This is a genomic window from Kluyvera sichuanensis (genome assembly GCF_014218705.1).
Taxonomy (GTDB): domain Bacteria; phylum Pseudomonadota; class Gammaproteobacteria; order Enterobacterales; family Enterobacteriaceae; genus Kluyvera; species Kluyvera sichuanensis.
Genome location: NZ_JABBJF010000001.1, coordinates 1 through 113,877 on the forward strand (window position 1 = coordinate 1; position 113,877 = coordinate 113,877).

Genomic DNA, 113,877 nt, shown 5'->3' on the forward strand with positions numbered 1-113,877 from the left:
ATTAAGGACGGGGCGACGGTGACGGCCTCGGTTGAAGTGTCAGATAAGTACGGTAACGAGGTGCCGGAGAGTGCCAGTACGGACGTGGCTCCGGCGCCGCTGTCAGTGGAGATCACCATCGATCCTATCACCAATGACGATGTGCTGAATTTCTCTGATATCGATGAGCCCACCACCTCCATCACCGGTAAGGTAACCGGAGGGGCGAGCGAGGGCGATGAAGTTACGTTGTCTATCGGGGGAGAGAAATATTTCGGCACGGTCGTTGAGGTCGATGGGGCGTTGGTCTACAAGATTGATGTGCCAACTTCTTCACTGCTAAACGATAGCGATCTGAAAATTGAAGCGTCCGTGGCTTCTTCTGATAAGTATGGCAACGAGGTGACCGCCTCAAAAGAGCGCGGATATGACATCGAGAAAGGTAACGTTGTCGAAGGCACCGCGAAAAGCGATTCCCCGGTCAGCGGAACCACCGGCGATAGCGATATTGTGCTGGCTGACGTGAAAGGAAACATTATCCTACAGGGGCAGGATTACAATATCTGTTTTGTGCTGGACACATCGGGCAGTATGGTCAAGAAAGATGGAAGGGTTACTATCGATCGTCTCACGCCGGCTAAAAATGCCATCCTGGAGGTCGTTAAGTCGCTAATTCAGTCTGCGGGGCAGGGAGCGGGTACCGTAACCATTGGTCTGATTACCTTTGCGGCCGATGCGTCATTAAAGTTGACGATCGATCTCAGTGACCCTAATGCTCTCAGCAGACTTGAAACGGTGCTCAAGGGCATTACAGCCAATGGCAACACGGATTACTACGATGCCTTTAATGCGGCGACCGACTGGTTCAAAAACCATAATACGGGCGCTGAAAATATAACTTACTTTATCACCGATGGAGAACCGAACCTTTCAGGGAGTAATAAGACGAGTGATTATAGCGAAAGAACCACCATTGACGCATTTGACAAACTTAACGCGATATCTGACGTTGAAGCGATTGGTCTTGGCGCTGGGGTCAATAAAACGACTCTGGATAAATTTGATTCAGATAAGAGTAGCCTGACGGGCATCGACCCTAGCGATCTTGCCGCCGCTATTCAGGGGAAAGAGGGTGTGATGGCTCCGGGCGATGATATCGTCAACGCTGGGGCCGGGAACGATATCATTTTCGGGGATATCGCCTCGTTTGCCGGAGATGATGGGACAGCGGCCGATCTACGCAGTTACATCACGGCTGAAATGAAGCTGGATCAGCCTGCGACGGATGCTCAAATGCATGTCTGGATCACCGAAAATCAGGAGCGACTCGATGGCCTGCTGCCGGAAGCGGGCGGTAAGGATGCTCTGTTTGGGGGAACAGGAAACGACCTTATCTTTGGCGGCGGTGGTAATGATTTGCTTGTCGGCGGCGAAGGTAACGATACGCTTTATGGTGGACATGGCGACGACATTCTGATTGGTGACGGCCCTAATTCGTTCAGCGAGCTTGCAAACCTGCTTGGTAATAGTGCCATGACGGTTGACGAGATGATGAATGCGCTTCGCAACGATGTCAGTAAATTAGGGACGCTGGGCGGCGGAAGTTCTGATGACGTGCTACATGGTGGCGACGGAAACGACCTGCTGTACGGCGGTGAGGGCAATGACACTCTCTACGGCGGAACAGGCAACGATATTCTGATTGGCGGCAAAGGCAATGACACGCTGTACGGCGGAAGTGGCAGCGATACGTTCACCTGGCTTAAAGGCGATGACGGGCACGATGTCATTAAAGACTTCAGAGTCGACGAAGGCGATCGCATTGATTTAAGCGATCTGCTGGGGGATGTTGCCGAGACCGATCTCGCTTCTTATATCAGAATCACGGATGACAGTAACGGTAATGCGGTTATCGAAATTAATACCAACGGAGAGCTAAGTTCTGGTGCCACAATGAGCATCACGGTTGAGCACTGTTCTGCCGGGGATTTTAATATTAATGACCTGATAGCAAAACCGGACACGCCAGTCATTTAATGGTTTACGACGTATCGCTATCTGTATTCAGATGACCGCTTCGGCGGTCATCTTATTGCGATAATAAAACGTTTTGTCGCGGGGCTAACGCAGTACTTAACGGTCTTTTATTATGTCTAAAAATAATTACGTAGGATTAATGATATTTTCCGTGTGCAAAAGCTGATTGTCTTTTGACCAGTAATAGCGATTCACCTCATTGACATCCACCACCCATTTAAACACACCGGCTCTGGCAAGCTCCCGACAATACTGATCAAAGGCGGTAACGTGAGTGAAATGGCGCTTGGCGGCAATTCGCGTCAGGCAACCGCTGGCCTCTGAGTTAATTTTAATGAGCCCACGGTCACTTTTCATCGAAACGTAAGAATCAGAAGAGGTCACAACCTTTACGTTCCCCGTCGCAACGAAGTAAATGTAATACGATATATTATTTTGTTTTAATTCTGTTAAGAATTGCAGGAAGTCTGATTCATTTCGGACCTGCTCAAAAAAACCTCTGAGCATTTCATTAAATTCCATTTACGCTCCTGATGTATGCCATATGTTGTATTGATGTTTATTATTATTTGATTGAATTGTGGTGATGAATAGTTAACTTGTAAATAAATTAAAATTCTAATAGTTTACGGCTGACATTTTAAGGTCTGCAAGAGAATGGTAATAGTATTCTAATTGTTACTAAGTATTGCTATTGCCGATAGCGAATTTGATAGCGCGATCGCACATATCACCCTACACTGGGCAAGAAATCATAAGGAGAGAACAATGTTAGAAGGGTACTTCGATCTTGACGGCGCCACCGGCGTTGATGCCGCTGAAAACCACAAGCGCTTACTGGCCGTTCAGGCTGCTCTGGAGATCTCCAAAGCCTCCGTTTCTGCATCCACCGCAAATTCGGGGATCCGCTCCCAGATGGACCTGCGCAACGTTTCTCAGGAAGTTGCCGCGCTCGCCGATGCTATCCAGGATGCGCTGGAAATCACAGAGTAACGTCCCGATACCGCCTTCGGGCGGTTTAGGACTCCCCCCTGACAGCAAATATGCTATTACTGGATAAAAAATATCCTGGCTTTTTTTTTTATTTTTGTTGGCGAAAGGTCAACCTTATTCAATTAATATTGTGTTCGATAAAGGTTTATAAAAATAAATATTGATTAAACGCAATATGCTCATACATGGCGGAGGATTATAACAGTTGAAGTAGTCATGGAGGACTCTATATGGGCCAGCGCTGTCATCGAATACCCCCTCGGGTTAGTTTTTTCTTAATCATCGCATGCCTGATACTTGTTGGCATGTTTGTGCTGGCTAACCATCTGGCAACCTATCGGATTGTGATCCCTGATATTTACTATCTGGTATTTACTGGACTGCTTTTACTGCTGGATGCGATTATCTTTTTCTTTATGTTTTTCCAGTTTATCTGTAATAGGAAACTACTATACGTAGCTATTCTTGGATTAGGTTTTTTAGGCTCTGATATTTATTGCGTAGAGGCCGTAACGCTAATCCAAAAACTTATCTCTGTGTGTATTCCACTTAATGCGATTACCAATGACCTGGCTATATTTTATCTTTTTCGCCAGGTCACGTTTATCGTCGCCATCCTTTTTGCACTTTACTACGCCTATTTGCTGAAGAAGAACATTAGCCCGAATGGTAAAGATGAAGCACTGGTCATCCTACTGGCATTCGCGGTTTTCTTTCTGGCGATATTTGCCCACAACCTGTCCAGCTACAATCCGCAGATCTCGCTGAATCTGATTAATAAAGCGAACGGTCACGACCGTAACGCCTGGAGCAGTTACTACAGCGCGTTGATTGTGGCAGGCTGGTTTATGACGCTGCTGTTGGCAATTGTCATCACTCAACTCAGGAACCTGCTGTGGGTGAGCATTGCGGCATTCTGCATCTCGAGCCTCTTCAGCAATCTGATTTTGCTGAACCTGAATGAGTACAATTTCTCCGTCTGGTATCTGAGTCGCGGCATTGAGGTGGTCTGCACCTTCTTTGTGATCATCGTGCTGCTCTATGACATCTTCCTGATGCACAAAAATTCCACCATGCTCTCGATACACGATCCTCTGACCGGTATCTACAACCGTGCCTATTTCTACAAAGAGCTGCAGCAACTGATCGCAGCTGGTGAGAGCATCAGTCTGATGATTCTGGATATCGATCACTTTAAACGTATAAATGACCGTTATGGACATCCGACAGGGGATGCGGTGATACGTAGCGTCGTTGAGTTAGCAAAAAACGCCACCCGTGAATGCGATATTCTGGCGCGCATCGGTGGCGAAGAATTTGCCGTGTTGATGCATAACGCCTCTGCGCAGGTGGCGCTGACGGTAGCAGAGCGCATTCGTGGGCGCATTGAATCGGAGACGGCAAAAGCGGGAGCGAATCTGACCCCGGAGCCAATGACGGTGAGCATCGGCGTCTTTACCTCATTAGAAAAGCGTTTCACCGCCGATGAGTGCATTTCGTTTGCTGACAAGGCGTTATACGTCGCGAAGGAGAGCGGGCGAAACAAAGTTGTTGTCAGCAGGTAACGTCAGGTTACACGATTGAGTACTTTCCCTTCTGCGCGCAGGTGGTACACTGAAAATGTGATTTTCATCATGACCTGCGTAAAAACGAAAAAGAGATACTGCTATGCAACATATCATTGAAGGGTTCCTCAACTTTCAGAAAGAAGTTTTTCCTCAACGTAAGGAACTCTTCCGTAGCCTGGCTTCCAGCCAGAATCCTAAAGCGCTGTTCATCTCCTGTTCCGACAGCCGTCTGGTGCCAGAGTTAGTCACCCAGCAGGAGCCGGGGCAGCTGTTCGTCATCCGTAACGCCGGTAATATCGTACCGTCCTTCGGCCCGGAGCCGGGCGGGGTGTCGGCGACGATTGAGTATGCGGTTGTCGCGCTGGGCGTGACCGATATTGTTATCTGTGGCCACTCTAACTGCGGCGCAATGAAAGCCATTGCTACCTGTCAGTGTCTGGAACCGATGCCTGCGGTTTCCCATTGGCTGCGCTATTCCGACGCGGCGAAAGCGGTTGTCGAGAAGAAAACCTACGCGACTGAAACCGATAAGGTGAACGCGATGGTGGAAGAGAACGTGATTGCGCAGTTGAATAACATCAAGACGCACCCGTCGGTGGCCGTGGGCCTGCGCGACAACGCGATTCGCCTGCACGGCTGGGTATATGACATCGAAAGCGGTGCCATTCGTGCACTGGATAAAAACAGCAAAACGTTCGTCTCCCTGGCCGATAACCCGGAAGTCTTCTTCGAGTAATCGCCACCGTACGCTGCCTGCGGGCAGCGTTAACGGTTTTTCACCAGTCTCAGTTTGCCGCGTTTTGCGGAGCGCCGGGGCGACGCATTCGTAATCACATAAAGAAAAGGTTGCCAGGCCATGGCCTTGTCCTCCGCTGCCGTTGTGTTAAACCTGGCAAACTGGAGAAGAAAGGCGCTCCGGCGAAAGACTGAATCTGGCCGTCTGCGCTCATGCTTTAGCATGATGACAGTAATTAAAACGGGAGCCGCGCGCGCCCGTTTTTTATTGCCAGTCCTTTACTCATCGCAAACAAAAACATTCAACTTATGCTTCATTAATGTTACAAATACAGCGAAATATCATGCGATCGGCGTCGGGAGGATGCGATGATTCTGGAAAAACTGCGGACACCAAACGGCAAGAAATTCCTGCTGTGTGCGGTAGTAGTATTTGCCATTGCTTTAGTGGTGGTAGGGCGAGCAACCTTTGGTGGTGTGGTCAGAGAATATAATCTGCCATACGCTGAGTGGACAACCGGCATGTTTGTCCTGCAAGGGGCGATGGTGATGGTTTACAGCTCAATATTTACCGTCCTGTGCTCTATCCCACTGGGATTTTACTTCTTAGGTTCCGAAGAGCAGCAGTAATCACCTCGGGTGAGCCCCTGCGCTCACCCGCCTGAATGGGTATTGCCATTCCGCTTAACTCCTGACAGGATCAAATTCTCGCTTGCGAAAGTTCTCAGCCATAATGATCTGATACGTATTGAAGACGTACCGGACGCAGCGGCTGACTGCGCGGGTGGCGTTTCAGGGAATTAACCCATCCGTACGGGGTGTCAGTGAGAATTATTCAGGATAGTTTGCGTAAAAAGCAGTCTCTGCTTGCCTCGGTAGCGGTCACTTTTCTGCTCATCTGCCTTGCCGTTTTCTTCTTGTACCAGCGTACGCTGTCGCAGGTGAGCGAAGGGGTTAACGCGATGCAAAGCCAGATGGTGACGATGTTTAACGATAACGAACTGATGGCGGAAGCCGCGGGCGTACGTTACCAGCAGATAAGCCGCCACTATCTGTGCGGCGATGCCGATGTTTTCGAGCCCCGTGGTGGCGCCTGGGGAATTAACGCCGATCCCAAAAATATCGATAAGCAGCATGGCGCGTTGATTACCCGTAGCCCCGAGCGCAGCGCCCGCTGTATCTATGTGGCTGCCGAATATATCCGGGATAAAATCCGGGCGCTCAACCCTGAGCAGCACGATATCCATCGCTATATTATTGCCAGCGACGGCCGCTGGTTTTACTGGTTTACGCCCGCTGATTCCGTGCCGTTTAGCTTTGAAACCTCGCAGATGGCTAATGACCCGCGCCAGTTCTTCCATGAACCGGAAATGTTCTATGACCGCGTGCTGCAAAAAAGCATGCGTAAAAAATCCCTTAGCTCAACCACCTTTTACGCCGACAAAATTACCGGCGATAAGGCCTACAGCGTGGTGAGCTATATCTACGATCTCTCTGAAGGTGAACCAAGTAACCATATCATCGGCTATCTGGCCTATGACCTTTCACGGGTCGAGCTGCAGCGGATACTGAACCAGGCATTCAATCAACAGGTACCATCGGGATTAATTCTGGGCTATCAAAGTCGAGAAACGGGCGAAGTGCTGTGTATTGTCGGCAACTGCCGCTGGCTGGATAGCTACCGTATTCATACGGTCTCATCGCGCTATGAAATTAAATATGCGCTCCCGGTGTGGCTATTTATCGCGCACAACCCCTATGCGTTGACGATTCTGGCGATGGCGCCGGTGCTGCTGCTTTTACTGTTCCTGTTGATCCGCTATCACCTTAACCACGCTGACCTGCGCTTTTACCGTGACCCGCTAACCGGCTGCTTTACGCGCAATATTTTTGCCCTTATTCAGGAGCGCGGGCTGCCTTTTATGACGGTTATTCTTTTTGACTGTAACAAGTTTAAGGCGATCAACGATAACTATGGCCACCAGGCCGGAGACCGGGCGCTGCAGGCCATCTCGCAGTGTATGTTGAACGATGTTCGAGCGAACGGGGATTGGGTCATTCGCAGCGGCGGCGATGAGTTCGTGGTATTGCTGAGCCGGACGGATATCGCCCATGCGCATATGGTTGCTGAGCGGATTGCGGCAAAGATTGCGGTGTTCCCGTTCAGCCCACAGGGGCAACAGGTGCCGCTATCGGTATCCTGGGGGGTAGCGCCGTGCGTCACGACGCTGGATGCGGCCATTCAGCAAGCTGACGAAGAGATGTATCAGATGAAAAATCGCCGTGGCGAAAGACGATAAGCCGGGCAGAAGCGCGGCTTATCTCCGGTTTACCACCAGCCGAGTTGAACGCCTACGACGGTAATGACGGCGACGATCAGCATAATAATCGTGGTCTTTCTCATTGTGCTCCTCCCGGCAGTGCGTAACCGCCTATAAAAAACCAGGCCAGAAAGATCACGGCGATAATAAAGATAACGATGGGAAAGGCGATACCCAATCTCATTGTGACATCCTGAATGTTTTCCAAAACAGCGCGTATGATACTGTAATTATTCGACCCGTTGGGCGCTAATTTCCGGGCGATGACGGAATTTTTTATCCTGATACATTTCGCTGTCGGCGGCGCGAAGCGCGCTGTCAGGGTCCATCAGGTGTGGATCGACCACAACGGCACCAATGCTAGCACCGGGATAGTGAATCAACGTGTCGCCGAGCAGGTAATCGCCAACCAGGAGTTGACGCAGCGTTTCGGCAAACTGCTCAAGCTGCACCGTCGCGCGGGCAAGGGTAGCGACCATAAACTCATCGCCACCCAGTCTGCCAAGCTGGTCATCAGGCGAGATGCCGAGCTTTAGCCGCTGGCCCACCTGCTGTAAAAACGCATCGCCAGCCTGATGGCCGTAGCAGTCGTTGATCATCTTAAATTTATCGAGGTCGATAAACGCCAGCAGCACCGAATGGTTCAGATGCCGGGCGAGGGAGAACAAGGTCTCCAGATTTTCAAACACCGCACGGCGGTTCGGTAGGCCGGTCAGCGCGTCGGTGTAGGAGTGATAAATCAGCGCGGCGTTAGCTTCCTGAAGCTGCGAAACCAGCGACTCTTTTTCGATATAGCGGGCAATGATACTGGCAAACAACTGCAACACATGCTCGCTGTTAAAGCTGAGCGGCTTTTGTTGGGTGCTGGTGGCGCACAGGGTGCCGTACAGGGAGCCGTCGGTCAGATGGATAGGCGTGCTGAGGAAGGTGGTGATCCCCAGCGCTTTTGCCGCATCGCAGTCGGCCCACTGCTCAGGTACGTGGTCGCTGTAAAAACAGCCGTCGGCCATGGCGCGCTTGCACAGAGTGTCGCCCCAGGGGACGGAGAAGTTTTCCGGGATGTTCATCTCGCCGCTGTTGCGCGAGTATACGATGTGCTGCAGGTCGGCCTGAGTATCAATTTTCGTCAGATAGGTGGATTCCATATTGGTCACCAGTTCAAGCATCTCAAGCAGTTGGCGAACAAGACTCTCAAGCGATTGTTCAGAGGCAAGCGTTTGTGATACCCGGGCAAGAATAATATCTGACATGAAAACAAGGGTCCCTACGATAGCGTGAGTGGTGGTTTTTCGCCCTAAATGAAATCCGGACTCACTAAATTTTATACATTATGTATCCAGAACGTAAGCACTGTGTGGCTAAAAGGTGTGTAACGGAAGGTTATCTGTTTCTTATTACAGATAAAAAAAGCCCCATCGGGGGAGATGGGGCAAAAATAACTCATTGATTATGGAATGTTCTGTTCTCTGGTCAGTTGAGAACGAGACGTACTTTACGTCGCAAAAGTGTAGCTAATTTGAAGAAATTATGGAGTTTAAAGCTAAATTCCAGCGTGAAACCAAGGAGAAATGATGTCTAGTCGCTACGTTTTACTACTGCCTCTACTGCTTGCTGGGTGTGCAAAATCGGCCGAGCCGGATGCACCACCACCGCCGCAAATCGGTATGGCTAATCCTGCTGCGGTGTACTGTCAGCAGAAGGGAGGTGAAAGCATTCGTCAGGTCAATGCTAAGGGTGAGTTCAGTCTCTGTAAGCTGCCGAGTGGCGAAACGATTGAGGAGTGGGCGCTGTGGCGGCGCGATCATCCGCAGAAAAAATGACAGTACATTCCTTATCCAGTACACTGCGCCTCCAGGATAATTCTGATTAACGAGAGACGTATGTTTTCGCTGAAGCCGGGCACCATCGCCATTATTATCGGTGCCCGTACCGCCGCTGGCCGAGCCAATATCGGCAAGAGTGTTGAACTGTTTGCGCTGATTAAGCCAGGAGAACGCTGTCTGAACCCGGTTAACGGGCTGATGACAGAACTGGCCGCCGATTCGCCGCGTGCGCTATGGCTGGTGACCGGTGAAGTGAGCGCGGGTGAAGGGCAGCAGGGCTTCGCTTTTGTGCGTTCAGAATATTTGCTGCCGTTAACGCCGGATGCGCTGATGGCGCAGGAGCAGGCTGCTCTAGTGGGGTAACGCGATGCCCGTAGACATCGCGTTCAGGCGCTAGCGATTTTTCAGCCAGTCGGCCAGCACGCGCGCGTGGTTTTGCGCGGTGTTCGCGGCGGCATAAATCAGCGTTAGTCCCTGCTTTTGCGCGATGTCGGCCAGGCGCTGGCCTACATCCTGATGGTGCGAAAGCTCTTCGCGGTAGTGCTGGCAGAAGGTGGCAAAGTCGATAACCTCGCCGTGATAAGCCTTACGCAGCTCGGCTGAAGGGGCAAGGTCTTTGCACCATTCATCGTAGATAAGGTTTTCCTTTTTGATACCACGTGGCCACAACCGGTCCACCAGAACACGGTAACCATCGTCAGGTGCTGCGTCGTCATATACGCGTTTACACTGGATCATATCCTTCCTCCCTTGTTCCATTCGACCATACCACAAAGATTGGTTGTGTTCGCCCTCTGGGTATTGCTAAAGCGTGACGACATCGCTAGTCTGAGGCTCCTTATGCCGTTCGAAACGTCTGCACATAAGGACCTCTCATGGAAAACTCTGCACTGACCCCCGTTCTTCGCATTGCCCTCGTGGGCGACTATAACGCTGATGTGATTGCTCATCAGGCGATCCCGCTGGCGCTTGACGATGCCGCCGCGGTGCTGGAAGTGCCCGTTGAATATCGCTGGGTTGCCACGCGTGATGTGCACAGCGCCGATAGCCTCGCTGACTTTGATGGTATCTGGCTGGTGCCTGCCAGCCCGTACCAGAATACCGAAGGGGCATTAATCGCCGTACGCTACGCCCGCGAAAACAGCCTGCCGTTTCTCGGCACCTGCGGTGGGTTCCAGCACGCTATTCTGGAGTACGCGCGCAACGTGATGGGTTGGGAAGATGCGGCTCATGCGGAAACGGATACCGAAGGCCGGATGGTGATTGCGCCGCTGACCTGCTCACTGGTGGAAAAGAGCGACACCATTGAACTGCGTGCCAATACGCTGATTGCGCGCGCTTATGGCCGCGACAGCATCGAAGAGGGCTATCACTGCAACTACGGTATCTCCGCCGACTTCGCCGAGGCGCTGAAATCGCTGCCGCTGCGGGTAACCGGCTGGGACGATAATGGGGATATTCGCGCGGTGGAACTGGTGACGCATCCGTTCTTCGTGGCGACGCTGTTCCAGCACGAGCGTAACGCTCTGGCAGGACGTCCGGCGCCGCTGGTGCAGGCATTCCTGCACGCCGCCGCCCAGTAAAAAAAGTAGCCCGGACGAGGCGGTACGCCGACTCCGGGATTTCCCCGGCGTCGCTTCGCTCGGCCGGGCTACGTGTTATTCGACGTTAATCTCTCTGTCTCGTCCGGCAAGCCCGCCGAACACCGCCATCACCAGCGCAATGATCGCCACTGCCATCAACGAAAGATGCCATGCGCCGGTTGCATCGTGAATTTTCCCCATCAGCGGAGGCCCACAGGCGGCCAGCAGATACCCCACCGCCTGCGCCATCCCCGAAAGTGCCGCGGCCTGGTGCGCCGAGCTGGCGCGCAACCCGATAAAAGTCAGGCCCAGAATCATTGTGGCACCAGAGCCAAAGCCAAAGATAACCGTCCAGAGCACCGCCTGTGAGGGAAAGAGCCAGTAGCCCAGCGCGCTGACGGCGCACATCAACGCTACGGTAATGGCGATCCCTCGTTGATCCTTCATCCGATGCAGGATCAGCGGCACCACAAAACCGGGGGCGGCGGTGGCGAGTTGCAGGAGGCCGTGCAGAGAACCGGCATGCGCTTCGCTGTAGCCCTGGCTAATCAGAATCGCCGGCAGCCAGCCAATAATCACGTAGTAGACCAGCGAGTTCAGACCCAGGAACAGCGTCACCTGCCAGGCCAGCGCCGAGCGCCAGATGCCGCGGTTATGCATGGCTCCGCTGCCGGAGATGGCCGTAGTTTTTGCAGCTCTCCACTGCGGCAGCCAGAACAGCAGCGCCAGTACCGGGAAGACCATCAGCATCAGCAGCGCGCCGCGCCAGCCAAAGCCGCTAAGCGCAATCGGCACCACCAGTGCAGAACCGAGTGCCGCCGCCGCGCCCATCGTCACCGAATACGCGCCGGTAAACTTCGCCACCTGCGAAGCAAAATCACGTTTGATTAACCCAGGCAGCAGCACGTTGCCCAGCGCAATTCCGCAGCCAATGATGGCGGTGCCAGTAAACATCAGCGTCACCGACGGCAGGGAGCGCACGGCAATTCCGGCGCAAATCAGCAGCATGGCGATAAACAGGCTGCGTTCCATACCGATGCGACGGGCAACCCCGGCGGCCAGCGGAGAGACGAGACCAAACGCCAGCAGCGGCAGGGTGGTTAACAGCCCGGTTTGTGCGGTGGTCAGGCCATATTCATCGCGAATGGCGTCGAGCAAAGGTGCGGCGCCGGTAAAGGTGACGCGCAGCGTCGAGGCAATCAATAAAATACCAATAATCAGCAGCCAGCGGCGGCTGGCAGACGTCGTAACTTCAGACATAGTCATCTCGACAAAAGAGTGGGAGCACTACAATACCCGCTTTAGCGGTTGTTGAAATCAAGCTAAAATGACATATTATCGCTAAAATCGGACAAAATGATGCTGGGACTCGGATTAGGCGGCTATCACCCGGATAGCCATCAGGATGCCGCCGTGGCGTTTGGGATTCAAGTGGCACAAGGGGAGCAGTACATCCCCCTGCATCAGCACCGTAAAGGTCAGCTGATCCTCGCGCTACACGGCGCCATTACCTGCGAAGTGGAGAACGCTTTATGGATGGTGCCGCCGCAGTTTGCGGTGTGGGTTCCCGGCGAAGTGCCGCACAGCAACCGCGCCACGCCGCAGGCTGAACTGTGCTTTTTGTTTATTGAACCTGGCGCAGCGCAGATGCCGGCGCACTGCTGCACGCTGAAAATATCGCCGTTGGTGCGCGAGCTGATTCTGTCGCTGGCGCAACGGGATGAAGCGCAACGCCAGCAGCCGGAGACGCAGCGGTTGATTCAGGTGCTGTTCGATGAACTTCCGCAGCAGCCGGAGCAGCAACTACAGCTACCGGTGTCTGCACACCCTAAAATTCGCCTGATGGTTGAGACCATGGAAGCCGAGCCTGCCCAGTGGCAGACGCTGGCACAATGGGCCCAGCACTTTGCCATGAGCGAGCGTAACCTCGCCCGACTGGTGGTGAAAGAGACCGGGTTGAATTTCCGTCGCTGGCGTCATCAGCTGCAGCTGATCCTTGCGCTGCAAATGCTGGTGCGCGGCCTGAATGTCCAGCAGGTGGCGTTATCGCTGGGCTATGACTCCACCACGGCGTTTATCACCATGTTCCGTAAAGGGCTTGGGCAGACGCCGGGGCGCTATCTGGCGGCGCTGACTACGACTTCCCAATAAGCAGCGACACCAGGCCCGCCGCAATCAGCGGCCCCACCGGCACGCCGCGAAACAGCGCCACGCCCAGCACGGTGCCAATCAATAGCCCGGCCACCAGATGCGGCTGAGTGCCCATCAGCGTCACGCCGCGCCCACCGAGCCACGAGACAAATACGCCGACGCCGATAGCGACCAGCGATTTCCAGTTGGCGAAAGAGTGGATCAGCGTCGAGGCTGGCAGCGTGCCGCTGGCGATAGGGGCCATTACGCTGATGGTCAGAATGATAATCCCGATGCTGAGCCCCTGCTTCTCGACCCACGGGAAAAAGGTGCTGAGCGGGGTGACGCGAAGAATAATCAGAACCAGAATGGAGACGGCGACGGTGGTGTTGTGACTAATAAAGCCCAGCGCCGCCAGACCCAGAAGGATCAGTAGGGTGGTATCGATCATAAAACGGTAATCCTTGCCAGAAAGCGAAAAAGAGCGTGCATTATCGTCTCCCGGCGTCGCGGCGCTCGGCCGGGCTACTTGTAAGTCACTCTACTGTACGCAAGAAGCGGGGCGTAGACAGGTCTTTTTCAATCTTTGGCGAGGATTTCAGGCATTTGCCTGATTATTTAACCAATACCGTTATTAATGGGCTGCCTTTACGAATAAACAGCGGAATCGTCTCCGGTACTGAATCGAAACGATAGCGGTAAGCCGGATAAGGCGGTTACGCCGCTATCCGGCAATGGCTTGCTGTCAGGAGTGACGGCGGAAGGCAACCAGTTCCGGCTGGGCAATGCGCAGGTAATCTTCGGTATTGAGGATCACCGATTTTTCGAGGCTACCGGCGTTAAAGGCGATCTCTTCAAAGCGGTCAAACAGCAGCGGGTCGGCGATGAGACGCAAAGATGGATGGAAGCTGAACGGCGGGATGGCGCCAAACACGCAGGCGGTGAGGGCATCCACTTCTGCCGGGCTTGCCAGCGACGCTTTCAGGCCACCGATATGCTGCGCCAACTGCGCGAGGTCGGCCTGCTGGTCAGCAGCGAGGATCGCCAGCACGTGCTGGCTCACGCCGTTGCCTTTCACTTTGCACACCAGCGCTTTTGCTCCCTGGCCTAATGCGGTGCCGCGAATTTCAGAAACCGCTTCGCATTTACCGACCGCCTCGTGTGCCATCACGCGATAGCGGGCCTGATGGTGGTCGAGCAGGTTCAGCAGTTGTTGGTGAATATTGGCCGCGACGGGCTCAATCATGGTGTTCTCTCCTGTGTTCCGCCGAAAGCGTGCGGCTACGCTGTTTTTTATGCTGATAGAGGCGCTGGTCGGCGATTTTCATCGCCTCCTCAAGATTATCCCCCAGACGCATTTTATAGGCGCCCCAGGAGAAGCTGACGCGGTTTTCGGTATCGATAATCGCCAGCTGCTCCAGAATTCTGTCGGTAATCACCTTCGCTTCGGCCTCTTCGTAGTCGATGAGGATAATACAAAATTCATCGCCGCCCAGCCGAACGCCATAGTCGCTTTTACGGATGGTGGCGGAGATAGCCTGGGCCAGCATGATGATCGCTCGGTCGCCTTCATCGTGGCCCCAGGTATCGTTAATTTGCTTCAGCTTGTCGCAATCGAGGGCGATGACCACAATCCCTACGCCCTGTTCTGTCAGGCGCTGCAGTCGCATGCTCTGCACCGATGAAAGAATTTTACGGTTGTATAGCCCGGTGAGGGAATCGCTGATGTTCTCTTTGCTGACCGTCCGGTAGAGACGGAAATGGGTGCGGACCAGCTGCAATAATGCGGCGGTAGAGGCCAGATAAAACAGGAACAGCTTCCACGAGCTTAACAGGAAGTACATCACGTCCAGCGACAGCTCTACGCGCATGTTCTCCGCCAGCGGCCGGGTGTAGTTCACGTAGCTCAGCAGGTGAGAGGCGCTGCGATGGATAACAATATGGGCGTCGTTGTCGGAATCAATAATTGAGATATCCAGATAGCGCCAGAAATGAGGACGGTCGCGGGTATAGAGAATATCGTGCAGATCCTGATGCGACAGATCGACCATCACGATCCCCTGCAGGTTTTCATGATGATAAAGTGGTGTTAAAAACGTTAAAATATTCTTATGAGTAAAGGTATCAATATAGATACTCGACACCACCGTACGCCCAAGGAATAAGTTTTCGAGGCTCGCTGGCGATATTCCTAGCCGGTCGCCGTAGAGAAAATTCCAGCTGGTTAACGTTGGGTCGTTAATAGTGACTTGTGAATTGAAATAGATATATTGATTCACGATATCAATATAATAGCGAAAACGTTTTTGCTGTCCTTCTTCATCGGGCAGCATCGGTTTCCAGACTTCATTATTCTCAATAGCGGAGTCAAACGCCTCTAAGGCTGGCAGACTCTTTACCCATGTTTCACAGGGTGTTCTTCCGGCGGTGAGCGACCCTTCCAGCAGCGAGTAGCTCTCGCCGTCAATGTTCAGACCGTTCACTTCACCACGATGCTGCACGCTGGCGCAGGCCCGCAAGGCGGCCTCTGGGGTAGGCCATTCATCCAGTTTCTGTGCAAACTGAGATATGATCAGCTGGTTTTGATACTTCTCATAGAGAAAGGCCGACTCCCCTTTATCGACGATATATCGCATATATTCGGACATATCCCGATGACTGGCGATTAATTCATAAATCAGGAAGGAGGAGGTCAAAATGACAACGCCTGATGAAATGACAAATCGCAGTATTTTATTCTGCAGTTTCATGGTGAAATTAAATGTTCTTCCGTGTCAGCCGGAATTTTAACATGGGAGGCTCGCTATCTCTAGCGATGCATTAGCGATAGAAATGTTTTGCAAACATCAAGAAGGGGCTGTCTCCGAAGAGACAGCCGAATAACGTTATTTTTCACTGCCTTGTTTGTGGAACAGTTCGCGGAATACCGGGTAGATATCCTCCTGATCGCGAATATGCTGGATGGCAAAGTTATCAAACGTCTGCTGCAGATGCTCATATTCGCGCCACAGTGTCTGATGCGCCCGTCGGGTGATTTCGATATAGCTGTAGTAACGCACCACCGGCAGAATTTTCTTCGCCAGAATTTCATGACACAGCGGGGAGTCGTCCGCCCAGTTATCGCCGTCCGACGCCTGCGCGGCGTAAATGTTCCACTGCGCCGGGTCGTAGCGGGCTTTCACCACTTCATCCATCAGCTTCAGCGCGCTCGAGACGATAGTGCCGCCGGTCTCCTGCGAATAGAAGAACTCGTGCTCGTCCACCTCTTTGGCCTGGGTATGGTGGCGGATATAGACCACTTCGACGTTTTTATAGGTCCGGCTCAGGAACAGATAGAGCAGGATGTAAAAGCGTTTGGCCATATCTTTGGTGGATTGGTCCATCGAGCCGGAGACATCCATCAGGCAGAACATCACCGCCTGGCTGGAAGGCTCAGGGCGTTTTTCGTAGTTTTTGTAGCGCAGGTCGAAGGTGTCGATAAACGGCACACGGTCGATTTTAGCCCGCAGCTCGGCAATCTCTTTACGTAAACGCTCTTCCTCCAGCAACTGCACCGGTTCGCTTTTGGCGACCTCATCCAGCGTGGCTTCCAGTGCGTGTAGCTCGCGACGTTTACCTGCCGTCATCGCCGTGCGGCGGGCGAGGGAGTTTTGCAGCGAACGAACAACGCTGATATTGGCAGGCACACCGTTGGCGGTGAAGCCCGCGCGGTGCGTTTTAAACTCGGTTAACTGACGCTGCTGGTTGCGTTTGAGATTCGGGAGCGCCAGATCTTCAAACAGCAGATCCAGATACTCATCTTTGGAGATCTGGAATACGAACTCATCCTGACCCTCGCCATCGGCGCTGGCCTGGCCCTGACCGCTACCGCCACCACCACCGCCGCCCTGTGGTCGTTCGATACGATCGTTTTGTACGAAGTGATCGTTACCGGGATGCACCCGATGCCGCAACCCGCCGCGCCCCTGATGGAACATCGGCTCGCTAATATCATCCGTCGGAATGGAGACAGATTCACCGCTGTCGATGTCGGTCACCGAACGTTTGTTGATGGCCTCGGAGATCGACTGTTTAATTTGCGCTTTATAACGGCGCAAGAAGCGCTGGCGGTTAACCGCACTCTTGTTTTTGCCGTTCAGACGCCGGTCAATGAACCAGGTCATAGCCCCTCCTGAACTGCTTTTTGCCAACTTACTGCGCCTGTAAGTGCCGGGTGACCCGGCCTACGGGACATTGTTGTAGACCCGGTAGCGCGAACGCTACCGGGTACCGTGTGGTTATGACGATTTACGCACGCGCAGATACCATTCACATAACAGGCGAACCTGCTTACGCGTATAGCCTTTCTCCATCATCCGATCGACAAAATCGTCGTGCTTTTTCTGCTCATCGGTGGAGGTCTTCGCGTTAAACGAAATCACCGGCAGAAGCTCTTCGGTATTGGAGAACATTTTCTTCTCAATAACCGTGCGCAGCTTCTCGTAGCTCGTCCAGTTCGGGTTGCGGCCGTTGTTGTTGGCGCGGGCGCGCAGCACAAAGTTGACTATCTCGTTACGGAAGTCTTTCGGGTTGCTGATCCCCGCTGGTTTCTCAATTTTCTCCAGCTCAGCGTTCAGCGATTCACGGTCGAACAACTGTCCGGTATCCGGGTCGCGGTACTCCTGATCCTGAATCCAGAAGTCGGCGTAGGTGACATAACGGTCGAAAATGTTCTGCCCGTATTCCGAGTAGGATTCGAGGTACGCGGTCTGGATCTCTTTACCGATAAACTCGGCGTATTTCGGGATCAGATAGCCTTTGAGGAACTCCAGGTAGCGCTCTGACTGCTCCTGTGGGAACTGCTCGCGTTCGATCTGCTGCTCCAGTACGTAGAACAGATGTACCGGGTTCGCCGCCACTTCGGCGTGGTCGAAGTTGAACACGCGAGACAGGATCTTAAAGGCGAAACGGGTTGAGAGACCGTTCATCCCTTCGTCCACGCCCGCGTAGTCGCGATACTCCTGGTAGGATTTCGCTTTCGGGTCGGTATCTTTCAGGCTCTCCCCGTCGTACACGCGCATTTTCGAGTAAATGCTGGAGTTTTCCGGTTCTTTCAGACGCGAAAGAATCGAGAAGCGTGACAGGGTTTCCAGCGTGCCCGGTGCACAAGGCGCATGGGTCAGTTCACTGTTGTTAAGCAGTTTTTCGTAAATCTTGATCTCTTCGGAGATGCGTAAGCAGTAAGGCACCTTGACGATGTACACACGGTCGAGAAACGCCTCGTTGTTTTTGTTATTACGGAAGGTAACCCACTCGGATTCGTTCGAGTGCGCCAGAATAATGCCGTTAAAGGGCAGGGCAGAGATCCCTTCGGTCCCGTTGTAGTTACCTTCCTGGGTAGCCGTCAGCAATGGATGCAGCACCTTGATAGGCGCTTTAAACATCTCGACGAACTCCATAATCCCCTGGTTGGCGCGGCACAGCGCACCGGAGTAGCCGTAGGCATCCGGGTCGTTCTGCGCGTAGTGTTCCAGTTTACGGATATCAACTTTACCGACCAGCGCGGAGATATCCTGGTTGTTTTCATCGCCAGGTTCAGTTTTGGCAATGGCAATCTGTTCAAGGATGGATGGCCAGACTTTTACCACGCGGAACTTGGTGATATCGCCGCCGAATTCGTGCAGGCGCTTCGCCGCCCACGGCGACATAATGGTGCCCAAATAGCGGGTTGGCACGCCGTACTCTTTTTCCAGAATCTGCGCGTCTTCCTGCGGGTTAAACAGGCACAGAGGGTGATCGTTAACCGGGCTGCGCTCGCCGTTGGCGCTCAGCACGTAAATAGGTACGCGCTGCATCAGCGCTTTAAGACGCTCTGCCAGCGAGGATTTACCACCGCCGACCGGGCCCAATAAGTAGAGGATTTGTTTCTTTTCTTCCAGTCCCTGGGCGGCATGTTTCAAATAGGAGACGATCTGTTCAATCGCTTCTTCCATGCCGTAGAATTCTTCGAACGCCGGATAGCGCCCGATGACTCGGTTCGAAAAGAGACGGGAAAGCCGCGGTTCCTGGGCAGTATCAACCATTACAGGCTCGCCGATAGCGGTTAATAGCCGTTCTGCTGCGTTAGCATAGGCACTGCGATCTTGCCGACAAATGGTAAGAAACTCCTGCAGTGTGAACTCTTCGTCCTTGGCAGCTTCATAGCGCTGGCGATAGTGATCGAATATATTCATGGCATGCCGTCCTTTCGTTTTTTAGCACAGGTTAAGAGCCGTTGGTATGAATAATGGGGGCTCCCGGAAGAGGTAAGCCGAACGACGCTCACTCCTTATCCAGCAACCCGTATGTCAGGTTGTCGGACGATTAACGGTAACGTGCGCTGCGATTACACCTTCTAAAATTAAGCGTAGATGGCATTTGCAAAACTTGCATGGCGAGAAAAACGATTTTCAATGACATATCAATAACTCATCAAAAAATACGGGCATTAATTCTTTTACTATTTTTTACGCTTTCATAGTGCTGTCACGTATTTGCAAGCGTGCTGCCATCTTTACGCGAGATAATGACCAGTCATATTCTGATATTACAGGTAAAAAATTTGTCGTCAGACGGTGTGAAAGGTAAACTTCAGCCCGCTGAAATGTTGAAAAAAGGAATGACAGATTGTGAATCGAATCAAACTTCTAGCTTTAGGGGTCCTGATTGCCACTTCTGCTACCGCAGTACAGGCGGAAAGTAAGCTGACTCTGGGTGCGGGTGTCGGGATTGTTGAGCATCCATATAAGCAGTACGACCATGATGTGTACCCTGTACCGGTTATCAACTATGAAGGGGATAACTTCTGGTTCCGTGGTCTGGGCGGCGGCTACTATCTTTGGAACGATGGCACCGATCAGCTCTCGCTCACGGCGTACTGGTCTCCGCTGTACTTCAAGCCGGGCGACAGCGACAACAGCCAGCTGCGTAAACTTGATAAGCGTAAATCTACCGTGATGGCGGGTGTTTCCTGGATGCACCACACGCAGTACGGCTCTCTGCGTACCATGCTGTCTGGCGATACGCTGGATAACAGCAACGGGATTGTGTGGGATACCGCATGGGTCTATCGCTACACCAATGGCGGCCTGACGTTAACCCCAGGTATCGGCGTGCAGTGGAACAGCGAAAATCAGAACCAGTACTACTACGGCGTTTCGCACCACGAATCGGCGAAGAGCGGCCTGAGAAGCTACGATCCGAACAGCAGCTGGAACCCGTATCTGGAGCTGAGCGCTAATTATCGCTTTGCCGGCAGCTGGAGCGTCTACGGTACCGCGCGTTATACCCGTCTGTCCGATGAGATTACCGACAGTCCGATGATCGACAAGAGCTGGACCGGGTTACTCTCTACGGGTGTCACCTACACCTTCTAAATTATCCAAAATTTCAGGGTGATGAACCCCAACGCATGGCGCGTCGGGGTCGCACTACTTAAGGGCCTCATCGTGGTGCATCGCACCGTGGTGGGGCTTTTTTATTTAAAGGCGTATTTCACCCCCATCATAATCGACGCATCGCTATAGCTGTGGTCACCCACCTGAACGGCGGTTCCGCCCCATAGATTCAGCGACGGGGAGATTTGCCCCTGCACGCCGAGTTTCAGCTGCGCAATGTTGGTTGCGCCTTCCTGACGAATCGACGTATTGCCCATGCGGATTTCAGCAAAATGGGTGTTGTGCAGCCAGTCGGCTTCAACGTACGGCTTGAACTCACGTCCCTTGCCATCGTCCTCGGTACGATGACCGCGTAAATAGAGGCGCATCCCCAGACGAGACTGCAGATTGCCTTTGCTAGTGTCTTTCACCTGCGTACCGTTTGCTTCGGTATGGTCGGGACTTTTTACCCCCATCCACGTGAGCTGAGCCTGCGGTTCAAGATAGATTGCCTGGCGTGGCTGCTCCCGCAGCAGCATGTTATAGCCCGTTTCCACCGAGGCGGTGAAGCCGCGGCTGTTATAGGTTTCACGCTGCAACTCGTCGCCGTTGACCCGGTTAGTAAACCAGTTGTAATTCACCCAGCTATCGAGATACAGACCCTGTCGGCTAACCGCGTTCTGATACCAGGTGCTGTACGCACCCATGCTATAGCCTGCCATATGGCTGCGAGAACGGTAGCCGGTCAGCGATGATGACGATAACCCGGAGACGTTGCCGTAACCAGCCATCAGCCCCGCGCCCCAGCGATCGTCGCCGTTGTGGCTGCCGTGCCAGAATTCGTTACCCATCTGGGCCACATAGCGGTTGGCGCGAGAGCGAATCTGCCCGTCTGCCGCGCGTGAACGGTTTTGTCCGCCTTCCTGGCGCAGCCAGAAGGTGCTTGCCAGGGCAGAGCGCTGCGCGTCCTGTGGCGTGTACTCCGTGGCCCCTTCACGATCGTCCAGCGCCAGGCTGAAGAGGGTATTGGCGGCGGCCAGGTTGACCAGATAACTCCCGGCCTCCGGGCGATACTGCGGCGTTACCGGACTGGTGTTGATTGAGGTCAGATACCAGTTCTGCCCTTTTTGCACCAGGCTGTAATCCCAGGGGCCTGCCACCACACGGTTCGCCTGGACGAAAGCGCCGGCAGCGGATTGTCCGCCAACGCTAATCACCTCAATCCCCTGATTGGTCTGAGCGCCGAGGCCGCCCACGTTATTGACCGTGACGCGCGTGGTACCGGAGGTATCGCCTGCGATGCTCAGATGATCGGTTTGCGAAGCATCATCGCCTAGCACGGTATTGAGATTCAGCGTGCTATCGCTGCCGCCGCGGTAGTTACCGCTGACATCCAGCTTATTGCCCGCATGCAGCAGGCTGCGTGATAGCGTGGCGCTGCCGCTGTTGCTGAGATCACCGTTAACCGTAAAGGTTGCGTCGGCTTCATCGCTCTCGGTGGGTGAACCCACGGTCAGTGAACTGCCATCCTCAAGGGTTGTGCTGCCGACGCTGCCGGTACCGGAGAGGGCGGTGGCGCTTTGCGCCGTTACCGTACTTTGGAGCGAACCAGTCACATCCATACTGCCTTCGGCAAGCGTGGTTTCACCGTCAAAGGTGCTGTCGCCGGTAAGCGTCAGCGCCCCAGAACCTTGTTTGGTGAAGTTCCCGCTGCCGGTGATGCCCTGATCTATGGTGGAGTGGTAACCCTGGGTATCCAGCGTACCGCCAGCGCTGCCGATAGCAACCGGGCGTGAGGCGTCCAGTGAGACGTTGTCGAGCAACTGAAGCGTACCGCCGTCGAAGGTCAGCGCGCTTCCGGCCTGGCCGAGGCTATCGGCTTTGGCAACCTGTAATACGCCGCCTTTCAGCGTCCAGGGCGTAACTGAATCGGTGCTGTTTTTCAATAGCCAGGTGCTGCCGTCCTCTTTGCTGAAATGGTCGAAGCCCTGATACTGGGCGCTGTCGCCAATACTCGCGGCATCAAACTCCGCGTTACGTTCGCCGCCAAGGATCAGCGTATCATCGCCGTTACCTGCGCTCACGTCACCCACCACGTTATAGCCGGCATGCAGGGTTAGGGAGTTGGTGCCAGAGGTAAACATCACGGCCTGGGAGCGGGTGGTGCCGTCCTGGCTCATCCCGCCCTGAAGCGTCCCGCTGTTGATGATGGTCATATCGCTACCGTACACGCCGATACCGCCCGCACCCGCGCTACCCGTGGCAGTACCCGCATTGCCGCCGCTACCGCCAGTAATGGTACCGGTGTTATCAAGCGTACCGCCGCCAGCCTCAATATGTACGCCGTCACCGCCGCTGCCACCGTCAGCCTGACCACCGCCGCCGCCGCGATTCCCGGTTCCGCCGACAATCGTGCCGTCGTTAGTCACCGTACCGCCCGCGCCAATCAGCACGCCATTGCCCCCTTGACCGCCGACGCCACCGTTACCGGCGTTGCCACCGCCGCCGGTGCCACCCATGCCGCCGTGAACCGTGGCGCTGGCAGCGTTGGTGACGGTACCCAGGCCGTGAATGGCCAGCCCGTTGCCGCCCTGACCGCCGGTTCCACCGTCGGCGTTGGTACCGTTCGCGTTGGCCCCCGCGCCGCCATCGCCGCCAGTGAATTCTCCTTTGTTCAGCACATCGCCCGCGCCGGTAATATTCACGGCGGTGCCGCCAACGCCACCGACGCCACCGCCGCCCGCAGAGTCATCGCCGCCTTTACCGCCCAGGACTTTCCCGGACGTTTCGTTGGTCACATTACCCTGCTGGGTAATATCAATCCCGGTGCCGCCAATGCCGGAGTCGCCGCCGCGGGAGGTTGTCAGGTTGCCGCTACCGCCGCCACGGTTGCCCGCGCCGCCGATCACGTTACCGAAGTTAGAGACTGTACCGCCGTTTTCCAGCGCGATACCGATGCCGCCGTTGCCGCCGTCACCGCCATCGCCGCCGCTGAGACTCAGGCCGCTGCTGTTGGAGTTGCCGCCGCCGCCGGTCCCGGCATAGCCGCCGATCACCTCGCCACCCACCTGGTTGGTGATGGTGCCGCTGTTGACCACGGTGATCCCGCTGCCGCCGTTACCACCGATGGCGCCATAGCCGACAACGCCGGTACCCTGTCCGGCCTCAACCGCGCCGCCGTTGCCGCCATTGCCGCCGATACCGCCCGTAATCTTGCCGTTATTGGTGATGGAACTGGTGTCACTGAGCCATACGCCGTTGCCGCCGTTGGCGGCTTTACCGCCTGTACCGCCGACGCCGGTGACCGTGGTGTTCTGCTGGCTGTTAGCGTTGGCCGCCAGACCACCGGTAGCGCCGTTACCACCGCTGATGGTGCCGCTATTCGTCACGTTGCCGCCCTGCGTTGCGGTAACGCCGTCACCACCTTTACCGCCTGCGCCGCCGCTGCCGGCATGGATAGTGATACCGTTGCTGGTTTTGTCGTTCGCGCTGGCGCTACCGGTATTCCCCCCGGTGCCGCCATTACCGCCGTTTATTGTCCCGCTATTGTCGTAGCTGCCGCTGGTGGTGAGCAGCACGCCGCTCCCTCCGCCGCCGCCATCACCGCCGTTGCCACCGTTGCCCGCATCGGCGACGTCCGTGGTGTTGGAGCCGCCGTTACCGCCGCGTCCACCGTTGCCACCCTGAATGGTGCCATCGTTTTGTGTCGGTCCGGTGCCGTCCATTACGGCTCCAGCCGCACCGCCGCCACCGCCACCGCCGGCAGCACCCGCACCGCTATTGGCGACGCGGTCAGGCTCCTGGTGAATCCCGCCGTTACCGGCGGCGATCTGACTGCCGCTCAGGTTACCGGCTTCACCGCTTTGCCCGTCACTGCTCGCCTGCCCACGCCCTCCAGAGCCGCCTGCGCCGCCGTGGCCACCGGCACCGGTCACTAAATCCATATCGCCGCCTTGGCCGCCCTGAGCGCTGGCATCAGGCGTTGCGGCACTGCCGTCTGCGCCATCGGCAGCATTCGCCCCGACAGGCGTCAGGGCATATAGCGCAAGCCCCATGGTGAGAGCTAGGGTGCTACGCCGAAAAGGAAGCGTGTGAAAAACAGGCATGATTATCCTCGACAAAAAACAAAATAATGTTGTTGAGCGCTGCGGGGCTGACGGTGAATGAGACATGCAAACATCGAAATGCCGCACAGTAGATAAGGGAATGAGAGTGAGGTTTATCTGGATGAATATTGTGACTATTTAAAAATTACTAGTGTATTTTTGTTGTGAGATAAGAATATCACCTAATAATAATCCTATTTCAGGATGTTTCAGTCTGCTTGATCCAGGTGATGTTACCGGTAATTTTATTGGATTAAATAAGTTCGTTGATGCGTGGTAGAAGAAAAGCGCCGGGCAATGTGCTATTGCCCGGCGAGAGATAGGGGGAGGGAATTAGCGTTTAACGACGCGGATGGTCTGGCTCAGGCGAGCCGGTTTTTCTTCGGTGGCTTTCTGCGTTGCGCTGGCGCAGGCAGTTTCGACACAGACGAAGGTTTTGTAACCATCATCCGGCATATCGGCCATGCTGACGGACAGCGCTGGGCCTGGGTTCCAGCCAACGACGTTGACGTGGTGGTGGTGGATGACGTCGATGGTACGGTTCAGAGAAGTATCGCTGATCACGCTGCATGCTTCCGGGTTCAGGTACACGCGGTCGGTACGATCCGGGAAGGTCTGAACGCCGTCGCTCAGTTCGCCAATTTCTGCGTTCTGCACTTTGTCGATATAACGGTCGCCGAGGCCGCTGACTTTCACTGCGTGAATATCGCCAACGTTGAAGTAGGTGTGCAGCGCAGTGGTGGTTTCGAACTCACCGTGCGCTTCCAGTTCCATCTCGCAGGTTTTACCCAGCTTGAAGCGAGCGAGCAGGGTGAACTCGTGCGGCCAGTATTGACGGGTTGCATCGCTGCTTTTCAGTTCGAAGGTCAGCACTACGCCGTTGTCGTCTTCGTTATGGGCTTTCAGCTCCCACGGCAGATTACGAGCAAAGCCGTGCGCCGGGAAACCTTGTTGAGCTGCTGGGCCAAACCATGGCCAGCAGATTGGTACGCCGCCGCGCAGCGCCACGCCGTCTTTGAACGGAGTGTTGTTGCTCAGCCACAGTACTTCTTCTTCGCCCGCTGGTTTCCAGGAGAGCAGGTGCGCGCCCTGGAAGGCAAGGGAGGCTTTCACTTTTGGGTGGTCTACAACGATAAGCTCCAGCTCATCAAGCTGACGACGGGAGAGGATAGGGGTAAGCTGTTCAATGACCGGGAGAGCGAAAATTGTGTTAATCATGATGCAATCCTTGGTGTTTTAAGATTTTTGGCCATAAAAAAAGGCGACCGAAGTCGCCTTTTTGGATCAGATTCTCATCTCAACTTATTTGGAGATGTGAGCGATCAGGTCCAGTACTTTGTTAGAGTAACCAGTTTCGTTGTCGTACCAGGAAACCAGTTTAACGAAGTTGTCGTTCAGAGCGATACCAGCTTTAGCATCGAATACGGAAGTGCAAACTTCACCGTTGAAATCGGTAGATACAACGTCGTCTTCGGTGTAACCCAGAACGCCTTTCATTGCGCCTTCGGAAGCAGCTTTGATTGCTTTCTTAATTTCTTCATAAGAAGCAGCTTTTTCCAGACGAACGGTCAGGTCAACTACGGATACGTTAGGGGTTGGAACGCGGAACGCCATACCAGTCAGTTTGCCATTCAGTTCTGGCAGTACTTTACCTACTGCTTTAGCAGCACCGGTAGAGGATGGGATGATGTTCTGAGCTGCGCCGCGGCCGCCGCGCCAGTCTTTGTGAGACGGGCCATCAACGGTTTTCTGAGTAGCGGTGGTCGCGTGAACAGTAGTCATCAGACCTTCGATGATGCCGAAGTTGTCGTTGATAACTTTAGCCAGCGGTGCCAGGCAGTTGGTGGTGCAGGATGCGTTAGAAACGATGTCCTGGCCTTCGTATTTGTCAAAGTTAGCGCCTTTAACAAACATAGGGGTGTTGTCTTTGGAAGGACCAGTCAGAACAACTTTTTTCGCGCCAGCAGCAATGTGCTTACGAGCGGTTTCGTCAGTCAGGAACAGACCAGTTGCTTCAGCAACAACGTCAACGCCTGCTTCGTTCCACTTCAGGTTAGCCGGATCACGCTCAGCGGTAACACGGATTTTTTTACCGTTAACGATCAGATGACCGTCTTTCACTTCAACGGTACCGTTGAAACGGCCGTGAGTGGAGTCATATTTCAGCATGTAAGCCATGTAGTCTGCGTCTAACAGATCGTTGATTGCAACGATCTCGATGTCAGAACGTTCCTGAGCAGCACGGAAAACAATGCGACCGATACGGCCAAAACCGTTGATACCTACTTTGATAGTCATATATTCCACCAGCTATTTGTTAGTGAATAAAAGGTTGCCTGTAAAATTACAAAAACCTTACGCAGCGTCAAGCGGAATCGTGTCAATCATTGCGACAAATCAATCCTCTGCCTAAGCTTTGGTCGACTGACGTGTCTCACTCTTCCTATGAGCTTGAAACCACATGAGGGCGGCGCCGGGGATTTTAAAGGGCGCAGAAGATAAAAATGTGATTTAAGTCACAATTACCCGGCTGCCTTTTCACGCCGATTAAGTTTAGAACAAAAGTTCAGGCTTCATTGTTAATGTTTTGTTAGAATCGTCTGGCGAATGTATTTTTCATAGTGAGATGTGAGCAAAATGGTGAAGAAACCCACCCCAGAAGAACTGAAAAATACCCTCAGTGAAATGCAGTTCTATGTCACCCAGAAACATGGCACAGAACCGCCGTTTACCGGGCGTTTACTGCACAACAAGCGCGATGGGATTTACCACTGCCTGGTGTGTGACGAGCCGTTATTTCATTCCCAAAGCAAGTTTGATTCTGGATGCGGCTGGCCGAGTTTTTATGAGCCGGTGAGCGATACGGCCATCCGTTATCTCAATGATTACTCCCACGGCATGCAACGTACTGAAATCCGTTGTGGAAATTGCGACGCGCACCTTGGGCACGTTTTCCCTGACGGTCCGCAGCCGACTGGCGAACGTTTTTGCGTCAACTCGGCGTCGCTGAGCTTCACGGATGACGAAAACGGCGATGCCACTAAAGGTTGAAGAAACGATTCAGCAAATTATTCCTGAAAAAAGGAGCGGGGCATGAGTATTGAGCAAATGATCGAGACGATGACGCCGGAAATTTACCAGCGTCTCGCCACTGCGGTGGAGCTGGGAAAATGGCCTGACGGCGTGGCGTTAACCGCGGAACAGAAAGAGAACTGTTTACAGCTGGTGATGCTCTGGCAGTCACGCAACAACCAAGATGCTCAGCATATGACCATCGATACCCAGGGCCAAATGGTGATGAAGAGCAAGCAGCAGTTGAAAGAGGACTTCGGCATTGCACCGAAGCCCATCGCTACCTTCAAACAGCATTAAGCCGCCGCCCACGGTTCAATCAGCCGCGCTTTGGCATACCAGAGCGCTTCTCTGACCGCCACGGGCCTGTTCAGCAGGCCCAGTGCGTAGAAGCGGTCAGCGATGGTCTGCTGCGCGCGTATTGCCTGCATATCCATCTCACGGGTCTGATGGCTACGTCGCGCCAGCGCGCAGGCCAGCGATCCGGTATCCAGCCCCAGCTCACTAGCCAACAGCTGTGCCGCTTCATGACGATGGCGGTCGATAAACCTGCCGGTTTTCACCAGCGCCGCCACGATCCCGGTGATGATCTCTTCGTTATGCTGCGCGTACTGACGGCGGGTGATATAAAACTGATGGTTATTGACCCGTCCTTCACCGGTCGCCAGCACCCGTAGCGTGCCGCTGCGTTCTGCCGCGCTCAGTACCGGGTCCCACATCATCCACGCGTCTGCCGCCAGGTAGTCGCTGGCGGTTAACGGATACTTTGGCGGCGCGTAGACCACTTTCACGTCGTCCAGCCCCAGCCCGGCCTCTTCCAGAATCTGTACCAGCAGCCAGTGCACGTTGGAACCTTTGTTCAGCGCAATGCGTTTGCCTTTGAGCTGCTCCGGTGAGCGGATATCGCTGTCATGCGGCACCACCATCGCGACGCTGCGTGGGGCAGGAGGCTCCCAGGCGACGTACAGCAGCGTGTTGTCCTTCGCCTGCGCGAAAATCGGCGGCGCTTCGCCAGTGGTACCAAAATCTATCTCATCATTACCCAGCGCCTGCAGTAGCTGCGGGCCCGCGGGATATTCGCTCCACAGTACATTCACCCCTAAATCAGCAAACGACTGTTCCAGCAGCTGACGCGCTTTCAGCACGCCAAGATTGCCAAAGCGCTGGTAGCCAATACGCAACTCGCGTTCACGCGGTGCAGGCGGCGGCAGCTCGCCGGGTTTACGCCGCTGCTTAATTACCCCCAGATGCGCCAACTGTGTACGCAGCGTGTGACGGCTCATGCCGAGCAGCGAAGCCGCCTGGCTTTGGTTGTTATCACTTTGACTCATGGCGGTGTGGATCATCGCCCGCAGCATACGGTCGTACAGCGCGCCGCTGTGCGTCTGAAGCTGACGGTGCATAAAGGCCGTCAGCTCATCGCTCTCTTCCTGCGCAGGCTGGGGGGATGACATGGCTGACGTAAGCCGCAGATGTTCCGGCAGTAGCCATAAATCGGGGTTCAGCAATACCGCATTATGCAGGGTGTTTTCCAGCTCGCGGATATTACCCGGCCAGGGATAGTCCAGCATCATTGCCAGCGTTTCCTGGGCAATTTTCTGCTCGGTGCGCCCGAGTCGACGGGCATAGAGCTGGATAAAGTGATCGGCCAGCACCGGGATATCCTGTTTTCGCTGACGCAGCGGCGGCAGGTTAACGGCGGCGATGTTCAGGCGATAAAAGAGATCCTCACGAAAGCGCCGTTCCTGAATGGCGCGCTGGAGGTCGACGTGCGTCGCCGCAATCACCCGGACGTTGATACGAACGGGCTTATGCGATCCGACGCGGGTAATTTCCCGTTCCTGAAGGACGCGCAGTAGCTTGACCTGTAGCGCCGGGCTCAGCTCGCCAATTTCATCGAGCAGCAGGGTGCCGCCCTCTGCCGCCTCAAACCAGCCCTGATGGCGGTGCGTCGCGCCGCTGAACGCGCCTTTCTCATGGCCGAACAGTTCTGACTCCGCTAGCGACTCGGTTAACGCCCCGCAGTTCACCGCCAGAAACGGCGCGTTGGCGCGCGGGCTATGCCGATGCAGATAGCGCGCCACCACCTCTTTACCGGTGCCGGTTTCGCCGATGATAAGTACCGTGGCGTCGGTTGGGGCGAGCCGATTGAGCACCTTCTGAAAGGCCTGTGAAGCGGGGTCAACCAGCTCAGGGCCTGATGATGTGAGTTCTGCGTTGAGCATGGTGAGCCTCCAGCTAATTCCTGTCTGGACGGTATCTTTTGCGCGCTGAATTTGCCAGAGGGGGGAAGGCGGGATTTGTCGCCATTGCAGCAATTTTTGCCGATGCGGTGTTGCATTTGCAACAGCCTTGTCGTGAAAGCGATTTTTATAACACAATGAATTAAAACATTATTTTCTCTTTAAAAAACTGGCACGCATTTCGCTAATCTCTTTATAACTGACTTAAATAACCGCTTCTATAAATACCAAATATAGTTATAAAGGAAATGGATAATGACCGTACAAGCCGCTGAGAACATCAATATCTTCTGGTTCCTACCAACCCACGGCGATGGGCGCTATCTGGGCACCACCGAAGGGGGGCGCCCGGTGGATCTTCCCTATCTGCAGCAGGTGGCGCTGGCCGCCGACAGCCTCGGCTACTACGGCGTGCTGATCCCGACCGGTAAAAGCTGCGAAGATTCCTGGCTGGTGGCGGCGGCGTTAGCGCCCATCACCCGAAATTTACGCTATCTGGTGGCCGTTCGCCCTGGATTGCAGCCGCCGACGCTGGCAGCGCGGATGGCGGCTACCCTCGACCGTCTTTCCGAAGGGCGTTTGCTGATAAACGTCGTTACCGGCGGCGATCCGGTGGAAAACAAAGGCGATGGCATCTTCTTGAGCCACAGCGAGCGCTATGAAGTAACCCACGAATTTCTGGACGTCTACCGCCGCCTATTGGCTGGAGAAAAAGTGGACTATCACGGTGAGCATATTCAGGTCGAGGGGGCGGAGGTGCTGTTTCCGACGGTGCAGCGCAACGGGCCGCCGCTCTATTTTGGCGGTTCATCGGCGCAGGCCATTGAGGTGGCCGCCGACCATATCGACGCCTATCTCACCTGGGGAGAACCACCGGCGCAGGTGGCGGAAAAGCTAGCGGTGGTGAAAGCGCGCGCTGAAGAGAAAGGACGCACGCTGGAGTATGGCATCCGCCTGCACGTGATTGTGCGGGAAACGGAAGAAGAGGCCTAGGCCGCCGCCGACAAACTGATTGCACACCTGGATGATGAGACTATCGCGCAGGCGCAGCAGATTTTCTCCCGTATGGACTCCACCGGTCAGGCGCGCATGAGCGCCCTGCATAACGGTAACCGCGACAACCTGCGTATTGCGCCAAACCTCTGGGCGGGCGTCGGACTGGTGCGCGGCGGCGCTGGCACCGCGCTGGTGGGCAGTCCACAGCAGGTTGCAGAGCGTATCCGTGAGTATCAGGCGCTGGGCATCACCAACTTTATCTTCTCTGGGTACCCCCATCTGGAAGAGGCGCACCGTTTTGCGGAGCTGGTCATGCCGCTGTTGCCGACCAGCACCCAGCCGCGCTCGGCGAAGGGGCAGCTCAACACCGGGCCGTTTGGTGAAACCATCGGCGGGGCGAAACGTCCGGTCAAACAGGTCAGCGCGAGCTGAAGGGGCGACACTATGCAGCAACGGATGAGTGAACCCCATGTGGTGATCGTCGGGGGCGGGTTTAGCGGTACGGCAGTTGCCATCCACCTGCTGCGCGAAGCGGCACGCCCGCTGCGGATCAGCATTATCGAACCTCGTCATGCCCTGGGACTGGGCGTGGCCTATTCGGCTACCGACCCGGCGCACCGGATTAACGTCCCCGCCGCGCGAATGCAGCTCGCCGGGGATGACGACGGTGCGTTTGACCGCTGGTATCGCCGTTACGGCGACTTTCCACAGGACCCGCAGGCATTGCTTGCGGACGGCAGCGTCTATCCGCAGCGCGGTGCGTTTGGCCGTTATCTTCAGGCCACGCTGACGGCTGAAGCCCGTGCGCATCGTGGTCGTGTGGTGCATCTACAGGACCGCGCCGTTGGCTGGCAGGACGGTCGGGTGGTGACGGAAAAAGGCGAGCGGCTTCTGCCCGATAGCCTGGTGCTGGCGATTAGCCATCCGCCGCCGCAGCTACCGGGAGCCGTTTGCGAACTGGCGGCTCACCCACGGCTGATCGCGAACCCATGGCAGAGCGGCGCGCTCGCGGCGATCCCCGCCAGCGCACGGGTCGCCATTATGGGCACCGCGCTGAGCATGGGGGACGTGGTGGCCTCGCTGGAACGGCTTGGACATCAGGGCGAGATCATCGCCTTTTCGCGTCACGGTCTGCTCTCACGGCCTAATGCACCCATCAATTTACCCAAGTGGACGGCGGATTATCTGGCGGGCACGCTGCGCCAGCGGTTGGCGCGCATCCGCCAGGATATTCGCCGCGCGGCAGAGCAAGGGCTGCCCTGGCAAGTGGTGCTGGACACTGTGCGTAGCCAGGGGCAGGCCATCTGGCAGCAGATGAGCGAGACGGAGAAGCGGCAGTTTTTACGTCATCTACGGCGCTTCTGGGATGTGCATCGCTATCGCATTGCGCCGCAGGTATCACAGGCGATTGCCGCGCGCCAGCGTGCGGGGTTGCTGCGCGTACAGGCTGCCCGCTTAAATGCTGTGACGGCGGAAGGCGACGCGCTACGTCTGCAGTTGCAGCCACGCGGCGGTCAGCCTCAGTTCGAGACGGTGGACTATCTGGTGCTGACCACCGGGCCTGCGCATAGCCAGTTGATTAGCAGTCAGCCCTTTTTCCGGGCGCTTGAACAGGCCGGGATGATTCGTGCCGACGCGCTGGGTATGGGCATTGAGGTGGATGCGCAGTCGCAGCCCGCGGGCAGCACATTACCCATCTGGGTCGCCGGTCCGGCGGCGCGTGGGCGCTTTGGCGAACTGATGGGGCTACCGCAGGTGGCGGATCACGCCCAGCAGGTCGCGCAGTCGGTGCTGGAACGGCTCGACTGCCGCCAGCTCGCGTTATCGTAACTTTACCAACTCTATTTTTGCGCCGGGGCATGACCGGGCGTAAGGGGAAAACGCTATGTCATCACAACGTGAAATTCGTCTGAACGCTTTTGATATGAACTGTGTCGGCCACCAATCGCCGGGGCTATGGGCCCATCCGCGTGACCGCTCCTGGCAGTATAAGGATCTCGATTATTGGGTCGATCTGGCGCGCCTGCTGGAGCGAGGTAAGTTCGACGGCCTGTTTATTGCCGACGTGCTGGGGGTTTACGACGTCTACAACGGCAACGGCGATGCGGCCATTCGCCAGGCCGCGCAGGTGCCGGTGAACGATCCGCTGGCGCTGGTGACGCCAATGGCGCTGGTCACCGAACATCTGGGGTTTGGCCTGACGGCATCGCTGTCGTTTGAGCACCCGTATCCGTTTGCCCGCCGCCTGTCGACGCTGGATCATCTAACCAAAGGGCGCGTGGGCTGGAACATTGTCACCTCCTATCTGGAGAGCGGGGCGCGCAATATCGGCCAGCAGGCGCAGACGGCGCACGATGCCCGCTACGACTACGCGGATGAATATCTGGAGGTTATCTACAAGCTGCTGGAAGGTAGCTGGGAAGAGGGTGCGATTCTGCGTGACCGCGAGCGACGAATCTTCAGCGACCCGAACAAGATTCATGCGATTAACCACCATGGGAAGTTTTTCGACGTACCGGGCTACCATCTGTGCGAACCCTCGCCGCAGCGTACGCCGGTGCTTTATCAGGCGGGGGCTTCCAGCCGTGGTAAACAGTTTGCTGCCAGCCACGCCGAGTGCGTTTTTGTTGCCTCGCCGTCGAAAAGCGCGCTGAAGCGGACGGTAGCGGATATTCGCCGTCGCGCCGAAGAGGCCGGGCGCGACCCGCGCAGCATTCTGATCTTCAATATGCAAACGGTAATCGTGGGTGAAACCGACAAAGCGGCGCAGGCAAAGTGGCAGGAGTATAAAAACTGGACCAGCTACGAAGGCGCGCTGGCGCTCATTTCCGGCTGGACGGGGATTGATTTTGGCCAGTATCAGCCTGATGAAGTTTTTACCTATGCGAAAACCAACGCCATTCAATCGGTGGTGGACACCTTCTCAACCGCTGACCCAGAGCGTCAGTGGTCGGTGAAGGCGATGGCGGATTGGGTGGGCATTGGCGGCTTTGGTCCGCTGATGGTGGGTAGCGCCCAGACGGTGGCGGACGAACTGCAATCGTGGGTGGAAGAGACGGACGTGGACGGTTTTAACCTGGCCTATGCAGTGACCCATGAAACGTTCACCGATGTTGTGGAGCTCTTAATTCCAGAGCTGCAAAAGCGCGGGGTTTACAAGCAGGAGTATAGCCAGGGCACGCTGCGCGAGAAGCTGTTCGGCGGCAGCGCCCGGTTGCAGGCGCCGCATCCGGGAGCCGGTTACCGTATTCATGAACAAAGCGGGATGTTAACGCCGGTGCGATACCTATAATCCGTAGCCCGGCCAAGCGAAGCGCCGCCGGGATGGCTCGATGTTTCATCTGGCACCGAGCCACCCCCGGAGTCGGCGGAACGCCTCGTCCGGGCTACTTGTTTAGTGTTTGATCCCCAGCGACTCGGCCAGCTGCTTCGCCAGCTGGTTGTTGTCATCGGCACCGTACTCCCAGAACATCGCGCCAGCCAGCCCTTTGCTCTTAATGTACTCGGCCTTGATGCTCACCGAACGCGGGTTCTCATAAGAGAGCGCGAACAGCGGTTTGCCGTCCGTTGACTGCACCGACAACCATGGCACCTTCGCCTGGTCATCCCAGTGCTCGGTAAAGCGTTTTTGCGGGTCGTTCAGCAGTTTGCTGACAATATCGTTGTACTTCACGTAGGTATCTTTGCTGAGGTCTACGCCCAGCGATTTAAACAGATCCACCTCGTGCGGCCCAAAGTAAGGCTGGGTCACCGGGTTTTTCTGTGCATCCGGCTTGCTCCAGTCAATGCCCGGCTCAACCGTACGTTTTGGCACCCGGCCATAGAAACCGATGCCGAGGTTCATCTGGCTTGGCTTCAGACCGGCAGCCAGATAGTTATTCACCACGAAGTCGGCGCTGTACTTATCCGCCGCAGCTACCGTTGGCCACTGGGTCGAATCATAAAGGTTGGAGTTGAAATACTGAGTACCGTACGCCATGTCGTAGGTCATCAGGTTGATGTAATCGAGCAGCGGCGCAATGGCTTTCACGTCCACCCAGCTTTTCGGGCTTTCCGCATTGGCGCCTACGGCAATGGTCACCAGCTTTTTATGGCCAAACGTATCGCGCAGTTCTTTAAGCAGCGTCGTGAAGTTATCCCGGTCCGCCGGTTGGCTGGCGACCAGACCCCATGCGCCGTTGACCGGGTATTCCCAGTCAAGGTCGATACCATCCAAACCATATTTCGCCACCACATCCTGCACCGAGCGGACAAATACCGCCCGGGATTCTGGCGTGGCCGCCGCGCCGGAGAAGCCGCGAGCCCCCCAGCCGCCGACGGACAGCAGCACTTTCAGATCGGGGTTCTGTTTACGCAACGTAGGGATCTTTTCTAAATCGGCCTGCACTTTCGGCGAGAGCCAGATTTGGTGCAGTTTGGTTGGATCTTTTAACGCGTCGTTGGTTTCGTCTTTCTCGTCGTTGTAGATAAGGCCGAACGAATAGTTCAGGTGGGTAATCTGGCGAACGTCGAGCTTATCGATGTCGCCGCCGGGCCCCGCCGTCACGTCACCGCCACCGTTGAAGTAGCCGACGGACATCAAGGAATTCGCGGAAACAACCGAGGCGCAGAGCAGGGGTAATGCTGCCAGCAAAGGCAAAAGTTTCATAAACGGTCCTCTTTGACATTAAAAAAGCAAACACGCCACGGAAATGGCGTGGCGAAAAAACAGCCGTTCGAACATATCACTGCCGCTGGGTTAAATCTGCGAGATGGTTCACGAGGGGAGAAGACGATTTACGTCAGGGAATATTGTAAATGGATGGATGATTTTTTATACTTTGTGTACGGATTTATTCCGTACAAGGTAAATTTTCTGGAGTCATCATGCCTGCACTGAAAAAACAACGAATCGATCTTCGACTAAACGATGACGATAAAAGGATCATTGAAGAGGCAGCTGCCATGAGTAATCAGACTATCACGCAGTTTGTCGTGGAGAGCGCTTCAGGACGAGCGGCTGAAATTATTGAACAGCATCGACGTCAAGTGCTGAACGAAGCATCCTGGAACCGTGTTATGGATGCCATTGCACAACCGGTGATCCCTGATGAGAGGCTGCAGCGAGCGGTTAAACGTCTGCGCAATATGGAATAGAGGATGGGATTATGGATAATCTGACCATCGAGATGTTTTCTGAAGGCAGGGAATATGACTTCTCTGAATTTGATTGCGGAGAAGAGTCGCTTAATCTCTTTCTTGTAGAGCATCTTGCTCGTCAGCATCGTGGGCGTATTCTGCGTGGTTATTTACTCATCACGCGCGATCCAATCCCGAGGGTCCTAGGGTACTACACGTTATCCGGTAGCAGCTTCGAGAAAGAGACGCTGCCTTCTAAAAACCAACGGCGTAAAGTACCTTATACCAATGTACCTAGCGTGACATTGGGCCGCCTGGCGGTGCATAAAACGTTACAGGGAAACGCGTGGGGAACGATGATGGTCGCACATGCGATGAGGGTTGTGCATAGTGCTTCGCAAGCTGTGGGCGTACATGGTCTGTTTGTCGATGCGTTGAACGACAACGCGAAATCATTTTATCTGACATTGGGGTTTATAGCGTTGGTGGGCGAGAACGCAAATTCTTTGTTCTATCCCACCAAATCTATTGAGGCGTTGTTTGAGCAAAAATAATGCCTTTCAGCCCTGAATTTCCAGCCAGTCATCCAGCGTATACAGCGTTGCTCCCTCGACCGCCATTTCCATAAACGCATTGGCGCTGTCCTGCGGCTGAATATTGACGCCGCGGCAGCCGTCGGTGATAACGTTGACCGTATAGCCAAGCTGTAATGCATCCAGTACGGTGAACTTCACGCAGTAATCGGTTGCCAGCCCCAACACCACAAGCTCGTCGATACCGCGCTCACGCAGCCATGCGTCGAGACCGGTTTTCTGGCGATGGCCGTTGTCGAAAAAGGCGCTGTAGCTGTCGATATTGACGCTTTCACCTTTGTGGAACACGGCATCGATCTCCTGAGCCGTCAACAGCGGATGCAGCGCCGCGCCGTCGCTGTGCTGCACGCAGTGATCCGGCCAGAAGGTCTGCGGAAGGCCATCGAGCGTGCCCTGGCTGTAGACGGCTACCGCGTGCTGGCTGGCAAAGCTGCCGTGGTTGGCGGGGTGCCAGTCCTGGCTTGCGACGACCACATCACCGCGAATCTTCGCGGCGCGGATGAGCAGATTTGCCACGTCGACGGTGCTGTCACCGTCGGCGACGGCAAGTGCCCCACCGGCGCAGAAATCATTTTGTAAATCGACCAATAACAGTGCACGTTGTGTCATCTCGCTCTCCTTACTCGTCCGGCGTCAGTTCACCGCGCAGGTTCTGCTGCATGGCGCTGCGGATAGCGTCGGCATCCAGCCCCTGGCTTAACAGATAGTGCAGTTTGGTCAACGTGGCTTCTACCGTCATGTCAGAGCCGCTAATCACGCCCGCCTGCGCCAGCGCGTTACCGGTGGCGTAGCCGCCCATGTTCACTTTGCCAGACATGCACTGGGTGAGGTTCACCACTACGATGCCGCGCTTGCTTGCTTCCGCCAGTTCATTGACGAAAACGCCGTTTTGAGGAGCATTGCCCACGCCGTAAGAGCGCAGAATCAGCGCTTTAACCGGCTGGAGCAGGAAGTTACGCACCATGTCGGCGGAGATGCCGGGATAAATGGTCACCACGCCAATCGGCTGCGGCGTAATCGGGTGCACAATCAGTTCGCCTTCGCCGTGTGGTGCAGGCGGGGTGCCTAATTTGCGGATATGGATCCCGGCTTCCAGCAGTGGCTGCAGGTTTGGCGAAGCGAAAGCATCAAAGCCGTCGGCGTGCGCTTTGGTGGTGCGGTTGCCACGATAGAGGCGATTATTGAAGAACAGGGTCACTTCATTAATCGGGTAGTTCGCGGCGACGTACAGCGAGTTTAGCAGGTTGATCTGCCCATCGGAACGCAGCTCGGCCAGCGGGATCTGTGAACCGGTAACGATAACCGGTTTACCGAGATTTTCCAGCATAAACGAGAGCGCCGAGGCGGTGAACGCCATGGTGTCGGTGCCGTGCAGAATCACAAAACCGTCGTACTCGTCGTAGTGCGCTTTGATGTCGTCGGCGATGTGCTGCCAGTCTTCCGGCGTCATGTCGGAAGAGTCCATCAGCGGGTCGTATTCGTGGATCGTAAAGTCCGGCATTTCGGGGCGATGGAACTCAGGCATCAGCGCCAGCTGGCGCTGGAGATGACCGGAAACCGGAATGTAGCCGTGGTCAGAGCGCTGCATCCCGATGGTCCCGCCGGTGTAGGCGACGTAAATAGATTTTTTTTGCATGGGGTCGTCTATTGATTAATCGAAAGAAAATCCCCTCCATGTGGAGGGGATTGCGATTAGCGAATATTGGCGCAGGTCAGGCAAAATGCATAGCGATTTTGCGGATCGTTAAACACCGCCAGCTTGTCGCTCTCGGCTTTTACCGTATTGGCGGCCGCCGCCAGCGGGGCAGGCAGATAGGCCTGCACGGCCTGAGGCAGCGAGGCGCGCACCGAACCGGATACGCTATCCATCACCATATCAAAGAACGTCGGTTCGCTCTGGTAGTAGTCAACATGCCAGGATTTCACTTTCGCGAGCTCCGCAGCTTTCGCTACCGCATCGTCGAAATCACCGAGGCTATCAACCAGCCCGTTAGCCTTCGCATCTTCACCGGTCCACACGTGGCCCTGTGCAATCTTGTCGATTGCTTCAGGCGTACTCTTACGTGCCTGCGCCACGAGTGTGATAAAGCGCTTGTAGCCGTTTTCGATGCTGAGCTGCATCATCTGCTGCACTTCAGGCGGCAGGGCTTTGGTCACCGCCATATCGGCCAGCGGTGAGGTTGCCACGCCATCGGTGTGCACGCCGATGGAATCCAGCGTGTTTTCAACGGTGTTGATCACCCCGAAGATACCGATAGAGCCGGTCAACGTGCTTGGGCTGGCGACGATGTAATCCGCTGGCGTAGAGATCCAGTAGCCACCGGAAGCGGCCATACCGCCCATCGAAACGACTACCGGTTTGCCAGCTGCTTTGGCTGCTGCCAGCTCTTCGCGGATCACCTCAGAGGCGCTAACGCTGCCGCCAGGGCTGTTCACGCGCAGTACGATGGCTTTCACTTTCGGATCCAGACGCGCATCGCGAATCTGCGACGCGGTGGTGTCGCCGCCGACGTTACCCGGGGTTTCTTCACCGTCCATAATGGCGCCGTTTGCGAAGATAACGGCGATGCTTGAGCCGGTATCTGCCGGGGTTTTCACCACGTAGTCATACATGCTGACGGCACGATAGTTGTTATCGGCCTTGCTCCAGCCAAACGCTTTGGTCATCGCTTTTTCGATATCCGCGCTTGAGCCCAGCGCATCAACCAGCTTGTTGTCGAGTGCGTATTTTGCCGTGTCACCGTCCGCTTTACGCAGCCCGTCGAGTAGCCCCTGCGCGCCTGGGAAGACCTGCTGCGCGGTAATCTGACGGTTAGCGGCGATGGTATTCAGGTAGTTCTGCCACAGCTCACCAATCCAGCGGCTGTCCGCTTCGCGCGCGGCAGGGGACATATCGTCACGGATAAACGGCTCAACGGCGGATTTATAGGTGCCGACGCGGAACACGTGGGTCGAGACCTTCAGCTTATCGAGCAGCGACTTGTAGTACAGGCCGTTGGTGGCGAAACCGTGCAGGTCAACCACGCCCTGCGGCGACAGCCAGATTTTGTTGGCGAAGCTCGCCAGATAATATTGCCCCTGGCTGTAGCTATCGCCGACGGCGTAAACCGGTTTGCCGGTGTCGCGGAATTCGCGCAGCGCCTTGCCGATATACTGCATCGACGGCTGATCGCCACCGGCGAAGTTTTTCAGATCCAGCACGATGCCGGTGATATTGCGGTCGTCTTTCGCCTGGCGAATAGTCTGCACGATATCAAACAGCGAGTTTTCCTGCAGGCGATCGCTGCTGGCGCCGAAAATCTGGCGGCCAATCACGCTAAGCTTGCTGCTGGCGGAAGGCTTATCCACCACCACGCCGCTGATATCCAGCAGCAGCGCACCGCGGCTACTACGCTCGCTGGTGGTGCTGCTACTGACCTGCAACCAGATGCCGACGCCAACCAGCACCAGCAGAATAAAGAACAGGTTCAGCACCAGCTCGCGTACGAAGTTGAGCAGCCGCCACGTCCATTTAAAGAATCCGGCAATAAAGCGCCATAGGGTTCGCATGTATTCTCCCTGCAAGAAATAAAAGGTTTACCGAAACGGCAAAACGTGTGGCTATCCTAAATAGACCGCCGCCGCTTGTCAGCAGGAATCGCCTTCGGCGCTGTAACAAAATCCTCGCGCATGTTAATTTTATGAAAAATAACATGAGAGGGTTACTCAATGGACGCACTTGAACTACTCGTTAATCGCCGCAGCGCTTCCCGTCTGGCAGAGCCCGCACCGGCAGGCGAAGCGCTGGAAAACATCCTCCGCGCCGGGATGCGCGCTCCGGATCACGGCACCTTGCAGCCGTGGCAGTTTGTGGTGATTGAAGGCGCAGGCCGTGAGCGTTTCAGCCAGTTGCTGGAGCAGGGCGCGATTGCTGCGCAAAGCGATGAGAAGGCTATCGAAAAAGCGCGCAATGCGCCGTTCCGCGCGCCGATGATCATCACCGTGATTGCCAAATGCCAGGATCACCCAAAAGTGCCGAAGTGGGAGCAGGAAATGTCGGCAGGCTGCGCGGTGATGGCGATGCAGATGGCCGCCGTTGCTCAGGGCTTTAACGGCATCTGGCGCAGCGGTGCGCTGACCGAAAGTCCGGTGGTGCGCGAAGGGCTGCAATGTGGCGAGCAGGATAAAATTGTCGGCTTCCTCTATCTCGGCACGCCGCAGCTCAAAGCGTCGACGACCATCACCTTCCCGGATACGGCACCGTTCGTCCGTTACCTTTAAAAAAACCGTTACGATTGTCTGGAATATAGGCAACTGCCCACGAATTCAGACAGTCGTACTTATCACGGCTCTGTTCTGGCGTTAACGGACAACACATTCTGGTCATTAGCTAGTAAGAATACGCTTAAAAATGTGACGTGAGGTTAAAAAATACACAGATAGATAATCATAAGTGCCACTACACTAAATCTTGAACGGATAGCGTTTTTAAGAGGGAATAATGCCTCTCGCGCCAAAGGGCTTGGCTTAATCTCACGATAAGGCGACAACACTATCGAGGCCAACAATGCCACAAGTCATAATAGAATTATCTGAATATGAAGAGTTAAAAAAACGCAGCAAGGATCTACTTGATCAAGTGACTTATCTTGAAAGTAGTCTATCTGCTGCAAGGGGCGAAAAAAAAGAGATAGTGACGATAGAGCGAGTGGTTAATGTTCGTAATAGAAAAGAAGAATGGGCGATCGTTATTTTAATTTCTATTGTTATTGGAATTGCTATTGGCGTTCAATTTCACTAACTTCTTGCTTTGTAATAAAATTATTCCATCAAGACGTTAAAGGATGTTGTTAATGTTTGACACTATTAAAGCCATTTTTTCTACGAACAAGAAGCCTTTAGGGCTTCTTGTTAATGTCATAAGATAGACGTCAGTTTTTATTATTAATTCATATGCTACATGTTCGTAATGAAAAACAGGGTAGTCTAAAAAACTCTGGTTATCATTGTTTATACACTTCACAGTTGCCATAAAATAATGAGTGATTTCCATCGCTGGCCTCAAATGTCTTACCATCAAATACGATATTGTCTGCTGGTTGTGCTTGCTTTCCTTGTAATGTTTTAAACTCAGTGACATGATAGAGCGTATCACCGGGTTTAGCTTCTTTGGCTTCAAGTGAAATTCCGCCATTTTCAGCAGTAATTACCCCCTCAAAGTTAACAACCATCATCCATGCTTTACTATTGGACATACTAGTGCATAAATAGGCTGCTGCGGGCGTGTCAATCGCTTGTGCTAGCGAAGGTACGAATAATGTACTTAACCAGAACAAATATTTCATCCTTTATACCCCTTTTTTCGTGCATGTTTCATAAATTCAAATTTATTGTCATTAAATTCTTTTTGAATACAACCATCCATCTCTTGAGAAATAAATGGTTGAGTGCGAAGTCTAAATTTTTTTGCCTCGATGTTTACACTATCGATTAAAACCTGGTCAGGTTCTTCATCTGGGGTTTCTTTCATGGCGTACTTCATAACCTCCAGATAGTAGTACATTCGACAGCGCTTAATGGTTATTTGAAAGATTGCACAAGCATAAATATGCTGCTGGGTTGGCATAATTCAAAATCATTAATTTATACCAATTAATGGGAGTTCATTAAAACACTGAGGAGAGACAATTTACCTTATCGTTGCAGAGCAATGCAATCATTCATCACACCAATTGTATTAAACCTTTTTATTAACATGTATGGAATGCAAGTTTTTACTAATAATCAGCGGTGAAAATGAAATTTCGTGTGCGAATAGCGAACTGATTTTAACTGTTGTTAATGTTTTTTTGGGGTGGTTAATATTGTTTTAACATTGAAGTATTCATTCTGTTTTTTTCGACTTAAAAGGGGATAAGATAATTTATAAAAGTAATCAACGTGAATCTCTCGAAAATATAGCATTCCACGGTATGTTTCTTAAACACCAATAAAGCCTGACATAGGATTGTGGCCTCCAGCGTTGGTTCTTTCCTTAATACAGTCGCTCTCCATGTGATAGAATCTCTAACGTTTTAGACATATTAAATTTTGTTTAGTTGGAAAATTCTAATAAAATTAGCATGTTATAGAATTTCCGAACAATCAGGAGTTGTCCATGAGCGAGCAGGCCATTCGTTTAACGCAGTACAGCCACGGAGCGGGTTGCGGTTGTAAAATTTCACCGAAGGTGCTGGAGACCATCCTGCACAGCGAGCAGACGAAGTTTATCGACCCGAACCTGCTTGTGGGTAACGAAACTCGCGACGATGCCGCCGTTTACGACCTGGGTAACGGTACCTCGGTCATCAGCACCACCGATTTCTTTATGCCAATTGTCGACAACCCGTTCGACTTTGGCCGCATTGCGGCGACCAACGCTATCAGCGATATCTTCGCGATGGGCGGTAAGCCGATTATGGCGATTGCCATCCTCGGCTGGCCAATTAACACCCTGGCGCCGGAAATTGCCCGTGAAGTGACCGAAGGCGGGCGCTTTGCCTGCAAACAGGCCGGTATTGCGCTGGCGGGCGGTCACTCCATCGACGCGCCGGAACCGATTTTCGGCCTGGCGGTCACCGGTATCGTTCCGACCGAGCGCGTGAAGAAAAACAGTACTGCGCAGGCGGGCTGCAAGCTGTTCCTGACCAAACCGTTGGGGATTGGCGTGTTGACCACCGCCGAGAAAAAATCGCTGCTGAAGCCAGAGCACCAGGGGCTGGCGACGGAAGTGATGTGCCAGATGAACCTGGTGGGCTCGGCGTTTGCCAATATCGAAGGCGTTAAAGCGATGACCGATGTGACCGGTTTTGGTCTGCTCGGCCACCTGAGCGAAATGTGCCAGGGCGCAGGCGTCCAGGCACAGATTGACTTCGACGCGGTGCCGAAACTGCCGGGCGTAGCCGAATATATTGAGCTTGGCGCCGTGCCGGGCGGGACCGAACGTAACTTTGCCAGCTATGGTCACCTGATGGGCTCCATGACCGCCTCACAACGTGCGCTGCTCTGCGACCCGCAAACCTCCGGCGGCCTGCTGCTGGCGGTCACGCCGGACGCCGAAGAAGCGGTGCATGCGGCGGCTGCGGAATTTGGTATCAACCTGACCGCCATCGGCGAACTGGTGACCGCGCGCGGTGGCCGTCCGATGATCGAGCTGCGCTGAACCGATGCGGTTGTTCATAGCGGAAAAACCGAGCCTGGCTCGCGCCATTGCTGACGTGCTGCCGAAGCCCCATCGTAAGGGCGACGGCTTTATCGAATGCGGCAACGGTCAGGTCGTGACCTGGTGTATTGGCCACCTTCTGGAGCAGGCGCAGCCTGATGTCTATGACAGCCGCTATGCGCGCTGGAATCTGCAGGACCTGCCGATTGTGCCGGAAAAGTGGCAGCTACAGCCCCGGCCATCGGTCACCAAACAGCTCAACGTCATTAAGCGCTTTCTGCATGAAGCCAGTGAAGTCATCCACGCGGGTGACCCCGATAGAGAGGGGCAACTGCTGGTGGATGAAGTGCTGGACTACTTGCAGCTGTCGGCGGAAAAACGTCATCAGGTGCAGCGCTGTCTAATCAACGACCTGAACCCACAGGCGGTGGAACGGGCGATTTCCCGCCTGCGCGCCAATAGCGAGTTTATCCCGCTGTGCGTGTCGGCGCTGGCCCGCGCCCGTGCCGACTGGTTGTACGGTATCAATATGACTCGCGCCTATACCATTCTTGGGCGTAATGCGGGCTATCAGGGCGTACTCTCGGTTGGGCGTGTGCAGACCCCGGTGCTGGGGCTGGTGGTGCGCCGCGATGAAGAGATCGAACATTTCGTGTCGAAGGATTTCTTCGAAGTGAAAGCGCACATCGTCACACCAAAAGACGAACGCTTTACCGCCACCTGGCAGCCGAGCGAAGCCTGCGAGCCGCATCAGGATGAAGAAGGGCGTTTGCTGAACCGCGCGCTGGCCGAGCACGTGGTGAAGCGTATAGGTGGGCAGCCCGCGCTGGTTACCGCCTACAACGATAAGCGTGACTCCGAACCCGCGCCGCTACCGTTTTCGCTATCGGCCTTGCAGATTGAAGCGGCCAAACGCTTTGGCCTCAGCGCACAGAACGTGCTGGATATCTGTCAGAAGCTGTACGAAACCCATAAACTCATCACCTATCCGCGTTCCGATAGCCGCTATCTGCCGGAAGAACATTTCGCCGGTCGACATGCGGTGATCAACGCTATCGGCGTACACGCCCCAGATTTGCTGCCGCAGCCGGTGGTGAACACCGATACCCGCAACCGCTGCTGGGACGATAAAAAGGTCGACGCTCACCACGCCATTATTCCTACGGCGCGGGCCAGCAAGGTTAATCTCACCGACAACGAAGCGAAGGTTTATAACCTCGTCGCACGTCAGTATCTGATGCAGTTCTGTCCGGATGCGGTGTATCGCAAGTGTCAGATCGATCTCGATATTGCCAACGGTAAGTTTGTGGCGAAGGCGCGTTTCCTGGCGGAAGCCGGCTGGCGCACGCTGCTGGGGGCGAAAGAGCGCGACGAAGAGAACGACGGTACACCGCTGCCGGTGGTGGCGAAAGCGGATGAACTGCTGTGTGAAAACGGCGAAGTGGTAGAGCGACAGACGCAGCCGCCGCGCCATTTCACCGACGCCACGCTGTTGTCGGCAATGACCGGGATTGCCCGTTTTGTGCAGGATAAAGATCTGAAGAAGATCCTGCGCGCCACCGACGGATTAGGTACCGAAGCGACGCGTGCCGGGATTATCGAACTTCTGTTTAAGCGCGGTTTTCTGACCAAGAAAGGGCGCTATATACACTCGACCGATGCGGGAAAAGCGCTGTTCCATTCGCTGCCGGAGATGGCTACACGTCCGGATATGACGGCGCACTGGGAGTCCACGTTGACGCAAATCAGCGAAAAGCAGTGCCGCTATCAGGACTTTATGCAGCCGCTGGTGGGCACGTTGTTCCAGCTTATCGAGCAGGCGCGCAGTACGCCGGTGAGACAGTTCCGTGGATTAGCAGCGCCGAGCGGTGCGAAGAAATCGTTCAGTAAAGGCAAAGGGAAGAGTAAGAAACCGACGGCAAGCCCGGAACAAGACGCATAATCGCCCCGACTGCCTGATGATGTTTTCTGGAGAAATGTAGCCCGGCCGAGCGAAGCAACGCCGGGGAAAACCCGGAGTTGGCGCTAAAGCGCTGCGTCCGGGCTACCGACAAGATTAAATCACGCCCTGCGCCAGCATCGCATCGGCCACTTTCACGAAGCCTGCAATGTTTGCACCGCGAACGTAGTTGGTCTGTGCAGATTCACCGCCGTGCTCAACGCAGGCGTGGTGGATATCCAGCATGATGTGGTGCAGACGCGCATCCACTTTCTCCGCTTTCCAGCTCATACGCGCCGCGTTCTGCGCCATTTCCAGGCCAGAGGTTGCGACACCGCCGGCGTTCGCTGCTTTACCCGGTGCGAACAGCACGCCCGCTTCGAGGAACAGGTCGGTTGCTTCGATGGTGGTTGGCATGTTGGCACCTTCCGCCACGGCCTTCACGCCGTTGGCAATCAGCACGCGTGCCGCGTCAACGTCCAGCTCGTTCTGGGTCGCGCACGGCAGCGCGATATCCACCGGCACGCTCCACGGCTGCTGACCTTCCAGATAGACCAGACCAAATTCGCGCGCATAATCGGCTACGCGACCGTCGCGGCTGGCTTTAATTTCGCACAGACGCGCCAGCTTCTCTTTGGTGAAACCTGCTTCATCAACCACGGTTCCGCTGGAATCGGAGGCAGTCACTACGCGGGCGCCAAACTCCATCGCTTTTTCGATGGCGTACTGCGCTACGTTGCCGGAACCGGAAACCGCGACGCGCATTCCTTCAAAGCCCAGGCCGTGACGCTTAAGCATCGCTTCAGTGAAGTACACCAGACCGTAGCCAGTCGCTTCCGGGCGAATCAGGCTGCCGCCAAACGACAGGCCTTTGCCGGTAAACACGCAGGCGGTGTCGTTGGAGAGTTTTTTCATCATCCCGGCCATAAAGCCGACTTCACGCCCGCCCACGCCGATATCGCCCGCCGGAACGTCGGTGTCTGAACCCAGATGACGATAGAGTTCGGTCATCAGCGACTGGCAGAAGCGCATCACTTCGCCTTCGCTTTTACCTTTCGGATCGAAGTCAGAACCGCCTTTACCGCCGCCCATAGGCAGGGTGGTCAGGGCGTTTTTGAAGGTCTGTTCGAAGCCGAGGAATTTGAGAATAGAGAGGTTTACAGACGGGTGGAAGCGCATTCCCCCTTTGTACGGCCCAATCGCCGAACTGAACTGCACGCGCCATGCGCGGTTAACCTGTACCTGATTGCGGTCGTCTACCCACACGACGCGGAACTGAATAACACGCTCAGGCTCAACTAATCGCTCCAGCAGAGAGAGCTGGCGATAGCGCGGGTTCTGTTCCAGAAACGGCCAGAGCGTTGTCATGACTTCACGGACAGCCTGAGCAAACTCGGTCTGGTGTGGGTCGCGTTGTTGAACATGAGCCAGGAAGGAATCCAGGGAGCAAACCTTATCCATAAGTATAAGTACCTCTTATGATTGTAGATGTATGTAGTTGTTATGGTTGTGTTTAATAAAGTGTCGTTTTTCGACTATATCATTACCCGGCTAACGTATGACAAGTAAATTCCAGGACCAAAATAAAATTAATACTCGGGAGGGGGTCATAACTAAAAACGATGATGTAAAAAACTTAAGCTCGCCCTGAATTTGGTCGATAGTATTAAGAGAAGATTTTTCAGGAGATTAAGGGATGAAAACGTTCTGGATAGCGGGCGCTCTGGCGCTGTTTTGTCATGCGGCGCAGGCGCGGCCGCAGCTTGAGGTGAATGTCCCGCCAGAGGTGTTCAGCAACAGCAACACCACCCAGCGGGCGCAGCCGTGCACCCAGTGCTGTATTTATGAGAACCAGAACTACTCGGAAGGGGCGGTGATTAAGGCTGAGGGCGTGCTGTTACAGTGTCAGCGCGATGAGCGAACCATCAGCACGAATCCGCTGGTCTGGCGTCGGGTAAAGCCATAAACGCCTCAAGCAGCGGCACATCGGCGGGGGCCAGCGCATAGCTAAAGGCCTCTTCTGGCGTGCACCACACAAGCGCACTGTGTTCGCGGGCGATGATTTCACCGTCAAAATGGGGCACGTGCCAGGCGTGAAGATGAATGATTCTCCCGGAGACTTCACGCTGGTGGCTGGCAACGTAACGGCCAGGCCAGGCGCGGATCGCCAGCTCTTCCTGTAGTTCGCGCACCAGCGCTTCCGGCTGGCTTTCGCCGGCCTCAACTTTTCCCCCCGCGAACTCCCAAAGCCCGGCCTGATCGGCATGTGGAGGGCGCTGGGCCAGCAAAATTTTGCCGTTTTGTTCGATAATGGCGGCAACAACATCAATGGTTTTCAGCATAGCGGTCAAAGACTTGATAAAAGGAATGCCATATTATCGCTGCTTTGTTGTTAGCTAAAGCCTTGCAGGAGTCTCCGGGTGAAAAATAAACAACCCTGGGTGCAACCGCTCAGTCAGTTACCCCTCAGTCTGAAACCTATTGTTGCCATGCAGCAGAAGCATTACGGCAGCGTATTGAATCCCACCCGCTGGTGGGGGCGAATGCCCCGGCTCTTCTGGTTAGTGGCGCTGTTTGTTGGCTATCTGGAGCGTAAAAAAGCGCGTCTGGACCCCACGCTACGGGCGCTGTTGATGACCCGCGTTTCCCAGCAGTGCGACTGCGCATTTTGCATTGATGCCAACAGTCTGCGTCTGGCACAGCGTAGCGGGGCGATGGATAAAGTGCTGGCGCTGGGCGATTGGCAAACCTCGACGCTGTTTTCTCCTGCTGAACGTGCGGCGCTGGGCTACGCTGATGCGATGACCGCGACGCCGCCGTTAATTTCTGTAGCACAGAAAGAAACGTTACACTGTCACTTTAATGATGAACAAATCACGGAGATGACCGCGCTGGTGGCATTTCAGAATTTGTCGGCGCGCTTTAATACTGCGCTGGAGATCCCTTCACAGGGGCTGTGCCGCACGACGGGAAAGCACGATGCTGGATAAACATCTTCACCCGCGCCTGAAGCCACTGTTGAACCGCACTGCGCAGGCGCTGGATAAACCCGGTATTTCCGCCGACGGCATTACGCTGCTGGGCTTTGCGATTGGCGTTTTAGCGCTGCCGTTTCTGGCGCTGGGCTGGTACGGTGCGGCGCTGGTGGCCATCGTGGCAAATCGGTTGCTCGACGGGCTTGACGGTGCGCTGGCCCGGCGGCGTGGGCTGACGGATGCCGGCGGCTTTCTGGATATCGCCCTCGATTTTCTGTTCTACGCGCTGGTACCGTTCGGCTTTATGCTGGCAGATCCGACGGCGAATGCCCTGGCGGGGGGCTGGTTGCTGTTTGCGTTTATGGGCACCGGCAGCAGCTTTCTGGCGTTTGCGGCGCTGGCGGCGAAGCATCAGATTGATAACCCAGGCTACGCCCACAAATCGTTTTACTACCTTGGCGGTTTAACCGAAGGCACTGAGACGATTTTGCTGTTTGTGCTGGGCTGCTTGTTTCCGGCGTGGTTCGCGTGGATGGCGTGGATCTTTGGCGCGCTGTGCTGGCTGACGACGTTTAATCGGGTGTGGGGAGGGTACATGACGCTGAAGAACCTCCAGCGTCATAAAGAGACGGATTAGCGAGAACTGTCCGGGCCGCGATCGCCGGTGGAAACCGGGTTTTTAGGGTTGCTGCTCCACTCGTACCAGCCGCCGTCGTAGACGCTGACGTTCTGCCAGCCCATCGCACGGGCGTACATAAAGGTCTCAGACGCGCGCCAGCCGGTGCCGCAATAGAAGGAGACCTGCTGGGTTGGCAGAATGTTCCAGGATTTCCACATCGCTGCGATATCGTCTGCGCTGCGCATGGTGCCGTCCGGGTTATGGAAATCTTCCATATGGGTGGAGTCGCTACCCGCATGGCCCCAACGAGCGCCAGCAATCTCACCTTTTGGCTTAATGTAGCTGTAGCCGCTGGTGGTGCCGATAAATTCCGGCCACGAGCGAATGCTGACCAGCGACGCATCCTGACGATGCAGCAGGCTGCGCGCCTGTTCCATATCCAGCATCAACTGCGGTTGGGCGGGGATGGTGATGCCGAAGTCTGGCGCCGGAGCCACGTCTTTCGGCAGGCCGCGTTCCACCGGCAGACCTGCATCGGACCAGGTTTTCCAGCCGCCGTCCAGCAGGCGCACATCTTTCACGCCCGCATACAGCATAATTTGTGCGACACGCGCCGCCGCATAGACATCGCGACCGTAAAGAATAACGGTGGTGTCATGGCGGATGCCGTGTTTCGCCAGCATCGCTTTGAGCTTATCGTCAGAAACCTTATTCCACAGCGGCTCGCTTTCCACCTCGTTGGTGTCGATATAGTCTGCGTTCGGAATATGGCTGACCAGGTAAAGTTTCGGCGCGCCCCAGGCAGCTTCAATCACTTTAACGTCGCCCGCCGGTTTTGCCGGAACGTTTTTTCCCTGCTGTAAATCATGCAGCCACTGCGGGTATACCAGTTGTTCGAAGTGCGGCAGCTTTTGCAGGCGGTCTGGCTGCTCCAGCGCATCGCTCAGGGTGGAGATATTGTTGAAGCCCGCGTGTTTCAGACGTTTGGCGACCGCCTCGTTGTCTTTACTGTCGCCGTAAAGTGCGATGTCGGTGGTTTTACTCAGCTGATGCTGCTGCGCCCACGCGCTAAGCTGCTCGTCGTTCATCGCGGAGAGCCAGCTAGCGGAGAGGTTTAACGCGCCCGGTTCGTGGCCCTGCGTGCCGTTGGCATGCTGAGGCCAGCCGTTGTAAAACGCGCTCATGCGCGTATCAATGGCGGTGCCATTTTGCTGCAGCAGGTGGGTCAAGGTTAAGGTTTTTGCCGTTTCGGCAGCAAAGACAGAGGAAGCGAGGCCAAGCGCAACGGCCAGCGCGGTCAGTTGAGAAACACGTTTCATCAAATCATCCGACGAGGAAAAAAGGAGCATCATTCTGAACCTCTAGAGGGGGAAATACCTTGCGTTAACGCAGTATTTCCCGCGTCAATGCCAGTTTGCTAACTGCAAACAGACGGCGTCGGTGGGGACATCATCCGGGTCGTGAGTCACCTGCACCACGGGAATGTGTAACTGGCGGAGTTCGGCGAACACCCATTGGCGAAAACTGCCGCGCAGCGGCCCGTCGAGGCGGCTAAATGGCTCATCCAGCAGCAGCGCGTCGGGTTCTGCCAGCAGCGCGCGCAGCAGCGCTACGCGGGCGCGCTGGCCACCGGAAAGGGTGGCCGGGTCACGACGATAAAAACCGTCCAGCCCCGCCTGCGCCAGCGCCAGCTCAACGCGAGGCTGGCGGGCATGACGGGTAACGGTCGCGGGCAGCGCTAGCTGCAGGTTCTGCCCGACGCTCATATTGTCGAACAGCAACGCGTCCTGGAACAGCACGCCGATGCGCCGTTTCTCAGTAGGTAGCGGATCGCAGCGGCGGCCGTTAAGCCACAGTTCGCCTTGTGCGCGAAAGGCGCCATCGAGCGCGCCGACCATCCACGAAAACAGCGTCGACTTTCCGCAACCAGACGGCCCCATCAGCGTCACAATTTCGCCCGCCGCGACGGTGAAGTTAACCTCGCGCAACAGTGGCTGACCGCCGAGCGTGAGCGTCAGATTGTTGACCTGCAACATTAGCGTAATCCCCGGCGTAAATGGCCGATACGGCGCGCCAGCAGCGCGGTAAGTAAAAAGAAGCCCATCGGCAGCAACAGCTGCCATAGCGCCTGGGCGGCAAGCGTCGCGGTTACGCCGCCGCTGCTCAGCGCCACGGCTTCGGTGGTCAGCGTGGGCACGCGTCCACCGCCAAGCCATTGGGTGGGCAGATACTGGGCGATACTCACGGAAAAGCCGACCGCCAGCGCCGACAGCAGCGGGCGAACGATCAGCGGGCACTTCAGCCGTAGGAAAATCGCCCCACGCTGCCAGCCAAGCGTTTTTGCCAGCAGTATCTGGCGCGGGTCAATTTTCTGCCAGGCCGGGCGAAGTACAAACAGCATCCATGGCACTACCCACAGCAGATGCCCCCACAGCACGGTAGCGAACTGCCCATCGAGCCAGCCATAAAGCGCCAGTTGATATTGTCCTGCGGCCAGCGGCAGTGCGGGTAACAGCAGCGGAAGGTTGAGCCAACCCTGTACCCGGCGTGGCCCCCATTCCAGCCACAGTAGGCAGACCACCGCACCGATCGGCGCGGACAGCAGCCCCAGCCACAGACTGTTGTTGAAGGTATCGGCATCGGGCAGAGTGGCGTGCGCTTGCAACATCAGAAACAGGGTACAGACTAATCCGCTGAGCGGCAGCAGCAGGCCGACTATTCGTCCTGGGGCTTGCGAGAAACTGGGGCGTCGTACGCCGTTCAACCTGGGCAGTCGTCGTTGCCAGAGCGACCAGAGGCCTGCGGCGGTACCGGCAAGTAGCGCCAGCAACACCAGTAACAGCAGGCAGGTCAGTTCACCTTTGACCTGATCCTCTGGGGCTGCCGAATTCAGCCATTGCCAGGCCAGCACCGCCAGCGTCGGCGGGTTACCGGGGCCGATAATCGTCGCCACGTCGACCACCGACAGCGTCCAGGCCGCGGTGGCCAGCAGCGCCACCTTGAGCGAGGGCATCAATGCCGGAAGAATAACCCGGGTCAGGCACTGCCCGCGCCCGTAGCCGAGGCTTTTAAACACCACCACCTGTTCTGCCAGCCGGCGTTCGCCGAGTAGCGCCCAGCACACCCACAGTAAAAAGCCGCTCTCTTTGACCGCCAGCACCAGACCCAGCCCGATACCGTAACGGTCCTGAAATGGGCTGAGCATCGGCAGCAAACGATAGAGCGCGCCGCCTTCGGCAAACAGCAATAGCGCGCAGGTGGCGAAAGCCACGTGCGGTAGCGCCAGCAGCCAGGGCAGCCGGGAAGAGAGCCGCTGCCAGCCCGCAGAAGGCCAAAGCGTCGCGATGACCAGTAGCGCCAGCACCAGCGCGCCACCAACCGAGAGCAGCGTGGAGACGATCGTCGCGGTCAGTGCCTGTATCAGCTGCGGGTCGGTGAGCAGTTGTTGCCAGTGGGCGAGCGAAAACGCTGGTCTTAACAGCAGACCGGCAGCGGGAAGCAGGGGCAGATAGATAATCAGCATCATGCCCCAGCAAAGTAGAATCAGTGCGTACCGTAACGGCGCAGCCATTCCTGCTCCAGCGCATTCACCCAGGCAGCGTGCGGCTCAGCCAGTACTTTCGGCGCGTGTTCCGGGATAAGCGATTGCAGCGTTTTTTGCTGTTCGGGACTTAGCTTTGCCGGATCCAGCACGCTGGGGTCGCCCCATACCGCTGGATCGGCCTTGCGCAACTGTGCTTCAGGGGAGAGCAGGAAGTTTGCCACCACCTGCGCCCCGGCGCTGGCGGAAGCGTTCGCCGGAATTGTCACGAAGTGCACGTTGCCCAGCATGCCGCTCTGGAAACCAAAGCTGTAGCTGTCCTTCGGCAGTTCGCCTTTTGCCACTTTCTGCTTCGCGTGCATCGGGTTAAAGGTGAGGGAGAGGCGCAGCGAACCGTTGCTCAGCATAGCGTCCATTCGCGCCGGTGAAGGGGGGAAATCTTTACCATTGCGCCACAGCAACGGGTGCAGCGTGTCAAGATAGGCCCACAGCGGTGCGGTGACGGCAGCAAAGGTCTTTGCCTGCGGCGGCTGTTTCAGCGCATCCGGCTGGGTGGTGAGGTTGATTAACAGCTGCTCAAGCAGCGCAGTGCCGGTGAAGTCGGGTGGGCGCGGGTAGGTCACCGTGCCGGGATGGGCTTTGGCAAATTCGAGCAGCGCCTGCGGTGAGTCCGGCGGCTGCGGCGTTTGCTGCTGGCGAGCAATAAAGGTCAGCTGTGCGCTGCCCCATGGCGATTCTGCGCCTTCCACCGGTACCGAGAAATCTTCCCGCACCGGTTTGCTCACATCCACATAGCGCCAGTTCGGTAACTGCTCCGCCCAACCGGTACGCAGCAGGTTGGCCTCTTTCAGCGCGCGGAAGTTTTCACCGTTGACCCACAACAAATCGACCGATCCGTTAGTCTTACGCCCGGCCTGCGCTTCGGTCTGAATGCGCTTTACGGTGTCTGCCGCATCGGCAATGTGTACGATGCGCAGGTTAATGGCGTAATCACGCTTCACTTCACCGCTCACCCAGTCAAGATAGTGGTTCACTGCTTCATCGCCACCCCAGGCGTTAAACCAGACGGTTTGCCCTTTGGCCTCGTTTTCCACCTGCTGCCAGCTTTGCGCGTGAACCGTCAATGGACTCAGCGCCAATAGGCCAAGCCCCAACAGCCCAGCGCGCAGGCGATGTACATCTGCGTGATAACGCATCAGGAATTCCTCTTTTGTCGTTCATGATAGAACGTCTTAGCGACAACGATAACGATAGTCAGTGCGAACAAAATAAACAGCCCGGTGACAAACCAGAAGGTGCCGCCGGTGAGCAGGCTGCCGACCCATGAATAGACGATGGTGGCGGGAAGCTGACCAATACCTGTGGCGATAAAAAAGTGGCGAAAGCGCAGCGACGTCAGCCCGGCGGCGTAGCTCACCGGGTCGAAGGGGACGAAAGGCAGCAGGCGGCAGACTAAAATGGTGTGCTTGCCGTAGCGTTCAAAGAAGCCGTCTATGCTTTTAAGCACCATTTTTCCGGTCAGCTTTTCGACCACTCCGCGCCCCATCAGCCGGGCGATGTAGAAGCATAGCGCGGCACCGGCCATCGAGCTGGTCCACGAGAGCACCGCGCCCCAGAATGCGCCGAACAGCGAGGCATTGGCGAAGGTGATAAGAAAGGCGGGCAGTGGGGCGGCAACGGCCTGAAAAATCATCAGTACAAAGGAGACGGCGGCGGCCTGTGATCCATAGGAGTGGATAAACCGCTCGATGCCCTGCTGGTCGACGGCGAGAAACGCGGTCAGGCTATGATCGATAAACGCATTCACGCTCGGAATACACCACCAGGCCAGCAGCAGCGCAATAAACGCGGTGAGCAGCAGCAGACGGAAAAACAGCGTGGCGTTGCGTGATGCCATCAGCGCTCCTCCTCGGAAAGGTCAACGCGTCTATGCCGGGCATAGCGTTTGGCCGCCTGCACCAGCGCAAACAGCGCCAACCCGGCGAGGCTCAGTTTGAGGATAAACGCCAGCGTCAGGCCGTGTGCCGCCAGTTCGCTTGCCATCAGCGTATAGATAAAAATTCCCGGCAGCGTGGTCAGCGCAGAGATCAGGGTATAGGGCCAGAAGGGGATGGCAGTCAGTCCGTAGGCGTAGTTTTGGATATTGTACGGAAAGAGCGGAATGAGCCGGGTAAGAATCAGAAAGTCGATACCGCTGCGGGCTATGCCCCGTTCAATCGCCTGAAAGGTGGCGGTGTGCCCGACGTATTTAAGCAGCAGCGCGCGCCCGAGCCAGCGGGCGAGCAGGAAGGAGAGCGCCGAGGCAGCAGTGGCGGCAATCAGCGACAGCAGCGTGCCGAGCCATGGACCAAAGGCAATGCCACCGACCAGCACCAGCACGCTGCCGGGCAGCAGGCATACCGTGGCGAGGATAAACAGGGCAATGTAGATGATGTAGCCAAGCGCGCCGCTTTGGCGGACCAGTTCCTGCAGGTGGCGGAAGTTGGTGACCAGGTCAGCGAGGTCGAAGGTGTGGATCAGGATAGCGAGCAGGCTGATGACAGCGACAATGAGCAGGAGCTTAGTGGCTGTGTGGTAGTGACTTCTTTTGCATGGGGGTCCTCCTGCCGGGAAGAAAAAGTGCGCGCGACGGTATTATAGATTAGTGGTCACTGCAAGATATTAGCGTTGGTTTATTGATTTTGCTCAGAATTTTTCATTGTAGGTTTCGGGTTGGGTGCGGGGTTCGGTTTGGATCATCACTCTGTTGCGCTCCCTTCCAGCGCTAGCCATATAAATTGTATTGGCGCAGGGAGCGCGCAAGGGGCGGCCAATCGCCGCCGCCCCCTGCACCCCCGGGCTCTGGCGGCAAAATCGCCGCTTCGCGGTTCCCTCAGCTTATCCCTTCCGGCTTCGGGTCGGGCGCGAGGCAACGTCCCTGTAAAACCGCGCCCTCAGCCCACATCCATGTGGGCTGACCCGGCCTACAGGGAACGCTTCGGCGATTTAGACGCCACCCAAAACCGTGCGGTCTTTTAGTTAACAGCAAAAAACAGTCTTTCTGAAACCGATGAGTCCCCGCTGGAAATCGGCGAGCCGTAGCACGGAAGACAAGGTCAGTCCGCCATGGATGGCGGACTGAGGCGAACCGAGACAGGACGTCGAGTTTCGCCGTGCCGCAGGCTGGAGTCGTAGGCGAGCGCAGTGCGAAGCACCGATTTCCCTGCGGGGCCGCGGGGATTGCCAAGGGGTGCGCGGCCGCACCCCTTGGCCCGTTCACCGGTGATGGAACTTCATATTCCACCTAACGTAAAGTGAACGGAACAGGTGCACTAAACTAGCAAATACGAGCTTATTTAAACGTTGCCCACACCGGTGCATGGTCCGATGGCTTCTCCATCCCACGGATCTCATAATCAATCCCCGTCTCCACGCAGTGCGCCGCCAGCGGCTGGCTTGCCAGCAGCAAATCAATACGCAGCCCACGATTATCGTCAAACCCTTTGGAGCGGTAATCAAACCACGAGAAACGATCGTTGGTTTCTGGATTGGCATTACGGAACGTATCCACCAGACCCCAGCCCAGCAGACGCTGCATCCACTCGCGCTCTTCCGGCAGGAACGAGCACTTACCGGTGCGCAGCCAGCGCTTACGGCTATCTTCGCCAATCCCGATATCGAGATCGGTCGGGCTGATGTTCATATCGCCCATAATCAGCACCGGGTTCTCTTTACTCAGACGGGTTTCCAGATAATCCTGCAAATCCTGATAAAACTTGGTTTTGGCCGGGAATTTGGTTTCATGGTCGCGGCTCTCGCCCTGCGGGAAATAGCCGTTCATCACCGTCACGTTGCCGAAGGGTGACGGCACTTCGGCGATGATCAGACGACGCTGCGCCTCGGGATCATCGGTCGGGAAACCACGGTGCACGGCAATCGGTTCGGCTTTGGTCAGCAGCGCAACGCCATAGTGGCCTTTTTGTCCGTGGTAGAACACGTGGTAACCGAGCTTCGCCACCTCTTCCAGGGGGAACATGTCGTCGTGAACCTTGGTCTCCTGCAGGCCAATCACATCAGGCTGATGTTTTTCAACGATGGCTTGCAGTTGATGAGGGCGGGCGCGCAGGCCGTTGATATTAAAAGAGACAAATTTCATAGTGGTCGTCACTTTACCTGGTGAATTGTGACGGGATAGTAGCAGAATTTAACGTACCTCGCTGCCTTCGCCCGGCGGTATCGCCAATTTCTTTTATTACCGCTGCCATGTTGCAGAGCAAAAACTGCACCAGATTGAGGCAATCTGCGCCGTAATAAGGCGTAAATCTACGATAAATTTCGCAGTTGATCACAAATCCAGAATGATATTTTGTGGATGCATAATATTTCTTAATTTCGCCCTGCAATCATCGCCTGATGTCACTAATATTCACTTTTTATGCATTTGTGGTGAATAAGCGCCTTTTGTAACTCATTGATATTTCGTTATCGAACCTCGTTTATGCATTTTTACCTCTCGCTGGCACGAACCGTGCAATCTACATTTAAAGGGAAAAACATCAATTCATTAACATAAAATAAACCATTTATTTACTTATCGAGGTCGCTATGTCTCAGTCAATCAGCCGTCAAAATTTTGATCAGTGGATGATGCCGGTTTACGCCCCGGCAGCGTTTATTCCTGTTCGCGGTGAGGGGGCCTGGTTGTGGGATCAAGAGGGCAAAGGCTATATCGATTTTGCTGGCGGTATTGCGGTGAATGCCCTGGGGCATGCGCACCCGGCGATGGTCCGCGCCCTGACCGATCAGGCGACGAAGTTCTGGCATACCGGCAACGGCTATACCAATGAGCCAGCGTTGAAACTGGCTAAGCAGCTGATTGACGCCACCTTTGCTGACCGCATTTTCTTCTGTAACTCCGGGGCCGAGGCCAACGAAGCGGCGCTGAAAACGGCGCGTAAGTTCGCCCACGACCGCTTCGGTGCGCATAAAAGCGGCATTGTAGCCTTCAAGAATGCGTTCCACGGCCGCACGTTGTTTACCGTTACCGCAGGCGGGCAGCCCGCCTATTCTCAAGACTTTGCGCCGCTGCCGCCGGATGTTCGCCACGGGGTTTATAACGATCTTGAGTCTGCGCGCACGCTGATTGATGACAGCACCTGTGCGGTGATCGTTGAGCCGATTCAGGGCGAAGGTGGGGTGATCCCGGCGACGCTTGAGTTTTTACGTGAGCTGCGCGAGTTGTGCGATCGCCATCATGCGGTGCTGATTTTCGATGAGGTGCAGACCGGCGTGGGCCGTACCGGCGAACTGTACGCCTATATGCACTACGGCATCACGCCGGATCTGCTGACCACCGCGAAAGCGCTGGGCGGCGGATTCCCGATTGGTGCGATGCTGGCGCGCGAAGAGATGGCGAGCGTCATGACCGTCGGTACCCACGGCACGACCTACGGCGGTAACCCGCTGGCCTGCGCGGTGGCAGGTGAAGTACTTTCCATTATTAACACGCCTGCGGTGCTGAGCGGCGTCAAACAGCGCGAGCAGTGGTTTAAAGAACGGCTACAGGCCATCAACACCCAGTTTGGGTTATTTAAAGAGATACGCGGCATCGGCTTGTTAATTGGCTGCGCGCTGCGTGACGAATACGCCGGGAAAGCGAAGCAGATAAGCCTGCTGGCAGCGGAAGAAGGGCTGATGGTGCTGATTGCTGGGGCAAACGTGGTGCGTTTTGCCCCAGCGCTCATCGTCAAAGAAGAGGACGTGACGCTCGGTCTCAACCGTTTCGCTGCGGCCTGTGAACGTTTTGTCGCGGGAGAGTCATCATGATGATTATCCGTCCCATCGCGTCCGGCGATCTGCCCGGCCTGCTAAAACTGGCAGGAAAAACCGGCGGCGGGTTGACCTCACTGCCGCAGGATGAACACACGCTGGCGGCGCGAATTGCTCGCTCGCAGGCGACCTGGCAGGGCACGCTGCCGCGCGGCGACCAGGGCTATGTGTTTGTGATGGAAGATACCCGCAGCGGCGACGTGGTGGGCGTGTGCGCCATCGAAGTGGCCGTCGGCATCAACGACCCCTGGTATAACTATCGAGTAGGGACGCTGGTGCATGCGTCAAAAGAGCTGAACGTCTATAACGCGCTGCCAACGCTGTTTCTGACCAACGATCACACCGGCAGCAGCGAACTGTGTTCGCTGTTTCTCGACCCGGAATGGCGTAAAGAGAGCAACGGGCACCTGCTGTCATCCTCACGTTTTCTGTTTATGGCGGCGTTCCGTGACAGCTTTAACCACAAGGTGGTGGCAGAGATGCGCGGGGTGATTGACGACCACGGCTATTCACCGTTCTGGGAGAGCCTTGGTAAACGCTTTTTCTCGATGGAGTTTGCTCGCGCGGATTATCTCTGCGGCACCGGGCAGAAGGCGTTTATCGCTGAGCTGATGCCAAAACACCCGATCTACACCGATTTTCTCAGTGAAGAGGCGCGGGCGGTGATTGGGCAGGTGCATCCGCAAACGGCGCCCGCGCGCGCCGTGCTGGAAAAAGAGGGCTTCCGCTACCGTGACTATGTCGACATTTTTGACGGCGGCCCGACGCTGGAGTGCGATATCGACCGCGTACGGGCGGTGCGTAAAAGCCGTCTGGTGACGGTGGTAGCAGGTGAACCGGCAGGGGCCGATTTACCGCTCTGCGTGGTCGCAAACGAACAGTATCAGCACTACCGCGCAATGCTGGTTCATGCCGACCCACAGGCAGATGTACTGACCCTGAACGCCGAGCAGTCCGATGCCCTGAACTGTCACCCGGGCGATGCCGTTCGCCTGGTGCGCTTATGCCCTGAGGAGAAAAAATAATGAGCCTATGGATAAATGGTTGCTGGCTGTCTGGTCATGGCGAGGCGCGTCGCAGCGCCAACCCGGTGACGGCAGAAGCGGTATGGCAGGGCAATGACGCAGATGCTGCTCAGGTTGAGCAGGCGGTTGCCGCCGCGCGTTCGGCGTTTCCCGCCTGGGCGCGTCGGCCGTTTAGCGAACGTCAGGCAATCATCGAAGGCTTTGCCGCGCTGCTGGAGGCCCATAAAGTCGCACTAACCGACACTATCGCCCGCGAAACCGGCAAGCCGCGCTGGGAAGCTGCCACCGAAGTCACGGCGATGATCAACAAAATTGCCATCTCTATTAAGGCCTACCATAGCCGTACCGGGGAGAGCCATACCGACATGGCCGACGGTGCGGCGACCTTACGCCATCGTCCGCACGGCGTGCTGGCGGTATTTGGCCCCTATAACTTCCCTGGACATCTGCCAAACGGCCATATCGTACCCGCGCTGCTGGCGGGCAATACGCTGGTGTTTAAGCCGAGTGAACTGACGCCTGCGTGCGGCGAGGAAGTGGTTAAGTTGTGGGAGCAGGCTGGCTTACCGGCGGGCGTGCTGAATCTGTTACAGGGAGGCAGGGAAACCGGTGAAGCGCTCAGCGGCCAGTCGGGGCTCGACGGCGTGCTGTTTACCGGCAGTTCGGCAACGGGGTTCCATCTCCATCGCCAGCTTGCCGGGCAACCACAAAAAATGCTCGCCCTGGAAATGGGTGGCAACAACCCGCTGATTGTCGATGACGTTGCCGATCTGGATGCCGCGGTGCATCTGACCATTCAGTCAGCGTTCGTCACCGCCGGGCAGCGCTGCACCTGCGCGCGCCGCCTGCTGGTGAAACGTGGCGCGCAGGGCGATGCGTTTCTTCAGCGGTTGGTTGAGGTGACGGGGCGCATTATGCCGGGCGCGTGGAACGCCGACCCGCAGCCGTTTATCGGCGGGCTTATCTCGCCGCTGGCCGCGGAGCGAGTCTACCAGGCCTGGCAGATGCAGGTAGAAAAAGGCGGTAAAACGCTGCTGGCACCACGATTACTTAAGCCGGGAACGTCCCTGCTGACACCGGGGATAGTTGAGCTCAGCGAAGCGCACGACATCGCCGATGAAGAGGTCTTTGGGCCGCTGCTTGGGGTATGGCGTTACGATGATTTTGATGAGGCGATTCGGTTGGCTAACGCTACTCGCTACGGCCTCTCCTGCGGGCTTATTTCGCCGGATCGTGAACAATTTGAGCGCCTGCTGCTGGAAGCACGCGCCGGGATCGTCAACTGGAACAAACCGCTGACGGGTGCGGCGAGCACCGCGCCGTTCGGCGGCACCGGAGCCTCTGGTAATCATCGCCCCGGTGCATGGTACGCCGCGGACTACTGCGCATGGCCAATGGCCAGCCTTGAATCACCGCTGCTGACGCTACCTGCGACCCTCAACCCTGGGCTTGATTTTCAGCACGAGGTGCCATCATGAACGCCTGGGAAGTGAACTTTGACGGCCTGCCGGGGTTAACGCACCATTACGCCGGGCTGTCGTTTGGCAATGAAGCCTCGACGAAGCATCAATATCAGGTCTCTAACCCGCAGCGTGCGGCGAAGCAGGGACTACGAAAGATGAAAGCGCTGGCGGACGCGGGATTTCCGCAAGGGGTGATCCCACCGCAGGAACGACCGAACGTTGCGCTGCTGCGCCAGCTTGGTTTTAGCGGGCGCGATGAGCAGGTGATCGCCAAAGCGGCTGCGCAGTCGCCGGAGTTGCTGAGCGCCGCCAGTTCGGCCTCGGCGATGTGGGTGGCGAACGCGGCGACGGTTTGTCCTTCAGCGGATGCGCTGGACGGCAAGGTGCACCTGACGGTGGCAAACCTGAGCAGCCTGCTGCACCGCGCCAGTGAAGCGCCGACCACTCAGGCCATTCTGGAGGGTATTTTTGCTAACCCTGACCATTTCGCGGTGCACCGCGCGCTGCCTTCGGTGGCGGCATTCGGGGATGAAGGGGCCGCTAACCACAACCGCCTGGGGCGCGACTACGGCCAGCCGGGCGTGCAGCTGTTTGTCTATGGTCGTGACGGTGGGCAGGGCAACCAGCCGCAGCGCTATCCGGCTCGGCAAACGCGGGCGGCAAGCGAGGCGGTGGCCCGGCTGAACCTGCTCAACCCGAATCAGGCGGTTTTTGCCCAGCAAAATCCGCAGGTCATCGATCGTGGCGTGTTCCATAATGATGTTATCGCGGTAAGCAATCGCCAGGTGCTGTTCTGCCATGCTGAAGCCTTTGTGAATCAGTCCGCGCTGATGGGCGAACTGGCGCAGAAAGTGCCGGGGTTTACGCCAATAGAAGTTCCATCCTCCAGGGTAACGGTGGATGACGCGGTGTCGACCTATCTGTTCAACAGCCAGCTGCTCAGTAAACCTGACGGCAGCATGATGCTGGTACTACCGGGTGAAGCACAGGAGCATCCGCGGGTGTGGCGTTATCTTAACGATCTGCTGGCGCAGGATAATCCGATAGACGCACTGCGGGTGTTCGACCTGCGTGAAAGTATGGCCAACGGCGGCGGCCCGGCCTGTCTGCGTCTGCGCGTTGTGCTTACCGAAGCTGAACGCCAGGCGGTGAATCCAGCGGTAATGATGAACGACACGCTGTTCGCCACGCTGAACGATTGGGTTGATTGCTACTACCGGGACCGGCTAACTCAGGCCGATCTTGCCGACCCGCAGCTATTGCAAGAAGGACGAGAGGCGCTTGACCGCTTAACCCAGATACTGCGTCTGGGCTCGCTCTACCCGTTCCAGCGCTAAGGAGGCGGTATGAAACAGTTTCTGGCCTTGACGCTTGCGGGGAGGCTGCCGGAGCAGCCTGAGGGCGACACGGCGCACTTCCACTGGGAGTGGCGTGAAGCTGGCGTGCTGCAACTGACGCCGCACGAGCCCTGCTCACAGGCGCTGGTGCTGTCAGCGGGCATTCATGGCAATGAAACCGCCCCGGTGGAGATCGTCGACTATCTGCTGAACGCACTTTTAAACGGTGAGCTTAAGTTGCGCTGGCATCTGCTGGTGGTACTGGGTAACCCACCGGCGCTGCGCGATAACAAGCGCTATTTGCACAGCGATATGAACCGCATGTTCGGTGCGCGCTGGCGGCACTTCCCCGTCAGCGACGAAACCATCCGTGCTGCCAGCCTTGAGCAGACCGTCATCGCATTTTATCAGCGCTGCCCGGCTGAAGTGCGCTGGCATCTGGATTTACATACTGCTATTCGTGGCTCGCATCATCAGCGCTTCGGCGTGCTGCCCGCGCAGGAATCGCCGTGGGAACCGTCGTTTTTACGCTGGTTGGGTTCCGCAGGTCTACAGGCGTTGGTGTTTCATCAGTCGCCCGGCGGTACCTTCACTCACTTTAGCTGTGAATATTTTGGCGCGCTGGCCTGTACTCTTGAACTGGGGAAAGCCAAACCGTTTGGGCAAAATGATCTAAATCAGTTTGCGCTGGTAACGCGGCAGCTCAGGCATTTGCTGGCGGGGGAGATGGGTGGCGGCGCTGATACGGTGCCGCTGTATTATCGTGTGGTGCAGCAGATTACCCGTCGCAGCGCCGACTTCCGGCTGTATATGTCAGCGCAGACGCTAAACTTTACCCCTTTTGCTAAGGGGACGCTGTTGGCGGAAGACGGCGATACGCGTTATGTGGTGTCATCGCCCTGCGAATATGTGCTTTTCCCTAACCCTGATGTCGCATTGGGCCTGCGGGCGGGATTGATGCTGGAACGTTGTCCACCAGCGGATTAATTAAACTGGGCCGCACGCGGGGGCGCTGCGGCTTTGATTATTTGTGCCAGGATTTATTGCGGATTATTCTTAAGGTTGTGCTTTATTATTAATCATGGCTGCTTTATACTTCTTCAAAATCTCTTCTTAATCAGCTAGTTGATTATTTTTGTTGCAACTCTCCACATTTCTTCCTTAATTTCCTCATAATTGGCACGAAATCGTTTTTTACACTTTCATTGTTTTACGCACGCTCTGATTAATTGACGATAAACCCCGTAAAGTTAATCTCGTCAACACGGCGATGCGCCGTCAGAATAACTGAAAGTAAGGATTCGATGATGAAAAAATTAACTGCTCTGTTTGTTGCCTCTACGCTGGCTCTGGGCGCGGCTAACCTGGCTCACGCTGCGGACACCACCTCAACGACCACCACCGACGCGGCGCAGCCGAACGGTACGATGATGCATCATCACAAAGGCAAAATGGGCCCACGTCATGACATGATGTTCCAGGGGCTGAACCTGACCGATGCGCAGAAACAGCAAGTTCGCGACATCATGAAAGAGGGACGCCAGCACATGAAGCGTCCGCCGCAGGAAGAGATGCGCGAGATGCACAACCTGATTGCCAGCGACAGCTTCGACAAAGCGAAAGCTGAAGCGCAAATCAACAAGATGGAAGCACAGCATAAAGAGATGATGCTGTCTCGTCTGGAAACCCAAAACAAGATTTACAACATCTTAACGCCGGATCAGAAAAAGCAATTTAATGCCAATTTTGAGAAGCGTCTGACAGAACACAAAGCGCATGAAGGTAAAATGCCGCCTGCGCCTGCTGAATAATACCTTCAGCGCACGGTCTTAAGACCGCCGGAGTTGCCCATAAACGCCATCAGGCTATGGGCAGCTCCGGCGGTTTTTTATTGCCGGTAAATCAAAAGATTACTTTTTCCAGAAATCGTCGAATACGGTAATCGGCGTGCGACGTTTGTGCTCGGTCTTCAGATACCAGCCTTCGATAGTTTTGGCGATTTCCACCGGCAGCGTTTTGCCTTCCAGATAGTCATCAATATTGTCGTAGCTGACGCCAAGCGCGGCTTCATCCGGCAGAGAAGGTCGGTCGTCTTCAAGGTCGGCGGTTGGCGCTTTCTTATAAAGGTGCTCCGGGCAGCCAAGCTCGGCCAGTAGCAGTTTCCCCTGGCGTTTGTTGAGGCGGAAAATTGGGTTGATGTCGGTGCCGCCGTCGCCGTACTTGGTGAAGAAGCCGGTGATGGCCTCGGCCGCATGGTCGGTACCCACGACGACGCCGTGCGTCATGCCGGCGATGCTGTACTGGGCCTTCATACGTTCACGAGCTTTTTCATTACCGCGAACAAAGTCGCTCAGTTCAATACCGGCTTCACGCAGCGCTTGCTCGCTGGCCAGTACGGCACCTTTAATATTAACGATCAGCACGCGGTCGGGCTGGATAAAGGCAATTGCATCCTGACAGTCCTGCTCATCGGCCTGCACGCCGTAAGGCAGACGCACGGCGATAAACTGTAGCGCGCTGTCGCCGGTTTCGGCGCGCAGTTCGTTAATCGCCTGCTGGCACAGTTTGCCGGTAAGGGTAGAGTCCTGACCGCCGCTGATGCCAAGCACTAATGATTTGATAAACGGATAGGTTTTCAGATACGCCTTGAGAAAATCTACGCTGCGGCGAATCTCTTGTTGCGCGTTAATCTGTGGTTTTGCGCCGAGTGCCTGAATGATTTCTTGTTGTAATGCCATTTACCCCTCCGGAATGTGTGTGCCAGCCTGAAAATCGCGTGTCGTTGGCCCATCAGAACAAGGTGTTAAAACTACCTCTTTGACGCTGAAACGACAAGGATCACAATTTTGACTGCTGTATATTAGTCCGATTTACCGTGGGTTACGGTAATCAATGCGCCTTGTAATTTGATAAATAGCAATATTTATTCCAGGCTTAATGGACACCAACAAAAAAGGAGAGGGAAGATGAACAAGAATATAGCAGGGCTTCTGGGTGCAGCAGCGGTAATGACCATGCTGGCAGGCTGTACCGCCTACGACCGGACCGCCGATCAGTTCACGCAACCGGTGGTCAAAGATGTGAAAAAAGGGATGAGCCGCTCTCAGGTGCTGCAGATTGCCGGTAAGCCATCCACTGAAATTAAGATGATTCATGCTCGCGGAACCTGCCAGACCTACATTCTGGGTCAAAGAGATGGTAAAACGGAAACCTACTTTGTGGCGCTGGATGACACCGGCCACGTCATCAACTCTGGCTACCAGACCTGCTCCGAGTACGACACAGACCCTGCCGCCAAGAAGTGATCCTCGTGCATTGATAGGATTCGTACGAAAGCCCGACCCGTGTGTCGGGCTTTTTTATGAGAAATGATGCTTATTTCTTGTCGCGAATTATTTTGAGTAAAGTGTGAAGGTAGTCAAAACGAGAGGTCAATGAGAGACAATTTTTGGGTCTTGAGAATTATCCGTACACAAATTGTTGCCGTATACTCATCCCATAAACAGAAGATAACTCATCTGTTACATACGAGGGTAGTGGGCACATGGAACATCGCCCGGTGATGACAGATTTCACAAGTTGAGGAAGCGTGAATGGAAAAGAAACATATCTATCTATTTTGTTCTGCAGGCATGTCCACTTCATTACTGGTCTCCAAAATGCGAGCTCAGGCTGAGAAATACGAAGTGCCAGTTATTATTGAAGCATTCTCTGAAGCATTCGCTGCAGAAAAAGGCCCAGAAGCAGATGTGGTTCTGCTTGGCCCGCAAATCGGCTATATGCTGAACGATATTAAAAAGATTCTGCCAAACAAGCCGGTTGAAGTTATTGACTCAACGCTCTACGGCAAGGTCGATGGTTTAGGTGTGTTAAAAGCAGCTGTTGCTGCAATTAAGAAGTCAGCTGCGCAGTAATTTTATTTTTAATTTTCCCGTCAAAGAGTTATTTCATAATTAATCGCCGCAATATTGATTGCGGCCTTTTAAGGGTATTTTTCTATGAGTAAAGTGATCGATTCGCTTGAAAAGGTACTCCTTCCTTTTGCTGTTAAAATAGGAAAGCAGCCCCATATCAATGCCATTAAAAACGGTTTTATTAAATTAATGCCGCTGACCCTTGCGGGGGCCATGTTCGTCTTAATTAATAACGTTTTCCTGAGCTTTGGTGAGGGGTCATTCTTTTATTCAATGGGGGTCCGCCTGGATCCATCAACCATTGCGACCTTAGACAGCTTTAAAGCCATCGGCGGTAACGTTTATAACGGTACCTTAGGCATTATGTCGCTGATGGCACCTTTCTTTATCGGCTCTGCGTTAGCAGAAGAACGTAAAGTTGACCCAATGGCAGCGGGCCTGCTGGCGGTAGCGGCATTTATGACCGTCACCCCTTACAGCGTCGGCGATGCCTACGCCGTCGGTGCAAACTGGCTGGGTGGTCAAAACATTATTTCCGGTATGATCATCGGTCTGGTTGTGGCGGAACTGTTCACCTTCGTTATCCGTCGTAACTGGGTGATTACCCTGCCGTCGAGCGTGCCGTCTTCGGTTGCGCGCTCCTTCTCGGCGTTAATTCCGGGCTTCCTGATTCTGTCTATCTTCGGGATCATCTCCTGGATCCTGACCTCGTACGGCAGCAACTTCCACCAGATCATCATGGACTCCATCTCCAAGCCGCTGGCGGCGATGGGTGGCGTGGTAGGTTGGGCGTACGTCGTGTTCAACAGCCTGCTGTGGTTCTTCGGTGTACACGGTTCCCTGGCGCTGACGGCGCTGGATAACGGCATCATGACCCCATGGGCGCTGGAAAACATCGCGCTGTACAACCAGTACGGTTCCGTTGACGCCGCGATCGCCGCTGGCCAGCAGTTCCACTTCTGGGCGAAACCGATGCTCGACTCCTACATCCTGCTGGGTGGTTCCGGTGCGACGTTGGGTCTGATTATCGCTATCTTCATTGCATCCCGTCGCGCTGACCATCGTCAGGTGGCGAAACTGGCTCTGCCATCCGGTATCTTCCAGATTAACGAACCGATTCTGTTTGGTCTGCCGATCATCATGAACCCGGTGATGTTCATCCCGTTCGTACTGGTACAGCCAATTCTGGCAGCTATCACCCTGGCGGCCTACTCGATGGGCATCATCCCGCCGGTGACTAACCTGGCACCGTGGACCATGCCTACCGGCCTGGGGGCGTTCTTCAACAGTAACGGTAGCGTTGCCGCCCTGATTGTTGCGCTGTTCAACCTGGGTGTCTCAACGCTGGTCTACCTGCCATTCGTGATGATTTCGAACAAGGCGCAGGCCACCATTGAAGAAGAAGAAAGCGAAGAAGATATCGCTGCCTCTCTGAAATTCTAATGCCAATGCGGTATGGAGCGAGCCTCCATACCGCCCTCACAAAAGGGAATAGTTATGTTTGATCTGGATAATGTGGTTGCTGAGGACGTGCAGGAAAACGATCTCGAAGAAGTGGTGATGGGCCTGATTATCAACTCAGGGCAGGCACGCAGCCTGGCATACGCCGCGCTGAAACTGGCGAAGCAGGGTGATTTTGAAACCGCGAAAGCCACGATGGAGCAATCCCGCATTGCGCTGAGCGAAGCGCACCGCGTACAGACTCAGCTGATTGAGAGCGACGAAGGCGAAGGCAAAATGAAGGTCAGCCTGGTGCTGGTCCATGCGCAAGATCATCTTATGACGTCAATGTTAGCTCGCGAGCTGGTTGCTGAATTGATCGAACTTCACGAGAAGGTACAATAGGCTTTTCCCTATGAGGCAACCAAAGATGATCACCATGGAAATCAACACCGCCCGAGAACAACAGCTCTTTAACGGTAAAAATTTTCATGTCTTCATCTACAACAAAACGGAAAGTATCAGTGGGTTACACCAGCACGATTACTACGAGTTCACTATCGTACTGACCGGCCGCTATTATCAGGTGATAAACGGTAAACGGGTCATGCTGGAGCGAGGAGACTTTGTCTTCATCCCGATGGGGTCGCATCACCAAAGCTTTTATGAGTTCGGTGCTACGCGCATTCTCAACGTGGGGATCAGCAAAGATTTCTTCGATACGCACTATCAGTCGCTGATTCCGTTTGCGCTGGTTGCTTCGCAAGTCTATTCGATCAAAAGCACGTTTCTGAGTTACATCGAGTCGGTTATTGCCTCACTACACTTTCGCGAAACGGAATTCGACGAATTTATTGAACTGGTTTCCTTCTACGTGATTAATCGCTTACGCCATCACCGGGAAGAGCAGGCGCAGGATGTGACGCCGCCGTGGTTAAAAACCACCGTAGAAGCCATGCACGATAAATTAAAATTTGGTGAAGGCGCGCTGGAAAATATGGTCGCGTTATCCGGGAAAACCCAGGAATATTTAACCCGAGCCACCCAGCGCTATTATGGCAAAACGCCGATGCAGATTATTAATGACATCCGCATTAACTTTGCCAAGAAACAACTGGAAATAACCAACTACTCGGTAACCGATATTGCGTATGAGTCAGGTTACAGCAGTCCAAGTCTGTTTATTAAAACATTCAAGAAGCTGACCTCATTCACGCCAAGTAATTATCGGAAGAAACTGACAGTTATCAAATAACGCGCTACGACATTATTTCGTAGTTCTGAAACAAAGCATTTAGCTCACCGCATATTATGCGGCGGGTAAGCCACGTTTAGCTTGTGGATCTCGAGGGAGAAAAGTATGAGCCAGAAATTGAAAGTCGTTACTATTGGTGGTGGTAGCAGCTATACGCCGGAATTACTGGAAGGTTTTCTTAAACGCTATCATGAGCTGCCGGTAACGGAACTGTGGCTGGTTGACGTCGAAGGCGGCCAGGAGAAGCTGGATATTATCCACGCACTGTGCGAGCGCATGGTGGAAAAAGCCGGCGTGCCGATGAAAGTCTATAAGACGCTGAACCGCCGTGAAGCGCTGAAAGACGCCAACTTTGTCACCACCCAGCTGCGCGTAGGCCAGCTGAAAGCCCGTGAAAAAGACGAACGTATTCCGCTGAGCCACGGTTACCTGGGCCAGGAAACTAACGGCGCGGGCGGCCTGTTTAAAGGTCTGCGCACCATTCCGGTCATTTTCGACATTATTAAAGATGTTCAGGAAGTCTGCCCGGACGCGTGGGTTATCAACTTCACTAACCCGGCCGGGATGGTGACAGAAGCGGTTTATCGCCACACTGACTTCAAACGCTTTATCGGCGTGTGCAACATTCCAATCGGCATGAAGATGTTCTTCACCGACGTGCTGCGCCTGACCGAGAAAGACGACCTCTCCATCGACCTGTTCGGCCTGAACCATATGGTGTTCGTGCGTGATGTGCTGGTCAACGGCGAGTCTCGCTTTGCTGAACTGCTGGACGGCGTTGCCTCCGGTACGCTGTCGGCGAATACCGTGAAAAACATCTTCGATATGCCGTTCAGCGAAGGGCTGCTGCGCTCCCTGAACCTGCTGCCATGCTCTTATCTGCTGTACTACTTCAAGCAAAAAGAGATGCTGGCCATCGAAATGGGCGAATACTACAAAGGCGGCGCGCGCGCCCAGGTGGTACAGAAAGTCGAGAAACAACTCTTCGAACTGTACAAAAACCCGGATCTGAACGTGAAGCCAAAAGAGCTGGAACTGCGCGGCGGGGCGTATTACTCCGATGCGGCGTGCGAAGTGATCAACGCTATCTACAACGATAAGCAAACTGAACACTACGTCAATATTCCACACCACGGCCACATTGATAACATCCCGGCAGACTGGTCTATTGAAGTGACCTCTATTTTGGGCCGTGATGGTGCAAAACCGCACCCACGCGTGACCCATTTTGATGAAAAAGTGTTGGGCCTTATCCACACCATCAAAGGTTTCGAAGTAGCAGCCAGCCAGGCGGCACTGAGCGGCGAGTTTAACGACGTGCTGCTGGCGCTGAACTTAAGCCCGCTCATCCACTCTGATAAAGATGCAGAGGTGCTGGCACGCGAATTGATTCTGGCCCATGAAGAATGGCTGCCAAACTTTGCTGCTACCGTGGAGAAACTGAAACAGTGACAGGAGGCATGATGGAACGTCTGTTAATCGTCAATGCCGACGATTTCGGTCTGAGCAAAGGCCAGAACTACGGCATCCTTGATGCCTGCAAGCATGGCCTCGTCACGTCGACAACCGCGCTGGTGAACGGCGCGGCTATCGACCACGCGGCACGCATCAGCCGCCGCACGCCGGAACTCGCCGTGGGCATGCACTTTGTGCTGACCCTGGGCGAACCGCTGTCATCCATGCCGGGGCTGACCCGCGAGGGTAAACTCGGTAAGTGGATCTGGCAGATGGCGGAAGAGGGCTCGCTGCCGATGGATGAAATTGCCCATGAGCTGGAGTGTCAGTACCGTCGCTTTATCGACCTGTTCGATGCCGAACCGACGCATTTTGACAGTCATCACCATGTGCATATGATCCCGCAAATTTTCCCTCTGGTGGCCGAATTTGCGAAATCGAAAGGCATTGCGCTGCGTATTGACCGCACCATTCCATATCCCTTTGAGATCCCGGAAGGGATACGAAGCACCGCGGCATTCAGCAGCGAGTTCTACGGCGACGCCGTGACCGAAGCGCTGTTCCTGCAGGTACTGGATGCCTCTATGGCGCGCCAGGAGCAGTCTCTGGAAGTGATGTGCCATCCGGCGTTTGTTGACCGGACGATTATGGGCAGCGCGTATTGCTACCCGCGTCTGGATGAGCTGGATGTGCTGACCTCTGAATCGCTGAAGTACGCGATTGCTGAACGAGGTTATCGTCTCGGAACCTACCGCGACGTGTAAGACGTGTCTTGTGTTACCCCCTCAACCCTTGCCCGGCAGCGTTCCTGCCGGGCTTTTTTGTGTATGACGCGCCCGGGCGATTCCTGCTATCATAAGACTTTCCTGCTTTTGCCATTAATGATTGTGAATTTAACTGCTTATGAAACCGCTTCGCCAACAAAAACGGCAGATTATCAGCTATGTACCGCGTACCGAACCCGCTCCGCCCGACCACGCCGTTAAAGTCGAAGGCTTTCGCGACGTCTGGCTTTTGCGCGGCAAGTACGTGGCGTTTGTGCTGATGGGCAGCGCGTTTTGTCGCTCGCAGGCGTTCTCTATTCCTGAGTCGGCCCAGCGTTGGGCAGTGCAGATGCGGCAGGAAGGCGATATCGACGCGTAACGGCGTGATACAGATATAAAAAAACCGCGGGTGAAAACCAGCGGTTTTTTTGTTGCCCGGCGAAACGATGTGACGGCGGAGCAATCCCGGAGTCGGCGTTCCGCCTCGTCCGGGCTACAGGCTAGCGGTGAGCTAACTCGGCGTCTTCTTCACTATTCAGCACGTCTTTGTCGGTCTGGCGCAGCCACTGGCTGGTCAGGGTACCGGCAGTCATGGAACCGCTCACGTTCAATGCGGTACGGCCCATGTCAATCAGCGGCTCAACGGAAATCAGCAGCGCAACCAGCGTCACCGGCAGGCCCATCGCTGGCAGCACGATAAGCGCCGCGAAGGTAGCACCACCACCCACGCCTGCGACACCGGCGGAGCTGACGGTTACGATGCCGACGAGCGTAGCAATCCAGACTGGATCCAGCGGGTTAATGCCTACGGTTGGCGCAACCATCACCGCCAGCATTGCCGGGTAGAGGCCAGCACAACCGTTCTGACCAATGGTGGCACCAAAGGAAGCAGAAAAACTCGCGATAGACTCCGGCACGCCCAGACGACGGGTCTGTGCTTCCACGTTCAGTGGAATAGAAGCGGCGCTGGAACGGCTGGTGAAGGCGAAGGTCAGCACTGGCCAGACTTTACGGAAGTATTTCAGCGGGCTAACGCCGTTGGCACCCAGCAGAAGGCCGTGTACCACGAACATAATCAACAGGCCGAGGTAAGAGGCGATAACAAAGCTGCCCAGCTTGATGATGTCCTGCAGGTTAGAACCGGCAACCACTTTGGTCATCAGCGCCAGCACGCCGTATGGCGTGAGCTGCATGACGAGGCGAACCAGCTTCATCACCCAGCCCTGCAGGGTATCGATAGCGGTCAGAACGCGCTTGCCTTTCGGCTCGTCATCTTTCAGCAGCTTCAGCGCGGCTACGCCGAGGAAGGCGGAGAAGATAACGATGCTGATGATGGAGGTTGGGTTAGCGCCTGTCAGATCGGCAAACGGGTTTTTCGGCACGAAGGAGAGCAGCAGCTGCGGTACGGTCAGGTCAGCAAGCTTACCGACGTAGTTGCTCTGAATGGCGTTCAGACGCGCGGTTTCCGCAGAACCTTGTACCAGACCTTCAGCGGTGAGGCCGAACAGGTTGGTGACCAGCACGCCGACCAGCGCCGCAATCAGCGTGGTGAACAGCAGCGTACCAATGGTCAGGAAACTGATTTTACCGAGCTGAGAGGCGTTATGCAGACGGGCAACGGCGCTCAGAATCGAGGCGAAGACCAGTGGCATAACAATCATCTGCAGCAGCTGTACATAGCCGTTGCCGACAATGTTGAACCACTGGATGGAATCTTTCAGCACCGGATTATCGGAACCGTAGATCAGCTGTAAGGCGAGGCCGAAGACCACACCAATGACCAGGCCAACCAGCACTTTTTTAGCCAGACTCCACTGCTTATGGCGAGTCTGCGCCAGAGCAAACAGCAGTACCACGAACACGATAATGTTCGCTATTAATGGAAAATTCATCCCCGTTCTCCTGAAGTATTATCCACGGCGTTCAGCGGCAATAGAGAAAGCCGCGACGCGTGTTTTTTTAGATCAAATCCGTAAAGATTTGTCTGGATGTGAGAAGGTTAACAGAAGTGCATTAGTCCGCTTATATCCAAATGGAATGGATTATGCCAAAAGTGTGATTTCCGCTGGATTATTGTTCAACGTGGCGACCAATAAAGCGATTGAAGTCCGTCTGCAGCATATTGATCATCGACGATGACCAGCGCACCGCGCCGTTGTCCGGCAGCGACTGGGGCATAAAGACGGCGTAGGCGAACAGCGCCATGCACAGCACGCGCTCCAGTTGGTTGCCTTTGCGCGGCGCGAGAATCGGCAAACGAAAACGCCAGCGGCATGGCCAGAGCAGCGGCACGCCCGCAGGGGTAAGCATATCGGCAAGAATATGGCTGAGATAGCCCAGCACCATGCCCTGAACCGCATCGGCCGGAACAATCCAGCTGTCGGGCACTTTCAGATAGAACAGCGTCAGCGCCCCAAAGACGGCGAGCAGGCTGTGGGTGAAACCGCGGTGGCCGCAGAGTCGCGCGATGGGTTTTGAGAGCCAGCTAAGCCGCTGCCCGAGCAGCGAGCGCGGGTGATCGATATCCGGGAGCAGACAGGTCAATATCGCCGACGGCACAATATGCCACCAGTCCCCCTGAGCGAGAACTGGCGTGAGCTCGGCATTTTTAGCAAACACCGCGCAGGCGATGGAAAAGAGCAGATGACCTTCCGCCGTCATGATAAAACCCGTTATTCTGTAAATTCATACAGTATAGGGTTTTTATACAGTAGGCGGAAGAGGTTACAGTGTAACTCTTTGTCAAAAATTAGCGCGCCAGCCAGCCACCGTCGACGGCAATGGTGTAGCCATTGATGTAATCAGAGGCGGATGAGGCGAGGAAGACCACCGGGCCTTTCAGATCGTCCGGCGAACCCCAGCGTCCCGCCGGGATGCGGTCGAGGATTTCTTTGCTGCGTTCGGCGTCTTCGCGCAGCTGCTGGGTATTGTTGGTCGCCATATACCCAGGCGCAATGGCGTTAACGTTAATCTGGTGCTGCGCCCATTCGTTAGCCAACAGGCGAGTAATGCCGAGCACGCCGCTTTTTGAGGCGGTGTAGGATGGCACACGAATGCCGCCCTGGAAAGAGAGCATCGAGGCAATATTAATAATTTTTCCGCCATCGCCCTGTTTCAGAAACTGCTTCGCAACGGCCTGGGAAAGGAAGAATACCGATTTGATATTGAGATTCATCACCTCATCCCAGTCCTTTTCGCTAAAGGAGAGGGCATCTTCCCGGCGAATGGTTCCAGCGTTGTTGACCAGAATATCGATACGCCCGGCAGCAGCGATGGCGGCAGGCACAATATTGGCGATGCTTTCAGGCTGGCTGAGATCGGCCTGAATGCTGTAGAGGCGTCGGCCCAGCGCTGCGACTTTTTCCGCAGTCTCCTGCGGTATTCGGCGACTAACGCTGACAATATCGCACCCGGCTTCCGCCAGTCCCAGCGCCATGCCCTGGCCCAAACCTTTATCGCACCCGGTCACGAGCGCCACTTTACCTTGCAGATTAAAAGCGTGAAGAATCATGTCGACCCCTGTATGCGGTTTTTATCGTTATGAGATGACCTACAGGGCTAAAGCATAGAAGGGTAGAATCGAATATTCAAATAAAAATAAAACAGCGTTTCATTTTTTTATGATGAAGGTATCATTTGCGGGCATAATGAATGCCCGCAAATGATTATCCGAGCAGATTTTCGCGGGTCAGAAATTCCAGCGTCGGTAGCTTGACGTCCGCCAGGCTGAAACGCGGATCGAGCTGGCTTTCAGCAGCGGGCACGACGATAGAGCGCATACGCGCCGCTTTGCTGGCAATCATACCGTTGACAGAATCTTCCAGCGCCACGCACTGCAGTGGGCTAACGCCGAGTTCGGCCGCGCAGTTGAGGTAAACCAGCGGGTGCGGTTTGCTGTAATCGAGTTTGTCGGCGGAGGCCAGCGCGTCAAACTGATGGCGCAGGTCGAACATGGTCAGTACTTTTTCCAGCATATACAGCGGGGAAGCCGACGCGAGGCCCACTTTCAGCCCTTGTGCTTTGCACAGCGCGACGGCTTCGCGGACGCCCGGCAGGAGCGGACGCTTTTCTTCCACCAGTGAAATGACGCGCGAAATAATACGCTCTACGACGGTGGCGCAGTCTGGCCCCGTCCACGGTTGTTGCCCAAACCAGAGATCCACCACCAGATCGATGCGCAGACCGCGGGTGTCTGGAAGCTCATGACGGCGGGTGAAATCCACGCCCAGTGCGCCGAGAATTTCGTGTTCGCTCTGTTCCCACAACGGTTCTGAATCAATCAACAAGCCATCCATATCGAAAATCGCGGCACGTATTTGACGCTCGGTGGACATAACTTCCTCTCCTTTAGGGTAACAAGTTCAGCAATGGTATATCATATCGCGCGTAAAGTCGGGCGAAAGTCACCTTCTACGGATAGACTCAATAAGCACGTAGCCCGAGAACAGGCGTCTTAACAAGGGGAACCCATGACGTATCAACAAGCTGGACGCATTGCCATCCTGAAGCGGATTGCCGGGTGGGTTATCTTTATACCCGCGGTGATCTCAACGCTGATTTCTGTACTCAAATTTATGTACGAGCACAGCGCGAAACAACCGGGAATCGATGCCGTCATGATGGATTTCGTGCATGTGATGGTCGAAATGATGCGTTTCAATACGCCATTCTTAAATATCTTCTGGTACAACTCGCCACAGCCGGATTTTCATAACGGGCTGAACATCATGTTCTGGGTTATCTATGCGCTGATTTTTGTCGCGCTGGCGCTGCAGGACTCCGGCGCGCGGATGTCGCGTCAGGCGAAGTTTTTACGTGAAGGGGTGAACGATCAGCTGATTCTGGAGAAGGCGAAAGGGGCGGAAGGGCTAAGCCGCGAAGCGCTGGAAGCACGAGTCGAAGTACCGCGCCACACGATTCTGGTACAGTTTTTCCCACTCTATATTTTGCCGATTATCATCATTGTGATTGGCTACTTTGTTTTGAAGGTGCTGGGTTTTCTTTAACGCGCGCCCTCTGGCCTACAAACAACAAGCCCGGCGATTGCCGGGCTTGTTGTTTTATGCCGCTGGAATAGCGCGCGGTTTACCTTGAGGGTCAACCGCGACGTAGATAAACAGCGCCTCGGTGGCCTTGTAACGTTGGCCAATTGGCTCCGACGATACCTTTTTCACCCACACTTCAATATTGATAGTGACCGACGTGTTGCCACGCTTCACGCAGCGTGCGTAGCAGCACACCACATCACCAACCGCAACCGGGCGCAGGAAGGTCATACCATCGACCCGAACGGTGACCACGCGACCGTGAGCCACTTCCTTCGCCATAATGGCGCCGCCAATATCCATTTGCGACATTAACCAACCGCCGAAAATATCACCGTTGGCATTGGTATCCGCAGGCATCGCTAACGTGCGTAATACCAGCTCACCCTGAGGCGCGTCATGTTGTTGTGTCATGGTTCTTCTCTGTACTTACTTATGATCGTCTTGCGGCATATGGCGATAGATGTACACGCCGCTCAGCACGGTGAACACCAGCGTCAGGGCAGTTAAGCCAAACACCTTAAAGTTTACCCAAATTTCCTGTGGTAACCAGAAAGCGATATAGATATTGGCCAGGCCGCAGAGGATAAAGAACACCGCCCAGGCCAGATTCAGCCGTGACCACACGGTTTCTGGCAGGGTGAGCTCTTTGCCCAGCATGCGCTGGATCAGCGGCTTTTTCATCACCCATTGGCTCACCAGCAGCGCGCCAGCAAAGAGGGCATAAATCACCGTCACCTTCCATTTAATAAACTCATCGTTATGGAAGAAAATAGTCAGACCGCCAAACACCGCCACCAGAATAAAGGTGATCAGCGCCATTTTTTCAACTTTGCGATAGCGCACCCAGCTATAAATCAGCACCACGGCGGTGGCCACGATCAGGGCGCTGGTGGCCGCATAGATGTCATAAATCTTGTAAAAGGCGAAGAAAACAACCAGCGGTAAGAAATCCAGAAACTGCTTCATACTTCGATTCCGTAGTTCAGCGCTGCCCACCGATGGGCAGCATCAGTTTATTGACGAATAAGCATATACACGCGGAATAAATAGATCAGCAACAGCGCGGAAACAAGGTTGCTAAGGGTATTTACCACCACGGCGCCGAGGTAAGGCGTCAGCACGGCGAAGCTGGAGGCCATCAGCAGCAGCAGCGTTTTTGCCAGCATCCAACCGATAACCGCCGGTGCGATAAGACGGATATTCGCCCAGCCCAGACGCGTACTGACGCGAACGGCAGAGAACACGCCAAGCTTATCCTGCACCATGATGATTGGCGCAAAGGCCAGCACGATAGCCAGCAGTATGCCGGGCACGATAATCAGCATCATACCCATCTGGATCAGGAAGGTACTGATAAAGATAAGTACAAACAGCTTCGGCAGCACGGGCGCGCTTGCGCCAATAGCACGCAGGGCGCTGACGCGATGCCCTGCGGAGATAAGCTGGATAAGCAGCAAAATTCCGCCTGCGAGAACCGCGTTACCGATGAGCCCTGAAAAAGTTGAAGCCGCAGAGGAACGCAGCAGAACTTGCTGCTGCTCCGGCGTCATGTTCTGTACCAGATCGAACAGACCGGTGCTGCCCGCCAGGTTATCCCCAACGGTCAGCGTCGCCAGCTGATCGTCGCTAGGTGAGAAGGCATGACCGAGCACTACGGTGATAAATGAACAGAGCAAAGCAATCAGTAAGATGGTGACAAACTGATTACGGAAAAAATTACCCGTGTCACGGTATACAGACTGCGCCGTGATAGACATGCACTCTCCTTGAGTATGGCAGGTGTTGATTAGCCGGCAATTGTACCGCAAATCGTGTAGCCGTAGCACGTCCCGCGAGAGCCGGGCTAAGTATATCTTTGTAAAGAGAAACTCACGACAAGGGAGCACGGTGAGCGTGTGCCGGTTTACGCAGTACATTGTTCCAGCGTTCTTATCATTCAATGGTTGCTGTAAAAACCATGATATGGCCGTTTTTCCTGGGAAAATCATAGAATTGATATGGGTGCAAATGACGTATTTGCAGAAAATGGCAAAAATTAATCTGGATCAATAAATGTTAAATCTAATGATTTAGTGTGATCTATGTAGGATCAAAGGTAACTCGTTATGGGTATATTTGCCGCGCTTGAAAAACCATAATGAGGAAGTGGATATGAAAAAGTTAGCGGCGGTTGCATTAATGTTGAGTACCTTTTCCGGCGGCGTCTGGGCGCACGAAGCAGGTGAGTTTTTCATCCGCGCAGGTTCGGCGACCGTCAGGCCAACGGAAGGGTCTGATAACGTATTGGGCAGCCTCGGCAGCTTTAACGTTAGCAACAATACGCAGCTCGGCTTGACCTTTACCTACATGGCCACGGACAACATCGGTATTGAGCTGCTGGCCGCTACACCGTTCCGTCATAAGGTGGGAACCGGGCCGACGGGGAATATCGCCACCGTACACCAGTTGCCACCGACGCTGATGGCGCAGTGGTACTTTGGCGACGCGCAGAGCAAGTTGCGCCCGTATATCGGCGCGGGTATCAACTACACCACCTTCTTTGATAACGATTTTAACGATACCGGTAAAAAAGCCGGGCTTTCTGACCTGAGCGTCGACGACTCCTGGGGAGCGGCAGGGCAGGTTGGGCTGGATTATCTGATTAACCGCGACTGGCTGCTGAACATGTCGGTCTGGTATATGGATATTGATACTAACGTTAAATTTAAAGCGGGCGGGGCCAACCAGAGCGTGAGTACGCGTCTTGACCCGTGGGTATTTATGTTCTCGGCGGGCTACCGGTTCTAACTGTCTTGACAACGCTGGTCATTCTATGGTCAGCGTCTACTCTTGCCAGGAATGTTCCGCATTTAAAGTATACATTCCTTTTTCTTAGTCACCGTAAATAAAAGCTCTTACTATTGATAACGCACTATTTTATCAATGAAGTCAGCATTAACGGTGGGTGCGAAAAAGAGAACAGGAATGGCAAACAAATACCTCAATTACAACACGCGAACGGAAGCACTTCGGCAGTTAAAAGCACCGGGGGATAGTATTCTGATAGTGCCCTATAACGATGGCGGTTTTCAGCGGGAGTCGACCAGTTTAAAAGCCGCTGCCATTAAACAGAGTATGAAGATTGAGTTGAAATCTGTGCTGTTGGTGGTAGAGGGGGAATTGCCACAGCGTTTTTTACGCGTGACCAAAGTAGCGTAATCGGTGATGTGCTACTGATGGTAATAATAAGGCTCCCTTAGGAGCCTTATTATTATTTAACGATTTGAGCATTCAACACGACGCCTTTTTCTTCCACAATTCGCAGCAGGTGGCCTGCTTTTCCCCAGTCGCCGTTAGACTGCTGGCGCCAGCCTTTTTCTACCAGAAACTCTTCAGCGGCGATGCCTTTCATACCCAGAATGGTTTCTGCCTCGCCTACGATCTGACCATACTTCTTATTCGCAGCAGTTGCTGGTTTAGGCGTCGTTTTGGCAAGCGGTTTGCCTGCATTGGCGGCGTTTTGCGCCTTGGTTTTGTTGATGTCGCAGGTGACGCCTTCCGTCATCTGCGTGCAGCCGGAACGGATGAGCTGCTCGCGGTATTTGGCATTAATCGCGTAAGCCGGAGCAGAGGCCATGACGGTGAAGACCAGCGCGGAAAGCATGAATTTTTTCATTAAGGATGATGCCTGTGTTGTGTGTTTCATTATATCCATTGCCGTTCTTATACACTAAAAACTGAAGGGTATTCTGCCAATCAGTCGGTCGTAAAATAACAGCGACAACCGTATTTCATTGGTGGCTACTTCTTTTCATCGCTATAGCGGCGAGCATTATCGTACAGGTTGATGCACATCGTATGACCTCACAAAAAATCCCCCCCATCACCAGGGGGGTTGTCTACCACAGACTAAAAATGAATGATGAACAGCTTAAAAACGTTTGAGGCACATAGTGCAACAGCGCGACTAAGGCGACGATTAGGGAGTGAACTAGCGCCTTCATCGGCATAGCCACCAGGCCCTGAGAAAGCGTCAGAGTCAGATTTAATGTCGTTAGCGATACGGTAATCACCGCCATCGTCAATGCGAACGTAATGCCCATAATCCAACCTAGCGAACAGCAAGCGCGTAGTAATACCATTTTGAAAATCCTCTACATCAAACACGCTACTGTGCTTTAGTCAGTTGTGGCGAAAATAAAAATATCGTAAACAATACCGTTTAACCGTCGAGGTTCAATTATGTCGCTAATAAACGACATATTCCGCACACGGATAACCCGTAAAAACATCAGCGTGTTTTTATATTCTCACTTAAAAGTGATTACATTGGCCTGTCGTCAGTCGATATAAATAAAAACGCGTATTTACTCGGTTATCTCCGGATTGTTTTCCCGATACAGCACGAGCGCTTCGGTAATAATCTGCTGCTTACTTTTTCGCGTTTGGCTTGCCACATCACGAACGTATTCACAAAGCTCGTCTGCGACACGCGCACTCAGCATTGTCAGCCCCGCATTCAGGCTTTCGCCACGACGTCGGCGCTGAGCAGGATAGGTTCTGGCGTGTTTCATGCAATTCTCCACGTCACCCGAGACATTATTTTTCTGCATGAAATATGAATGCGCGTAAATGACATGTCAACGTACGAATAATGGCTTAGATATTGTATTAAAAAAGTTAAGTGTGAAGAGGATTGTCTGACATGGGTTTCGAGTGAAGGGTTCGGCCGCGCGTAATGAAGTCTCAGTTATCTTTTGATGTTCGGTGTTACATTTTGAAGCAGGATTGAACGCAGGAAAAATGTGCGGTAGACCTTGTCAGGTTCTTGCACAGAAGAAAATTCAGTCTGGGCAACGCATTACGTTATGTTAAGGAGTAGGGGAATGCTCCCTAATTTTGTATGATTTATTCATCTTCGTAGTGTCGTTATTCATTATTTAATGTGAAATTATCGGCTCTGTATCCAGGTTACTAGTACGGAAATGGTCAATTTTCTCGCAACAGTTTTTTAATAAAAAGCGGAGGCATATCGCTTTATGGACATAAGAAAAATGATCGATATTTGATTAATATCAAAAATAGATAAGCGTCTGTAATACTTAAAACGATCGGACGATGCTAAAAAAATAGTTTTAGAATTAATCATTAGCGTGGAAAGCGATAGTGTCTATGGCGTGGGACCGACGTTTTTGATTCACGTTACAGTGCGCATGGCATTTCTGCAGATTTTCTACCATGCTCAAAGTATAAAGCTTATCGCGTCGCCGCTCTCACTTATAGCCAGGTAGCGTTAATGCGCAATGTCCTTATTCCCATCATCGCCGCGGCGCTTCTGCTGATTTCCGGTATTTTTATTCTCAATGCCCAGCTCTGGTATTCGCTGCGTTCTGAACGCCTGGCGGGGGCGCACTATGCGGCGCGGAATATTGCCACTATGTTGGATGAAGCGCAGGAGGCCAGCGGGGTAGCGGACGAGGTCATTGCCAAAGGTTGTGATGCCCAGGGGCAGTATCAGTTGGGCACTGAAGCGGCGCTACAGCCGCATCTTCGCACGCTGCTTATCTTTAACGATGGTCGGGTGTGGTGCTCCTCGTTGCCGGGTAATCATGTACTGCTACTGCATGTGGCGCAGATCCCAGAGAAATCGCTGCTGTTATTGTCAAAGGCGAACACGGTTGACGATCGTCCGGTGCTCCTGTTTCAGCGCCGTTATACCGGCAAACGGATCATCATCACCGTGAGTGACCGACACATTCGCGACGTACTCAATACGCCGCTTCGCGATGCAAATTATTCACTGGTGGTCGATAACCAGGTGATGGGCCTGTATGGCGATATCTATCCGCAGCCAGGGAATCTGCCCGGTCACAGCATGGTGAGCGCGGAACGTTATCCCTTTGGTATCCAGTACAACCTCCCCGTGCTGTTCAGCGCCGGGCGGTTGATTCATCAAGGGGGCGGGATCCTGATTTTCCTGCTGCTGCTTTCCGGGGTTGCCGCCTATGCGCTGTATAAATACCTCAATAAAAGCACGACGCCGGAAGAGACGCTGCGCAAAGCGATTGCTAAAGGAGAAATCGTGCCTTACTACCAGCCCATCGTAAACGGTCGGGAAGGGACGCTGCGCGGCGTGGAGGTGCTGGCCCGCTGGAAGCACCCCAAAGCGGGCTTTATCTCACCCTCAGTCTTTATTCCTGCGGCTGAAAAATCGGGCTTAATTGTGCCACTAACCCGCAGCCTGATGGCACAGGTAGTGGCGCATATGAATGCCATTGAGAGCAAACTACCGGAAGGTTTTCACATCGGGATTAATTTCAGCGCGTCGCACATTATAGACTCAGGTTTTGTGGCCGAGTGTCTGGCGTACAAGCAGAATTTTTCCCGTCAGGATCTGAATCTGGTGATTGAAGTCACGGAGCGGGAACCGCTGCATGTCGATGAGCATCTGATTCAGACGCTGAATATGCTGCACGAAAATGGCTTCGCTATTGCGCTGGATGATTTCGGCACCGGCTATTCCGGGCTCTCTTACCTGCACGACCTGCATATCGACTATATCAAAATCGATCAGAGCTTTGTTGGCCGGGTAAACGCCTATGAAGACTCGACGCTGATTCTGGATTCCGTGCTGGAACTGGCGCGTAAACTCTCAATCAGCATCGTTGCTGAAGGCGTCGAGACCCAGGCGCAACTCGATTACCTCAGCCGAAATAACATCACCTACCTGCAGGGATTCTATTTTTTCAAACCCGTATCCCTGCCTGAGCTAGTCAAAATTCTGCTGTCGAAGCCCAAGGTCAGGGTGGTTGTTGAATAGCCCGGACCGCTAGCGGCGTGATTCAGTGGCAATCTTGATAGCCAACCCCGTCAATACGCCACCCATCAGCCAGCGCTGAATCGTGCCAAACGAGGGGCGACGCACCAGAAACAGCGCAATGGTTCCGGCGGAGAGCGCCACCAGTGCGTTGATCGTCACGCTAATCACAATCTGCGTCATGCCCAGCATCAACGACTGCGTCAGCACGCTGCCGCTAGCGGGGTTGATAAACTGCGGCAGTAGCGAAAGGTAGACGATGGCAATTTTAGGGTTCAGCAGATTGGTCAGAAAACCCATCAGGAACAGCTTGCGCGGGCTGTGCTGGGGCAGTTCTTTAAGCTGAAACGGCGAACGTCCGCCAGGGCGCACCGACTGCCACGCCATCCACAGTAGATAGGCCACACCGGCAATGCGCAGTGCATCATAGGCATAGGGTACCGCCATCATTAGCGCGGTTAAGCCAAAGGCGGCGCTGACCATATAGAAGATAAAGCCCAGCGCTACGCCGCCGAGCGAGACCAACCCCGCAGTGCGCCCCTGTGAGATCGAACGTGAAATAAGGTAAATCATATTGGGGCCAGGGGTGAGCGCCATGCCCAGTGAGACGAGGGCGAACGCGAGAATGTTGTGGAACTCTGACATGGGTAACTCCAGCGAGGCGAGGAGTTTTTATACTACGACGTCTCATTCATACGGGCGAGACAATTGTTGGTAGGGAGCTGCTCCCGGCGGCGCGTCGCCTGTACGGGCTACTCAGACAAAAAAAAGCCCGCATCGAATGCGGGCAAAAATACTGGAAGCAATGTGAGCAATGTCGTACCGAATACCTGAGTGATTTGCTCAACTATTCGGTAATGAGAAAGATAATATTTCTCATTTAAGATATCAACCCTATCTTTTGTGTGAAACCGCTTTTTTTTATTCGAGTGTGAAAACCGTACGTTTCTGGCTGTCATCCAACGGCCAGGCGGTAGCAACGTTTTGCAACGCCACGGGCGTAGTCGCGATGGTAAAACCACCAGCGACTGCCGCATTCAGCATCTCGCCGGTCGCCTGCAACAGTTGCGCCATCGGCAGGCTACCAATCCCGCTACCCATTAACTGCAGCGGGGCAGAGCGCAGCACCGCGCCGTTAAGGGCAATATCGCTTCCCGCAAGCGACCCGACCTGTACGTAGCGAATCGGTGTGTTGCCTCGGCTATATTTCGCCAGCGCGGGCAGCAGCAGTTCCGCGCTGTGCCCCCAGAGATAATCGACGACGGCATCAATACCCTGGTTGGCCTGAACGGCGAATTCCGCGCTGAGGGTGGTGTCATCGCCGGTGAGCAGAATGGTGGTATCAGCGCTCAGCATCGCGAGCGCGCTGGCGTTACGCCCGGTGGCGATCACCTTTTTGGCGCCGAGATAGCGGGCAATTTGCACCGCTAGCTGCCCGGCGCTGCCGGTAGCGCCGTTTACCAGGACGGTTTCGCCAGCCTGGAAATGCGCGCGCTTCACCAGCGCCGCCCAGGCGGACATTCCCGGGTTGGCCATCGCAGCGGCGGTGACATCATCTAAGCCATCCGGCAGCACAAAGCAGTTCTGACGGGCGACAGGCGCGTACTGCGCCATGCTGCCCCACGGTGCGGTTGGGAAGGCAAAATAGACCCGCTCGCCGGTAGGGAGCGTGCCGGTGCCGTCGATACCGACAACAAACGGCAGCGTGCCGTCAAAGCTGTAGTGTTTACCGGAGGCGCGGCTTTTCACCACGTGGCTGATGGCGGCGGTGCGGACGCGAACCAGCGTCTGCTGCTCTCCTACCTGCGGTTCATCAAAATCGGCCCATACCGGGCCTTGGGCGAGGTCAAAGACCACGGCTGCTTTCATAAGTGTGTCTCCAAAAGGTATTTATGTGTAAAATGCACATATAAGATAACGGCACTATACTCGCCTGGAGAATATATGCAATATGCACATAATAATTATGACATCACGGAATTCCACGGCGCGCTGCTGGATATCATTGGCGTGATGAACCAGCCCGCCCGCGACGAGCAGTTGTTACAGGCGGCAGGCGTGCAACTGGAACAGCTGCTGTTTCCGCTGCTGGTGGCGATAGGCCGTCGTGGGCCGATAGGGGTAGTGGATTTAGCCGATAACCTCGGGCGGGATTACACCACCGTTAGCCGTCAGGTGAAGAAGCTTGAAGCGCAGGGGTTGGCACACAAGCAGCCGAACGCGCACGACAGGAGAATTAGCGAAGTGACGCTGAGCGAGCAGGGGCAGGCGATTTTTGCGCAGATTGCGCGTGCTCGACAGAAACTGATGAATCAGGTGCTGGCGAACTGGTCGCCGGAAGAGGTACAGGCGCTGTTTACGCTGACGCGCAAATACGCCGACAGCCTGCAACAGCAATAAGCCGCCTGACGAGCGTCAGGCGGCCTGAGGCATTACGCCGATTTGGTTGCCGCTTTCATGCTGGTGACAAAGCTTGAAAGCTCATCCAGCATCGCCTGCGGGTTCTCGACGTTACGCTCAATGATTTTGACAATCGCAGAGCCCGAGATAGCCCCGGCAGCGCCAGCGTCGATAGTCGCCGTCACCTGATCCGGCGCGGAGATACCAAAGCCCTGCAGCGGCGGAGCTGCGTTGTACTCAGCCAGTTTTTCCACCAGATGATGCAACGGCAGCGCGGCGCGGGTTTCGGTACCGGTTACCCCTGCGCGGGAGAGCAGGTAGGTATAACCCCGGCCATGCTCGGCAATCTGGCGCAGCAGCTCATCGTCGGCGTTTGGCGGGCAGATGAAGATAGGCGCGACGTTATGGCGCATCGCGGCCTGACGGAACGGCGCGGACTCTTCTACCGGCACGTCGGCAACCAGCACGGAATCGACGCCGACGCGAGCGCACTCGGCGTAGAACGCATCGATACCGCGGTTGAAGACCAGGTTGGCATACATCAGCAGGCCAATCGGAATCGTCGGGTGTTTGTGACGAATCGCTGCCAGCATCTCAAAGCACTGGGTCGGCGTGACGCCCGACGCAAAGGCGCGCAGGGTTGCGTTCTGAATAGTCGGGCCATCGGCCAGCGGGTCAGAGAACGGGATCCCCAGCTCCAGTGCGTCCGCACCGGCGGCAATCAGCGTGTCGATAATCCTCAGCGACTGCTCTGGGTTCGGGTCGCCCAGGGTGACGAAGGGAACAAACGCGCCTTCCTTGCGGGCCTTCAGTTGAGCAAACAGGTTGTCATAGCGTTCCATCAGATTTCCCCTCGCGCTTTCAGAATATCGTGTACGGTAAAGATGTCTTTGTCGCCGCGACCGGACAGGTTAACGACCAGCAGCTGCTCTTTTTCTGGGTTTTCGCGCATCATTTTCAGCGCGTGCGCCAGGGCGTGAGAAGACTCCAGCGCCGGGATGATCCCTTCGTGGCGGCTGAGTTCCTTGAAGGCGTCCAGCGCTTCGTTATCGGTAATCGACACGTACTCGGCCCGACCAATGCTGTTCAGGAAGGCGTGCTGTGGCCCAACGGACGGGAAGTCCAGACCGGCAGAGATAGAGTAAGACTCTTCAATCTGGCCTTCATCGGTCTGCATCATCGGCGATTTCATGCCGAAGTAGATGCCAACACGACCGTGCTTCAGCGGCGCGCCGTGTTCGCCGGTTTCGATACCGTGACCGGCTGGTTCAACGCCAATCAGGCCGACGCTGGTTTCGTCGATAAAGTCGGCGAACATCCCGATGGCGTTAGAACCGCCGCCGACACAGGCAATCACGGCATCCGGCAGGCGACCTTCTTTTTCGCGGATCTGCACTTTGGTCTCTTCGCCAATCATGCGCTGGAATTCACGCACGATGGTTGGGAACGGGTGCGGGCCTGCCGCGGTGCCGAGCATATAGTGCGCGGTTTCATAGCTGCCAGACCAGTCGCGCAGCGCTTCGTTACAAGCATCTTTCAGCGTAGCGGAGCCGCTGTGTACCGCGATAACCTCTGCACCCATCAGGCGCATACGGAAGACGTTCGGCGACTGACGTTCAATATCTTTCGCGCCCATATAGATGCGGCACTTCAGGCCGAGCAGGGCGCAGGCGAGTGCGGAAGCTACGCCGTGCTGACCGGCGCCGGTTTCGGCGATGATCTCAGTTTTGCCCATGCGTTTAGCCAGCAGCGCCTGGCCCAGCACCTGGTTGGTTTTGTGCGCGCCACCGTGCAGTAAATCTTCACGCTTAAGGTACAGCGTGGTTTTGGTGCCAGCGGTCAGGTTACGACACTTGGTCAGGGCCGTTGGACGACCGGCATAGTTTTTCAGCAGGTCAGTAAACTCTGCCTGAAACGCAGGGTCTTTCTGGGCGCTGACGAAAGCCTCTTCCAGCTGGCGCAGGGCGGGCATCAGAATCTGCGGAACGTACATCCCGCCAAATTCACCAAAATAGGGGTTCAGTAAAGTGCTCATTATTGCTCCTTAATATGCGCGCAGCGTTTGAAATGCCGAGGCCAGTTTGCTGGCATCTTTAATACCCGGCTGTGACTCTACGCCTGAATTGAAATCCAGCCCGACGCAGCCGCTTTTGGCCGCTTCTACGCAGTTATCTGCGCTTAAACCACCGGCCAGAATCACGTTGCCCAGATCCTGACCTTGTAACAGTGCCCAGTCGAAACGCTGCCCGGAACCGCCCTGACCGTTGTCGAACACGTATTTATCGACGTGGTTGAGGTCACGAGGTGGCAGCGTGTCGGCGACGCTCAGCGCTTTCCAGATTTGCACGCTGGCAGGCAGTTCGGCACGCAGGGCGTCGATATAAGCCTGGTCTTCGCTGCCGTGCAGTTGAACTGCTTTCAGCTGCAGTGTCGTTGCGCGTTCCACGACCTCGGCCGTTGGGGTATTACGGAACACGCCCACGTAGGCGAGCGGGGCGCCATTCATCACTTCACGCGCTTGCGCATCGTTTACCGCACGCGGCGAGGTTGGCACAAAAATCAGGCCGCCGTAGATAGCACCGGCTTCATAGGCCGCCTGCGCATCTTGTGGGCGGGTCAGCCCGCAGACTTTGTTTTCGCCCAGCAGCACGCGGCGGACGGCGGCGTTCAGGTCATCGTAGGCCATCATCGCCGAGCCAATCAGAAAGCCGTTGGCGTAGTGGCTCAGGTCACGCACCTGCGCGTTGGTATTGATGCCGGATTCACTGATCACCGTGACATCGTGGCCCAGACGCGGCGCCAGTTGGCGAGTGCGGTTCAAATCGATAGAGAGGTCGCGCAGGTCGCGGTTGTTGATACCCACGACCTTCGCCTTCAGCGCAATCGCGCGCTCCAGCTCTTCTTCGTTGCTGACTTCGGTCAGCACGCCCATGTTCAGGCTATGCGCGACTGCCGCCAGTTGACGATACTGCTCGTCGTCCAGCACGGAGAGCATCAGCAGGCAGGCGTCTGCCTGGTAGAAACGCGCCAGGTAGATCTGATAGGCATCGATAATAAAGTCTTTGCACAGAATCGGCTGCGGCGCGATGCCGCTGACGATAGGCAGGAAGTCAAAGCTGCCCTGGAAATACTTCTCATCGGTCAGTACGGAAATTGCCGAGGCGTAGTGCTTATAAACGTTAGCAATGCGCGCCGGGTCGAAATCATCGCGGATCACCCCTTTCGACGGAGAAGCTTTTTTGCACTCCAGAATAAAGGCGGTGCGGGTGCCGCGCAGCGCATCATAGAAGCTGCGCTGGCTTGGCTGTACGTCGTTCTGGAACGAGGCTAACGGTTGTTGCTGTTTACGGGCTTCTACCCAAATCGCTTTATCGGCAACGATTTTTGCTAATACGGTCTGCATTTCTTATCCTCTTGCCGCTAATGCGGTGACGTGGTCGTAGGCTGCACCACTGTGCAGAACATCCAGCACCTGTTGTACGTTGGCTTTCAGGTCTTCGTGGCCGTACAGGCGCATCAGCATGGCGACGTTGACCGCCACCGCGGACTCATGGGCCGCTTCACCTTTACCTTGTAGCAAGCGCGTCAGAATGTCACGGTTTTCTTCCGGCGTGCCACCGGCGAGTTCGGCCTGATGATAAGGCTTGAGGCCAAAGTCATCGGCGGTCAGCTGGTAGCTCTTAATTTCGCCCTCATTCAGCTCAGCGACGACCGTTGGCGCGTGCAGCGACACTTCATCCATTCCGCCGCTGTGAACGACGGCGGCACGCTGGTAACCCAGCACGCGCAGGGTTTCAGCAATCGGCAGCACCAGTTCCGGGCTGTAGACGCCAATCAGCGCTAACGGCGGGTGCGCCGGGTTAATCAGCGGCCCCAGCACGTTAAACAGGGTGCGGGTTTTCAGCTGCTGGCGAACCGGCATGGCGTGGCGGAAACCGGTGTGGTACTTCGGTGCAAACAGGAAACACACCCCGAGTTCATCCAGCGCCTGACGCGATTTGTCGGCGTTCATATCGAGATTAATGCCGAAGGCGGCCAGCAGGTCAGAAGAGCCAGACTTACTGGAGACGCTGCGGTTACCGTGCTTGGCGACCTTCAGCCCACACGCGGCGGCGACAAAGGCGCTGGCGGTGGAGATGTTGATGCTGTTGCTGCCGTCGCCGCCGGTGCCGACGATATCGGCAAACGGATAGTCCGGACGCGGGAACGGCGCGGCGTTTTCCAGCAGGGCGGTGGCGGCACCGGCAATCTCATTCGGGCTTTCGCCACGAATTTTCATGCTCACCAGCGCGGCGGCCAGCTGCTCCGGCTTCACTTCACCGCGCACCACGGCGGAGAAGAGCTGATGGCTTTCCTGCTGAGACAAGGTTTCGGCTTGATACAGTTTTTCCAGAATCGGCTGCAGCGTGTTGCTCTGCTCCAGCTTTTGCAGCGCCCATGCCAGCGTTTGTTCTAGCAGACGAGCACCCTGCGTGGTCAGAATCGATTCCGGGTGGAACTGGAAACCGCAGACGCGATCCGCGTCGTGACGTACTGCCATCACCATGCCGTTGAAATGAGCGTTGATGGTTAAACCGGCCGGAATGTTGCTGCCTACCAATGAGTGGTAGCGCGCCACCGGCAGCGGGTTGCTTAAGCCGGCAAACATCGCCTGGCCGTCGTGTTCAATGCTGGAGGCTTTGCCGTGCAGAATTTCGCCTGCCTGACCAACATAGCCGCCGTAGGCTTCAACAATCGCCTGGTGGCCGAGGCAGATGCCGATAATCGGCAGCTTGCCGCGCATGCGGGTCAGCAGCTCAGGCATACAGCCCGCTTCAGACGGGGCACCGGGGCCAGGAGAGAGCATCAATACCGGGTTATCCATGGTGCCCAGACGCTCAATTAAGGTCTGTGCTGGAACGTGGTTACGGTAAATCACCACGTTGTGCCCGTTTGCGCGCAGCTGATCTGCCAGGTTGTAAGTAAAGGAGTCGATGTTATCGAGCAGCAGAATGTCAGCCATCAGAAAATCTCCTGTGCATGATGAGCGGTGGCGATGGCGCGCAGAACCGCACGAGCTTTATTACGGGTTTCGTCGGCTTCAGACTGCGGAACGGAATCCAGAACCACCCCAGCGCCTGCCTGAACGGTCGCAATGCCGTTTTCGACGAACGCGGAGCGGATAACGATGCAGGTATCGAGGTCGCCGTGGGCGGTGAAGTAACCCACCGCGCCGCCGTAGCTACCGCGACGTTTGCCTTCAGCGGCAGCAATCAGCTGCATCGCACGCACTTTCGGCGCGCCGCTCAGGGTGCCCATGTTCATGCAGGCGCGGTAGGCGTGCAGCACGTCGAGATCTTTACGCAGCTCGCCAACCACGCGGGAGACGAGGTGCATCACAAAGGAGTAACGGTCAACTTTGGTCAGGTCTGCCACGTAGCGACTGCCCGGCGTACAGATACGTGCCAGGTCATTACGCGCCAGGTCAACCAGCATCAGATGCTCGGAGAGCTCTTTATGGTCGGTACGCATTTCCAGCTCAATGCGGCTGTCGAGGTCGCGGTCCAGCGAGCCGTCAGCGCGGCGGCCGCGTGGGCGGGTACCGGCAATCGGGTAGATCTCAATCTGGCGGTTGGTCGCGTCATACTTCAGCGAGCTTTCCGGCGACGCACCGAACAGGGTGAAATCGTTGTCCTGCATAAAGAACATATACGGGCTTGGGTTGCTCTTCTTCAGCACGTCGTAGGCGGCGAGCGGAGAAGGGCAAGGCAGCGAGAAGCGGCGAGACGGTACCACCTGGAAGATTTCCCCGGCGCGAATCGCTTTTTGCATCTTACGCACCACGTCACCGTACGCTTCGTCACTTTGGTTCGTTTCGCAGCGCATGGTGCTAATTTCATGCACCGGCAGGGCTGACGGCGGCTCGTTCAGCTGCTGGCGAACCTGGGCGATACGCTGCTGTAGGCGGTCTTTTTCTGATTCTGATGGCGTAAACAGGCTGGCCTGAATACGGGTGTTCTTGGTCTGGTGGTCAATCACCAGCAGCGTTTCGGCCAGATAGAAGCAGTAGTCCGGGCAGCTGGTGTCGCTTTCCAGTTGCGGCAGGTCTTCGAAACCCGCGACCAGGTCATAGGCAAACAGGCCACCGAAGAACATTGCTTCACGTTCGTTTTGCGGAACGATCACCAGCTCTTGTAACAGGCGGAAGGCGTCGAACACCGAGAGTGAACACAGGCGAGCATCTTCATCCAGCAGCGAACTCACCGCCGGGAAGCGCAGCACGCGGCAGGTTGGCTGGCGGTTGTTTTCGACGCCCGCTGGCAGCGCGGCATCCAGCAGCGGCAGCAGGGAAGCGCCGTTATCTGACAGCGCCTGAATGGTGACGGTATCGCCCAGCGCGGTGATGCGCAGCGCGCTATCGACCAGCAGCAGGCTCTTTAAATCGTTTTTGCTATCAATGTCGGCTGATTCAAGCAGCAGCGTCGCCGGGCGCGCACCGCACAGCTGATGGAACAGCGCGGTGGGATTTTCACGGTAAATCGCGTCACTGGTCAGAAGCTCGAGCATAGGTTTTTGTGTTTGCATCGTTGTTCTCGCCTGTTCTGAATAATTTTTACTTAATAAAAAGCCCGCTCATTGGCGGGCCGGGTATCTGTATGCATAACGCAGACGTGATGACTCCGCCCTACTGGGAAGTACGCCACCAACCGCCGTGCAGAGCAATGATTTTATGCGTCATGTTGAGATACCTTCTACTAAGTGAACTTGCGTACTAGTTAACTAGTTCGGGAGGGCAAAGTCAACCCCTGATTTTAGAATTTCACGCAATGCCGTTATGATAGGCCGCGAATCTTTATAGGTAGTCCAATGGGAGCTGTTTTGAGCGACAACGAGTACGCCATCATTTATGACCTGCATAGCCACACGGTCGCCTCCGACGGACGACTGACGCCGGAAGCGCTGGTGCATCGTGCGCTGGAAAACCGCGTAGGCACGCTGGCGATCACCGACCATGATTCTGTCGCTGCCATTCCTGCTGCACGAGCGGAAATCGCCCGCGCTGGTTTGCCGCTGACGCTGATTAGCGGCGTAGAAATCTCGACCCTGTGGGAAAATCACGAGATCCATATCGTTGGCCTGAATATTGATATTGCCAATCCGGCGCTCACAGCGTTCTTAAGCGCACAGATAGCCCGCCGCGAGCAGCGCGGGGTGATGATCGCCGAGCGGCTGGAAAAAGCGCATATCCCTGGTGCCTGGGAGGCCGCGCAGAAGTATGCCGATGGCGGGGCGGTGACGCGGGCGCATTTTGCGCGTTTCCTCGTCGAGCAGGGCAAAGCGAGTAATATTGGCGACGTTTTTAAAAAGTACCTCGCACGTGGGAAAACCGGATACGTTCCGCCACAGTGGTGTACAATAAAGGAAGCTATTGATGTCATTCATCATTCGGGTGGGGTAGCGGTATTGGCTCATCCGGGGCGGTACAATTTGTCCGCCAAGTGGCTGAAAAGACTGCTGGCACACTTTAATGAACACGGCGGCGACGCGATGGAAGTCGCCCAGTGCCAGCAAGCGCCTCACGAGCGCGCTCAGCTTGCCACCTATGCCCGCGAATACGGTTTACTGGCGTCACAAGGGTCGGATTTCCATCAGCCCTGCCCGTGGATTGAACTGGGCCGCAAACTGTGGTTACCCGCAGGCGTCGAGGGTGTCTGGCAGCGCTGGGAGCAGCCGCAGAATTCAACTGAGAGGGAAGCATGAGTCAGTTTTTTTATATCCATCCGGATAACCCGCAGGCGCGTCTGATTAACCAGGCGGTCGAGATTGTGCGTAAGGGCGGCGTCATCGTCTACCCAACCGACTCCGGCTATGCGCTGGGCTGCAAAATTGAAGACAAAGGCGCGATGGAGCGTATCTGCCGCATCCGTCATCTGCCGGACGGCCACAACTTTACGCTGATGTGCCGCGATCTGTCCGAGCTGTCGACCTATTCCTACGTCGATAACGTGGCGTTTCGCTTAATCAAAAACAACACGCCGGGCAACTACACCTTCATCCTGAAGGGGACCAAAGAAGTGCCACGTCGCCTGCTGCAGGAAAAGCGTAAAACCATCGGGATGCGCGTACCGTCAAACCCGATTGCTCAGGCGCTGCTGGAAACCTTAGGCGAGCCAATGCTGTCGACCTCTCTGATGCTGCCGGGCAGTGATTTCACTGAATCCGACCCGGAAGAGATTAAAGATCGTCTGGAGAAACTGGTGGATTTGATCATCCACGGCGGCTACCTCGGCCAACAGCCGACCACCGTTATCGACCTGACCGAAGATTCGCCGGTCGTGGTGCGTGAAGGCGTCGGCGACGTTAAACCGTTCCTCTGATCCTTCCGGACCCGGCGACTCCTCGCCGGGTACCCCTTCTATTCCAGCTGACTTATCTGCTCCAGCATCCACTGCTGCGCTTTCGCCTGTCCGCTCGCCGGGCGGTAATACACTTTCAGGGTGTAGGGTGGAATAGGGAACGGCGGCGTGTGCAGGGTGAGCTGACGGGTATCAAAAAGCTGGTGCACCCCGCGTCGCGGCAGCGTTATCGCCAGATCCGTACGGCTGACGATAAACGGTGCCGACATCACGCTCGGCAGTTCCACCACCGTACGGCGGCTTACGTGGCGCGAGGCAAGGTAGCTGTCGATGGGACGATGGTGCTCGTTCCACGGGCTGACCACCACGTGACCCAACTGCAGATAGGTTTCTGGCGTCAGCGTCTCGTTTGCCAACGGATGACCTTTGCGCACCGCCACCACGTAGTCGTCGGTAAACAGCTCCAGCGACGCTAAGCCGTGGCGAGGCTGCACGTTCTCTTCCTCAAAACCGATGGCAAAATTGACTCTGCCGGTCAGCAGTTCTTCCAGTGCGTCATATTCCCGGGAGTAGACTATCCGCGTACGAATACCGGGCGCGCAGGCCTGAAGCCGGGCGACAAGCTCGGGGAAAAATACCGCGGCGGTGTAATCGGTGGCGGCAAAGGTGAAGGTCTGGTTGCTGGTTTCAGGCCGAAAAAGGTCAGCCTGACCCAGCTCGCCGTTTAGCGCCGATAATGCTCCGGCAATGGCGGGAAACAGTGATTCGGCACGTGGGGTCGGCTGCATCTGGCTACCCTGACGGCTGAATAACGGATCGTTGAGTGAACTACGCAGGCGACTTAATGCGTGGCTGAATGCCGAAGGGCTCATGGCGAGCTCGCTGGCGGCTTCGGCCACGCGACGATGGCGATAAAGGGCGTCGAAGACCAGCAGCAGATTAAGATCCAGCAGGCGAAGATTGCGATGCATGATATTCATTTTACCGTTGAAAAGAATGCAGCGTATTCATATCACGCTGGCGCTAGAATAGCGACCATCAACTGAAAGCCGTATCTCTGGAGGCATTGTGTCACACGCTACTTTCCGTCAGGCCACCCCGTCCGACATCGACCGCTGTTATGAAATTGAATCCGCAGCCTATCCGGCAGATGAAGCGGCGACGCGGGAGAAAATTGCCATTCGCATCGCCCGCTATCCCCAGGGCTTTCTGTGCATGGAGCAGGATGGCGATATTATCAGCTTTATCAATGCAGGCTGCGCCTGGGAGGTGGAGATGTCCGACGAAGAGTTCAAAGAGCTGGTGGGCCATGACCCGCAGGCGCCGAACGCGGTGATTATGTCGGTGGTGCTGCACCCGAACTACCAGGGTAAAGGGCTTTCCACCGCGCTGATGCAGGCGTTTATCGAACATATGCGCCAGCAGGGCAAAACGGCCATCTACCTGATGTGTAAAGCGCAGTATCTGGAGATGTATAAACGCTTTGGCTATCAGTTCCTTAAAAAGTCTGACTCGACGCACGGCGGGGAAGAGTGGTTTGAAATGGTGCAGGGGATTTAGCTCGTTATCGCGGCATCAGACTTCTTTTCGCCGCAACGGCCGATAAAGTGAAACAAAAGGGCAGGAACAAGCTGCCCTTTTCTCCTAAAATTCGTGTAGTATGTGCGGTCACCATTTTGGGTGGGTAGCCTGCGTCACGAAAAAACGCCGCTGCCTGCCTCCTTATGCAACCCGGTGCTGATTTCCCGCGTTGCTGATGAAGTCTCTAAGACGCCTGTGAAGGCGACACCGGAAGGAAGCTCTATGAGCGATAAAAGCGTTAAAAGCGATAAAAGCGAAAAACTGCAAAAAGTGCTGGCACGCGCCGGCCACGGCTCCCGTCGTGAAATTGAAACGATTATTGAAGCGGGCCGCGTTAGCGTGGACGGCAAAATCGCCAAGCTGGGCGATCGCGTTGAAGTGATCCCAGGCCTCAAAATTCGTATCGACGGGCACCTCATCTCCGTCAAAGAATCCGTAGAACAAATCTGTCGCGTGCTGGCGTACTACAAGCCGGAAGGTGAGCTGTGTACGCGTAACGACCCGGAAGGTCGCCCGACCGTATTCGACCGTCTGCCGAAACTGCGTGGCGCCCGCTGGATTGCCGTTGGCCGTCTGGACGTGAACACCTGCGGCCTGCTGCTGTTCACTACCGACGGTGAGCTGGCAAACCGCTTGATGCACCCAAGCCGTGAAGTTGAACGTGAATACGCGGTGCGTGTATTTGGTGAAGTGGACGACACGAAAGTGCGTCAGCTCTCCCGTGGCGTTCAGCTGGAAGATGGCCCTGCGGCATTCAAAACCATCAAATTCAGCGGCGGCGAAGGCATCAACCAGTGGTACAACGTGACCCTGACCGAAGGCCGTAACCGTGAAGTTCGTCGTCTGTGGGAAGCGGTAGGCGTGCAGGTGAGCCGTCTTATCCGCGTTCGCTACGGTGATATCCCGCTGCCAAAAGGCCTGCCGCGCGGTGGTTATACCGAACTGGATCTGGCGCAGACCAACTATCTGCGTGAGCTGGTAGAACTGCCGGCCGAAACCACCTCGAAAGTGGCGGTAGAAAAAGACCGTCGCCGCATGAAGGCGAATCAGATTCGTCGCGCCGTGAAGCGTCACACCACCACTGGTGGTAATACTGGTAACAATAATAATACTAACCGTCGTTCTAGCACCCGTAATAAACCGAAAGGCTAACGACGTCAGTTCCGGCGGGCTTCCGCCGGAATACTTTCCCCGTGTTAATCTCCTCCTGTGATGCCATTCACACTTCTTTATAAAGACAAAAAACAGGAATTCCCCGGACAAAGAACGCAAAGTGATAAAATAGCCCTCGCCATATACTGTTGCCACAGATTACTCAAACAGGTAGCCCGAAATGGATACAACTCAAAAACTCTCGGCAAGCTATGTGGTTATCGGCGTTAAAGAAAAGATTGGCTACGGCTTCGGTGACTTTGCCTCTAATTTATCCTTCGGTTTTGTCTCTCTATTTTTATTATTCTTCTACACCAACATTTACGGTATTAGCGCGGTTCAGGCGAGCCTGATCTTTGTTATTGCGCGAGTCGTGGATGCAATTTTTAATATCCTGATTGGCTTTGCTATTGATAAAACCCACAGCCGCTACGGCAAGCTGCGTCCGTGGTTATTATATGGCTCTGTGCCGCTGGGTTTACTGACCGTACTGTGTTTCCTGCCGTTTGGCGGCGAGGCCAAATTCTGGTTCGCGCTCTGTTCCTACACCATCTACTGCCTGGCGTACACCGCGGTCAATACGCCGTATTCGGCAATGACCAACCGGTTAACCCAGCACGAGGCCTCACGTTCGTCGCTGTCGGTCTACCGCTTTGTGATGGCGATTGTCGGCTACCTGATTGTCTCTACTACCGCGGATATTCTGATTTCGCCGTTTGACGACAAACAGCTGGGCTACGTCTTTGCCGTCTCCTGCTTTGCGCTGCTGGCGACGTTCCTGTTCCTTGCCTGCTTTGGCATGACTAAAGAGCGCGTGGGGGAAGAGGAGGATACGCCTGCGCCGACGCTGCGTGAAATGTTCCGCGCGGTGATGGGCAATGCGCCGCTGATTAATCTGTCGTTATTTACCGTCTTCTTTTATATCGCCTACACCGTGTGGATGGCGATCGCGATTTACTTTATTAAGTACATCATCGGCAATGAAGGTTTTACCGCCTCGTTCTTTATGATTCAGTCCGCCGCCTATATTTTGGGGACGGTGGTTTCTGAGAAAATCATTGCTACGATTGGCAAAAAGAAAATGACGCTGGTGGCGCTGTTAATTGGCGTACTGGGCGTGCTGATGCAGTATTTTGTTGCCGGTAATAATATCTGGCTGATTATGACCGGGGTGTGCCTGTTCAGTATTACGCTGGGTATGGGATTTGTCGCCATGTGGTCAATGATTGCCGACACCGTAGAATATGCCGAATGGCACCATGGCGTGCGCACCGAGGGTGCTATTTACGGCTTCTTCAACTTTATTACCAAAATAGCGATGGCTATTGGCGGTGGATGCGCCGGGTGGATGCTGGATTATTACCACTATGATGCTGCCAATATTAGCGCCGACGCGCTAAGCGGCATCAATATTCTGATGACGCTATTCCCCGGCGCGATGTTTGCGATTAGCGCCATCTTCGTGGCCAGCTATTCGCTGGACGAAAAAACCTACCGCGACATCGTGCAGAAAATCAGCCTGCGCAAGCAGAACGCGCTTTAACCTCAGGGAGCCAGAGAAATGAATCGTGATTTTAAAACGCTTATTGCGGCAATGAATGCAGAAGAAAAAGTGGCGTTGCTGACCGGCAGCGGACTGTGGCGCACGGCGAGCCTGCCGCAGCATGGTATCGACGATATCGTGATGACCGACGGCACCTACGGTGTGCGTTACAGCAGCGCGCAGATAGACGGCAACGAAAAGTGGAGCATGGATGATTTTATCTCCGTGATCACCCAAACTGCCGACCGCGCTAACGCCGAAGAACCGGCAGCGAAAGGGGGCAGTGAAGCGCTGTTCAGCGCCTCGCTACCGGCCACCTGCTTCCCTAACGGTTCAAGCCTTGCCTGTAGCTGGGATATTGATCTGGTCTATCAGATGGGCCAGGCGCTGGGGCGCGAATGCCAGCATATGGGCGTCGGGATTTTACTGGGGCCGGGGATTAACATTCGCCGCACGCCGCTGGCGGGGCGCGGCTACGAATACTATGCCGAAGATCCGGTAGTGAGCGGCGATATTGCCGCGGCGCTCATCAACGGCTTACAGGATGAAGGCGTGGGCGCCAGCCTGAAGCACTTTGCGGCCAATAACTCGGAATACCGTCGCACCGAAATGGACTCCATTATTGAAGAGCGTGCGCTGCGGGAAATCTATCTGGCAGGCTTCCAGCGGGCGATTGCTAAATCGCAGCCGTGGACGGTGATGTCCTCCTATAACCGCCTGAACGGTGTGCAGACTTCACAGGATCCGTACCTGCTGACGCAGGTGCTGCGCGATGAGTGGGGCTACGACGGCCTGGTGATGTCCGACTGGTACGGTATTAAAGATCGTCCTGCGTCGCTTGTGGCAGGGAACGATCTGGCGATGCCGGAAACTCGCCGCGATAAGCAGACGCTGTTGGCGGCCATCAACGCCGGTGAAGTGCCAATGGCGGTAGTCGATAGCGCCTGCCTGCGGATGCTGGAACTGCTGGATAAAGTGCAGCGCAATCGCCGCCCAGGCATTCAGGCCGATTTCTCCGCACATCACCGTCTTTCACAGCAGTTGGCGGCGGAATCTATCGTTCTACTGAAAAATGACGACAATCTTCTGCCGCTGCGTCCGGAAAAAACGCCGCGTATCGCCGTGCTGGGTAAACCGGCGCAGGAGCCCGTGATTCAGGGATCCGGCTGCGCGACCACGGTGCCGTATCTGCTTGACCGTCCGCTGGATGAGATTTTCGATCTTGCCGGTGAGGCATTCAGCGTTAGCTGGGCCGTCGGTGCGCCGGACGACCTGCAGAGTGACGAAGTCGCGCTGACGCAGGCGAAGGTGGTCGCACAAGAGGCCGATGTAGCGGTGATCTTCGTCAGTACGGCGGTGGGTGAAGACGGTGAGAACGGCGACCGTCACGATCTGAATATTCTGGCGGTGCACGAGCAACTGATTCGCGAAGTGGCGTCGGTACAGCCCAACGTAGTGGTGGTGCTGGCAAACAGCGACGCGGTGGTGATGCCATGGCTTGGTGAATGCAAAGCGCTGCTGGAAACCTTCTTTGCCGGGCAGGGTATGGGGCGCGCGGTCGCGGAGATTCTGTTCGGTCAGCGTAACCCAAGCGGCAAGCTGACGGTGACCGTGCCTAACACCCTGGAAGAGACACCGGCCTGGTTGAACTACCCAGGTGAAAACCTGCGCCATCACTACGGTGAAGGGTTGTTTGTTGGTTATCGGTACTACGATAAACGCTGCCTGACGCCGCGCTTCCCGTTTGGATTTGGCTTAAGCTATACCCAATTTAGCTACCGCAACCTGTCGTTGTCAGCGGAGACGATTGGCGCGGGGGATACGCTCACCGTTAGCTTTGATCTGAGCAACATCGGCGCGGTAGAAGGCAAAGAGATTGTGCAGCTGTACGTTTCTGCCCCAGAGGGTGAACTGATCCGTGAGGTCCGCGCACTGAAAGGGTTTGATAAAATAGCCCTTGCGGCGGGTGAGACCCAACGCGTCAGCCTGCAGCTACCGATTAGCGAACTGGCCTGCTACCATCCTGGCCTTGCTGATTGGGTGATAACACCGGGAAACTGGCAGGTACATATTGGTGGTTCTTCCCGCGACCTGCCGCTGAACGCGACGTTTACGGTGGATTGCCCGGCGCGTTACGTGCCGCTGCGTGACGATAACTCGTTGCAGCAGCTGATTCAGCAGCCGAAAGCCTTTGCTCGCGTCGTGCAGTTGATTGCCGATAAGAGCCAGTTGCCGCCAGAGCAGGTACGAGAAAAGTTGATTCGTCTGGCCCCGGATCTGTTCTGCGGCCTGCTGATTGCGCTGACCGAGTTCCTGGCACTCGATATCGACCGCGATGAGCTAAACGCCGTGCTGGCTGAACCCCAATAACGGCCCACAACAGGAGAGAGCGCGTGTTCCCATTTTCAGTGACGCATCCCCATCCGGCGACACACGCCGGGCGGCAGACGGCGAATAGCGGCTATGAGCTGATTGCTTTTGACGCGGAAAAGCTGAATGTGTTTGCCGCTGAGGTTCGCTACTGCGAGCCGCACTGGCATCCGGCACCGGAGCTGATTACGGTGCTGAACGGGCGCTTTTCTCTTACCGTCGGCCAGCAGAACGTGATGCTGCAGCAGGGCGAAATGCTCTATATCAACGCCGAAGAAGTGCATGAACTGAGCGCGGAGGAAGAGGGGAGCCAACTGGTCACAGTACAGTTCTCCCCCGGGCTTTTTGATGAGCTACATCCTGCACCGCTGCTGGAGTGGCGCACTCACGCACCTGCCATGAGCGCTGCCGACCGCGTGGTTTTCCAGCGGCTGACGGCGCTTCTGGACCGCATCATTGATAATCATGCGCCGTTTCAGCGTATCGCTGCTATCTATCTGCTCCTGGACGCGCTGGTGGCTGCCGGGCAGTCTATTGAGCGAGGGGAAAGTACGCTGCGGGAAGAGGCGATGATCAAAGAAGGGATTGAGTATATTAATCAACACTTTGATCAACCGCTGACCCTCAGCGATGTTGCTGAGCATTGCGGGATGAGCTACTCATGGTTCTCCCGACTGTTTAAAAAGGTCAGTCGGCACAATTTCAAAGAGTATCTGACGCTGGTTAGGTTGAACAAAGCTCGCACGCTACTGCGCGACACGCGGACACCGATTACCGACATCAGCCACAGCTGCGGTTTTCAGGAGCACAAGCTGCTGATTGCCGCTTTTAATAAATACTGCGGGCTGACGCCGACGGAGTACCGCAAGCGCTTTATTTCGCGCCAGAACCTGACGGAGGTCGCACTGGCACAGGGCGAAGACTGCCTGTGCCTGCCGCTCAATCATGCGCTTCTCGACCGATTAGCGGTCAGTAATCAATCCCAATCTGCGCCTTAATACCGGCTTCAAACGCATGCTTCACTGGGCGCAGTTCGCTGACCGTATCGGCGTATTCAAGAATATCCCGGTGGCAGCCGCGACCGGTGATAATCACCGTCTGGTGATGCGGCCGGTTTTTCAGCGCGGTTAATACCTCTTCTAACGGCAGATAGTCGTACGCCACCATATAGGTCAGCTCATCGAGCAGCACCATGTCCAGCGTGTCGTCGGCCAGCATCCGTTTCGCATGTTCCCAGACGGCGAGGCAGGCTTCGGTATCGCTCTCCCGATTCTGGGTGTCCCAGGTAAAACCGGTGGCCATCACCTGAAACTCGACGCCGAGCGGCTCAAGCAGGTTGCGCTCGCCGTTAGGCCAGGTGCCTTTAATAAACTGGATCACCCCAACGTTATGACCGTGGCCAACCGCGCGGGTCGCGGTACCGAAGGCGGCGGTGGTTTTGCCTTTACCGTTGCCGGTAAAGACGATAACGATGCCACGGGTATCCTGGGCGGCGGCCACGCGGGCGGCCACGCGCTCTTTTACGCGCTGCTGGCGCTCGCGGTAACGTTCATCACTCATTGTGCAATTCCTGGTTTACGCCCTGGCTGGGCATCAAAAGTCATACCGGTTTTACGGCGGCTGTCATCACCCATCAGCCACAGATAGAGCGGCATAATATCGGCAGGCGTTTTCAACTTCAGCGCGTCTTCCGTTGGGAAGGCGCTGGCACGCATTTTGGTACGCGTACCGCCGGGATTAATACAGTTCACCCGCAGAGGACGATTTTTATACTCTTCAGCGAGTACCTGCATCATCCCTTCGGTGGCAAATTTCGACACCGCATAGGCACCCCAGTTGGCGCGTCCTTCGCGGCCGACGCTTGATGAGGTAAAGACCAGTGAACCGGATTCTGCTTTCAGCAGCAGCGGCAGCAGCGCCTGGGTGAGCATAAAGGTGCCGTTGACGTTGACCTGTATCACCTGCTGCCAAACGGTGGGGTCCTGCTGGTCCATCGGTACCACGTCACCCAGAAGCCCGGCGTTGTGCAGCACGCCGTCAAGATGCGGGTAGTGCAGACTAACCTGCTGAGCAATGTGCTGGCATTCCTGCGGCGTACAGGTGAGCAGGTCGAGGGTAAACCAGCGGGCGGGCCGTAAACCTTCATGGTCTATTTCTTGCGCAACCGCACGCAGTTTTTCATCGCTGCGGCCAAGCAAAATAACGCTGGCGCCGTAACGGGCATAGGTGATTGCCGCTTCATGACCGATACCATCACTGGCACCGGTGACCAGAATGATACGGTTTTGCAACAAATCGAGCTGAGGTTGATAGTGCACGGTAACTCCTTTATGGCGCTTACCCACCATATTTCATGTACTTTTCATGGCTTTTGGGCTTTATGCCTGAATCTGCGCACTATTTCAATCGGCGCACGGGAGAGACAACGAGTAATTAACAATTTGCAATGATTTCATCAGCAAAAAAGTAATCTGGAATGCGTCTCGTGGCCTGATACTGCAGTCGAGACGTACTGAACGCGGTGTTGTACACTGAGCGGTAGATTCTGTGATTTTTGTACAAGGTGGATGTGTGGAATTACTTTTTCAATATGGTCTTTTTCTGGCGAAAATCGTCACTGTCGTTGTCGCCATTGCGGTGGTTGCCGTACTGATTGTCAACGTCATGCAGCGCAAACGCCAGCGCGGTGAATTGCGAATCACCAACTTAAGCGAGCAGCACAAGGATATGCAGGAAGATTTAGCCGTGGCGCTGCTCGACGCGCCGCAGCAAAAGCTCTGGCATAAGACACAAAAGAAGAAACTGAAGCTGGAAGCCAAAGCGGCCAAAGCCAAAGCGAAGCAGGGCGACACCACGGCGGCAACCAAACCGCGCGTCTGGGTTATCGACTTTAAAGGCAGTATGGATGCGCATGAAGTCTCCTCCCTGCGTGAAGAGATTACTGCCGTACTGACCGTTGCGACTCCGCAGGATCAGGTGGTCGTGCGTCTGGAGAGCCCTGGCGGCGTCGTTCACGGCTATGGCCTGGCGGCATCGCAGCTGCAGCGTATCCGCGATAAGCAGATCCCGCTGACGGTAGCGGTCGATAAAGTGGCGGCCAGCGGCGGCTATATGATGGCCTGCGTGGCTGACAAAATTGTGGCGGCGCCATTTGCTATTCTCGGGTCGATTGGCGTAGTGGCGCAGATCCCGAACCTCAACCGCTTCCTGAAAAATAAAGATATCGACGTCGAACTGCATACCGCTGGTCAGTACAAGCGTACACTGACCCTGCTCGGTGAAAACACCGAAGAAGGACGCCAGAAGTTTCGCGAAGAGCTGAACGAAACGCACCACCTGTTTAAAGATTTTGTAAAGCGGATGCGTCCGTCTCTGGACATCGACCAGGTTGCTACCGGTGAACACTGGTACGGTTCCCAGGCGCAGGGAAAAGGGCTGGTTGATGAAGTGGGCACCAGCGATGAACTGCTGCTTGGCCTGATGGAAGGGCGTGACGTTTTCGGCGTGCGCTATGCGCAGCGTAAGAAAATGATGGACCGGTTTACCGGAAGTGCGGCTGAAAGCGCTGACAAACTGATGATGCGCTGGTGGCAGCGTGGTCAGAAACCACTGCTGTAACGGTTCCTTTCTACTCTATACCTTTCTACTACTCTATGGCCCGGTAAACCAGGTTTACCGGGCCATATCAGACTGCTCAGGCGTGAGCCCTACGTTCAGTCAACCAGGTGATACTTTTCAGACAGCTGGTGGGCGAGATACTTGAACATATTAAACACCGCCGTGCTTTTCGGCGTCGGCAGGCCCTGTTCATCCAGGTAATATTCACCGCTGAAGACCAGCACGCCGTTGCGCTGTTCCACGCCGGTGGCTTCAATACCCGCCATAGTATCTTCATGCTCACGAATGAGGCGGTTTGCTTCAATAAGCAGTGTCTGACGATCGATAGGTTGGCTATTATTTGACATATTCAACTCCTCAAAATTCCTGCGCTAGTCTACGCCGGGCGCCGTCTTCGGGCAAATTTTCCCGACGTTTACCAGGGACAAGCATTTTACCTCAGAGTTGGCATGATTGGTGATTGCATGCTAATAAAGTTGCGTAACGAATTTTATCAGGTACAGTGTGACGCTTTCGGCGATCTGGCAACAGATTTGCTTGACATTCGACCAAATATTCTTCGTGCTATAGACCCTGACGAAAAAAAGTCTGTAAACTCAGCTACCTGGCTACTTGTCTCAAAAGCCAGTCGGTAAAGGGTTGATATCCATTGGTATTGCCGCAACATACAAGGCTTGTCGCCAGTGGAATGTGGAACATGTGCGATGTATTCCTGGAAGAATCAAATTAGGTAAGGTGAATATGGGTAAAGCTCTCGTTATCGTTGAGTCCCCGGCAAAAGCCAAAACGATCAATAAGTATCTGGGTAATGACTACGTGGTTAAGTCCAGCGTCGGTCATATCCGCGATTTGCCGACAAGTGGCTCAGCCGCCAAAAAGAGCGCTGACTCTACCTCCACCAAAACGGCCAAAAAGCCTAAAAAGGATGAACGAGGCGCGCTGGTTAACCGCATGGGCGTCGACCCATGGCATGACTGGGCGGCACACTATGAAGTGCTGCCAGGCAAAGAAAAGGTAGTATCAGAACTCAAACAGTTGGCGGAAAAAGCCGACCACATCTATCTCGCAACTGACCTTGACCGCGAAGGGGAGGCCATTGCATGGCACCTGCGGGAAGTGATCGGTGGTGATGAATCACGCTATAGCCGCGTGGTGTTTAACGAAATTACGAAAAATGCGATCCGTCAGGCGTTCGAAAAGCCGGGCGAGCTGAATATCGACCGTGTTAACGCTCAGCAGGCGCGTCGCTTTATGGACCGCGTTGTGGGCTACATGGTCTCGCCGCTGCTGTGGAAAAAGATCGCCCGCGGTTTATCCGCCGGTCGCGTTCAGTCCGTGGCGGTTCGTCTGGTGGTCGAACGCGAACGTGAGATTAAAGCGTTTGTGCCAGAAGAATTCTGGGAAATTGACGCCAGCACGACCACGCCGGGCGGCGATGCGCTGCCGCTGGAAGTCACCCACCAGGGTGATAAACCGTTCCGTCCGGTCAACCGTGACGAAACGATGGCGGCGGTCAGCCTGCTGGAAAAAGCCAGCTACAGCGTCCTTGAGCGTGAAGATAAGCCGACCAGCAGCAAGCCTGGCGCGCCGTTTATTACCTCCACGCTGCAGCAGGCGGCGAGCACCCGTCTGGGCTTTGGCGTGAAGAAAACCATGATGATGGCGCAGCGTCTGTATGAAGCGGGCTACATCACCTACATGCGTACCGACTCCACCAACCTGAGTCAAGATGCGGTAAACATGGTTCGCGACTTTATCGGCGATAACTTCGGCAAAAAATACCTGCCGGAGAACCCGAATCAGTACGCCAGCAAAGAAAACTCGCAGGAAGCGCACGAAGCGATTCGTCCTTCCGACGTTTCCGTTCAGGCGGAAGCGCTGAAAGATATGGAAGCGGACGCGCAGAAGCTGTACCAGCTGATCTGGCGCCAGTTCGTGGCCTGTCAGATGACGCCAGCGCAGTACGATTCCACCACGCTGACCGTGAAAGCGGGTGATTTCAAACTCAAAGCGCGTGGTCGTACCCTGCGCTTTGACGGCTGGACCAAAGTGATGCCAGCGCTGCGTAAAGGTGATGAAGACCGTACGCTGCCGATGGTCAATCAGGGCGATAAGCTGAGCCTGGTTGAACTGACGCCGGCACAGCATTTCACCAAACCACCTGCTCGCTTTAGCGAAGCCTCGCTGGTTAAAGAGCTGGAAAAACGCGGCATCGGTCGCCCGTCCACCTATGCGTCGATCATCTCGACCATCCAGGATCGTGGCTATGTGCGCACCGAAAACCGTCGCTTCTATGCGGAAAAAATGGGTGAGATCGTCACCGATCGTCTGGAAGCGAACTTCCGCGAGCTGATGAACTACGACTTTACCGCGCAGATGGAAGACCACCTCGACCGCGTGGCCAACCACGAAGCCGAGTGGAAGCAGGTGCTGGATCTGTTCTTTGGTGATTTCACCAAACAGCTGGAAACCGCTGAGAAACCGCCAGAAGAGGGCGGCATGCAGCCGAACGAGATGGTGTTGACCAGCATCGACTGCCCGACCTGCGGCCGTAAAATGGGTATTCGTACCGCCAGCACCGGCGTGTTCCTTGGTTGTTCCGGCTATGCGCTGTCGCCAAAAGAACGCTGCAAAACCACCATTAACCTGGTGCCGGAAAACGAAGTACTGAACGTACTGGAAGGCGATGACGCGGAAACCAACGCGCTGCGCGCCAAACGTCGTTGCCAGAAGTGCGGCACGGCGATGGACAGCTATCTTATCGATCCGAAGCGTAAGCTGCATGTTTGTGGTAATAACCCGACCTGTGACGGCTACGAGATTGAAGAGGGTGAGTTCCGCATTAAGGGCTATGACGGCCCGATCGTTGAGTGCGAGAAATGTGGTTCTGAAATGCACCTGAAAATGGGGCGTTTCGGTAAGTACATGGCCTGTACCAACGAAGAGTGTAAGAACACGCGTAAAATTCTGCGTAGCGGTGAAGTGGCTCCGCCGAAGGAAGACCCGGTTCCGCTGCCAGAGCTGCCGTGCGAGAAGTCGGACGCGTATTTTGTGCTGCGTGACGGTGCGGCTGGGGTATTCCTGGCGGCCAACACCTTCCCGAAATCACGTGAAACCCGCGCGCCGCTGGTAGAAGAGCTGTTCCGCTTCCGTGATCGTCTGCCGGAAAAACTGCGTTATCTGGCCGACGCGCCTCAGCAGGACCCGGAGGGCAACAAAACGATGGTTCGTTTTAGCCGTAAAACCAAACAGCAGTACGTCGCTTCTGAGAAAGAAGGCAAGGCGACCGGCTGGTCAGCGTTCTTCGTTGACGGTAAATGGGTTGAAGCGAAAAAGTAGCGTTTTTAGCCAATAGCATCACAAAGGGCCGCATTTGCGGCCCTTTTTTATAACCTCGTTATTATTTTTTGTTTCCATCTATACACACTTGCTATAAATGATATAGTGGTTATAGCCAATGCATTTCTTATGATTAAATCGTCTTTATGACCGATTCCTGAGCGCAGACTGGATACAACCGCATGAAATTACAGCAACTCCGCTATATCGTTGAGGTGGTCAATCATAACCTTAACGTCTCCTCCACCGCTGAAGGTCTGTACACCTCGCAGCCGGGTATCAGTAAGCAGGTCAGAATGCTGGAGGATGAGCTGGGGATTCAGATTTTTGCCCGTAGCGGTAAACATCTGACGCAGGTTACGCCAGCGGGTCAGGAAATCATCCGTATCGCGCGTGAAGTGCTGTCGAAAGTGGATGCGATTAAATCCGTTGCCGGTGAGCATACCTGGCCTGATAAAGGCTCGCTGTACGTGGCGACCACCCACACTCAGGCACGCTATGCGCTGCCGGGTGTAATTAAAGGCTTTATCGAGCGTTACCCACGCGTATCGCTGCACATGCATCAAGGGTCGCCTACGCAAATTGCCGAAGCGGTCTCTAAAGGCAATGCTGACTTTGCCATCGCTACCGAAGCGCTGCATCTGTATGACGATCTGGTGATGCTGCCTTGCTATCACTGGAACCGTTCGATTGTCGTCACGCCGGAGCACCCGTTGGCCTCCAAAACGTCTGTCACCATTGAGGAACTGGCGCAGTATCCGCTGGTCACCTACACCTTTGGTTTTACCGGGCGTTCCGAGCTGGACACCGCCTTTAACCGCGCCGGACTGACGCCGCGTATTGTCTTTACCGCCACCGACGCCGATGTGATTAAAACCTACGTCCGTCTGGGATTAGGGGTGGGGGTAATTGCCAGCATGGCCGTCGATCCTGTCTCTGACCCGGATCTGGTTAAGCTAGATGCAGAAGGTATTTTCAGCCACAGCACCACCAAAATTGGCTTCCGTCGCAGCACCTTCCTGCGTAGCTATATGTATGATTTTATTCAGCGATTTGCACCACACCTGACGCGTGATGTGGTCGATACCGCCGTAGCGCTGCGCTCGAATGAAGACATTGAAGCCATGTTTAAAGATATTAAGTTGCCGGAAAAATAAGTCTGATTTAATTATCCGCCTCTTCCTGGAAGAGGCGGGTTTACTTATATCCTTACTCCACCACGCCTTTTTCCCCTTCCTCATCGCGCAAAATCCTGACTAAGAATTGTTTCTATTACTCATTACGCCGCAAAAGTAGAAATAAATTTAGGGTTAGGCAAACTTCTCTTTTCAAATATCTCATTGAGCTCAAAAGATTAAATTAATCTCCATGTAATATTCGTAAAACCTCTGGATTTTTGCTTAAAATTTACTTAGGATTTATCTCAACGATGATTAGTTGTAACAATTGATTGGTGTGAAAATGATAAGTAATATCGATTGTGAGAGGGCAGTAATGGTGTCAGAAAATAACGGTTCTCGTGTGAAACGCAAAGCCTGGCTGAGCGTATTCCTCGGCTCTGCGCTGTTCTGGGTAGCGGTAGCGCTGCTGGTCTGGAAAATCTGGGGCTAACCGTGCTTACGTCTGAACGCGTCAAGCCGGTGAAGCCCTCCGCTCCGGTAGAAAAAAAACCGCAAGATGACAAAAATAGTAAGGTCAATATTCCTGATGAATGGAATCTGACCCGCGACCAAAAAGAGTTTATCGATCTCTTCAATCAGGATGAGAATAAGAAACAATAACTTTATGGTTATTTTTTACTTTCATTTTCACGCCGCCAAACGAAATAAATCCTTTCCCTGCTATTAATTCCATCCGGATGTTATTCTTAATAACCCATTGATTGAATTTATCAATCTGAGCCCTTTTCCGGCGTTATCCACTGAATGTGTTATCTTTTAAATACACGTCATCCTTCGAGTTGCCTCTGCGTTGGCTGCGTTCATTCACCTCAGTCACGTACTTGTGTACGCTCCTGAGGATTCATTCGCTTGCCGCCTTGATGCAACTCGAATGATTTAGTGTAAGGACCATGAGGAGTGTCAGAGTACTGCAATTCCCGCCATTTAAGGAGGAGCTATGTCGTCAACACTACGAGAGACCTGCAAGGATACACTACAGGTCGATAATAAAACCTACCGTTACTACAGCCTGCCGCTGGCTGCTAAGACCCTGGGTGACATCACCCGCCTGCCAAAATCACTCAAAGTTCTCCTGGAAAACCTGCTCCGTTGGCAGGATGGCGATTCGGTCACCGCTGAAGATATTCAGGCGCTGGCAGGGTGGCTTAAACAGGCCCATGCCGATCGTGAAATTGCCTATCGTCCCGCCCGCGTCCTGATGCAGGACTTTACCGGCGTGCCGGCGGTGGTCGATCTCGCCGCCATGCGCGAAGCGGTAAAACGCCTCGGCGGGGATACCCGCAAAGTGAACCCGCTGTCGCCCGTTGACCTGGTCATTGACCACTCGGTCACGGTGGACCGTTTTGGCGATGACGAGGCGTTTGATGAGAACGTGCGCCTGGAGATGTCTCGCAACCACGAACGCTACACTTTTTTACGCTGGGGGCAGCAGGCTTTCAGTCAGTTCCGCGTCGTGCCGCCGGGCACCGGGATCTGCCACCAGGTAAACCTGGAATATCTGGGGCGCGCAGTGTGGAGCGAGCAGCAGGGCGATGAATGGGTTGCCTATCCCGATACCCTGGTCGGGACTGATTCGCATACGACGATGATTAACGGCCTTGGCGTACTGGGCTGGGGCGTGGGCGGTATTGAGGCGGAAGCCGCGATGCTGGGGCAGCCGGTATCCATGCTCATTCCTGACGTAGTCGGCTTTAAGCTCAGCGGCAAGCTACGCGAAGGGATCACCGCCACCGACCTGGTGCTGACGGTCACGCAGATGCTGCGTAAGCTTGGCGTGGTGGGTAAATTTGTCGAGTTCTACGGTGACGGGCTGGATTCTCTGCCGCTGGCCGACCGAGCCACGATTGCCAACATGGCGCCGGAATACGGCGCAACCTGCGGCTTCTTCCCGATTGATGACATTACCCTGTCGTATATGCGCCTCAGCGGACGCAGCGACGAGCAGGTAGCGCTGGTTGAAGCCTATGCGAAAGCGCAGGGGATGTGGCGACGCAAGGGTGATGAACCGGTCTTCAGCCAGACGCTGGCATTGGATATGAACGACGTTGAAGCCAGCCTCGCCGGGCCGAAACGCCCGCAGGATCGCGTCGCGCTGGCTCAGGTGCCGCAGGCGTTTAACGCCACGACCGAACTGGCGGTAAACCAGGGTTCAACGGGGAAAAACGCCGTTGACTTTACGCTTAACGGCGAAACGCATGCGCTTCCTGAAGGCGCGGTAGTGATTGCCGCGATTACCTCCTGTACCAACACCTCGAACCCTAGCGTGCTAATGGCCGCTGGCCTGCTGGCGAAAAAAGCCGTCGCGCTGGGCTTGCAGCCAAAAGCGTGGGTTAAAGCCTCGCTGGCGCCAGGGTCGAAGGTAGTCTCTGACTATCTGGCCCATGCGGGTCTTACGCCTTATCTTGACCAGCTTGGTTTTAACCTCGTCGGCTATGGCTGTACCACCTGTATCGGTAACTCCGGCCCGCTGCCGGATCCGATTGAGAATGCCATCAAGCAGGGCGATTTGACGGTTGGCGCGGTGCTTTCCGGTAACCGTAACTTTGAGGGCCGTATTCACCCACTGGTGAAAACCAACTGGCTGGCCTCGCCTCCGCTGGTGGTGGCCTACGCGCTGGCCGGGAATATGCGGGTGGATCTGACCCACGACCCGCTGGGGCAGGACAGCAAGGGGAACCCGGTCTACCTGAAAGATATCTGGCCGACCAGCGCCGAGATAGCCGAAGCGGTGCAGCAGGTCTCTACCGGGATGTTCCACAAAGAATATGCGGCGGTCTTTGCCGGAACGCCGGAGTGGCAGGCGATCGACATTCCTGCTTCCGACACCTATGAATGGCAGGATGATTCCACCTATATCCGACTGTCGCCGTTCTTTGATGAAATGGGGGTGACGCCCGATCCGGTACAGGATATCCACGGCGCACGCGTGCTGGCGATGCTGGGAGACTCCGTCACCACCGACCATATCTCGCCGGCAGGCAGTATCAAGGCCGACAGCCCAGCAGGCCGCTACCTGCAGGACAACGGCGTTGCCAGCCGCGATTTCAACTCCTACGGTTCCCGCCGCGGTAACCATCTGGTGATGATGCGCGGCACCTTTGCCAATATTCGTATTCGCAATGAAATGGTACCCGGCGTGGAAGGGGGCATGACGCGCCTGCTACCGGGCGATAAGGTGATGTCGATTTACGATGCCGCGATGGCCTATCAGCAGCAGGGTACGCCGCTGGCGGTGATTGCCGGGAAAGAGTACGGCTCAGGCTCCAGCCGCGACTGGGCGGCAAAAGGTCCGCGCCTGCTGGGTGTCAGGGTGGTGATCGCCGAATCGTTCGAACGTATTCACCGATCGAACCTGATTGGCATGGGCATTTTGCCGCTGGAGTTCCCGCAGGGGGAAGATCGTAAAACGCTGAAGCTAACCGGTGAAGAGCAGATCGATATCGCTGGGCTGCAGCAGTTGAAGCCGGGGGCGACCATTCCGGTGCTGATCACCCGGCCGGACGGGCAGCAGCAGACGCTGGCGTGTCGCTGCCGTATTGATACGGCGACGGAGCTAACCTACTACCAGAACGATGGCATCCTGCACTACGTTATTCGTAACATGCTGGGATAAAAAAAGGGGCCGATTTCTGGCCCCAAAACGGACGATGGCAATAACAGAAGCAAAAGAAAATGAGAGCGGCACGTTGAACAGAAACCCGCCTCTCACACCCATCCGGTGTGAGAGGTTTTCTGCTTATTTAAAGGTGTAGACCACCCCCATACGCAGACGGAACTGACGTTCGGTAGAGCGGGATGAGCGGCCAATGTCGCCAAAGGTGACGTACGGCTTCCACTCTTTTTTATCCCCGAGGGTGTAGTCGAACTGCCACTCCTGCTCGTAGTCATAATGCTGGTTCCCCCACAGAATCTCATCGCCATGCTTATAGATAAATTTGTAGGTCGTGGAGAAACGGTCGAGAGTGTAGCGCAGATAAAGGTCGCCACGGTTTACGGTACGGTGTTTATTGGTGCTACAGGATTTATCCCCGTTATATCCGCAGTCGGGATCGTTGGCATAATCGGTCATTTCAAAACGGTACATCCCGCCGACCGCCCAATTTTCATTAAACGTGTACCATGGCACAAAGCCAAATTTCCATTCCGTTCTTTCATTGTTGAATTCTGGCTGAATTAATGGCGCAATTTTGAAATTACCGAAGGTAAATGATTTCGATAGTGTTAATTCCACAGCGTTAATCACCGGGTCGTTATACCATTTATCCTGTGGGTCATCACCACCGGTTTTGTATTTGGTCTCAATCGCAAAATTATAATTGTCCGGCAGCGCTGCAGACATGTTCAGCTTGTCGTAGTGGGTACGATCGCGAACGCGATACTCATGTCGGTAATCAAGGCTGAGTGAGCGGATCGGAGAGGTATATTCTTCAGCCAGCACAACGTTGCTGGTTAATAAAACGCAACCTGCTATAAGGTATTTACCGGATAACATAACAATTCTTCCCTCATTATTATTTGAATAATGCATTACACAATGCACTCGGTTTATCCTGCGTGAGCCTGTCGATGTATTAATCGCCACTACTGGCAAGCTTTCGCTAAATGAACGCACGTAGTTAAGCATCCGCTGCGACGTTAAAACCTTTATAAAATCACCAACTATTTTGATTTTTTGTCGGGAAAGCTAAGAAATATATTTATCGTGTTAAGAATGTGAGCATGCCTGAAATTATTCATGATAACGCTGAAACCTTTGTTATTGCGTCATCCGGTAACGGGCTTTGTCATTATTTCAAAGGTTATTGCCGATACGCCCCGGCATGCTGTGAGCTGATCCTGTCAGCTAAGACTGACGGGAGAATTTGCATCCTGAGATGCCTTTGAACCGACCCGACAACTCCTGACATTGAGGACACTATGGCAAAGGGTGATGTCACTCCACTGACGTTTACATCTGAAATTGACCCCGTCACGCACGCTCGCGTGGTCCGGCTAACCCCGCGGGATCGTATTTTTCACCGCAACTACTTCTATCAGAAGTGCTTCCTGCAGGGGGGCACGCAGCTGCTGATTGGCGGCGTCGATGATGGCAACTGGAACTACTGGC

Annotated in this window: 108 protein-coding genes, 2 pseudogenes and 1 other annotated feature (1 of these 111 only partly in view); of the genes and pseudogenes, 59 read left to right on the forward strand and 51 right to left on the reverse strand. The window is 55.1% G+C overall.

The window, feature by feature from the left end; translation table 11 throughout:
• Window positions 1-2,016, forward strand: a 2,016-nt coding sequence (locus HII27_RS27345; protein ID WP_185665944.1) for an Ig-like domain-containing protein, incomplete at its 5' end; no start/stop codon positions are given.
• Between the two features lie 126 nt (window positions 2,017-2,142).
• Here HII27_RS27345 and HII27_RS00010 read toward each other — a convergent pair.
• A complete protein-coding gene (locus HII27_RS00010; protein WP_185665945.1) occupies window positions 2,143-2,538 on the reverse strand; it encodes a DUF1398 domain-containing protein in 396 nt (131 codons plus the stop codon).
• Window positions 2,539-2,784: 246 nt separating this feature from the next.
• On the opposite strand from HII27_RS00010, the gene HII27_RS00015 reads away from it, so the two are divergent.
• The 5 genes from HII27_RS00015 to HII27_RS00035 all read left to right on the forward strand — a co-directional run bounded on the left by HII27_RS00015 (window position 2,785) and on the right by HII27_RS00035 (window position 7,612).
• Window positions 2,785-3,009, forward strand: a complete 225-nt coding sequence (locus HII27_RS00015; RefSeq protein WP_185665946.1) for a hypothetical protein — start codon at window positions 2,785-2,787, stop codon at window positions 3,007-3,009.
• Between the two features lie 305 nt (window positions 3,010-3,314).
• Complete coding sequence (locus HII27_RS00020) at window positions 3,315-4,574, forward strand: sensor domain-containing diguanylate cyclase (RefSeq protein WP_185665947.1); 1,260 nt, start codon at window positions 3,315-3,317, stop codon at window positions 4,572-4,574.
• Window positions 4,575-4,677: 103 nt separating this feature from the next.
• Complete coding sequence (locus HII27_RS00025; RefSeq protein ID WP_185665948.1) at window positions 4,678-5,313, forward strand: carbonic anhydrase; 636 nt, start codon at window positions 4,678-4,680, stop codon at window positions 5,311-5,313.
• 368 nt (window positions 5,314-5,681) lie between these two features.
• On the forward strand, window positions 5,682-5,942 hold the full coding sequence (locus tag HII27_RS00030; protein ID WP_185665949.1) for a DUF2534 family protein: 261 nt from the start codon (window positions 5,682-5,684) through the stop codon (window positions 5,940-5,942).
• A gap of 194 nt (window positions 5,943-6,136) precedes the next feature.
• Complete coding sequence (locus HII27_RS00035; RefSeq protein WP_185665950.1) at window positions 6,137-7,612, forward strand: GGDEF domain-containing protein; 1,476 nt, start codon at window positions 6,137-6,139, stop codon at window positions 7,610-7,612.
• A 100-nt stretch (window positions 7,613-7,712) separates the two neighbouring features.
• Here the strand turns inward: HII27_RS00035 and HII27_RS00040 are convergent, their stop codons facing one another.
• Together HII27_RS00040 and HII27_RS00045 are read right to left on the reverse strand one after the other, a co-directional pair.
• A complete protein-coding gene (locus HII27_RS00040; RefSeq protein ID WP_035897158.1) occupies window positions 7,713-7,817 on the reverse strand; it encodes a YoaK family small membrane protein in 105 nt (34 codons plus the stop codon).
• A gap of 46 nt (window positions 7,818-7,863) precedes the next feature.
• The gene (locus tag HII27_RS00045) at window positions 7,864-8,883 is read right to left on the reverse strand and encodes a sensor domain-containing diguanylate cyclase (RefSeq protein WP_185665951.1); all 1,020 of its coding nucleotides are present in this window, start codon (window positions 8,881-8,883) and stop codon (window positions 7,864-7,866) included.
• Between the two features lie 321 nt (window positions 8,884-9,204).
• Between HII27_RS00045 and HII27_RS00050 the strand changes: the two genes are divergently transcribed.
• A complete protein-coding gene (locus tag HII27_RS00050; RefSeq protein ID WP_223883114.1) occupies window positions 9,205-9,453 on the forward strand; it encodes a putative hemolysin in 249 nt (82 codons plus the stop codon).
• 60 nt (window positions 9,454-9,513) lie between these two features.
• Window positions 9,514-9,819, forward strand: a complete 306-nt coding sequence (locus tag HII27_RS00055) for a hypothetical protein (protein WP_185665953.1) — start codon at window positions 9,514-9,516, stop codon at window positions 9,817-9,819.
• A gap of 30 nt (window positions 9,820-9,849) precedes the next feature.
• Here the strand turns inward: HII27_RS00055 and HII27_RS00060 are convergent, their stop codons facing one another.
• Entirely contained in the window at window positions 9,850-10,194 is a 345-nt protein-coding gene (locus HII27_RS00060) for a DUF488 domain-containing protein (RefSeq protein WP_185665954.1), read from the reverse strand.
• Window positions 10,195-10,331: 137 nt separating this feature from the next.
• Here HII27_RS00060 and HII27_RS00065 point away from each other — a divergent pair, with 137 nt between their 5' ends.
• Window positions 10,332-11,039 (forward strand): CTP synthase C-terminal region-related (seleno)protein, encoded by a 708-nt coding sequence (locus HII27_RS00065; RefSeq protein ID WP_447864387.1) that lies wholly within the window; start codon window positions 10,332-10,334, stop codon window positions 11,037-11,039.
• 75 nt (window positions 11,040-11,114) lie between these two features.
• Here HII27_RS00065 and HII27_RS00070 read toward each other — a convergent pair whose 3' ends face one another.
• Window positions 11,115-12,299: a CynX/NimT family MFS transporter gene (locus HII27_RS00070; protein ID WP_185665955.1), complete on the reverse strand. Its 1,185-nt coding sequence runs from the start codon at window positions 12,297-12,299 to the stop codon at window positions 11,115-11,117.
• A gap of 99 nt (window positions 12,300-12,398) precedes the next feature.
• Between HII27_RS00070 and HII27_RS00075 the strand changes: the two genes are divergently transcribed.
• Window positions 12,399-13,190 (forward strand): AraC family transcriptional regulator, encoded by a 792-nt coding sequence (locus HII27_RS00075; RefSeq protein ID WP_305067778.1) that lies wholly within the window; start codon window positions 12,399-12,401, stop codon window positions 13,188-13,190.
• Here HII27_RS00075 and HII27_RS00080 read toward each other — a convergent pair.
• The 5 genes from HII27_RS00080 to yeaG all read right to left on the reverse strand — a co-directional run bounded on the left by HII27_RS00080 (window position 13,174) and on the right by yeaG (window position 19,381).
• On the reverse strand, window positions 13,174-13,620 hold the full coding sequence (locus HII27_RS00080) for a DUF441 domain-containing protein (protein WP_185665957.1): 447 nt from the start codon (window positions 13,618-13,620) through the stop codon (window positions 13,174-13,176). The two genes, HII27_RS00075 and HII27_RS00080, sit on opposite strands and share 17 nt — an antisense overlap.
• Window positions 13,621-13,914: 294 nt before the next feature.
• On the reverse strand, window positions 13,915-14,415 hold the full coding sequence (locus tag HII27_RS00085; RefSeq protein WP_185665958.1) for a YbaK/prolyl-tRNA synthetase associated domain-containing protein: 501 nt from the start codon (window positions 14,413-14,415) through the stop codon (window positions 13,915-13,917).
• A complete protein-coding gene (dgcJ, locus tag HII27_RS00090; RefSeq protein ID WP_185665959.1) occupies window positions 14,408-15,919 on the reverse strand; it encodes a diguanylate cyclase DgcJ in 1,512 nt (503 codons plus the stop codon). Before dgcJ ends, HII27_RS00085 begins: the two co-directional genes overlap by 8 nt.
• 135 nt (window positions 15,920-16,054) lie before the next feature.
• Entirely contained in the window at window positions 16,055-17,332 is a 1,278-nt protein-coding gene (locus HII27_RS00095; protein WP_185665960.1) for a YeaH/YhbH family protein, read from the reverse strand.
• A 114-nt stretch (window positions 17,333-17,446) separates the two neighbouring features.
• On the reverse strand, window positions 17,447-19,381 hold the full coding sequence (gene yeaG, locus HII27_RS00100; protein WP_035894607.1) for a protein kinase YeaG: 1,935 nt from the start codon (window positions 19,379-19,381) through the stop codon (window positions 17,447-17,449).
• Between the two features lie 435 nt (window positions 19,382-19,816).
• Between yeaG and HII27_RS00105 the strand changes: the two genes are divergently transcribed.
• A complete protein-coding gene (locus HII27_RS00105; protein ID WP_185665961.1) occupies window positions 19,817-20,563 on the forward strand; it encodes a MipA/OmpV family protein in 747 nt (248 codons plus the stop codon).
• A gap of 101 nt (window positions 20,564-20,664) precedes the next feature.
• On the opposite strand, the gene HII27_RS27350 is transcribed toward HII27_RS00105, so the two are convergent.
• From HII27_RS27350 to gapA, 3 genes are all read right to left on the reverse strand, one after another.
• The gene (locus HII27_RS27350; protein ID WP_185665962.1) at window positions 20,665-24,669 is read right to left on the reverse strand and encodes an autotransporter outer membrane beta-barrel domain-containing protein; all 4,005 of its coding nucleotides are present in this window, start codon (window positions 24,667-24,669) and stop codon (window positions 20,665-20,667) included.
• 333 nt (window positions 24,670-25,002) lie between these two features.
• Window positions 25,003-25,887, reverse strand: a complete 885-nt coding sequence (locus HII27_RS00115) for a D-hexose-6-phosphate mutarotase (RefSeq protein WP_185665963.1) — start codon at window positions 25,885-25,887, stop codon at window positions 25,003-25,005.
• An 84-nt stretch (window positions 25,888-25,971) separates the two neighbouring features.
• On the reverse strand, window positions 25,972-26,967 hold the full coding sequence (gapA, locus tag HII27_RS00120) for a glyceraldehyde-3-phosphate dehydrogenase (RefSeq protein WP_035894601.1): 996 nt from the start codon (window positions 26,965-26,967) through the stop codon (window positions 25,972-25,974).
• A 339-nt stretch (window positions 26,968-27,306) separates the two neighbouring features.
• Here gapA and msrB point away from each other — a divergent pair, with 339 nt between their 5' ends.
• Window positions 27,307-27,720: a peptide-methionine (R)-S-oxide reductase MsrB gene (gene msrB / locus HII27_RS00125; protein WP_185665964.1), complete on the forward strand. Its 414-nt coding sequence runs from the start codon at window positions 27,307-27,309 to the stop codon at window positions 27,718-27,720.
• Window positions 27,721-27,762: 42 nt separating this feature from the next.
• On the forward strand, window positions 27,763-28,041 hold the full coding sequence (locus HII27_RS00130; protein ID WP_185665965.1) for a YeaC family protein: 279 nt from the start codon (window positions 27,763-27,765) through the stop codon (window positions 28,039-28,041).
• Here the strand turns inward: HII27_RS00130 and HII27_RS00135 are convergent.
• Window positions 28,038-29,966 carry a sigma-54-dependent Fis family transcriptional regulator gene (locus HII27_RS00135; RefSeq protein ID WP_185665966.1) on the reverse strand — a complete coding sequence of 643 codons (1,929 nt, stop codon included), beginning with the start codon at window positions 29,964-29,966 and terminating at the stop codon, window positions 28,038-28,040. The genes HII27_RS00130 and HII27_RS00135 overlap by 4 nt on opposite strands.
• Before the next feature lie 273 nt (window positions 29,967-30,239).
• Here HII27_RS00135 and ssuD point away from each other — a divergent pair.
• From ssuD to HII27_RS00150, 3 genes and pseudogenes are all read left to right on the forward strand, one after another.
• Window positions 30,240-31,412: pseudogene (gene ssuD / locus HII27_RS00140) on the forward strand (FMNH2-dependent alkanesulfonate monooxygenase).
• Between the two features lie 12 nt (window positions 31,413-31,424).
• Entirely contained in the window at window positions 31,425-32,810 is a 1,386-nt protein-coding gene (locus tag HII27_RS00145) for an FAD/NAD(P)-binding protein (protein WP_223883115.1), read from the forward strand.
• A 55-nt stretch (window positions 32,811-32,865) separates the two neighbouring features.
• Entirely contained in the window at window positions 32,866-34,272 is a 1,407-nt protein-coding gene (locus HII27_RS00150; protein WP_185665967.1) for an LLM class flavin-dependent oxidoreductase, read from the forward strand.
• Window positions 34,273-34,374: 102 nt separating this feature from the next.
• Here HII27_RS00150 and HII27_RS00155 read toward each other — a convergent pair whose 3' ends face one another.
• A complete protein-coding gene (locus HII27_RS00155) occupies window positions 34,375-35,628 on the reverse strand; it encodes a glycoside hydrolase family 18 protein (RefSeq protein ID WP_185665968.1) in 1,254 nt (417 codons plus the stop codon).
• Window positions 35,629-35,846: 218 nt separating this feature from the next.
• Here HII27_RS00155 and HII27_RS00160 point away from each other — a divergent pair, with 218 nt between their 5' ends.
• Both HII27_RS00160 and HII27_RS00165 read left to right on the forward strand, forming a co-directional pair.
• Window positions 35,847-36,116, forward strand: a complete 270-nt coding sequence (locus HII27_RS00160) for a type II toxin-antitoxin system TacA family antitoxin (RefSeq protein ID WP_185665969.1) — start codon at window positions 35,847-35,849, stop codon at window positions 36,114-36,116.
• A gap of 11 nt (window positions 36,117-36,127) precedes the next feature.
• Window positions 36,128-36,652, forward strand: coding sequence for a GNAT family N-acetyltransferase (locus tag HII27_RS00165; RefSeq protein ID WP_185665970.1), 525 nt, complete (start codon window positions 36,128-36,130; stop codon window positions 36,650-36,652).
• 6 nt (window positions 36,653-36,658) lie between these two features.
• On the opposite strand, the gene pncA is transcribed toward HII27_RS00165, so the two are convergent.
• The 3 genes from pncA to sppA are packed head-to-tail and all read right to left on the reverse strand — an operon-like array spanning window position 36,659 to window position 40,240.
• The gene (pncA, locus tag HII27_RS00170) at window positions 36,659-37,300 is read right to left on the reverse strand and encodes a bifunctional nicotinamidase/pyrazinamidase (RefSeq protein WP_185665971.1); all 642 of its coding nucleotides are present in this window, start codon (window positions 37,298-37,300) and stop codon (window positions 36,659-36,661) included.
• 10 nt (window positions 37,301-37,310) lie between these two features.
• A complete protein-coding gene (gene ansA / locus HII27_RS00175) occupies window positions 37,311-38,327 on the reverse strand; it encodes an asparaginase (RefSeq protein ID WP_185665972.1) in 1,017 nt (338 codons plus the stop codon).
• Window positions 38,328-38,383: 56 nt separating this feature from the next.
• Window positions 38,384-40,240: a signal peptide peptidase SppA gene (sppA, locus tag HII27_RS00180; protein ID WP_185665973.1), complete on the reverse strand. Its 1,857-nt coding sequence runs from the start codon at window positions 40,238-40,240 to the stop codon at window positions 38,384-38,386.
• Window positions 40,241-40,399: 159 nt separating this feature from the next.
• Between sppA and HII27_RS00185 the strand changes: the two genes are divergently transcribed.
• A complete protein-coding gene (locus HII27_RS00185; RefSeq protein ID WP_185665974.1) occupies window positions 40,400-40,951 on the forward strand; it encodes an NAD(P)H nitroreductase in 552 nt (183 codons plus the stop codon).
• A 286-nt stretch (window positions 40,952-41,237) separates the two neighbouring features.
• Entirely contained in the window at window positions 41,238-41,471 is a 234-nt protein-coding gene (locus tag HII27_RS00190; protein ID WP_185665975.1) for a hypothetical protein, read from the forward strand.
• A 202-nt stretch (window positions 41,472-41,673) separates the two neighbouring features.
• On the opposite strand, the gene HII27_RS00195 is transcribed toward HII27_RS00190, so the two are convergent.
• Together HII27_RS00195 and HII27_RS00200 are read right to left on the reverse strand one after the other, a co-directional pair.
• Window positions 41,674-42,015, reverse strand: a complete 342-nt coding sequence (locus tag HII27_RS00195) for a hypothetical protein (protein WP_185665976.1) — start codon at window positions 42,013-42,015, stop codon at window positions 41,674-41,676.
• Window positions 42,012-42,200: a hypothetical protein gene (locus HII27_RS00200; protein WP_185665977.1), complete on the reverse strand. Its 189-nt coding sequence runs from the start codon at window positions 42,198-42,200 to the stop codon at window positions 42,012-42,014. The genes HII27_RS00195 and HII27_RS00200 overlap by 4 nt, the downstream gene beginning before the upstream one ends.
• Window positions 42,201-42,827: 627 nt before the next feature.
• Here HII27_RS00200 and selD point away from each other — a divergent pair.
• Window positions 42,828-43,871, forward strand: coding sequence for a selenide, water dikinase SelD (selD, locus tag HII27_RS00205; RefSeq protein WP_185665978.1), 1,044 nt, complete (start codon window positions 42,828-42,830; stop codon window positions 43,869-43,871).
• 4 nt (window positions 43,872-43,875) lie between these two features.
• Window positions 43,876-45,813, forward strand: a complete 1,938-nt coding sequence (locus tag HII27_RS00210; protein WP_185665979.1) for a DNA topoisomerase III — start codon at window positions 43,876-43,878, stop codon at window positions 45,811-45,813.
• A 114-nt stretch (window positions 45,814-45,927) separates the two neighbouring features.
• On the opposite strand, the gene gdhA is transcribed toward HII27_RS00210, so the two are convergent.
• Window positions 45,928-47,271 (reverse strand): NADP-specific glutamate dehydrogenase, encoded by a 1,344-nt coding sequence (gdhA, locus tag HII27_RS00215; RefSeq protein ID WP_185665980.1) that lies wholly within the window; start codon window positions 47,269-47,271, stop codon window positions 45,928-45,930.
• Between the two features lie 235 nt (window positions 47,272-47,506).
• On the opposite strand from gdhA, the gene HII27_RS00220 reads away from it, so the two are divergent.
• Window positions 47,507-47,776 carry a YnjH family protein gene (locus tag HII27_RS00220; protein WP_185665981.1) on the forward strand — a complete coding sequence of 90 codons (270 nt, stop codon included), beginning with the start codon at window positions 47,507-47,509 and terminating at the stop codon, window positions 47,774-47,776.
• On the opposite strand, the gene HII27_RS00225 is transcribed toward HII27_RS00220, so the two are convergent.
• The gene (locus HII27_RS00225; protein ID WP_317983826.1) at window positions 47,736-48,152 is read right to left on the reverse strand and encodes a pyrimidine (deoxy)nucleoside triphosphate diphosphatase; all 417 of its coding nucleotides are present in this window, start codon (window positions 48,150-48,152) and stop codon (window positions 47,736-47,738) included. The genes HII27_RS00220 and HII27_RS00225 overlap by 41 nt on opposite strands.
• 78 nt (window positions 48,153-48,230) lie before the next feature.
• On the opposite strand from HII27_RS00225, the gene HII27_RS00230 reads away from it, so the two are divergent.
• Together HII27_RS00230 and HII27_RS00235 are read left to right on the forward strand one after the other, a co-directional pair.
• Window positions 48,231-48,800, forward strand: a complete 570-nt coding sequence (locus tag HII27_RS00230) for a carboxymuconolactone decarboxylase family protein (RefSeq protein ID WP_317983827.1) — start codon at window positions 48,231-48,233, stop codon at window positions 48,798-48,800.
• Window positions 48,790-49,422, forward strand: a complete 633-nt coding sequence (locus HII27_RS00235; RefSeq protein WP_185665982.1) for a CDP-alcohol phosphatidyltransferase family protein — start codon at window positions 48,790-48,792, stop codon at window positions 49,420-49,422. The genes HII27_RS00230 and HII27_RS00235 overlap by 11 nt, the downstream gene beginning before the upstream one ends.
• On the opposite strand, the gene HII27_RS00240 is transcribed toward HII27_RS00235, so the two are convergent.
• The 6 genes from HII27_RS00240 to HII27_RS00265 all read right to left on the reverse strand — a co-directional run bounded on the left by HII27_RS00240 (window position 49,419) and on the right by HII27_RS00265 (window position 55,483).
• On the reverse strand, window positions 49,419-50,723 hold the full coding sequence (locus tag HII27_RS00240) for a sulfurtransferase (protein WP_185665983.1): 1,305 nt from the start codon (window positions 50,721-50,723) through the stop codon (window positions 49,419-49,421). The genes HII27_RS00235 and HII27_RS00240 overlap by 4 nt on opposite strands.
• Before the next feature lie 84 nt (window positions 50,724-50,807).
• Complete coding sequence (locus HII27_RS00245) at window positions 50,808-51,440, reverse strand: ATP-binding cassette domain-containing protein (RefSeq protein ID WP_185665984.1); 633 nt, start codon at window positions 51,438-51,440, stop codon at window positions 50,808-50,810.
• Window positions 51,440-52,975 (reverse strand): ABC transporter permease family protein, encoded by a 1,536-nt coding sequence (locus tag HII27_RS00250; protein WP_185665985.1) that lies wholly within the window; start codon window positions 52,973-52,975, stop codon window positions 51,440-51,442. Before HII27_RS00250 ends, HII27_RS00245 begins: the two co-directional genes overlap by 1 nt.
• A complete protein-coding gene (locus HII27_RS00255; RefSeq protein ID WP_185665986.1) occupies window positions 52,948-54,141 on the reverse strand; it encodes an ABC transporter substrate-binding protein in 1,194 nt (397 codons plus the stop codon). The genes HII27_RS00250 and HII27_RS00255 overlap by 28 nt, the downstream gene beginning before the upstream one ends.
• Entirely contained in the window at window positions 54,141-54,842 is a 702-nt protein-coding gene (locus HII27_RS00260) for a TVP38/TMEM64 family protein (RefSeq protein ID WP_185665987.1), read from the reverse strand. The genes HII27_RS00255 and HII27_RS00260 overlap by 1 nt, the downstream gene beginning before the upstream one ends.
• The gene (locus HII27_RS00265; protein WP_317983829.1) at window positions 54,842-55,483 is read right to left on the reverse strand and encodes a TVP38/TMEM64 family protein; all 642 of its coding nucleotides are present in this window, start codon (window positions 55,481-55,483) and stop codon (window positions 54,842-54,844) included. Before HII27_RS00265 ends, HII27_RS00260 begins: the two co-directional genes overlap by 1 nt.
• Here HII27_RS00265 and HII27_RS27060 point away from each other — a divergent pair.
• On the forward strand, window positions 55,397-55,585 hold the full coding sequence (locus tag HII27_RS27060) for a hypothetical protein (RefSeq protein WP_223883116.1): 189 nt from the start codon (window positions 55,397-55,399) through the stop codon (window positions 55,583-55,585). The two genes, HII27_RS00265 and HII27_RS27060, sit on opposite strands and share 87 nt — an antisense overlap.
• 691 nt (window positions 55,586-56,276) lie before the next feature.
• Here HII27_RS27060 and xthA read toward each other — a convergent pair.
• Window positions 56,277-57,080 (reverse strand): exodeoxyribonuclease III, encoded by an 804-nt coding sequence (xthA, locus tag HII27_RS00270; protein ID WP_185665988.1) that lies wholly within the window; start codon window positions 57,078-57,080, stop codon window positions 56,277-56,279.
• A gap of 449 nt (window positions 57,081-57,529) precedes the next feature.
• Between xthA and HII27_RS00275 the strand changes: the two genes are divergently transcribed.
• The 6 genes from HII27_RS00275 to spy all read left to right on the forward strand — a co-directional run bounded on the left by HII27_RS00275 (window position 57,530) and on the right by spy (window position 64,389).
• Window positions 57,530-58,750 (forward strand): aspartate aminotransferase family protein, encoded by a 1,221-nt coding sequence (locus HII27_RS00275; protein WP_185665989.1) that lies wholly within the window; start codon window positions 57,530-57,532, stop codon window positions 58,748-58,750.
• Window positions 58,747-59,778, forward strand: coding sequence for an arginine N-succinyltransferase (gene astA, locus HII27_RS00280; protein WP_185665990.1), 1,032 nt, complete (start codon window positions 58,747-58,749; stop codon window positions 59,776-59,778). Before HII27_RS00275 ends, astA begins: the two co-directional genes overlap by 4 nt.
• Entirely contained in the window at window positions 59,778-61,256 is a 1,479-nt protein-coding gene (gene astD, locus HII27_RS00285; protein ID WP_185665991.1) for a succinylglutamate-semialdehyde dehydrogenase, read from the forward strand. The genes astA and astD overlap by 1 nt, the downstream gene beginning before the upstream one ends.
• Complete coding sequence (astB, locus tag HII27_RS00290; protein WP_185665992.1) at window positions 61,253-62,578, forward strand: N-succinylarginine dihydrolase; 1,326 nt, start codon at window positions 61,253-61,255, stop codon at window positions 62,576-62,578. The genes astD and astB overlap by 4 nt, the downstream gene beginning before the upstream one ends.
• A gap of 9 nt (window positions 62,579-62,587) precedes the next feature.
• The gene (astE, locus tag HII27_RS00295; protein ID WP_185665993.1) at window positions 62,588-63,565 is read left to right on the forward strand and encodes a succinylglutamate desuccinylase; all 978 of its coding nucleotides are present in this window, start codon (window positions 62,588-62,590) and stop codon (window positions 63,563-63,565) included.
• Window positions 63,566-63,882: 317 nt separating this feature from the next.
• On the forward strand, window positions 63,883-64,389 hold the full coding sequence (spy, locus tag HII27_RS00300) for an ATP-independent periplasmic protein-refolding chaperone Spy (RefSeq protein WP_185665994.1): 507 nt from the start codon (window positions 63,883-63,885) through the stop codon (window positions 64,387-64,389).
• Window positions 64,390-64,488: 99 nt separating this feature from the next.
• Here spy and nadE read toward each other — a convergent pair whose 3' ends face one another.
• Window positions 64,489-65,316, reverse strand: coding sequence for an ammonia-dependent NAD(+) synthetase (gene nadE / locus HII27_RS00305; RefSeq protein WP_185665995.1), 828 nt, complete (start codon window positions 65,314-65,316; stop codon window positions 64,489-64,491).
• Window positions 65,317-65,544: 228 nt separating this feature from the next.
• On the opposite strand from nadE, the gene osmE reads away from it, so the two are divergent.
• From osmE to cedA, 8 genes are all read left to right on the forward strand, one after another.
• Complete coding sequence (gene osmE / locus HII27_RS00310; RefSeq protein WP_185665996.1) at window positions 65,545-65,883, forward strand: osmotically-inducible lipoprotein OsmE; 339 nt, start codon at window positions 65,545-65,547, stop codon at window positions 65,881-65,883.
• A gap of 288 nt (window positions 65,884-66,171) precedes the next feature.
• Window positions 66,172-66,492 carry a PTS sugar transporter subunit IIB gene (locus HII27_RS00315; RefSeq protein WP_035897020.1) on the forward strand — a complete coding sequence of 107 codons (321 nt, stop codon included), beginning with the start codon at window positions 66,172-66,174 and terminating at the stop codon, window positions 66,490-66,492.
• Window positions 66,493-66,576: 84 nt separating this feature from the next.
• Window positions 66,577-67,935 (forward strand): PTS N,N'-diacetylchitobiose transporter subunit IIC, encoded by a 1,359-nt coding sequence (gene chbC / locus HII27_RS00320; RefSeq protein ID WP_185665997.1) that lies wholly within the window; start codon window positions 66,577-66,579, stop codon window positions 67,933-67,935.
• Window positions 67,936-67,989: 54 nt separating this feature from the next.
• The gene (gene chbA, locus HII27_RS00325; protein WP_035897022.1) at window positions 67,990-68,337 is read left to right on the forward strand and encodes a PTS N,N'-diacetylchitobiose transporter subunit IIA; all 348 of its coding nucleotides are present in this window, start codon (window positions 67,990-67,992) and stop codon (window positions 68,335-68,337) included.
• A gap of 25 nt (window positions 68,338-68,362) precedes the next feature.
• On the forward strand, window positions 68,363-69,187 hold the full coding sequence (gene chbR / locus HII27_RS00330) for a transcriptional regulator ChbR (RefSeq protein WP_185665998.1): 825 nt from the start codon (window positions 68,363-68,365) through the stop codon (window positions 69,185-69,187).
• Window positions 69,188-69,292: 105 nt separating this feature from the next.
• Window positions 69,293-70,639 carry a 6-phospho-beta-glucosidase gene (locus HII27_RS00335; RefSeq protein ID WP_185665999.1) on the forward strand — a complete coding sequence of 449 codons (1,347 nt, stop codon included), beginning with the start codon at window positions 69,293-69,295 and terminating at the stop codon, window positions 70,637-70,639.
• An 11-nt stretch (window positions 70,640-70,650) separates the two neighbouring features.
• The gene (gene chbG / locus HII27_RS00340; protein WP_185666000.1) at window positions 70,651-71,406 is read left to right on the forward strand and encodes a chitin disaccharide deacetylase; all 756 of its coding nucleotides are present in this window, start codon (window positions 70,651-70,653) and stop codon (window positions 71,404-71,406) included.
• Window positions 71,407-71,545: 139 nt separating this feature from the next.
• Window positions 71,546-71,785 carry a cell division activator CedA gene (gene cedA / locus HII27_RS00345; protein ID WP_185666001.1) on the forward strand — a complete coding sequence of 80 codons (240 nt, stop codon included), beginning with the start codon at window positions 71,546-71,548 and terminating at the stop codon, window positions 71,783-71,785.
• 121 nt (window positions 71,786-71,906) lie between these two features.
• On the opposite strand, the gene HII27_RS00350 is transcribed toward cedA, so the two are convergent.
• The 4 genes from HII27_RS00350 to hxpB form a co-directional block, all read right to left on the reverse strand.
• A complete protein-coding gene (locus HII27_RS00350; RefSeq protein ID WP_185666002.1) occupies window positions 71,907-73,298 on the reverse strand; it encodes an L-cystine transporter in 1,392 nt (463 codons plus the stop codon).
• Window positions 73,299-73,476: 178 nt separating this feature from the next.
• Window positions 73,477-74,067 carry a metal-dependent hydrolase gene (locus HII27_RS00355; protein ID WP_185666003.1) on the reverse strand — a complete coding sequence of 197 codons (591 nt, stop codon included), beginning with the start codon at window positions 74,065-74,067 and terminating at the stop codon, window positions 73,477-73,479.
• 88 nt (window positions 74,068-74,155) lie between these two features.
• A complete protein-coding gene (gene kduD / locus HII27_RS00360; protein ID WP_185666004.1) occupies window positions 74,156-74,917 on the reverse strand; it encodes a 2-dehydro-3-deoxy-D-gluconate 5-dehydrogenase KduD in 762 nt (253 codons plus the stop codon).
• 154 nt (window positions 74,918-75,071) lie between these two features.
• Window positions 75,072-75,740 carry a hexitol phosphatase HxpB gene (hxpB, locus tag HII27_RS00365; protein ID WP_185666005.1) on the reverse strand — a complete coding sequence of 223 codons (669 nt, stop codon included), beginning with the start codon at window positions 75,738-75,740 and terminating at the stop codon, window positions 75,072-75,074.
• Between the two features lie 135 nt (window positions 75,741-75,875).
• On the opposite strand from hxpB, the gene HII27_RS00370 reads away from it, so the two are divergent.
• Window positions 75,876-76,412, forward strand: coding sequence for a YniB family protein (locus HII27_RS00370; protein WP_185666006.1), 537 nt, complete (start codon window positions 75,876-75,878; stop codon window positions 76,410-76,412).
• A 54-nt stretch (window positions 76,413-76,466) separates the two neighbouring features.
• On the opposite strand, the gene yciA is transcribed toward HII27_RS00370, so the two are convergent.
• Genes yciA through HII27_RS00385 form a run of 3 tightly spaced genes read right to left on the reverse strand, consistent with a single transcriptional unit; the run spans window position 76,467 to window position 78,211 of the window.
• Window positions 76,467-76,865, reverse strand: a complete 399-nt coding sequence (yciA, locus tag HII27_RS00375; protein WP_185666007.1) for an acyl-CoA thioester hydrolase YciA — start codon at window positions 76,863-76,865, stop codon at window positions 76,467-76,469.
• Between the two features lie 15 nt (window positions 76,866-76,880).
• On the reverse strand, window positions 76,881-77,420 hold the full coding sequence (locus tag HII27_RS00380) for a septation protein A (protein WP_185666008.1): 540 nt from the start codon (window positions 77,418-77,420) through the stop codon (window positions 76,881-76,883).
• Between the two features lie 47 nt (window positions 77,421-77,467).
• Window positions 77,468-78,211: a YciC family protein gene (locus tag HII27_RS00385; protein WP_185666009.1), complete on the reverse strand. Its 744-nt coding sequence runs from the start codon at window positions 78,209-78,211 to the stop codon at window positions 77,468-77,470.
• Between the two features lie 394 nt (window positions 78,212-78,605).
• Here HII27_RS00385 and ompW point away from each other — a divergent pair, with 394 nt between their 5' ends.
• The gene (gene ompW / locus HII27_RS00390) at window positions 78,606-79,241 is read left to right on the forward strand and encodes an outer membrane protein OmpW (RefSeq protein WP_185666010.1); all 636 of its coding nucleotides are present in this window, start codon (window positions 78,606-78,608) and stop codon (window positions 79,239-79,241) included.
• Between the two features lie 177 nt (window positions 79,242-79,418).
• Entirely contained in the window at window positions 79,419-79,652 is a 234-nt protein-coding gene (locus HII27_RS00395; RefSeq protein ID WP_185666011.1) for a hypothetical protein, read from the forward strand.
• Window positions 79,653-79,938: 286 nt separating this feature from the next.
• Here the strand turns inward: HII27_RS00395 and HII27_RS27065 are convergent.
• Both HII27_RS27065 and HII27_RS00405 read right to left on the reverse strand, forming a co-directional pair.
• Window positions 79,939-80,109 (reverse strand): annotated as a pseudogene (locus HII27_RS27065) (hypothetical protein); the annotation flags it as partial.
• A gap of 691 nt (window positions 80,110-80,800) precedes the next feature.
• Entirely contained in the window at window positions 80,801-81,007 is a 207-nt protein-coding gene (locus HII27_RS00405) for a hypothetical protein (RefSeq protein ID WP_185666380.1), read from the reverse strand.
• Between the two features lie 722 nt (window positions 81,008-81,729).
• Here HII27_RS00405 and HII27_RS00410 point away from each other — a divergent pair.
• Window positions 81,730-83,253, forward strand: a complete 1,524-nt coding sequence (locus HII27_RS00410) for an EAL domain-containing protein (RefSeq protein WP_185666012.1) — start codon at window positions 81,730-81,732, stop codon at window positions 83,251-83,253.
• A gap of 9 nt (window positions 83,254-83,262) precedes the next feature.
• Here HII27_RS00410 and HII27_RS00415 read toward each other — a convergent pair whose 3' ends face one another.
• Complete coding sequence (locus HII27_RS00415; protein ID WP_185666013.1) at window positions 83,263-83,895, reverse strand: LysE family translocator; 633 nt, start codon at window positions 83,893-83,895, stop codon at window positions 83,263-83,265.
• Window positions 83,896-84,171: 276 nt separating this feature from the next.
• On the reverse strand, window positions 84,172-85,119 hold the full coding sequence (locus tag HII27_RS00420; RefSeq protein WP_185666014.1) for a quinone oxidoreductase family protein: 948 nt from the start codon (window positions 85,117-85,119) through the stop codon (window positions 84,172-84,174).
• A 75-nt stretch (window positions 85,120-85,194) separates the two neighbouring features.
• On the opposite strand from HII27_RS00420, the gene HII27_RS00425 reads away from it, so the two are divergent.
• The gene (locus tag HII27_RS00425) at window positions 85,195-85,650 is read left to right on the forward strand and encodes a MarR family winged helix-turn-helix transcriptional regulator (RefSeq protein ID WP_185666015.1); all 456 of its coding nucleotides are present in this window, start codon (window positions 85,195-85,197) and stop codon (window positions 85,648-85,650) included.
• A gap of 32 nt (window positions 85,651-85,682) precedes the next feature.
• Here HII27_RS00425 and trpA read toward each other — a convergent pair whose 3' ends face one another.
• Genes trpA through HII27_RS00450 form a run of 5 tightly spaced genes read right to left on the reverse strand, consistent with a single transcriptional unit; the run spans window position 85,683 to window position 92,214 of the window.
• Window positions 85,683-86,492, reverse strand: coding sequence for a tryptophan synthase subunit alpha (gene trpA, locus HII27_RS00430; protein ID WP_185666016.1), 810 nt, complete (start codon window positions 86,490-86,492; stop codon window positions 85,683-85,685).
• Window positions 86,492-87,685 carry a tryptophan synthase subunit beta gene (gene trpB / locus HII27_RS00435; RefSeq protein WP_185666017.1) on the reverse strand — a complete coding sequence of 398 codons (1,194 nt, stop codon included), beginning with the start codon at window positions 87,683-87,685 and terminating at the stop codon, window positions 86,492-86,494. The genes trpA and trpB overlap by 1 nt, the downstream gene beginning before the upstream one ends.
• A gap of 9 nt (window positions 87,686-87,694) precedes the next feature.
• The gene (trpCF, locus tag HII27_RS00440; protein ID WP_185666018.1) at window positions 87,695-89,053 is read right to left on the reverse strand and encodes a bifunctional indole-3-glycerol-phosphate synthase TrpC/phosphoribosylanthranilate isomerase TrpF; all 1,359 of its coding nucleotides are present in this window, start codon (window positions 89,051-89,053) and stop codon (window positions 87,695-87,697) included.
• A 3-nt stretch (window positions 89,054-89,056) separates the two neighbouring features.
• Window positions 89,057-90,652: a bifunctional anthranilate synthase glutamate amidotransferase component TrpG/anthranilate phosphoribosyltransferase TrpD gene (gene trpD, locus HII27_RS00445; RefSeq protein ID WP_185666019.1), complete on the reverse strand. Its 1,596-nt coding sequence runs from the start codon at window positions 90,650-90,652 to the stop codon at window positions 89,057-89,059.
• On the reverse strand, window positions 90,652-92,214 hold the full coding sequence (locus HII27_RS00450; protein ID WP_185666020.1) for an anthranilate synthase component 1: 1,563 nt from the start codon (window positions 92,212-92,214) through the stop codon (window positions 90,652-90,654). Before HII27_RS00450 ends, trpD begins: the two co-directional genes overlap by 1 nt.
• Before the next feature lie 34 nt (window positions 92,215-92,248).
• Window positions 92,249-92,341 (reverse strand) — a sequence feature (Trp leader region).
• Window positions 92,342-92,508: 167 nt separating this feature from the next.
• On the opposite strand from HII27_RS00450, the gene rnm reads away from it, so the two are divergent.
• Both rnm and HII27_RS00460 read left to right on the forward strand, forming a co-directional pair.
• Entirely contained in the window at window positions 92,509-93,390 is an 882-nt protein-coding gene (gene rnm, locus HII27_RS00455; protein ID WP_185666355.1) for an RNase RNM, read from the forward strand.
• Window positions 93,387-94,007 carry an L-threonylcarbamoyladenylate synthase gene (locus tag HII27_RS00460; RefSeq protein WP_185666021.1) on the forward strand — a complete coding sequence of 207 codons (621 nt, stop codon included), beginning with the start codon at window positions 93,387-93,389 and terminating at the stop codon, window positions 94,005-94,007. The genes rnm and HII27_RS00460 overlap by 4 nt, the downstream gene beginning before the upstream one ends.
• Before the next feature lie 38 nt (window positions 94,008-94,045).
• Here HII27_RS00460 and HII27_RS00465 read toward each other — a convergent pair whose 3' ends face one another.
• Window positions 94,046-94,957 (reverse strand): LysR family transcriptional regulator, encoded by a 912-nt coding sequence (locus HII27_RS00465; RefSeq protein WP_185666022.1) that lies wholly within the window; start codon window positions 94,955-94,957, stop codon window positions 94,046-94,048.
• A gap of 97 nt (window positions 94,958-95,054) precedes the next feature.
• Between HII27_RS00465 and HII27_RS00470 the strand changes: the two genes are divergently transcribed.
• From HII27_RS00470 to HII27_RS00490, 5 genes are all read left to right on the forward strand, one after another.
• Entirely contained in the window at window positions 95,055-95,546 is a 492-nt protein-coding gene (locus tag HII27_RS00470; RefSeq protein ID WP_185666023.1) for a GNAT family N-acetyltransferase, read from the forward strand.
• 243 nt (window positions 95,547-95,789) lie between these two features.
• Complete coding sequence (rluB, locus tag HII27_RS00475; protein WP_185666024.1) at window positions 95,790-96,719, forward strand: 23S rRNA pseudouridine(2605) synthase RluB; 930 nt, start codon at window positions 95,790-95,792, stop codon at window positions 96,717-96,719.
• Window positions 96,720-96,900: 181 nt separating this feature from the next.
• Entirely contained in the window at window positions 96,901-98,262 is a 1,362-nt protein-coding gene (locus tag HII27_RS00480; protein ID WP_185666025.1) for an MFS transporter, read from the forward strand.
• An 18-nt stretch (window positions 98,263-98,280) separates the two neighbouring features.
• The gene (locus tag HII27_RS00485; protein WP_185666026.1) at window positions 98,281-100,632 is read left to right on the forward strand and encodes a beta-glucosidase; all 2,352 of its coding nucleotides are present in this window, start codon (window positions 98,281-98,283) and stop codon (window positions 100,630-100,632) included.
• 23 nt (window positions 100,633-100,655) lie between these two features.
• Window positions 100,656-101,630: an AraC family transcriptional regulator gene (locus tag HII27_RS00490; RefSeq protein WP_185666027.1), complete on the forward strand. Its 975-nt coding sequence runs from the start codon at window positions 100,656-100,658 to the stop codon at window positions 101,628-101,630.
• Here the strand turns inward: HII27_RS00490 and cobO are convergent.
• Window positions 101,602-102,192 carry a cob(I)yrinic acid a,c-diamide adenosyltransferase gene (gene cobO, locus HII27_RS00495; RefSeq protein WP_185666028.1) on the reverse strand — a complete coding sequence of 197 codons (591 nt, stop codon included), beginning with the start codon at window positions 102,190-102,192 and terminating at the stop codon, window positions 101,602-101,604. The two genes, HII27_RS00490 and cobO, sit on opposite strands and share 29 nt — an antisense overlap.
• Entirely contained in the window at window positions 102,189-102,950 is a 762-nt protein-coding gene (locus HII27_RS00500) for a YciK family oxidoreductase (RefSeq protein WP_185666029.1), read from the reverse strand. Before HII27_RS00500 ends, cobO begins: the two co-directional genes overlap by 4 nt.
• 253 nt (window positions 102,951-103,203) lie before the next feature.
• Here HII27_RS00500 and sohB point away from each other — a divergent pair, with 253 nt between their 5' ends.
• Window positions 103,204-104,250 carry a protease SohB gene (gene sohB / locus HII27_RS00505; protein ID WP_185666030.1) on the forward strand — a complete coding sequence of 349 codons (1,047 nt, stop codon included), beginning with the start codon at window positions 103,204-103,206 and terminating at the stop codon, window positions 104,248-104,250.
• A gap of 95 nt (window positions 104,251-104,345) precedes the next feature.
• Here the strand turns inward: sohB and HII27_RS00510 are convergent, their stop codons facing one another.
• Window positions 104,346-104,597, reverse strand: a complete 252-nt coding sequence (locus HII27_RS00510; protein WP_035892923.1) for a YciN family protein — start codon at window positions 104,595-104,597, stop codon at window positions 104,346-104,348.
• Window positions 104,598-104,991: 394 nt separating this feature from the next.
• Here HII27_RS00510 and topA point away from each other — a divergent pair, with 394 nt between their 5' ends.
• From topA to acnA, 5 genes are all read left to right on the forward strand, one after another.
• Window positions 104,992-107,589, forward strand: a complete 2,598-nt coding sequence (gene topA, locus HII27_RS00515) for a type I DNA topoisomerase (protein ID WP_185666031.1) — start codon at window positions 104,992-104,994, stop codon at window positions 107,587-107,589.
• A gap of 182 nt (window positions 107,590-107,771) precedes the next feature.
• A complete protein-coding gene (gene cysB, locus HII27_RS00520; RefSeq protein WP_185666032.1) occupies window positions 107,772-108,746 on the forward strand; it encodes an HTH-type transcriptional regulator CysB in 975 nt (324 codons plus the stop codon).
• Between the two features lie 337 nt (window positions 108,747-109,083).
• Entirely contained in the window at window positions 109,084-109,200 is a 117-nt protein-coding gene (locus tag HII27_RS00525) for a YmiA family putative membrane protein (RefSeq protein ID WP_220440560.1), read from the forward strand.
• A gap of 2 nt (window positions 109,201-109,202) precedes the next feature.
• Complete coding sequence (locus HII27_RS00530) at window positions 109,203-109,370, forward strand: hypothetical protein (RefSeq protein ID WP_185666034.1); 168 nt, start codon at window positions 109,203-109,205, stop codon at window positions 109,368-109,370.
• A 337-nt stretch (window positions 109,371-109,707) separates the two neighbouring features.
• Entirely contained in the window at window positions 109,708-112,383 is a 2,676-nt protein-coding gene (acnA, locus tag HII27_RS00535) for an aconitate hydratase AcnA (protein ID WP_185666035.1), read from the forward strand.
• A gap of 123 nt (window positions 112,384-112,506) precedes the next feature.
• On the opposite strand, the gene HII27_RS00540 is transcribed toward acnA, so the two are convergent.
• Window positions 112,507-113,262 carry an oligogalacturonate-specific porin KdgM family protein gene (locus tag HII27_RS00540; protein ID WP_185666036.1) on the reverse strand — a complete coding sequence of 252 codons (756 nt, stop codon included), beginning with the start codon at window positions 113,260-113,262 and terminating at the stop codon, window positions 112,507-112,509.
• Between the two features lie 425 nt (window positions 113,263-113,687).
• On the opposite strand from HII27_RS00540, the gene HII27_RS00545 reads away from it, so the two are divergent.
• Window positions 113,688-113,877, forward strand: the 5' end (the start) of a protein-coding gene (locus HII27_RS00545) for an oligogalacturonate lyase family protein (protein WP_185666037.1). Its footprint extends 983 nt past the window's final position; only the first 190 of its 1,173 coding nucleotides appear in the window; the start codon lies at window positions 113,688-113,690; its stop codon lies beyond the right edge, outside the window.

Bases quoted from the DNA above. Each gene is read 5' to 3' on its own strand.
- cedA (WP_185666001.1), top strand. From the start codon at position 71,546: ATGAAACCGCTTCGCCAACAAAAACGGCAGATTATCAGCTATGTACCG.
- HII27_RS00380 (WP_185666008.1), bottom strand. From the start codon at position 77,420: ATGAAGCAGTTTCTGGATTTCTTACCGCTGGTTGTTTTCTTCGCCTTT.
- HII27_RS00480 (WP_185666025.1), top strand. From the start codon at position 96,901: ATGGATACAACTCAAAAACTCTCGGCAAGCTATGTGGTTATCGGCGTT.
- HII27_RS00070 (WP_185665955.1), bottom strand. From the start codon at position 12,299: ATGTCTGAAGTTACGACGTCTGCCAGCCGCCGCTGGCTGCTGATTATT.
- chbR (WP_185665998.1), top strand. From the start codon at position 68,363: ATGATCACCATGGAAATCAACACCGCCCGAGAACAACAGCTCTTTAAC.
- dgcJ (WP_185665959.1), bottom strand. From the start codon at position 15,919: ATGAAACTGCAGAATAAAATACTGCGATTTGTCATTTCATCAGGCGTT.
- HII27_RS00245 (WP_185665984.1), bottom strand. From the start codon at position 51,440: ATGTTGCAGGTCAACAATCTGACGCTCACGCTCGGCGGTCAGCCACTG.
- astB (WP_185665992.1), top strand. From the start codon at position 61,253: ATGAACGCCTGGGAAGTGAACTTTGACGGCCTGCCGGGGTTAACGCAC.
- xthA (WP_185665988.1), bottom strand. From the start codon at position 57,080: ATGAAATTTGTCTCTTTTAATATCAACGGCCTGCGCGCCCGCCCTCAT.
- HII27_RS00040 (WP_035897158.1), bottom strand. From the start codon at position 7,817: ATGAGATTGGGTATCGCCTTTCCCATCGTTATCTTTATTATCGCCGTG.
- HII27_RS00240 (WP_185665983.1), bottom strand. From the start codon at position 50,723: ATGAAACGTGTTTCTCAACTGACCGCGCTGGCCGTTGCGCTTGGCCTC.
- HII27_RS00225 (WP_317983826.1), bottom strand. From the start codon at position 48,152: ATGCTGAAAACCATTGATGTTGTTGCCGCCATTATCGAACAAAACGGC.
- HII27_RS00450 (WP_185666020.1), bottom strand. From the start codon at position 92,214: ATGCAAACACAAAAACCTATGCTCGAGCTTCTGACCAGTGACGCGATT.
- HII27_RS00235 (WP_185665982.1), top strand. From the start codon at position 48,790: ATGCTGGATAAACATCTTCACCCGCGCCTGAAGCCACTGTTGAACCGC.
- HII27_RS00255 (WP_185665986.1), bottom strand. From the start codon at position 54,141: ATGCGTTATCACGCAGATGTACATCGCCTGCGCGCTGGGCTGTTGGGG.
- HII27_RS00385 (WP_185666009.1), bottom strand. From the start codon at position 78,211: ATGTCTATCACGGCGCAGTCTGTATACCGTGACACGGGTAATTTTTTC.
- HII27_RS00130 (WP_185665965.1), top strand. From the start codon at position 27,763: ATGAGTATTGAGCAAATGATCGAGACGATGACGCCGGAAATTTACCAG.
- ansA (WP_185665972.1), bottom strand. From the start codon at position 38,327: ATGCAAAAAAAATCTATTTACGTCGCCTACACCGGCGGGACCATCGGG.
- HII27_RS00350 (WP_185666002.1), bottom strand. From the start codon at position 73,298: ATGAATTTTCCATTAATAGCGAACATTATCGTGTTCGTGGTACTGCTG.
- HII27_RS00260 (WP_185665987.1), bottom strand. From the start codon at position 54,842: ATGGCATCACGCAACGCCACGCTGTTTTTCCGTCTGCTGCTGCTCACC.
- yeaG (WP_035894607.1), bottom strand. From the start codon at position 19,381: ATGAATATATTCGATCACTATCGCCAGCGCTATGAAGCTGCCAAGGAC.
- cysB (WP_185666032.1), top strand. From the start codon at position 107,772: ATGAAATTACAGCAACTCCGCTATATCGTTGAGGTGGTCAATCATAAC.
- HII27_RS00425 (WP_185666015.1), top strand. From the start codon at position 85,195: ATGCAATATGCACATAATAATTATGACATCACGGAATTCCACGGCGCG.
- HII27_RS00405 (WP_185666380.1), bottom strand. From the start codon at position 81,007: ATGAAACACGCCAGAACCTATCCTGCTCAGCGCCGACGTCGTGGCGAA.
- HII27_RS00165 (WP_185665970.1), top strand. From the start codon at position 36,128: ATGGATAATCTGACCATCGAGATGTTTTCTGAAGGCAGGGAATATGAC.
- topA (WP_185666031.1), top strand. From the start codon at position 104,992: ATGGGTAAAGCTCTCGTTATCGTTGAGTCCCCGGCAAAAGCCAAAACG.
- chbA (WP_035897022.1), top strand. From the start codon at position 67,990: ATGTTTGATCTGGATAATGTGGTTGCTGAGGACGTGCAGGAAAACGAT.
- HII27_RS00060 (WP_185665954.1), bottom strand. From the start codon at position 10,194: ATGATCCAGTGTAAACGCGTATATGACGACGCAGCACCTGACGATGGT.
- HII27_RS00200 (WP_185665977.1), bottom strand. From the start codon at position 42,200: ATGAAAGAAACCCCAGATGAAGAACCTGACCAGGTTTTAATCGATAGT.
- HII27_RS00065 (WP_447864387.1), top strand. From the start codon at position 10,332: ATGGAAAACTCTGCACTGACCCCCGTTCTTCGCATTGCCCTCGTGGGC.
- astD (WP_185665991.1), top strand. From the start codon at position 59,778: ATGAGCCTATGGATAAATGGTTGCTGGCTGTCTGGTCATGGCGAGGCG.
- HII27_RS00145 (WP_223883115.1), top strand. From the start codon at position 31,425: ATGCAGCAACGGATGAGTGAACCCCATGTGGTGATCGTCGGGGGCGGG.
- HII27_RS00410 (WP_185666012.1), top strand. From the start codon at position 81,730: ATGCGCAATGTCCTTATTCCCATCATCGCCGCGGCGCTTCTGCTGATT.
- pncA (WP_185665971.1), bottom strand. From the start codon at position 37,300: ATGACACAACGTGCACTGTTATTGGTCGATTTACAAAATGATTTCTGC.
- gapA (WP_035894601.1), bottom strand. From the start codon at position 26,967: ATGACTATCAAAGTAGGTATCAACGGTTTTGGCCGTATCGGTCGCATT.
- HII27_RS00050 (WP_223883114.1), top strand. From the start codon at position 9,205: ATGTCTAGTCGCTACGTTTTACTACTGCCTCTACTGCTTGCTGGGTGT.
- HII27_RS00525 (WP_220440560.1), top strand. From the start codon at position 109,084: ATGGTGTCAGAAAATAACGGTTCTCGTGTGAAACGCAAAGCCTGGCTG.
- HII27_RS00055 (WP_185665953.1), top strand. From the start codon at position 9,514: ATGTTTTCGCTGAAGCCGGGCACCATCGCCATTATTATCGGTGCCCGT.
- HII27_RS00415 (WP_185666013.1), bottom strand. From the start codon at position 83,895: ATGTCAGAGTTCCACAACATTCTCGCGTTCGCCCTCGTCTCACTGGGC.
- HII27_RS00190 (WP_185665975.1), top strand. From the start codon at position 41,238: ATGCCACAAGTCATAATAGAATTATCTGAATATGAAGAGTTAAAAAAA.
- HII27_RS00485 (WP_185666026.1), top strand. From the start codon at position 98,281: ATGAATCGTGATTTTAAAACGCTTATTGCGGCAATGAATGCAGAAGAA.
- HII27_RS00540 (WP_185666036.1), bottom strand. From the start codon at position 113,262: ATGTTATCCGGTAAATACCTTATAGCAGGTTGCGTTTTATTAACCAGC.
- astE (WP_185665993.1), top strand. From the start codon at position 62,588: ATGAAACAGTTTCTGGCCTTGACGCTTGCGGGGAGGCTGCCGGAGCAG.
- rluB (WP_185666024.1), top strand. From the start codon at position 95,790: ATGAGCGATAAAAGCGTTAAAAGCGATAAAAGCGAAAAACTGCAAAAA.
- selD (WP_185665978.1), top strand. From the start codon at position 42,828: ATGAGCGAGCAGGCCATTCGTTTAACGCAGTACAGCCACGGAGCGGGT.
- HII27_RS00275 (WP_185665989.1), top strand. From the start codon at position 57,530: ATGTCTCAGTCAATCAGCCGTCAAAATTTTGATCAGTGGATGATGCCG.
- HII27_RS27350 (WP_185665962.1), bottom strand. From the start codon at position 24,669: ATGCCTGTTTTTCACACGCTTCCTTTTCGGCGTAGCACCCTAGCTCTC.
- HII27_RS00025 (WP_185665948.1), top strand. From the start codon at position 4,678: ATGCAACATATCATTGAAGGGTTCCTCAACTTTCAGAAAGAAGTTTTT.
- HII27_RS00395 (WP_185666011.1), top strand. From the start codon at position 79,419: ATGGCAAACAAATACCTCAATTACAACACGCGAACGGAAGCACTTCGG.
- HII27_RS00370 (WP_185666006.1), top strand. From the start codon at position 75,876: ATGACGTATCAACAAGCTGGACGCATTGCCATCCTGAAGCGGATTGCC.
- nadE (WP_185665995.1), bottom strand. From the start codon at position 65,316: ATGGCATTACAACAAGAAATCATTCAGGCACTCGGCGCAAAACCACAG.
- HII27_RS00155 (WP_185665968.1), bottom strand. From the start codon at position 35,628: ATGAAACTTTTGCCTTTGCTGGCAGCATTACCCCTGCTCTGCGCCTCG.
- trpA (WP_185666016.1), bottom strand. From the start codon at position 86,492: ATGGAACGCTATGACAACCTGTTTGCTCAACTGAAGGCCCGCAAGGAA.
- hxpB (WP_185666005.1), bottom strand. From the start codon at position 75,740: ATGTCCACCGAGCGTCAAATACGTGCCGCGATTTTCGATATGGATGGC.
- HII27_RS00135 (WP_185665966.1), bottom strand. From the start codon at position 29,966: ATGCTCAACGCAGAACTCACATCATCAGGCCCTGAGCTGGTTGACCCC.
- HII27_RS00095 (WP_185665960.1), bottom strand. From the start codon at position 17,332: ATGACCTGGTTCATTGACCGGCGTCTGAACGGCAAAAACAAGAGTGCG.
- gdhA (WP_185665980.1), bottom strand. From the start codon at position 47,271: ATGGATAAGGTTTGCTCCCTGGATTCCTTCCTGGCTCATGTTCAACAA.
- astA (WP_185665990.1), top strand. From the start codon at position 58,747: ATGATGATTATCCGTCCCATCGCGTCCGGCGATCTGCCCGGCCTGCTA.
- trpD (WP_185666019.1), bottom strand. From the start codon at position 90,652: ATGGCTGACATTCTGCTGCTCGATAACATCGACTCCTTTACTTACAAC.
- HII27_RS00160 (WP_185665969.1), top strand. From the start codon at position 35,847: ATGCCTGCACTGAAAAAACAACGAATCGATCTTCGACTAAACGATGAC.
- HII27_RS00460 (WP_185666021.1), top strand. From the start codon at position 93,387: ATGAGTCAGTTTTTTTATATCCATCCGGATAACCCGCAGGCGCGTCTG.
- HII27_RS00315 (WP_035897020.1), top strand. From the start codon at position 66,172: ATGGAAAAGAAACATATCTATCTATTTTGTTCTGCAGGCATGTCCACT.
- kduD (WP_185666004.1), bottom strand. From the start codon at position 74,917: ATGATTCTTCACGCTTTTAATCTGCAAGGTAAAGTGGCGCTCGTGACC.
- ompW (WP_185666010.1), top strand. From the start codon at position 78,606: ATGAAAAAGTTAGCGGCGGTTGCATTAATGTTGAGTACCTTTTCCGGC.
- HII27_RS00420 (WP_185666014.1), bottom strand. From the start codon at position 85,119: ATGAAAGCAGCCGTGGTCTTTGACCTCGCCCAAGGCCCGGTATGGGCC.
- HII27_RS00015 (WP_185665946.1), top strand. From the start codon at position 2,785: ATGTTAGAAGGGTACTTCGATCTTGACGGCGCCACCGGCGTTGATGCC.
- HII27_RS00010 (WP_185665945.1), bottom strand. From the start codon at position 2,538: ATGGAATTTAATGAAATGCTCAGAGGTTTTTTTGAGCAGGTCCGAAAT.
- sppA (WP_185665973.1), bottom strand. From the start codon at position 40,240: ATGCGAACCCTATGGCGCTTTATTGCCGGATTCTTTAAATGGACGTGG.
- HII27_RS00250 (WP_185665985.1), bottom strand. From the start codon at position 52,975: ATGGCTGCGCCGTTACGGTACGCACTGATTCTACTTTGCTGGGGCATG.
- msrB (WP_185665964.1), top strand. From the start codon at position 27,307: ATGGTGAAGAAACCCACCCCAGAAGAACTGAAAAATACCCTCAGTGAA.
- HII27_RS00030 (WP_185665949.1), top strand. From the start codon at position 5,682: ATGATTCTGGAAAAACTGCGGACACCAAACGGCAAGAAATTCCTGCTG.
- HII27_RS00210 (WP_185665979.1), top strand. From the start codon at position 43,876: ATGCGGTTGTTCATAGCGGAAAAACCGAGCCTGGCTCGCGCCATTGCT.
- trpB (WP_185666017.1), bottom strand. From the start codon at position 87,685: ATGAGCACTTTACTGAACCCCTATTTTGGTGAATTTGGCGGGATGTAC.
- HII27_RS00465 (WP_185666022.1), bottom strand. From the start codon at position 94,957: ATGCATCGCAATCTTCGCCTGCTGGATCTTAATCTGCTGCTGGTCTTC.
- chbC (WP_185665997.1), top strand. From the start codon at position 66,577: ATGAGTAAAGTGATCGATTCGCTTGAAAAGGTACTCCTTCCTTTTGCT.
- HII27_RS00185 (WP_185665974.1), top strand. From the start codon at position 40,400: ATGGACGCACTTGAACTACTCGTTAATCGCCGCAGCGCTTCCCGTCTG.
- HII27_RS00075 (WP_305067778.1), top strand. From the start codon at position 12,399: ATGCTGGGACTCGGATTAGGCGGCTATCACCCGGATAGCCATCAGGAT.
- HII27_RS00195 (WP_185665976.1), bottom strand. From the start codon at position 42,015: ATGAAATATTTGTTCTGGTTAAGTACATTATTCGTACCTTCGCTAGCA.
- HII27_RS00150 (WP_185665967.1), top strand. From the start codon at position 32,866: ATGTCATCACAACGTGAAATTCGTCTGAACGCTTTTGATATGAACTGT.
- HII27_RS00115 (WP_185665963.1), bottom strand. From the start codon at position 25,887: ATGATTAACACAATTTTCGCTCTCCCGGTCATTGAACAGCTTACCCCT.
- HII27_RS00510 (WP_035892923.1), bottom strand. From the start codon at position 104,597: ATGTCAAATAATAGCCAACCTATCGATCGTCAGACACTGCTTATTGAA.
- HII27_RS00355 (WP_185666003.1), bottom strand. From the start codon at position 74,067: ATGACGGCGGAAGGTCATCTGCTCTTTTCCATCGCCTGCGCGGTGTTT.
- HII27_RS00085 (WP_185665958.1), bottom strand. From the start codon at position 14,415: ATGATTGAGCCCGTCGCGGCCAATATTCACCAACAACTGCTGAACCTG.
- chbG (WP_185666000.1), top strand. From the start codon at position 70,651: ATGGAACGTCTGTTAATCGTCAATGCCGACGATTTCGGTCTGAGCAAA.
- HII27_RS00335 (WP_185665999.1), top strand. From the start codon at position 69,293: ATGAGCCAGAAATTGAAAGTCGTTACTATTGGTGGTGGTAGCAGCTAT.
- HII27_RS00220 (WP_185665981.1), top strand. From the start codon at position 47,507: ATGAAAACGTTCTGGATAGCGGGCGCTCTGGCGCTGTTTTGTCATGCG.
- cobO (WP_185666028.1), bottom strand. From the start codon at position 102,192: ATGAGTGATGAACGTTACCGCGAGCGCCAGCAGCGCGTAAAAGAGCGC.
- HII27_RS00020 (WP_185665947.1), top strand. From the start codon at position 3,315: ATGTTTGTGCTGGCTAACCATCTGGCAACCTATCGGATTGTGATCCCT.
- trpCF (WP_185666018.1), bottom strand. From the start codon at position 89,053: ATGCAGACCGTATTAGCAAAAATCGTTGCCGATAAAGCGATTTGGGTA.
- yciA (WP_185666007.1), bottom strand. From the start codon at position 76,865: ATGACACAACAACATGACGCGCCTCAGGGTGAGCTGGTATTACGCACG.
- osmE (WP_185665996.1), top strand. From the start codon at position 65,545: ATGAACAAGAATATAGCAGGGCTTCTGGGTGCAGCAGCGGTAATGACC.
- spy (WP_185665994.1), top strand. From the start codon at position 63,883: ATGATGAAAAAATTAACTGCTCTGTTTGTTGCCTCTACGCTGGCTCTG.
- HII27_RS00045 (WP_185665951.1), bottom strand. From the start codon at position 8,883: ATGTCAGATATTATTCTTGCCCGGGTATCACAAACGCTTGCCTCTGAA.
- acnA (WP_185666035.1), top strand. From the start codon at position 109,708: ATGTCGTCAACACTACGAGAGACCTGCAAGGATACACTACAGGTCGAT.
- HII27_RS00080 (WP_185665957.1), bottom strand. From the start codon at position 13,620: ATGATCGATACCACCCTACTGATCCTTCTGGGTCTGGCGGCGCTGGGC.